We start from the raw sequence: 114,352 nt of genomic DNA, 5'->3' as shown, positions 1-114,352 counted from the left end.
ATGGTCTCTTCATCGTTGACGGTCCAGGCACAGAGTTGCGCCTTTGGCCACAGCCGGCAAGCCTCGTCCCAGTTCGCGGCGAGGAAGTCGTGTCGCAGCGCGACGAGGTCGGCGAGGCCGGTGGCCATCTTGATGAACGCCTCGAGCCCGCCCTGCCGGCCGACCCATGCCTCGTCGGCGGAAATCAGGCGGGCGATCCCGGGCGCGGCGGCGCGGCAGTCCTCGAGGACGGCGGCCGAGAACGAGGTCAGATGCGTACGCGGGGCGAGACCGTGCGCCTCGATCACGGCGGCGACCTTGCCGGCGATGCCGGGGTAGGGCTCGCCCTTCTCGTCGAGCTTGATCTCGGCGTGGATGCCGAGACCGTCCGCCGGGGCGAGGACGGCCAGCACCTCGGCAAGCGTCGGCACGCAGTCGCCGCCGTTCTCGAGGCGGGTGGAGCGGCGCGTCTCGGGCGTCAGGGCGCGGACCGGGCCGGTGCCGTCCGTGGTGCGGTCCAGCGTCGGGTCGTGGATCACGACGAGCTCGCCCGCGTCGGTCAGGTGGATGTCGAACTCGATGGCGTCGCAGCCGAGCTCGACCGCGTTGCGGAAGCCCGTCAGCGAGTTCTCGGCCCAGAGGTTGCGGGCGCCGCGATGGCCGGTGATGGCGGTCATGGGAGGTCTTTCGAGGATTAGCGGATGGTCGGGTCGAGCCGGTCGCGAAGCCAGTCGCCGACCAGCGAGATCGAGAGCGTCGTCAGCGAGATGACCACCGCCGGCGCCAGCATGATCCACGGCGCGGTCGTCAGGTACTCGCGCCCGAAGCCCACCATGTTGCCGAGGCTCGTCTCCGGCGGCTGCACGCCGAGGCCGAGGAAGGAGAGCCCGGACTCCATGAGGATGATCTCGGGGAAGGTCAGCGTCATCGAGACGATCAGCGTGGACGCGACGTTCGGCAGGATATGGCGCAGATAGACCCGCGCCGGCGAGCCGCCGAGCTGGACGACCGCCGCCGCATACCCCTGCGCGCCGGCCGAGATCGCGAGGCCGCGGGCGATGCGGGCGTACCGCTCCCAGCCGTAGAAGCCCATGAGGCACACGAGGAGCACCATCGAGGAGCCGAAGAAGGCGAGAACCGCGAGCGACATGATGAGGAAGGGCAGCGCCGCCTGGAAGTCCGCCAGCATGACGACGACGTGCTCGCAGACGCCGCGGAACCTGGCGGCGAGGAAGCCGAGCGTCGTGCCGAAGACCGCCGACAGGATCGTCGCCCCGAACGCGATCACAAAGGAGACGCGCACCGACTGGATGAGGCGGGAGAGGACGTCGCGGCCGAGCTCGTCCGTGCCCAGCCAGTGACCCGGCGTCAGCGGCGGGGCGAGGCGGTAGGAAAGGTCCATCTGCGTGATCGCATAGGGTCGCAGGAGGTCGGCGAAGAGGGCGACGACGATCATCGCCGCGAGCCAGACGACGCCGAACGCGACGGTGCCGGGCAGGAGGCGGCGCACGCGGCGGAAGAGGCCGGCGCCGCGGCGGGCGCGCTCGGGAGCGGCGGCGAGGTCGGTGAGGGCCATGGCTGTCTCCCGGGTCAGTGGGCCGGCCGGCCGCGCAGCCGCGGATCGAGCCAGCCGTAGAGGAGGTCGACGACGAGGTTGGAGACCACCATCACCGCCGCGATGAGGAGGAGGATGCACTGCACCACCGCGAGGTCGCGGTTCGTCACCGACACGATGAGGAGGCGGCCGATGCCGGGCCAGGAGAAGATCGTCTCCACCACCACGGCGCCCGCCAGCAGCGAGCCGACCATGAAGCCGACGATCGTGACGATCGGCACCGCCGCGTTGGGGAGCGCGTGGCCGCGCACGACATCGCCCCACTTCACGCCCTTGGCGGACGCGGTGCGGATGTAGGGCTGGCCCATCACCTCGATCATCGCCGAGCGGGAGAAGCGGGCGAGGATCCCGATGCCGCCCACGCTCATGGTGATCGCGGGAAGGATCGCGTGCTGCCACGTCGCGTCGCCGCCGGACGGCAGCCAGCCGAGGGTGACGGCGAAGACGAGGACGAGGACGAGGCCCATCACGAAGGAGGGGATCGTGAAGCCCATCACCGCGAGCAGGATCACGCCGCGGTCGACGGTGCTGTTGCGGTGGAGCGCGGCGTAGACCCCGGCCGGAATGCCGAGGGTGATCTTGAGGATGATCGCCGGGATCGTCAGCGCCAGCGTCGCGGGGACGCGTTCCAGCACGAGGTCCAGCGCCGGGGACTTGTCGCGCATCGAGACGCCGAAGTCGCCGGAGAACATCTGCCCGATGTAGCTGAGGTACTGCTGCCAGACCGGGGCATCGAGGCCCCAGGCGTCGCGGAAGGCGGCGATGGCGTCCTGCGGCACGTCCGGCCCCAGGAGCACCTCCGCCGGATCGCCGGAGAGGCGCAGGACAACGAACGCGAACGTCATCACGGCGAACACCGTGACCACCGCGCGCAGGAGACGGATGAGCACGAAACGCAGCATGGCTCCCTCAGGCGGCGATCTTCTGCGCCGCCGGCAGCAGGTGGCATGCGGCGCGGCGGGACGGGGCGCTCGGGCGGAGCGCGGGGGCGGTCGCCGCGCAGCGCGGCTCGGCGTGCGGACAGCGGGGGTGGAAGGCGCAGCCGGCGGGGCGCGCCGCGGGGTTGGGCGGTTCCCCCTTCAGGATCTGCCGTCCGTCGAGACGCCGGCCGGGCTCCGGCACCGAGGAGACGAGCGCCCGCGTGTACGGGTGCTGCGGCGCGCCGAAGACGGCGTCGACGGGTCCCTCCTCGACGATCTCGCCGAGGTACATGACGGCGACGCGTTCGGCGATATTGCGCACGACCTTGAGGTCGTGGCTGATGAAGACCATGCCGAGGCCCTTCTCGGCCTGCAGGTCGGCGAGGAGGTTCACCACCTGCGCCTGGATCGACACGTCGAGCGCCGAGACCGGCTCGTCGCACACCAGGAGGGCCGGTTCGGAGGCGAGCGCACGGGCGATGACGACGCGCTGGCGCTGGCCACCGGAGAGCTCGTGCGGGTAGCGGCCGGCCTGATCGGGCCGCAGGCCCACCTGTTCCATGAGCGTCGCGACGCGGCCGTCGCGGCCGGCGCGGGGGCCGATGTCGTGGATGTCGAGCGGCTCGCGGATCTGGCGCGCGATGGTGAGGCGCCGGTCGAGCGCGCCGAGCGGGTCCTGATGGACCATCTGCATCCTGGCGCGAAGGCGCCGCCAGGCCGGGGTGCCGAAGACCGGCATCGCCTCGCCCTCGAAGCGAACGGTGCCCGCTTCGGCCGGGTCGACGCCGAGCAGCATCCGGCCGAGGGTGGACTTGCCGGACCCGCTCTCGCCGACGATCCCCAGCGTCTCGCCCGGCCGGACCGACAGGCTGACGCCGTTGACGGCCCGCACGGGGATCGCGCGGCCGAAGAGGCCGGTCCGGGTCTGGTAGACGCGCACCAGCCCTTCCGCCTCGAGAAGGGCGGTCACGGGCGGGCTCCCGCCACGGCCGCGGCGGGTGCCAGCGCCCACGCGGCGCGGCCTGCCGTGTCGGGCACCGGGTCGTGGCAGGCGAGCTGCCGGACCCCGTCCCGGCCCCGAAGCGGCGGCCGGTCGAGGTGGCAGAGGGCGATCCCGCGCGAGCAGCGCGGGGCGAAGGCGCAGCCGCGCGGCAGCGTGCGCGGATCGGGCACCGTGCCGGGGATCGGCACGAGGCGCTCGCGCGGGCCGGTCAGGGTCGGGATCGCGTCGAACAGGCCGCGGGTATAGGGGTGGCGCGGCGCCTCGAAGAGTTCGCCGACCGGCCCCTCCTCGACGATGCGCCCGGCGTACATGACGCAGATGCGCTCGCACACCTGGCTGACCGCGCCGAGGTCGTGGCTGATGAAGACGACCGCCATGCCCGTCTCCTCGCGCAGGGTCGCGAGAAGGTCGAGGATCTGGGCCTGGATGGTGGCGTCGAGCGCGGTCGTCGGCTCGTCGGCGACCAGAAGTTCCGGTTCGCCCGCGAGCGCCATCGCGATCATCAGGCGCTGGCACTGGCCGCCGGAGAATTCGTGCGGGTAGAGGTCGAAGCGGCGCCTGGCATCGGGGATGCCGACGAGGTCCATCAGCCGCACCGCCTCCGCGCGGGCGGCCCGGCCGGTGAGGCCGCGGTGGAGGCGCAGCGCCTCGACGATCTGCCGGCCGGCGCGGATCACCGGGTTGAGCGCACTCGAGGGGTCCTGGAAGATCATCGCGATCTTCGCCCCGCGCACGTCCTCGAGCGTCTGGCGCGGCGCGCCGGCGAGCTCCACCGGTCCGAGCCGCACCGAGCCCGTCACCGCCGCCTTGGACGGCAGCAGGCCGAGGGCCGCGAGCCACGTCACGGACTTGCCGCAGCCCGACTCGCCGACGAGACCCACCGCCTCGCCGGGCGCCACGGACAGGTCGATGCCGTGGAGCACGGGCACGCCGTCGAACGCGACGGTGAGATCCCGGATCTCCACGAGGTTGGATGAGGCGTTCTTCGACACCGCGTGCCCTCCGTTCGAGTTGGACGCAACCGGCCCCGCCAGACCGAAAAACGTCCCGGCAGCCTGGGCCGCCGGGACGCGTGAGGTGGGATCAGTCGGGCCAGTTGGAGGCGCGGAAGTCCATCGCGAAGGCGGGGGCCGCCTTGAAGCCGAGGTCCGAGCGCATGCCGGTGAACACGGCGTTCTGGTGCAGCACCTGGTAGGCCGGGTCCTCGCGCTCGCAGATCTCGAGCATGCGGCCGGCGGCCTTCTTGCGCTTGGCGTGGTCGGTGGAGGTCTCCATCAGCACGCAGAGGTCGTTCATCTCGGCGTTCGACCAGTCGCGCTTCTGCTGGATCTGGCTGTTGGGGCCGAACTGGACGACGATCGGCGTGATCGGGTCGTTGATGTTGTTCGACGCCGACCAGTCGCGGACGCCCTTGATGCCCTCGTGGGCGTGGATCTGGCCCCAGTTCTCCTTCATCTCGATCTCGACGTTGAGACCGACCTGGCGCCACATCTCGACCATGATCTGCCCGTTGGGGACCTGGTTGATGTAGTAGTTGTTGAGGAGGCGGAAGGGGATCGCGTCGCCCTTGTAGCCGGCCTGCTTGAGGAGGTCCCTGGCAAGCTGCGGGTCGTACTCCGGCACCGTCCACCCGTCGATAAACATGTCGGACGAGCGGAAGCTTTCGAACTGGAGGCCGGCGGGGATCTTCGTCATGCCGCCCCACAGCGCATCGACGATCGCCTGCCGGTCGATGGCGTGGGTCATGGCGCGGCGCACCAGCGGATCGGCGAGGATCTCGTTCTCGATGTTGAAGACCGAGATACGGTGGTTCCAGATGGTCGAGGACTGCACCTCGAAGCCGGAGGCGTCCGACACCGTGCCGATCTGGTCCGGCGGCAGGTCGCAGGCGAAGTCGTATTCGCCCGAGAGGAGGCCGTTGACGCGGCTCGACACCTCGGGAACCTCGACGAAGGTGATGCGCTCGAGCGGCGGGCGGCCGCCCCAGTAGTCGTCGAACGCCACCAGCGTGAGCGACACGTCCGGACGGTACTCCTCGACCATGTAGGGGCCGGTGGTGACGGGCTTCTTCGACCAGTCGGAGTAGGTGGCGGCCTCGTCCCACGCGCGGCGGCTCAGGATCTGGCTGCCGTAGGCGTAGAGGCGGCCCTCCAGCGTGACGTCGGGCGTCGCGTTGTGGAGGCGAACGGTGTACTTGTCGACGACCTCGATGCCTTCCAGCGCCGGCCACAGGCGGCGGCCGATGCCGGGCACCGTCGCGGGGAGGTCCTTGCCGGTCTTCGGCTTGTAGTTCTCCTCGTAGATGGTCTTGCCGCCCGCGGGCTCGGTGTCGGCGAAGACGCGCTCCTTGGAGAACGAGAAGGCGACGTCCTCGGCGGTCATCTCGTCGCCATTGTGGAACCTGACGCCCTGGCGCAGGTCGAGCTCGATCGTCTTGTCGTCGAGGCGGCGCCACTGGGTGGCGAGGCCCGGGACCGGACCCTGGTCGCCCATCCAGTCGCGCAGGATGAGGCCTTCCCACAGGTTCGGGAAGAACACCCGCTCGCCGACGTTGGACTGCTCGTGATAGGGGTCCAGCGTGTTGTTGTTGGAGATCTTCTGCACCGCGACGGTGATGGACGGGCGCTGGCCCTGCGCGCGCAGGTAGCCGGGCAGGACGAGGGTGCCGGCGGTGGCGCCCATGAGCCCCAGCGCGTGACGCCGATTGAGGGTGATCATGTGTCGACTCCTGATGAACGGGCGCGAGGGGTGGGCGCCGGACCAGTCGCAAGCCGAGGGGAACGGCTCGATAGGCGCCGGTTAAGCGCGCCGCACGACGCCACGACGACACTTTGACGACGCTTCTGTTACAATTGACCGGCGCCTGGGCATTTGCTCACAGGTGCCGATGATCCTTCCCGCTTTGCCCCCACCGTCACCCGGCCGTCCGTCCCGGCGCCGCACCGGCGTCGGCTGCGGCGCTCGACGGACGCCTCGCGGGCGCCCATCATCGCCCGCGCCCCCGCCGGCGGCCCTCCCGTGGCGGGACCGGTCCGGCCGGGTCGCACGGCGGAGCGCGGCCCGGCCGGGCCGTCGGGCATGGACATGCGGCGGCGCAGGCGCCAGAGCCGGCGCGACGCCGGCCGGCGTTTCGCGCGGGGGCGGAGTGGGACGGAAGGAGCTTGTGATGGACCCGGAGAGTTTTCGTCGGCACGGCCACGCGCTGATCGACTGGATCGCCGACTACCATGCCGGACTGGGCGACCGGCCGGTGCAGCCGCCGACGCATCCCGGCGATGTGCGAGCGCTGCTGCCGTCGGCGCCGCCGCAGGAGGGGGAGCCGTTCGAGGCCTGCCTCGCCGACATCGACGCGATCGTCGCGCCGCACCTGACCCATTGGCAGCATCCGCGCTTCTTCGGCTTCTTCCCCGGCAACGCGCTGCTGGCCGGGGTCCTCGGCGACATGGCGAGCACGGGGCTCGGTGTCCTCGGCCTCTCCTGGCAGTCCTCCCCGGCGCTGAGCGAGGTGGAGGAGGTGACGGTCGACTGGTTCCGCCAGATGGTCGGCCTCTCGGACGGGTGGCGCGGCGTCATCAACGACACCGCGTCGACGAGCACCCTCGTCGCGCTCATGTGCGCGCGCGAACGGTCCACCGCGTTCAGCCTGGCGCGGGGCGGCATGCAGGGCGAGGAGAGGCGGCACATCGTCTACGCCTCCGCCGGCAGCCACTCCTCGGTGGAGAAGGGCGCGCTCCTCGCCGGCTACGGGCGGGAAAACATCCGCAACGTACCGCTCGACGAGCGGCAGGGCATGCGGGCGGACGTGCTGCGCTCCCTCGTCGAGGCGGACATCGCGGCGGGGCACGTCCCTTCGGCCATCGTCGCCTGCGTCGGCGGCACGGCGACCGCCTCCTTCGACCCCATCGCCGACTGCGCCGGGATCGCCCGCGAGCACGGCCTGTGGCTCCACGTCGACGCGGCGATGGCGGGGGCGGCGATGATCCTGCCCGAATGCAGGTGGATGTGGGAGGGCGTCGAGGGCGCCGACAGCCTCGTCATCAACGCGCACAAGTGGATCGGCGTGCCGTTCGACTGCTCGCTCTACTACGTGCGGGACGAGGAGCACCTCGTGCGCGTGATGTCGACCAATCCGTCCTTCCTGCAGTCGCCGGTGGACGGGGAGGTGCGCAACCTCCGCGACCTCGGCATCCCGCTCGGCCGCCGGTTCCGCGCGCTCAAGCTCTGGTTCGTCATCCGCGAGCAGGGCGTTGCCGGACTGATGGCGCGGCTGAGGCGCGATCTCGCCAACGCCAAGCGCTTCGCGGCGGTCGTGGAGACCACGCCGGACTGGCGCGTGCTGGCGCCGGTCGACCTCCAGACCGTGTGCCTGCGCCACCAGCCGGCCGGCCTCACCGGCGAGGCGCTCGACCGTCACACGAGGGCGTGGGCCGACGCGGTGAACCGTTCCGGCGAGGCGTACCTGACGCCGGCGACCCTCGACGGCCGATGGATGGTCCGCGTCTCGATCGGCGCGCTGGGCACCGAGTGGCCCGACATCGAGGCGCTGTGGGCGACGATGCGGCGCTGCGCCGCCGAGGACATGGCCGAAGCCCTCGGCTGACCCGGTCGCCGCGCGGCGCGCCGACACCCGATGAGGGCACCGGCGGGACGGGGAATGCCGTCCCGCTCAGGGACTTGGCATCCCCGTCGATGGCGCGGTCGGGCGGCCCCGGACGTGCCAATCGCAAAGAGGTGATGCACATCTATATTGCTCAACCTCGCAATTAGAGATACTATTTTATCTATATTCACTGGTCACTCCCGAATGGGAGTGCTGCCCGACCGAGCATTTCAGGTCGGGATGTACTAGCGCTCGTGTTTGCGACAGTCTGCGATTGTTGGAAATATTTACGGGAGCTCGAAATTAATATTTACGCTAAGCGCGAGCTTTTGCCGGATGGTAGAGCTGCCGATCAACACGCAGGCCTGGGACTGCCCCAAGGCGAACACGGATCGACGACGCGGGCCGGAGCGGATGTTGCGATTGCAGCGACCGCCCCGGTCCTGCGCATGATCGTCGGCCTCGACACCCCACCGGGACAGGTGATGACGGACGCCGAGCTCGACGCTCTGGCCGACCCGTTCGCCGTGCTCGCGCTGCGCCGCGGCGAGCGTCCGCAGTCGGTGGATGCCGTCGTCGCGCTCCTCGCTGCCGCGTCTGCGCGTCCCGAGTTCGCCGCGAGCGCGGTGCCGGAGCGGCTGAGCTTCGTCGTCGGCGAGGGCGGGCAGATCCCGTTCACCGACGCGACCGCGCGGCTCGCCCGCGCGCTGCGCTTCGTCGTCGTCCTGCGCGGCGCGGCGGGGCCGGACGGGCCGCCCGTGGTCATGATCAGCCTCGACGACCGGCCGGGCGCCGGCGACGGCCTCCTGCAGATCCTCGGCTGGGACCCCGAAAAGCGTGCCTACAACTTCTACCAGCGGCGACAGGGCGTCTGGTTCCACTCCGGCGACGGAACCCGCGCGCTGAACCCGCCGACGCGCATGACCGGACCGTTCGACGGACACGTCAACGGCTCGCTGGTGATGAAGGAGCTGCGCCAGCCGTGGCTGCACTGGCAGAGCCAGACCGTCGGCATCGCGCGCGAGGCGTTCGCGCCGGGCCATCCGATCGTGAACCACCCGTTCTTCACCGAGGCGCGGGGCGCGGAGATCCTCGAGACGCAGGTCATCGTCCCGGGCATCCGCCGCTGGACGAAGGCGCGGCTCGACTCCGCGACCGATGGCGGCCGCATCCGTGGCGCGCGGACGCTCTTCCGGCAGGTGGTCGAGACCACCACCGTCAATCTCGTCGCCTCGCCGACCGAGTTCTCGCTGATCGACGACACGACGGCCGTCACCGTCCCCCTCGAGATCCACCTCAACCGCGAGTTCTGGACCGCGGCCGACATCCTCGACCCGCTGGCGATCCGGGGCCGCACGACCGTTCCCGGCGCGCTCTACCGGGCGGCGGTCGCCGAGCTTGGCGTGGAGCTGCGCGAGCAACGCTCGGGGTTCGCCCGCCCGGGCGACAGCTTCTTCGTGCTCGCCTGCCCGGCTCCGGCGTTCGAGGATCTCGACGTGATCATGACGCTGATCGAGCGCGGGGTGCTGAGCCGGCGGTTCGCCCGCGCGCTGCTCGCGGTGGACTTCGCCAACCCGATCCAGTCGGCCCGCCGCGCCACCCTCCTGCGCCACTTTCCGGACGAGGGCGCGGCCGGAACCGGCGACGGCTCGGTCGAGGCCGCGGCGCTCGCCTCGCTGGCCGCCGCCGCGGCCGGATCGCCGGGCTCGGTGGAGGCCGAGGTCGTCGCGCGGATGGAGGGCGACGAGGCCGCGTCCCGAACCGCGCTCGGCGAGGAGCTGGCGGCCTACGTCGCCGCCGTGCGGGCGCGCCTCGCAACGCCTGAAGGCGCCCACGACCTCGTCCGGCTGGTCGCCTCGCGGCGGCGCTACTTCAGAACCCTCGGCGTGTCGGAGTTCGACCTGACGCTGCCCTTCTCCAGCGAGCCGGAGGACGCCGACCCGCTCGAGATGGTGGCCGACGGGACCGTGCGCGCCGCCCCCAACCTGATCTCTTAGACACGAGGCCGAGGACGCCATGGCGACGTTTTTCTCCCCGCCCGGCGGGTTGACCGACCTGAACGAGGTCGCGCTGGACGATTGGGACAAGGAGGTCCGAAGCTACTTCGAGAGCTCGACCCAGACCCCGATCGCGACGTTTGCCGGACCGCGCAACCAGTTCTTCAACCCCGCCGACGGCATCGAGGACGATGCCGTCACCCAGCCCGTCGGCTGGGCCGCGTTCCCGCTCCCCATCACGACCGCCTCCGCGTCCGACGAGGAGCGCTGGGTCATCGGCGACGAATCGCGGAGCGGTCAGGTCGAATACTGCGAGTGGAGCGTCGACCGGGCCGAGGACGGAACGATCGTGCGCATCACCTTCACCTGCGAGGACCGCGAGTATTTCCGTCTCCTCGCCCGCCACCAGCCGGAGACCGTGCTGGACCTCTACCGCGAGCACGTCTCGCCGCAGGTGGAGCGGCGGGACATCTTCGACGCCGCCGGCCGGTACCTGACGCAGAACCGCTGGAACGCCAACTCGAGCACCGGCGCGATGCACATGATCGCCGCGCCCAACACCATCGGCGCGGCGATCGAACTCGCGGCGGGTGCCAGCGTCGTGCGGGCGCGGCCGGACGGCAGCGTCATGACCGGTGCGCAGGAGCTGATCCGCTGCGGCGCCTACGGCGTCCCCAACCGGCACAGCGACCCGACCATCGGCGAGGCGATCAACGATCTGGCGCGGGCGGGCCACACGGTCTCGCTCGCCGACCCGCCGGAACTCTCCTTCGAGAGCATCTCCTTCACCGGGTGGAGCCTTCCCGGCGGTGCTTCGCCGGAAACGGTGTGGCGCTTCACGCGCGGCGTCGAGGGACATCACGTGCGCGGGGTGCTCGAGGTGCCGGAGGGCGCCGGCTTCGGCATCGGCGACATCGAGATCGACGGCCAGCCGATCCGCTTCGGCGGGCAGGTGGCGGACAAGATCCGCATCAAGGTGGTGGGCCTCGCCCACAGGCTCGGGCAGGCGGTGGTGCGCCCGCTCGGCGGCTGCTTCGGCGCCCCGCTTCCGTCGGGCGCACAACCGGAGTCGCTCGGCGCCGGGCCGCCGGCCGCGATGGGGCGCGCGGCGATCCACACGCGCATCTGAGACCGGACCGCAACGAGGGGAGGGAGGTCGACGCCGATGATCGTCATCAACAAGGTGTGGCTCCTGCCGCCGCTGGCGTTCGGCCGCGTCGGGTCCGCCGGCCGGCCCTGCCAGGCCTATTCGTGGTCGGCACCGCCGGTGTCGCCGGACATCTCGTCCAAGACGACGCTCGTCCCCGAGGACACGATCGACCTCGACGCGGACGGCAACGCCACCGTCACCCCGGCCGACGCCTTCGGCGCGATCGCGCTGAAGGACGATGACGACCGTTTCTTTCCCGTCTGCCCCTTCTTCGAGCTGCACGGTGCGTGGACGGACGACGGGACCGAGCACGAGGGGCCGGTCACCGAGGCGGTGCTGAACGGCGCCGGCCTCGGGCTCGGCGACGTCATGTGGTCCGTCACCGTCGCCAACCTGAAGCCCTACCACTACACGCTGCGGGACGGAGACCGGGTGGAGGCGACCGCCGAGGCGGCCGCGACCGACACCGTGCGCAAGTCCCTCGCGGCCGGCTCGCCGGGACCGGAGGCGCAGCGGCTGGTGCCGTCCGGCGCGGCGGTCGTCCTCGGCGCGATTCAGGCCGTGCGTCCGTCGGCGGAGCTGCCGGGGCTGCGGCTGAGGGTGTATGCGCCCGCCGGCGTCGTCTACGGGCCGACGGACCTCGCCGCCCGGATCGCCGCCGACCCGCAGTGGCGCGACTTCCAGCTCCCGGCGGAGCGGCGCGTCCTCAACCCGCAGTCCGGGTGGGCGACGGCGATCATCGGCGGGCTCGGCGCGCCGGGTCCGGTGCCGCGGGACCAGCGCGTGTCGCCGCAGGGCCTCGCCGCGACCCTGCGGGGCGGACGCTCGGTCGGCCTCGTCGACGACGTCAGCGACGGGCTGGTGCGCTGCACCGTCGCCGGCTTGCCGACGGCGTTCGCGCGCGTCGCCGTCGGCCCGCCGGACTTCGCGCCCGCCGCACGGCCCTTCGTGTCGCTCCAGGACGGTCTCGCCGACCGGATGCGCCGCACCGACGTCGCCGATGCCGCCCTGTCGATGGATGAGCTGGAGGCCGTCGTCGGCGACATCCTGGAGCGCGCGCTCGAGACCTCCGACATGATGAACAAGGACGCCCAGGCCGGCCGCTCGCGCGCCACCAACGGAACCCCCGGGCTGCCGCCGCCGTCCGCCGACGCCGAAGCGCCGCCGATCGGCACGATGTGGCCCGCCGCGGCGGTCGACGGCAACCTCGCGACCCGCGTCGACAGCATGCCGGTGACCTTCGCCGGCAACCGCAAGCACCGGCGCCTCAACGCGCTGCAATACCTCAAGGACCGCCTGCGCGACGACCCGTCCTTCGTGGAGCGCTGGCTGCGCCCGCCGCGCGACCAGTTCGGCGTGTTCGACCGGCGCATGCCGGCGCTGATGCGCGGCTCGGACGGTCAGCCCATGCACCTCAGCCGCCGGCAGTACGAGCTGGTGCGGCTGTGGAGCCGCAAGGTCACGGGGGTCTGAGGTCGAGCGATGGTCGATGTCCTTCCCTTCGCGAGTGCGGTCGGCCGGCATGCCCTTTTCGTCGACGGCAGCCGCATCTACGACGTCGACGAGGAGACGTTCGAAGACATCCTGGCGGGCCGCTTCGACGCGGCGCCGGCGCTGGCGGCCCGCCCGTACGTCGACGGGGTCGCGCCGGCCCCGCCGCCGCTCCACGCGCTGTCCCTCAACGTGGCGCAGGCCTGCAACCTCGCCTGCCGCTACTGCTACGCCGACCGCGGTCACTTCGGCGAGGCGACGAAGGTGATGTCCGCCGAGACGGCGATCCGCGCCGTCGAGCTGCTGCTGCGCGAGGCCGAGCCGGCGGGGCGGGCGGTGCTCGGCTTCATGGGCGGCGAGCCGCTTCTCAACCGGCCGCTGGTGCGCGCGGTGACGGAGTGGGCGAGCGGGGAGGCCGCACGGCGGGGGATCGACCTGCGCTTCTCCCTCACCACCAACGCGACCATGGTGACAGAGGACGACGCCGCGTTCTTCGCCGCCCACCGCTTCACCGCCAACGTCAGCCTCGACGGTCCCGCCGCCGTCAACGATGCCCTGCGGCCCGACAAGAGGGGCCGCGGCAGCACGGCGGCGGCCCGCGAGGGCCTCGCGCGCCTTCTGGCCGCGGACGGGGCGCGCGTCAGCATCCGCGCGACCGTCACGCCGCGCAGCGGGCCGCTGCTCGCGACCCTTCGGGACCTCGTCGCGACGGGCGCCGAATCGGTCGGCTTTGCCCCCGTCCTCGTCTCGCCCGATCCGGACTACGCCTTCGACCGGGACGACATCGCCGGCCTCCTCGCTGAGATGATCACGTGCGGGGAGGCCGCGCGCGACGCGATCCTCGCCGGCGGCGACCTGCCGTTCTCGAACTTCACCATCGCGCTCGGCGAGATCGCCCGCGGCACGCACCGCCCGTACCCGTGCGGGGCGGGAGCGGGGTACGGCTCGGTCGCCGCGGACGGCGGGCTCTACGCCTGCCACCGCGCGGTCAACGACGACCGCTTCGCCATGGGTGACGTCCTCGCCGGGCCGGACCATGCGCGGCGGTCGGCCTTCCTCGCGTCGCGCCACGTCCTCGCGCAGGAGCCCTGCCGGAGCTGCTGGGCCCGCTTCATGTGCGGCGGCGGCTGCCACCACGAGGTCGTCGAGCGCGGACGGCCGGCCTGCGACTACATCCGCGGCTGGCTGACCTTCCTGCTCGCCAGCTACGCCGAGATCAGCACCCTTCGGCCGGACTATTTCGCTGGTCCGCCCGCCAACGACAAGGGAGTGGGATGATGCCGACACCGCCGCCGCGGAAGCTCTATCCGCGCAATTCCACCGCCCGCAGCCACCCGGTCGTCGCCGGCAATCCGGTGACGACGCGCCCGGAAAGCGGCGTCGACAACTCGTTCCCCGGCCTCGAGTTCGACCAGCGCAACCTCGACAAGCGCTTCTTCCCGGGTCTGGAGTTCGAGCTGCACGCCCAGGCGGTCCTTCGCACCATCGACCCTGCCCGCGCGGCACCGATCCACGCTGCGCTCGCCGGCGACCTCCCCGCCGGCATCGTCCTCGTCGCGGTCGCCGGCACCTTCGGCGAGGCGGCGGAGGAGGTGGCACAGATCGGGCCGTCCGGAGGCTTGCAGGACTGGCGGGTGGTGCACGATCTGTCGCCCGGGCGCGTCGCCCTCGCGCTCGCCCCCTTCGGGAGCGTCGAGCCGCGGGAGCGTATCGTCGAGGCCTTCGTCGCCTACCTCGCCGGCGGCAACCCGGCGATCGAGGTGACGCGCCAGGGCGACGGGCGGCTGCGGTTCGCCTTCGTCACCGGCGAGCGCGCCCGCATCCTCGACGACAACGGCGTCATCGACCCGGACGAGTACCATCCCGGCGACCTGACGCGCAGCCTCTGCTCGCCGTGGCAGTACGACTTCGCCCTGTGCGGCTGCTTCTACTGGGCGTCCAACAAGCCGGATCTCGTCAGTCCCGATGCCGATACGCCGCAGATCGCCAACTTTCAGCGCGACCGCGTCAACCCGCAGCCGATCGTCCCGGTCACGGACTACGGCACATGGCAGTCGCTCGACATTGGCGAGGTCGAGATGATCGAGCGGTGGGAGACGCTGCCGGCGGTCTTCGACGGCATCGAGGGCCGGGCGATGGCGGTGGCGACCGCGCCGCGGCTGCCGGACGAGGACGTGCTCGACCGCGCGACGATCGTGCGGGCCCTGCGCGAACTCGCCACCGTCGAGCACGGGCTGATGGTCGAGTACCTCTACGCCTACTATTCGCTGGACCAGAACGCGTTCGCGGACAACATGGAGTCCCGCCAGCGGGTGGTGTCGGCCGCGCAGACCGTGCTCAGCGTCGCCATCGACGAGATGCGGCACCTGCGCTGGGTCAACGAGATGCTCCTCGCCGTCGGCGAGCGGCACGAGCTCGGCCGGTTCGAGACCCTGCCCGACATCGACCGCGACGGGCGCGGCCTCACCCACACCTTCTCGCTCACCCCGCTCGTGCCCGAGCGGCTCGACTGGTTCATCACCGTGGAGGCGCCCAGCGAGGCGTTCGATCCCGATGCGGCGGACGACACCATCGACGGGATGTACACGCGCCTCCTCCTCAGTATCGAGCAGGGCGACGCGTTCACAGGGGAGGTGAAGGAGCGCCTCCTCCAGCTCATCAAGCTGATCATCGAGGAAGGGCAGGACCACTATCAGCGCTTCCTGCGCGTGCGCGAGCGCCTGCAGGGGCTCGACCCGAACCTCTACATCCGCCTGACGGAGAACCCGGCCCCGCTACCGGCGGCGGCACCCGCGAGCGTGTTCGAGCGGATCGCCAACGTCGCCTATGCGCAGGTAATCGAGCTGCTGGCGCTCGTGTTCACCCCGCGCAACATCGTCGAGGCGGACGCGCTGATCACCGGCGCCCGCGAGCTGATGTACAACCTCGACGAGGCGGCACGGACCGCCGCGGCCAACGGCGGCGCCCCGCTCTTCATACTTCCGGCCGAACCGGCGGTGTCGGGGGGCGTGTCGATGCGCGGACCGGTGACGGAGGCGGCCGCGCCGGTGCCCGTGTCGCCGGCCGAGTTCATCAAGCGCGGCGTCGCTCCCGCGCTGGAGGCGGCGACCGCCGGTCTCGACCCCGCGGCCGACGCCCTTGTCCGCTCGATGCGGGCACGGGTCGCGACGCTGGAAGAGCGTTTCGCCGGCTTCGGCGACGGCGGCCGCTGACCGATGCGCCGCCGGACGTCCGACCGCCCGCCACCTTCCGGCCGCCGGGGACGACCATGTCGCTCGCGCTGATCCGGGGGCGGGGCGTCGCGGGGCTGGTGGCCGCGCGCCGGCTGGCGCGGGCGGGGTGGAGCGTCGTGCTCGCCGGTCCGCCGCACCACTCGGACCGCATCGTCACGCTCGACCCCTCCGTCGTCGACCTGCTGGCGCTGGAACTGGGGAGGGAGGTTCTCGCCGCCGTCGCGCCGGCCCCGATCGCGGTGCGCGAGCTCGCGTGGAGCCCCGGACCGCCGGAAACCGTCCCCGGCGAGCTTGTCGCCGTCCCGCTCCGGTCGCTGACGGCCGCCATGGAGGAGCGCCTGCCGCCGGGCATCACCGTCGTGGAAACACCGCCGGAACGCTCCTTCGACGAGGTCCTCGACGCCACCGGCCGTGGGCGGTCGGCCCGGCTCCGCTCGGGCGCACGCACGGCCTGGGGCTGGACCGTTCCGTTGTCCGGGCCGGTCGGACGCGCGGTCCTCGAGGCGCACTTGGAAGGCTGGGTGTTCGTGGCGCCGGCCGGCGCTCAGGTCTCCGTTCAGGTGGTCCTGCCGGGCGACGGTGGCCACGAGCTGGCCCGGGAACTCGCCCGGCGCACCCTCGCGGGGCGCGGCTGGTCCGCGACGCTGGAGCGGCTTGCCGCGGCGCCTCCCGTCGCCTGCGACGCGACGCCCGCCTTCGGCGACCCCATCGCCCCGTGCGGGGCCATCCTCGTCGGCGACGCGGCATGCGCGGAAGACCCGCTGTCCGGGAGCGGCGTCGGCCGGGCCGTTCGCGGCGCGGTGCTCGGCGCGGCGGTGGCGACGGCCGCACCCGGCGACCGGACGGCGGTGCGGCGGCACTACCTGACACGCCTCGCCCTTGCCCACGCGGCCCACCTCGCGGGCGCCGCGGACTTTTACGCCCGATCCCGCTGCGCCGCCGCCTTCGCGCCCGCCGTCGCGGCGATGCGCGACCACGCCCGGCACCTGCGCCGCGAGGTCGCCGCGCCCGCCATCCTGCAGCTGGACGCCTCGCACCGGGACGCCCGGCTCGTGCCCCGGCCGGTTCGGGTCGCGGCAAGTTCATGAACACATTGATGTTTTGAAGGATAGGCCATGGCCGACGAGCACCGAGACCTTGATCCCCGCGACCGCGGCATGGCTCCGGAACCAGCCGTCGAGAGGGCCGCGCCGCCCTGCTGTCCCTACGCCGCGCCGCAGATCCGGCCGGCGCCCGCCGTCGAACTCCGCGCCGCGGCGGGGGCCGCCCCGGGCGACATCGCGATCATCGAGGGCGTCGAGATCGCGCAGGTGGTGCAGAGTCTCGACAACGACGTCCCGCTGATCGCCGGCAAGACCACGATCGTGCGCATCTACGTCGACCCGCAGTCGTTCACCGCGCCCGCCATCGTGACGGGCGAGATCGCATGGCGGCGGGGGACCGGCGGCTGGTCCTTCCTGCCGGCGATGAACCGCGTCGACGTCGGCCCGGCCGTTGCCAGCGACCTTCACGACCGCCGCCACGACGCTGCCGCGAGCCTCAACTTCAAGCTCCCGGCGGACGCCGTGCGGGAGGGCGACCTCAGCATCCGGCTGAACCGCCTCATGGTGCCGGGCGGCGCCGACGTTCCGTTCGACGGTCTCGGCCCCACGGCCGACCTTCCGGGCGTCGAGACGGCGCTGACGGTGAGCTTCCGCGGCGCGCCGGTGCTGCGCATCCGCGCCGTCGGCCTGCGCTACCACAGCGTGCGCGACGCGACGGTCATCACGCCGGACGCCACGCACTTCGCGCACCTGCGCTCCTTCCTCGTGCGGACCTACCCGACGGCGGAGGTGGAGTGGTCGCAGATCGTCGTCGACGGCGACAATCTGGTGCCGCAGGTGGCCGGGGGCTTCCCGGCGTTCCAGTCGAACCTCGTCAACGCGCAGCTCCTCGCGATCCGGGCGCGTGAGGTGGCCTCCGGCCGCGATCCGCGGACCCACTACTACGGCCTCGTCGACTTCGAGGGCGGCAGCAGCTTCATGCGCGGCGCGGCGATCTACGACGAGATGACGGAGGTGTTCGGCCCTGTGGCGTGCGGGCCCTGCGGGGTGCCGTCCTTCTGGGTCTGGGACACCGACCCGACCTTCGCCGACTGGTACGGCTGCCACGAGCTCTCGCACACCTTCCAGCGCCGCCACCCGGGCTTTCCGCCCGCCAACCAGCCGCCTGATCCGCTGGAAAAGACATGGCCCTATCCCGGCGGCTTCATCACCGACAACAGCGTCGCCGAGCAGCGCAAGCACCACGTCGGCTTCGACGTCGGTGATCCGGACCTCGGCCTGCCCATGGCGGCGCTGCCCGGCAGCGTATGGCACGACGTCATGACGTACGCGGACCGGCAGTGGATGTCCGCCTACACCTTCAACGCGATCCTTGACCAACTCCTGCACGAAGACGCGGTGCTCGCACCGCAGATCTCGTGACCGGAACGAGGGGACACGAGCATGCCTGACGATCCCGAGCGCGTGGTCCAGGTCATCGGCAGCCTGGATTTTGCGAAGAAGGCCGGCAAGATCCTCTACGTCCTGCCGTCGAGCCGTGCGCCGACGACGGCGGCCGAGACGCAGCCGCGCCTGGAACGGCCGCGCAAGACGCCGATGATCGAGATCTTCGCCAAGAACGCCGCCGGCGCGACGCTGTCGCAGACCGCCGTCCCGGCCCAGCTTCCGAGCGACGCCCACGACCCGTCCGAGGCGCTGATCGACACGAAGATCCCGGTGCCGGCCGGAACCGTCGCGCTGGAGCTGAAGCTCTCGGGCGAGACCGTCGACACCTTCAGACCCGGGGCGGCGATGCAGGCGCCGGGCGCGGGCGCTCATGCCGAGGCCCCTGGCGTCGATCTCGGCCCGGGCCTTCCGGGCGAGAACGCGCGGATGATGTCGCCGCGGATGAAGATGGCGCCTGCCGACGGGGTGACGTTCACCGTCGAGGTGCTGCCGGAGGGTGAGAGCACCTGGCACACCATCGCCGTCGGCCGCCCGACCGCCGACATGAAGATCGACCGCAACCAGTTCCCGGGCGCCGAGCGGGCCCGCGTGCGGGTCCTGCGCTCCACCGGCTTCGAGGAGCAGGTGGTGGCGGACGATACCGTCGACCTCCGCTTCGACGACAGGACGCCATGACATCGGTAGCCCCCGACGACATCGCCTGGGTCGCCGTCTACCCGCCGATCGGCATCGCCCGCCTCGGCGATGCGACCGGAGCCGACGACTACGTTCTCGCGCCGGAGGTGATCGGCGCGCCGTCCGACCCGCGCGGCGGCTACCAGAGCGCATCCGGCGCCATCAGGCGCCAGGCGGTCCGCTTCCGCATCTACGCCGGGCTGACCTCCGGCGACATCGTCGAACTCGTCCAGGGTCCGGACGTCGCTATCGCGTGGCGGGTCGAGGTCGCCAACCTGAAGGCCGGCTGGTACGCCTTCAATGTCGCGATGGACCTTCCGGCGCAGTACGTCGCGCCCGCGGCGCGCCGAAACGCGGCCTTCCCGGACCGCGCCGCGCTCGACATCCGGCCCGGTGCGCGGACCATCGCCGGCGCGAACGCCCCTCCGCAGCGTTTCGACGACGGAACGTTCGCGGGCCGCCGCGTCGACCTCGGCGAGATCCGGACCGACGGCGACGGGCGGCTTCTCGTCCTCGGCGGCCACGGCCGTTCCGCGCCGATGATCCCCGGAACCGCGGCGGTCACCTTCGCCAACAACGACGGCTGGCACGACGACATCGCCGACGGGCCGGTCCGCGCGACGGTCACCGTGGCCGGGACGCCGTTCGAGGCCGCGCCGGGGTACGTCGTGGTCACACCGCCGAACTACGCGCCGGGCCTTCTCGGCCTCGTCACCATGGACGACGCGGTGCGCGAGACGTTCATGGCGGAGGGCTGGCTGCCGGCACCGGCAACGACCCGCTTCACCGAGGACGTTTGGCCGATCTTCGACCGGCTGACGGGCATGCAGTGGATCAACCACGGCTTCCTCGTCGCCCACGGCGTCGGCTCCCCGCTCGACGCGCGCAACCGGGAGGTCGTGGCGCGCCTCGCCGACGCCGCTCCGGCCAACCGGGGGTGGCGGGAGCGGGTGCTCGCCCTGTTCCGCGACCCGGCCGGGCCGGGCCCCGCCTCGCAGGCCCAGATGCCGATGATCTACGGCGACCTGACGGGCGAGACCAACGACCCCGGGATCGAGTTCCTGACCGTGACCGCCACGCAGTATGCCCACCTGACGCGATGGGCGGCGGGCGATTTCACCGCCGGGACGCTCGACCCGCCGCGCCTTCCCGAATTCGCTTCGCTTCCGCCGGCGGAGCAGGTCGGGCATCTCAACCGGGCGGGACTGACGGAGTGCCTCGGCGGGCCCTTCCATCCCGGGATCGAGCTCACCTGGCCGATGCGGCGGGCGTCCCTCTGGGCGCGGTCCCACACCGCCGCACCGAGGGAATGCGACGCCTACCGCCTCCATCTCGTGCCGGAGGGCACGCCGGTGCGGCAGGACTTCGGCGAGACGCTGACGCGCGACACGTGCCTCGGCCCGAACGGCCCGAACGCCGCCGCCGGTCCCGGCGCGCTGACCCGCTGGCTGGGCGTTCCCTGGCAGACCGACGAGGCCTCCTGCAACTCCTCGGCGGACTACGCGCCGAGCACGTACCTGTCGTTTCCGAGCTTCTGGGGGACGCGGGTGCCCGAGCAGGTGCTCTCCAGCGCCTCCTTCGGACGCGCCTCCAGCCCGGCGGACGAGGCGCTGCCGCTGCAGCGCCTGAAGCACGCGTTCCACCGGGAGGACTGGCTGCGGGACGTGCGGGGGCGCTCCTACCGCGAGCGCATCAACAACATGGTGGCGCTCTGGCAGACGCTCGGCGTGGTGGAACCGGTCGCCGCCCCGCGGGCTCTCGTCGGGGACGGATTTCCCGGGGTGCTGCATGTCGAGGTCGGCCGCGACCGCCGCAACGCGGGGTCTGACCCGAAGATCGACTTCGTCGATGCCGTCGAGGGGCTCGTCGGGGAGGCGCCCGTGGTCGAGGCGGCCGGCCCCGCGCCGGCCGAGCCGGTCGTGCCGCCACGGCACCGGTTCCGTCAGGGCGAGGTCTGACGGTGGTTCGGCCGGCCGGGCGAGGGGTCTATGACGTCGCGGTCGCCGGTGGCGGACCCGCGGGTGCCGCCACGGCGGCGATCCTCGCCGGGATGGGCTGCCGCGTCGTCCTGCTCGACGCGCGCGACGCCAGGGTCCCGCACCGTCCTGCGCCGGGCGAGGTGCTGACCCCCAACGCCGTCCCGGCGCTGGCGGCGCTGGACCTTCTGGAGAGGCTGGAGGGCGATCCGGACCTCGCCCGTCCCCTCCACGCCATCGTGCGGCGCTGGCCGGGCCGGCCGGTGGAGACCGAACCGCTCATCGGCGCGCCGGGAGGCCGTGGCTTCGTCGTCGACCGGCCTCGCTTCGATGTGATGCTCCTCGCCCGGTGCGAGGCGGCCGGAGTCACCGTCCGACGGGCGACACGCGTCATGCGGCTGACCCGCGCCGACGGCTGGCGCCTCGGGACGGACGCCGGAGAGACCGTCCGCGCGGCGGTCGTCGTCGACGCGACGGGGCGGGCGGCGCGCGTTGCCCGTCAGGTCAGCGCGCGACGTGTTGCGGGACACCGGCTCATCGCGCTGTGCGGCACGTGCGACGCGGCCATCCGCGCCGGGACGCTCGTCGTTGCCGCCTTCGACCGGGCGACGCCGCCGGGCGATCCGGCGGCGGGTGGGTGGTGGTATGCCGTGGCCGCGCCGTCGGGCCTGTCGTTCGCGCTTCTGGGAAGCGACACCGGCGACCTTCGGCGTGGCGCGGGGCGGGACCGTCTCGCCGTGATGGCCGATGCGCTCGGCCTCCCGGCGGAGACCCTCTGCGATGCGCGGCTCCGGGTCGCCGACGCGACACCGAGCCGGCTGAAGCTCGCGTGCGGGCCGGGGTGGCTCGCTGTCGGCGACGCGGCGGCGAGCTTCGACCCGATCGCGAGCCAGGGTCTCGCCAACGCCCTCGCGTCCGCGCCCGAGGCCGCGAAGGCGGCGCTCAGCATGCTGGAATGCGATGCCACTCCGGCGCTCGCCTACGCCGACGCCGTCGCCGCCACGTGGCAGCGGACGGCGGACATCGCGCCCCACTACCAGCCGCGCGTCTTCGAGCGGTCGTGACGGCCGGTCACGACGTCAGGCGTCGGCGAGGGACTCGGCCAGCCTGTCGGGCTGCGCCGCGTCGATGAGCGCGTCGATGTCGTCCGCCTTGAGACCCCGCTCCGCGCCCGCCTTGCGGATCTTTTCCACGAGCGCGTCGGACAGGCGCTGCTGCTCGTCCTCGTCCGCATCCAGGAACCACGCCCGGAAGGTGTCGACGGTGACGTCGCCGGCATATTTGGCGACCCGTTCGATGATCCGGGTCGCGTAGGCCTTCCAGAACGACCTCGTCGCCTCGATCAGCACCGGAACGAGGACGGCCGCGACGAGGGGCAGGCCCTCCTGCTGCGCGGCGCGGTCGCGCTCGGCCAGCACCGCGTCGAGGCTCGCGCCGTCCCTTGTCATCGTCTCGAGGGCGCGCGCCGCCGCCTCGTGACCGCTGCCCTTCAGGATCGCTCCGGACAGGAGGACCGACATGTCGTCTGTCATCATCGCGAACATCCGATTGCTGACATCTGGAACGGGAGAGAGAACGCCGCCGGGCGTGAAGCCCGGTGGCGCCGCCTTTGCCTCAGCCGGCCGGACGGCACGTCCGGCCCCCTCGGCATGTGCGCCGGTCTACGCCGGCACGTGCCGCGTCCACCACGCGTCCGAGGGAACGAGGGCGCCGTTCTCGATGAGGTGCACCGAGCCGCCGCCCTTGCCGTCGCCGCTGATGACCATGCAGTCGTCGTCGAAGGTGGGCAGGCGCATCGTCAGCGGGTCCGAATAGGTGGACATATGCTCCTGCAGGATGCCGACGGCGATACGCTCGCCCAGGCGCAGGCTGTCGTAGTAGTCCGTGTAGTAGTGGACGCCCGCCATGTTGCGGCCGATCGAGATGTTCGCCGCCAGCTTGTCCAGCTCGCCCTGGAGGGTGACGCCCGGGTCGTCGACCTCGGGGGCCAGCATCACGTGCGCGGCGGGATCGTCGGACCGCGGCGGCTGGAAGAGCTTGCCGCCGAGGTGCGGGTACACGCTGGCGAAGGTCCGCCCCTCGAAGAGGCCCTCCGCCGACGCCTTCGCGGCGACGACGGTGGGATCGGCGAGCGGCGAGGCGAGGTGCTTCTCGCCGTCGATCGCGTACGAGGACATCTCGAAGAACGCCTTGAGGATCGTGATGCAGGCACCGGCGACGGTCGCGTGGCCCGCGCCGTAGGAGGCGTGCATCGGCGAGCCTTCCGGGAAGGCCATCGGCAGGAGGTAGTTCTTGTCCGCCGCGATCTCGAACCCGGCCCAGTGGTCGAGGCCGCCGTCGCCGTTCGCCTCGGCTTCGGTGGCGCGGCGGGGGAAGGTCGGCTGCGCGTTCTGCGCCGCGTTGTGCTGGGCGACGAGCGTCAGCAGCGGCTGGAGTTCGGAAACCATCTGCTTGAGGTGCTTCGTCTCCTCCGCGTGGGCGCCGAACGCCGCGTCCGCATGGCCGGAGGCGGCCAGCGTCAGCATGGCGGCAAGCTGCTCGGGCCGGCCGCGCAAGTGGTGCTGGAACTTCTGCCGCCGGACGGCCTTGAGGCCGCGCGTCGCCACCTCCGTCATCAGCGACAGGATGTGCGGTCCGCCGAACGTGGCGAAGGAGCCGCGGGTGGCGTGGTAGGGCCCGCTCGGGAAGCCGTGGTCGAACGGCACCTTGCCGTCCAGCATCAGCAGGCAGGCGACGAAGTAGGCCTGGTAGAGCGCATCGAAGTGGACGTAGGTGGCGAGGGCGCGCGGCGTATGGATGAAGCGCGCCTTCGCGTCGGCGAAGAAGGTCTGGTTCTCGCGCGTGTCGGCGCCGTTCTGGACGTCGAGCCAGAGCGGCCAGTCCGTCATGTAGTCGCGGCCCGGGCGCTGCGCGCTGATGCGCTGGTGGATCGACTGCGCGCCGTAGGTGACGAAGCCGAGCCCGGCCGAGGTCGCCGGCGCGGGCGGGCCGCCGCGTCCGGCGCGGAAGGCGCCTGCGTCCTCCGCGGCGACCGGTGCCTCGACGCCCGGCTGCAGGGTCAGCGGCGCGGTGGTGCGCGGGTCGCGTGCGCTTACGGTGCGCTTCGACGGCACGGGCGCGTCCTGTCCCGGGTCGGCGCCGAGCGAGGCCACCTCCGGCGGTGTCTGGTCGCCGCGCAGCGAGGCCGACCCCATCAGCATGAACTGGGAGAGGTAGGGGCCTTCCTTGGCGCCGTGGGTAGAGCCGCGGAAGAGCTCGTGCGGCGTGAACTGGCCGTTCTTGAAGCGCGCGTTGCGGCGGCGTTCCTCATGCTCGTTCAGCGTCTTGGTGCCGTCCGAGCTGTAGGGCGTCTGCTCCGGATCGAGCCAGGAAAGCCCGGCGAGCGCCTGCTGAACGGCGCCGACGGTGACGCTCGACGGGTTCTGCGGCGTCGCGTTGCCGTTCGCGTCGTAGGTCGGGGCGGTCGCGTCCGGGTCCGTGAAACTGGCGAACGGCACGTCGCGCAGCAAGGCCATGGCGTAGAGCTCGGCCATCTCGGCGCAGAGCTCGGAGAAGGGCAGGCGCGGGGCGGGGGCCATGCCGACGGAGCCGGCGTCCGGTCCCTCGAGGTCGAACACGTGGCCGGCGAGCGGGCTTTCCCAGTTGCGCACCTGCGGCGCCCTGCCGTCAGCGACCACGCTGTAGAAGCGGTGCACGGCGGTGCTGGAATTGCGGTGGCCGGGCCAGGCGCCGCCGGCATCGACCGGTCCGAGCGGCACGTCGAACTCGGCGTTGGTGCCCGGCGCGACGCCCTCCCGGTTGAGGGCCGTCACGAACGCCTTGAAGGCATGGAGATCGACGACGCCGTAGGCATCGTGGGGCAGGCCCTTGTGGTAGTTCGTCAGCGGTGTGCCGTAGCGGTTGATCTCGCCGTTCGGCTTCGTATCGACGCGCGGCCGGCCGGCGGTGATGGCCTTGGCGTTGTCCCGGCGGATCGCGGCGGCGCTGGCGCGGGCAGCCTCGTCGGGCTGGGGCTTCAAATGAATGTTCATCGATTACCGTCACATGCTGAAAAATGAAGGATTGTCGCTCCCGCCTTCGGGGCGGATAGACCCGGAATGTTGAGCCAGGTGTGGCGGACCTCCGTGTGTGCGGTGCAACGTCGCCGCGCGGCCGTCGGTCGGACGTGCGTGCCTTCGCACGGGGCACGTCGGAGCGGCCGCTGGCGGTTCGCGCCGGCGCCCGGGCCGGACCCTTCGGGACCGGTCGGGGCAAGGCGATGGGGCGGACCTTAGGTCGCGCCATCTCGACGGCGGCGGCGCTCCGTCGCTTGGTCGTATTATTGCGCACGGCGGGGCCGGCGAACACAGCCAAACGGGTATCCGCAGGTCGATCGCGCGCTCGTGATCGTCCTGCTGCGGCGGCGCGGCATCGGCCGCACGCGCCGGCCGGATCGCCTCAGGTGTCGCGACGCCAGTGCGCGGGGGAGATGCCCGTGGCGCGCTTGAACGCGCGGCTGAACGCGGCCTCGGACTCGTAGCCGACCTCGACGGCGATCTGCGACAGCGGCTTCGGGCTGGCGCGCAGGAGGTTCGCCGCGCACTGCATGCGCCAGTTGGCGAGATAGGTCATCGGCCCTAGGCCCAGGATCGCGGTGAAGCGCTCCGACAGGACGGTGCGGGAGACGGCGACCTCCCGCGCGAGATCGGCGACGGTCCACGCGCGGGTGAGGTCCGAGTGGAGGAACTGCACCGCGCGGCCGACGATCGGGTCGCGGGCGCCGCTCAGCCACCCCGCGACGGTGCTGTCCTGCGTCCGCGCGTAGCGGCGGATCATCTCGATGAAGATCAGCTCGCTCAGCTTGGCGAGGACGCCGCGGCTGCCGGGTCCCTTCGCGTTGGCCTCGCGCACCGTCGCGCGGATCAGCTGGGGGAGGAGATCGTCTTCGGTCCGCCCGTAGGCGCCGGGGACATGGACCATCCGGGGCAGGGCGGCGATCAGCGGATTGAAGGGCGTCACGTCGCAGCCGAGGAAGCCGCACAGGATCCGTGCCGTCCGGTCCCGGCCTTCCTGGTAGTTGAGGACGAACGGCACGGTCTCGCTGCGGCTCGCGGTCTCGTAGGCGGCAAGGTCCGGCGCGCCGCCGAGGTCGGGGTGGCTGGCGAGGACGTGCGGGTCGCCGTGCGGAAAGGCGACGATGCTGCCGGCGGAGAGGGCGACCGGCGGCTCGCCGTCATCGGCGAGCCGGGCCCAGCAGGTCCCCTCGATGACGACGTGGTACTCGATGACGTGCTGGGCGTCGGCGATCACCGTGTCGCCGATGAGGCTGGTGGCCGGCGCGGCGGCGACCCAGGGGTCGGCGACCTGCACGTCGAAGAAGATCGCGCCGCACAGCCGCACGGTGCGCAGGACGTCGGACAGGAGATCGTACCCGGCGTCGGGCCGCTCGTCAGGTCGATCTCCCATCGGTGATCCTGAAGGCTCGTCGTCCGCCGCACTCCGATGTTTCGGACGACCGGTCATTGGAAACGGACGATAGATCATCCCCGATCCGCGCCGGACTTGCTAGAGCCCCGCCGCATACGACGCGAGATACTTCCAGATGGAAGTAACGCCCGTTGAGTGGCGTGGCCTCTCGCACCCGATTTCTGGAGGCGAGAGCCATGAAGCGTTTCCTGAAGGCGTATCGGCCGGACGTTCTCATCGGTAATCTCCGCGGCAGGCCCCTCCCTTGCGAGCATGGCCGTGACCGCGTCCCGCCCCTGCCTGCCGATCCTGTCGCCGGCGACGGGAGGAGGGAGGCGGACGGCGCCTTCCCGCGCGGCGACGGGCGCGGCGCGCAGGCACCCGCCGCATGCGGTACGTTCGTCTACACGGGCGGCGGCGCGGTCGAGACGCTCGCCCAGTTCAACCTGTTCCGCGACGTGATCGACGTGTCGGCAACCGGCGTCACGGCCTTTGCGGGGCTCGACCTCCGCACGCGCGACTGGGGGACCGTGATCCTGTTCGCCGACGGCGGGGAAATCGTCCTCCCGGCCGTTCCCAGGAGCGCGCTCACGGAAAAGAACTTCGTCTTCGCCGCGACGCCGACCGCCGAGACCACCGGACGGACGCCCGGCGACGGGACGGACGGATCCACGCGGACCGGCGGGACCGGCGGGACCGGCGAGGCGGCGGTCCGGGGATCCGCCGCGCCGGCGGGCGGCGCCCGCTCGGAGAACGGCACTGTGGTGCATCTCGCCGCCGGCCCATCCGACACCGGCGATTCGGCCCTCAGGGGGCCCGCTCCGGCACGCCCGCTGCATCGGATAGCGGGGGCACGGTAGGCGGCGACCACTGCAGGCAGGGCCGCCCCGAACGTGCCGGGTGTTTGCGGCCGGGTGCTTCCGGCGGTGCGCGGGACAGCGCCGTCCCCGCCGTCCCACGGCACCCGCATGCCGATGGTCCGGGCCGGCATAGCGTAGGCCGCCGGCACCACCGCCGCGCGCGGGCCGGCCCGCGCGCGGTCGACGTCGCTCCCCAACTCCGACCGTGCCGCCGGCCGACCTCGGGCCGCGGGCGAGGCGCGTCGGCGCGATCCCGATCGGGCGCGCTCCTCGCGGCGGCGGCACGCGTCCGGAGCGGGATGCGTGCATTCTGCAAAAATCTTGCACCTCGCCTATACGTTCGGGTGATGGCCGCAAACGCGGGGCATAGATAGATCGAACGCGCCGGGCCGTGGGCCGGTCCGGACGATCCATCCCACGGTGCCCGATCATGTCCATGCGCCCCACCTTCGGCTGCGTCCCCCTTCAGCCCCACCTGCCATCCCCGCGACGACGGTCCCCGGATCCGCGACGCGCGGCGGACAGGCGGCAGGGCCGCGCCCGCCCGCGGGCCGGGATACCGGGGAGCGGCCTTTGATCCCCGTCGACGCGGCGCTCATCCTGCTCGCGGCGGTGGTCGCGAGCGCCGTGTGCGGGCGGCTCGTGCCGGGCAATGTGCCGCTGCCGCTGGTGCAGATCGGCATCGGCGTCATCCTCGCCGGCGTCGCCGACCTCGGCGTCACGCTGGATCCGCAGGTCTTCTTCCTGCTGTTCCTCCCGCCGCTCCTCTTCCGCGACGGTTGGCGCTCCTCGCAGGAGGCGCTGTGGCGCGACAGGGGGACGATCCTTTCCCTCTCGCTCGGTCTCGTCGTCTTCACCGTCGCGGGCGTCGGCTTCTTCATCGCGTGGCTGATCCCGGCGATGCCGCTTCCCATCGCCTTCGCGCTCGCGGCCATCGTCTCGCCGACGGACCCGCTCGCCGTGTCGGCGATCGCCGAGCGCGTGCCCGTCCCCACACGCCTCATGCGCGTCCTGGAGGGCGAGTCCCTGCTCAACGACGCGTCGGGTCTCGTCTGCATGCGCTTCGCCGTCGCCGCGGCGCTCAGCGGGACGTTCTCGCTGGTGGACGCGCTCGGCACCTTCGCCTGGCTCGCGGTGGGCGGCGTGACCATCGGCGCCGCGACCACGTGGCTGGTCGCGCTCGGACGGGAATGGATCGCGCGCCGCTATGGCGAGGACCCCGGCTCGACCATCGTCCTCAGCCTGCTGATCCCGTTCGGCGCCTCTTTCATGGCCGACATGGTCGGAGCATCGGCTGTCCTCGCCGCGGTCGCCGCCGGCGTCGTGATGAGCATCGCCGAGCAGCGGGGCACCGCGCTCGCCATCACCCGCGTCCGCCGCACGGCGGTCTGGGAGACGGTCTACTTCGTCGCCAGCGGCGTGGTCTTCATCCTCCTCGGCGAGCAGCTTCCGACGATCGTCGACGGCGCGGCGACCGTGGTGCGCGAGGCGGGCCACCGTGAGCCGATCTGGCTCGCCCTCTACGTCTTCGCGATCTGCCTCGCGTTGGCGCTGATCCGCTTCATCTGGGTCTGGGCGTCGCTGCGCTTCGTGCTCTACCGCATGGGCCGGCGCAGTGTCGGGCCGCAGGCGCCGGGCTGGCGCGTCACCGCGGCGATGACGGTCGCGGGCGTGCGCGGCGCCGTGACGCTCGCCGGCATCATGACGCTGCCGCTCACACTGACCGACGGGCAGCCTCTGCCCGGACGAGACCTCGCCATCTTCCTGTCGGCGGGCATCATCATCGTGCTGCTGATCGCGGCGAGCCTGCTCCTGCCGGTGCTCCTGCGTGACCTCCGCTTCCCGCCGGAGCCCAGCGAGCAGGCGGCCGAGGATGAGGCGCGCATCGCCGCCAGCAAGGCCGCGCTCGCCGCGCTCGCCTCCGTCCAGCGGACCGAGATCGCCAACTCGCCGGAGGACGCCAACCGCATCGCCGACTCCGCGGCGCGCCTCGTGACGCTCTACCAGCAGCGCATCGACGCGCTGGCGAAGTCGGCCACCGTGCGCGACGAGGGCCATCGCGGCGCGGACGTCGAGCGCAAGCTGCGCCTCGTCAGCATCCGCGCCGAGCGCAACGAGATCTACCGCCGGGTGCGGTCCCGCAAGCTGTCGGAGGACGCCGCGCGCAAGCTGGTGCGCGAGATCGACCTGCTCGAGGCCCGGTTCGGGCCGGAATGAGGCGCCGACCGTCCCCGGCGTTCAGCGCGGGCTCTCCATGACGAGGAGGACCACGGCGGTGTTGCTCAACGCCTCGTAGGTGTGCGGCACGTCGCCGGGATAGGCGTAATAGTCGTTGGCACCGAGGTCCTCCTGCGCGCCCCGCGGTCCGATGCGCACGCGGCCGCTGCCGACCCAGGCGTGCTCGATCGTGCCCTTGGGGTGCGGGTCCGCCTCGCGCACCGAGCCCGCGCGCAGGGTGGTCCGGTAGAGGTCGCGCCGCGCGTTCGGCGGACACGCCGAGAGCAGGAAGGCGGTATAGTCCGAGACCTCCGACGACAGCGCCTCGCCGTCCCCGGCGCGGATCAGGCGGCTCTGCGGCGGCGCATTCTCGAACAGGAAGCTGAACGGCACCTCGAGGGCGGTGGCGATCGCCCACAGCGTCTCGATGCTGGGGTTGCCCTTGCCCGCCTCGAGCTGGGAGAGGGTCGATTTCGCGAGGCTGGCCTTCTTCGCGAGCGCCGACAGGCTCAGCCCAGCCCGCTCCCGTTCCCGCCCGATCGCTTCGGCGATGATGCCCGAGGGGTCCATGCACGCGGCCTTTCAGAATGGACGAACGTTCGATTTGACGAACGCTTCGGAGTCGTTCACTAAATCGAACATTGTTCATTCACAGGTCAAGTCTGGGACGTCCATGGACGCTCGAGCGAACGACACGCGCCCCTGGCCGGAGTTCTGTTCCGGAATGCGGGACATCGTCCCCCTGGCACTGGGGGTGGCCACGTATGGCGCCGCCTTCGGGCTGCTGGCCGCGCAGGCCGGCTTCGGCGGCGGGCAGACCGGCGTGATGGGTGGGCTCGTCTTCGCCGGCTCCTCGCAGATCGTGGCGGCGGAGCGGCTGGTGGCGGGCGCGGGCGTCGCGGCGGCGCTCGTCGCCGGCCTCGCCCTCAACCTGCGCCTCATCCTGATGACCTCGTCGCTGCGCATCGAGTTCGCGGGCCGTCCGCTCTGGCAGGTCCTCTGGGGAGTGCACCTGACGTCCGACGAGAACTGGGCGCTGATGCACGCGGCCCGCGCCAGGGGCCGCGTTGCCGGTTACTGGTACCTCGTCGGCGGCGGGATGATGCTTTGGGTCGTTTGGGTGACGAGCACCATGATCGGCGCCGTCTATGCGCGCACGCTGCCCGACCCGCGGTCGCTCGGCATCGACTTCGCGTTCACCGCCGCCTTCATCGCCATCCTGTGCAGCCTGTGGCGCGGGCGGGGCGACCTCGCGCCGTGGGTGACGTCCGCCGCCTGTGCGACGCTGCTCACGATGGTGGTACCCATCGATCCGACCTGGGCGCTGGTCGGCGGCGGCGTCGCCGGAGCGGCGGTCGCCGGGAGGGGCGGCCATGAATGACGGCTGGTGGCTGATCCTGGGCCTCGCCGCCGGGACCTTCGGCCTGCGGCTCGGGGGCTACGTCCTCGGGACCCGGCTTCCGACGGGCGGAACCTGGGCGCGGTCGTTCGCGGCGCTGCCCGGAACGCTGATCGCCGCCCTCGTGACCGTGACGCTCCTGAAGGGCGGGCCGACCGAGTGGGCGGCTGCCGCCGTCGCCCTCGCTGTCGCGGTGACGACGCGCAGCCTGCCGCTGACCATGGCCGCCGGCATCGTCGTGGTCTGGTCCCTGCGCACGGCCTTCGGCGGCGCCTGACCTGCGACCGGCGCGCCGCCGGCATCGAGCGCCGCCGACGTGACGGCGCGTGAGCGGATCGTGTGCGCCCGGCGCGCGCCGGCGCCGTCGGCGCGTCGTGCTCGGTCTCGGCGCGGCGGGGAGGGTTCAAACCCCCGTGATGGAACCGTGGGATCCAGCGTGGCGGCGCCACGACCACAGATGGAGCCGCGTTGTGCCGCGTATCGTTTGAAGATACATTGAAGTTATTTCAACGATATCGGTGCTTTTGCGATGTGTTTTTCCGTATTCATGACGCACCAGGCGTCCGGCCGCCCAATATGTCGTGCGGATGACAGTCTTGCGGAGCCGAAACCTCACGGCCGCCCCACGGACGTCGCCCCCGATCCGGCCGCCGGCCGCCGCCGCACCGCCACCGCGCGGGACGGAGGTCACCGTGACCCCGTCTGACCGGCGCCTGAAGGCGTTCCTCGCCAAGGTCGACGAGGACAACATCGTCGAGCGCATCGGTGGCGGCGAGGAGATCGGCGCCGCGATGGCCGAGGGCGCGCCGGCGCTGGAGCGGATGACCATGGCGGTCGACGACGGCGCCGCCGCCGACCGCGCCGTGCGCAAGCTGCGGGAGGGCCAGCCGCTCGACCCACGCGAGCGCTTCGCCGTGGAGGCGATCATCCTGCCCCGCGAGCGCCCGGTGGTGGACATCGTCGGCGACGACTGGGGCGCGGTCCCGGCGCCCTGGGAGAGCTTCAACGCCCCGGCCGTCCATCAGGTCCTGATGCCGAAGCTGCCCTCCATCGGCCGCGTCGAGGTCCCCAACCATCCGAGCTACCCCTACGCGGGCACCGGCTTCATCGTCGGCAACGGGATCCTGATGACCAACCGCCACGTGGCGGAGATCTTCGCCTCCGGCCTCGGGCGGGAGGGGCTGAAGTTCCTGCCCGGCCGCACCGCCGGGGTCGACTTCAAGCGCGAGATCGGCAGTCCCGAACCCGGCGAGATCCTCGCGGTCGAGCGCGTCCTGATGATCCACCCCTACTGGGACATGGCGCTGATCGCGGTGCCGGGCCTTGCCGGGCGCGAGGTGCTGAAGCTCTCGCTCGACCAGCCGGAGGACGCCAACAACCGGCCGATCGCCGTGGTCGGCTACCCGGCGCAGAGCCCCTACAACGACTTTACCGTCCAGCAGACCGTGTTCCGTGGCGTCTACAACGTGAAGCGCCTCCAGCCCGGCCGGGTCGGCGTGCGGCGCACGGTGGAGAGCTACGGCAAGCAGGTCGACGCGGTGACGCACGACGCCTCGACGCTCGGCGGCAACTCCGGCTCGGCGGTGATCGACGTCGCGACCGGCAACGTCCTCGCCCTCCACTTCGCCGGCGCCTACCTCGACGCCAACTTCGGCGTTCCGAGCGCCGAGCTCGCCCGCGACGGGCGGGTGATCGACGCCGGCGTCTGCTTCGCCGGCACGCCCCGGCGCGGGCCTACGGCCGGCGACGACGCATGGACCCGCGCCGACCCCGTGGTGGAGCAGCGGACGCCGCCATACCAGCCGCCCGATCAGCCGGCGGCGCCCGGCGCCCGGCCGGCGGATACCGTCCAGGCCGTCGTCCAGGCGCCGGGCGGGATCGCCGCGAGGGTCAGCATCCCCATCAACGTCGAGATCACGGTCGGGGTGCCGCAGGTCCTCGGCGCGCAGCCGGTCGCGCCGCCGCCCGCCGTGCCCGGCCCCGGTGAGGGGGCGACGATCGAGCGGGCGGTCATCCCCGTCACCGACACCGACTATTCGACACGCACCGGCTACGACCCGAATTTCCTCGGAATCGAGGTGCCGATGCCGGCGGTGCGGGCCGGTGTGCCGGTGAGCGCGATGGCCGACGGGCGGACGGCGATCCCGTATCACAACTTCTCGATCGTCCAGCACGGCACGCGCCGTCTGGCGCTCCTCACCGCCTCCAACGAGGACGCGCGTGCGCAGGTGAAGCAGCCCGAGCCGGGCCGCGACTACAGCCGCGACGGCCTCGGCGGTCTTGGCGACAACGACACCGAGGCGTGGCGGGACGAGCCGCGCATCCCGAGCGACCACCAGATCCCGGACAGGTTCTACACACGGGACGGCGGTGCCTTCGACAGGGGCCATATCGTCCGCCGCGAGGCCGTCGCCTGGGGCACGAGCTACGACGCGGTACGGTTTGCAAACGGCGATACCTTCCACGTCACCAACTGCTCGCCGCAGGTGAAGGGCTTCAACCGCTCGAACCTGCGCGGCCTCTGGGGAGAGCTGGAGAACGTCGTGCTGGAGCAGGCGGAGGGCGAACGGCTCTGCGTCCTCGCCGGCCCCGTCCTTGCCGAGAGCGACCGCAGCTTCCGCGGCCGCGGGACGGACGGCGAGATCCTCGTCCAGATCCCCCGGCGCTACTGGAAGGTCATCGTCGCCCGCGCCGGCGACGCGCTGCAGGCGTTCGGCTTCGTCCTCGAGCAGGACCTTGGCGGCGTGCCGCTGGAGTTCGTGATCGACGCGCCGTGGCGCCAGCGGCTCGTCAGCCTCTCCGGGATCGAGGAGGAGTGCGGCCAGCTCTTCACCTTCGCCGAGGTCCTGCACGAGGCCGACCAGGCCGAGGAGGGGGCCGGCCAACGGGTGATGAAACGCGTCGCCGCGCGCACCGAGGCGCCGGCCGGGCGCGGCGGCGTGGAGGCCCCCGCGCTTCTCCGGAGCGAGGCGAAGGCGGGCATCGTCTTCATTCACGGGATCAGCAATCACCCGGCGCCCGAGATCGTCCTCGGCAACTGGAAGTCCGCCATCAAGGCGGGCGGCACCGATCTCGACGCCGCCGGGGCGGACACCCGTCTCCTCTACTGGGCGGACGTCCTCTACAGCGCGCCGTTGGTGGTGCGCGAGCTCGTCGGCGGCACGGTCGCCGCGCTGGAGGCGCTCGCGGCCGAGGATGTCGTCCTGCCGGAGGGCGGCGAGGAGGCCGAGCGCATGGCGAGCCTCGTCGAAGCGATCAGCCGGCACACGATGACGGTCCGCAACGGCGAGGTCGTGCGCGAGGCGGACGCCGGCACCGTCCAGGAGCTGCCTTTCGTTCCGGACTTCATCGAGCGCTTCTTCATGCGCCACCTCGTGCGCGACGTGCACCACTACCTCTACGACGTCGACCACGAGCCGCGTCCCGGCACGCGCTACCGGGTGCGCCAGGAGATCCGCCGCCGCCTGCTGGCGATGCTGAAGGACACCGTGCAGCCCGGCCGGCCGAACATCATCGTCTCCCACTCCATGGGCACGGTGATCGCCTACGACCTCCTGAAGGACGAGCCGTCGTGCCCGTCCATCTCCGGCCTCATCACGCTCGGCTCGCCGCTCGGTCTCGACACCGTACAGGAGCGGCTGCCGTGGACGCGCCAGAACGGTTTCCCCGCCGACCGGCTCGACGGGCCGTGGTTCAACATCTTCGACCGGCTGGACATCGTCGCCGCCGCCGACCCGGAGATCGCCAACGACATGAAGAGGAGCGGGCGGAAGGTCGTGAAGGACATCGCCGTGCACAACGACGGCTCCCTCCACCACGAGCTCGCCCGCTACGTCGCGACCGGGGAGTTCCAATCGGCACTGAAGGAGCTGCTGGAGAAGACCGGTGCCCGACGGTGAGCGCCACGTCGGCGCCCTCGACCTCTTCGCGCAGGACTTCAGCCAGCGGACCGACGCGGTGGTGGCGCTGCTGCGCGCGAGCGCGGAACGGTGGCGCGAGGGCGAGGCGCAGCGCCTGGAGCTGGGTCGCCAGCTCCGCCGCGCCCGCAACCACGAGCCGCTGCAGTGGTGGAAGGTGGAGAAGGAGGACCGCTTCTACCAGGCGCTGAAGACCCACGGGTTCGAGAAGGAGGCGACGATGCTCGCCGAAGGCGCCGCCGCCGAGGAGTTCAGCGGCACCTACGAGAGCATCATCGCCGGCAGCGACCTCACCGGGATCGAGTTCTTCGAGAGGGGCCTCATCGCGGCGCGGGCCGTCGCGCGGGTGGAGGTGCCGCTCGACCTGCAGCGCGTCAGCTACGGGTCCGGCGTGCTCGTCTCGCCGCGCCTCTTCCTCACCAACCATCACGTGATCCCGTCGGACGTGGTCGCCGCCGGCACCACCGTTCAGTTCGAGTACCTGACGACCGCCGGGGGCAAGCTGCGCGACCCGCTCGAGTTCGCGATGGAGCCGGGCACGTTCTTCAAGACCGACCGGGAGATGGACTTCACCCTCGTCGCCCTTCGGCCGGAGGGGTCGAACGGGGTCGAACTGCGCAGCCGGGGCTGGTGCCCGCTGATCGCCCAGTCCGGCAAGACGATGATCGGCTCGCGCGCCAACATCATCCAGCATCCGCGCGGCGAGCGGATGCAGGTGGCCGTCCGCTCGAACCGCATCGTCACCGTCGTCGGCGACTTCCTGCAATACACGACCGACACCGAGCACGGCTCGTCCGGCTCGCCGGTCTTCAACGACTACTGGCAGCTCGCCGCGATCCACCACATGGGCGTGCCGGACCTCACCGGCGACCACCGGCCCAGGCTGGACGACGGGAGCGCGTGGACCGGCGACCCGCAGACCGCGAGCCGCATCGTCACCGTCGGCAACGAGGGCACCCGGATCAGCCAGATCGTCCAGCATGTGGCGACCGCCCTCGACGGCGAGTCGGAGCGGACGCTCTTCGCCCAGTGCCTCGAGCCGCCGGACGCCATGAACCTCTGGGACCTCTTCGTGCGGACCGGAACCGTTGTCGCCGTGGGCCCGGGCCTCGGCCTGGGACGCCCGGCCGATCCCCACGCAGGCGACGGTCCCCATGCGCCGAGAGGGGTCGCGGGGCCCGACGCGCATGTCGCGGCCTCCCTGGTGGAACGGTTCGGGCCGCGGCGCGGCGACTACGACAAGGTCGCCGACAACGTCGCCCGGCGCGAGACGTGGGACGATCTCGACGACCTGTGGGGCGGGCCGGTCCGGCCCCTCGCCAAGCGTCTGCGCCAGCGTCTCGTCCGGCACGAGACGGGGGCGCTCGCCTTCGCGGAGGCGCGCTACCGCTGGCTCTATCCCTCCCTCGACGTGACCGTCGAAGGGGCGATCCGCGACCTCATAACCGGCGACCCGCGCCCGGCGTGCGACGTCATGGAGGACGAACTCGCCGGGTTGCGCGCCGCCATGGCGACCGACCCGTCCCGCTCGATCGACCCGCTCACCGACGCGGACGGGGCGATCGCGCGGGCGGAGGAGGCGGGCGTCGCCCTCGCGGCGGTTCGGGCGATCGCCCCGCATCGGGGCGCTCCGAGCGCTCTCGCCGGCGACCTCCACGCGCTGTTCGCCCTCGCCCGGCCGACGACGCGCGCCGCGGTCATCGCCAGCGACGGGAGGATGGCGGACGAGCCGTTCCGCAAGGGGGCGGTCGCCCGGGCGGTGTTCTACGTGCTTCTGCGCTACGGCCCGGTCGCGGACGTCGGCGACGCGCTGCTGGCCCGCCTCGCGCGGTGGCACGCCGAGGATCCGGTCGATGACTGGGAGCGGCGCCGCAACATGTTGATCGCCGGCGCCCAGGGAACGCGCAACCCCTTCGTCGACCAGCCCGAGCTGGCGCGCCCCGCCTTCCTCGCCGCCCTCGTCACGACGGACGCCTGACCTAGCGGGCGGCGGCCGCGCCGGCGCCGCCGAGGGCGTCGAAGGCCCGCAGGGGGCCGAAGTCGAGCCCCGTCAGTGCCTCGACGTCGGCGACCGAGACGCGGCTGTTCACCACGTCGAACGTCTCGCCCCGCCCGAGAAGCTGGTCGCCCTGCATGTCGAACTCCTGCCGCACGACGAAGGCGGCGGTGTACATCCCGCCGTCGACCTCCGCGACGAGGATCTTCCAGAACCCGCGCGGCAGCTTGAAGCCGCGGTAGGCAAGGTCGTCGGCGCGGAACACGGGGCCGGAGAAGATGGTCCCCTTCGCTCCGCGCGAGAGCAGGATGTTCAGCACCTCGTCCTCGAGCTGCTTCCAGCTCCGGCGGTTCACGTCGGCGTGCTGCGGGGTTACGTTGGTGTACATGAAGCTCGACGCGCTGGCGTTCCGCGCCGTCTCCTCGTCGCCCCACGCGACGTTGCCGCGCGGGGTGAGCTGCCCGCGGTCGAGGTCGTTCCCGGCGAAGAGGGCGCCGTCGGGCTGCCAGTCGTCGGGGATGCGACCGTCCGGCACGAACCGGTCGCGATCCCGGCGCAGCCGCACGAGCTGGCCGGGATCGACGTTCTCGGCGCTGAAGTAGGCGAGGCGGCGGTCGACGTTCATCACCACCGTGTGGTGCACGTAGTTCAGGGGGTCGCTAGGCTGCCCCGCGCCCGTGTCGACGAGGTGGGGCAGGGGGACCGGGACGGTAAGGAAACCGGTGTCGTAGCCACCCGTCGTCATCGGGTCGGCGGCGATGACGATGTCGGCGGTCCCGGTTTCGTCCGGTTCGGCGCCGGTTTCCGGGCGCACGCCGACCGGCACCTCCGGTGCGGCGGCGGCGGCCACCTCGATCTCGCGGGGCTGCGCTCCGACGCGGTCGGCGAAGGTGTCGAGCGTCAGCGCGGCGGGGCCGTTGCGCAGCTCCGCCTGCAGCGGCTCGTTCGGGAACAGCCAGGCGATCGGGATCGAGTAGGCGAACTTGCCGTCCTTGATGTTCTGCCAGGCGCCGCCGAAGTTCACGCCCGCGAGGCGACCGGTTCGCAGGTCGATGAGCGGTGCGCCGGCCGTCCCGCCGCTGGTGCTGGCGTCGACCGTGATGGCATTGCGGTCGAACGCCGAGAACGTGCGGGGAGCGCCGGGCTTGGGAAGGGTCACGACGCGGCCGGGCATGATCCGCTTGTGCCCGCCGCCGGTCTTGCCGAGGAGCGCCTGCATGAAGGTGCGCGGCAGGCGGGAATCGTTCTCCGGGAAGCCGACGAGGCAGACGAAGCCGTTGAGCTCGAGCGCCGCCGCGTCGAGGTCGATCTCGAGCGGCGGGAAGGCGGTCGTGTCGTGCCCCTCGATCTCCAGGATGGCAAGGTTCAGCGCCGGGCTCCCGCCGTTGCCGAGGTAGAGGATGCGCCGGATCGGCAGCCGCCCGACCGTCGTGTCGCCGTCCTGCGGCCACTGGTCGGCGAAGACGAACTCGGCGACCACGTCATCCGGGACCTCCACCACCTCCGTGCCGCCCCTGGGACGCACGGACGGGGCGACGATGTTGACCTCGGCGGTCGCGATCAGGTTCGGCGCGATGGCGAAGCCGACCCCGCGGGTGCTCTCCTGCAGAGGCGTCGGGGACGGGCCGACGATGCGGAAGAGGCCGGTGGCGCTCGCCGCGCGCCGGACCGCGCTCCGGGACCGCTCTAGGTCCAGGATCGCCTCCCAGAGCGTGCCCCTCGCCGCCTCGAGCTCGCCGTCGTTGATCACCAGCGCGGGCCGCGCCTGCGCGAGCGCGATGAGCGCCTCCTCCTCGGTGAGCGCGTTGCCGGCGCGGAGCCGGTCGCGCGGGTCGATCCGCAGGAGCGCGTAGTAGGTCAGCCAGTCCCGCTGCTTCTGCTCGACGAGCCTGGCGCGATCCTCGTCGGGCAGCAGGTCGACGAAGTCGGCGCGCAGCGACCAGTACTTCGGATAGCTGACGTTGCCGCGCTCGATGGCGTGGCCGAGGGCCTGGAGCGCGTCCCGCACCTGGCGGGTGTCGTCCTCGCCGAGCCGGCCGTTACGCCGCAGCCGTCCGGCGAGAGACTGATAGGCCGACCAGTGCCGCGTCCAGTTGCAGAACTCGTCGCGCCCGACGGTGGCGATGTCCTCCTCCTCGCGTGCCGCGTCCATCCAGATCAGCGTGCAGGCGATGTCCTCGACCACCTCGTCCAGCGAGGCGAGATCGTCGAAGTAGAGCGAGGAGCCGACGACGTCGCCGTTCTTGAGGCGCGTCTCGGCGTCGGCAAAGGTGAGCGTCGCGTTGTAGCGCGTGCCGGAGACCGAGACGGTGCCCTTGATCTCGCGCGGCGACGTGAACCAGCGGCGAACCCGCGCGAGGATGTCGGTGAGGTTGATCTCCTGCACCTTGATCTCGACGTCCTGCAGCACGCTTTCGGGCTGCGCGATCGGCTGGCCGGTGACGGGGATCAGCCGCTGCTCGTTCTCGAAGCTGGACCGCTCCACGTCGGCGAACTTGCGGCGCAGCTCGCCGTGCCGGTCGAGGATGCGCAGGGCCGCCGTCTTGCCACTGGCCTCGTCCTGCGTGTTGCCTGAATAATACTGGAAGGCGCCCAGCACGGTGCGCCGGTCGAGCCAGAGCCGGCCGGTCTCCGACAGCAGGATCGCGACGAGGCTGAGGAGGACGACGGAGTAGGCGAGCTTCGGCCAGCTGAAGCTGTCGCGCATGTGGCCGAGGGTCGGGCCGACGGCGCCCCACCAGTCGGACCGCGCAACGATGAGCAACGCCAGACCCGCGACGACCAGCAACGCTCCGATGACGAGAGTGGGCGATGGGATCAGCATCGGAAGCCTCGCTCTCTGGATGATGGACCGGAGCGATGGCACGAGACGGCCCGGCGTCGGGGATCCGTCGGTCCCCGCGTGCCGCCCGCGCGCCCTGGATTGCGTCCCCGCCACGAGCCCGCCCCGTCTCCGTGGTCCGTGGTCTCATGGTAGCCGAAACCTACATTGCTGCAATCTACGATCGCCGCGATGTGATGCCGGCAAGGCCCCTTCGCCCGGCCGCGGGCGGGGTACCGTGGCCGGCCAGGTCAGGCGGCCGGTCTTGGAGGACGGCGGTGGAACCAGGGGCGCGCCCGCTCGATCTCGGCGCTGAGCGACATCAGCATCTCGTCCTCGCCGAAGCGGGCGGCGAGGTGGACGCCGATCGGCAGGCCTTCGTGGCAGGAGAGGGGGAGCGACACCGCCGGTTGGCCGGAGGCGTTGAATGTCGCCGTGAAGGGTGAGTAGGCGAAGATGCCGTCGGGCCCCGTGCGGAAGGAAATATAGTCCTCCGTCGTGTGGGCGAAGCGGCCGACGAGGGCGGGCGGCTCGGCCAGCGTCGGCGACAGGAGCACGTCGTAGCGTTGCAGGAAGGCGGCCATCTCGCGCCCGTAGGCGTGGATCGCCCCGACCGCTGCGAGGTAGTCCGCGCCCGACACGCCCTCCGCCACCGCGATCGCGCCGCGCGTGACGCCCTCGACGTCGCCCGGTTCCAGCGACCGGCCCAGCTTGGCGAGCTTGTTGCGGACCGCGAGCGCCGTGCCGCAGGCGACGATCGTCGTCCACGCGGCCATCATCCCCTCGGTGTTCGCGGGCGGCACGGCGACCTCCACCGCGTGACCCATCGCCTCCAGGAGCCGGGCGGCGTCGTGCGCCGCGTCGCGGCACGCGGGGTGGACCGGCGCGCCGGTGAAGGTGGTGTCGCAGAGCGCGACACGCAGGCGGTTCGGTGCCCGCTCCGTCGCCCCCGCGAAGGTGCCGGCGAGCGGCGGTGCGGCGTAGGGCGCGCCGAGGTCCGGGCCGCAGGTGGCGTCGAGCAGGCGGGCGGTGTCCCTGACGGAGCGGGTCAGGTAGCCGTCGATCGCCATGCCGGCCCAGCCTTCGCCGGCGTAGGGGCCGTCCGGCAGCCGCCCGCGCGTCGCCTTGAAGCCGAAGAGACCGCAGGAGGAGGCCGGGATGCGGACCGAGCCGCCGCCGTCCGACCCATGCGCGGCCGGCACGATGCCCGCCGCCACGGCGGCGGCCGAGCCGCCGGAGGAGCCGCCCGGTGTCCGGTCGAGCGCCCAGGGATTGCGGGTCGGGCCGCCGTAGGCCGTGGCCTCGGTGGCGGCGCCGATTCCGTTCTCGGGTGTCGCCGTGCGGCCGAAGGTGACGAGGCCGGTCGCGGCAAGGCGCGCGTAGATCGCCGAGTCGCGATCCCACCGGGTGTTCCGGAAGAGCCGGGAGCCGTTGGAGGTGGGAAAGTCCACCGCCTCGGCACCGAGGTCCTTGAGAAGGAAAGGAACGCCGCGGAAGGGGCCGGACGGCAGCCCGTCCGCGATCAGGCGCCGTGCAGTGTCGGCGGCGACGATGGGCACGGCGTTGAGTGCGGACCAGGTCTCGAGCCGCTCGAGCGCGGCGTCGAGCAACTCCGCCGGCGTGACGTCGCCCGATTCCACGAGGGCGGCGAGCCCGGTGGCATCGTAGTCTTCGTAGTCGTTCACTCGCCACTCCATCGTCGACGAGCAAAACCTATCGGCGCCCGAAGGCCGTCCGCAAGGTGTGATGGCGGCCGAGCCAGTCCGTCCCACAGACCGTGGATGGCAGCATGGCTCACGTTCGTGCCCGTCGCCGATCGCGGCGGCCACGCCCCGGGGGGCTTCGGGGCGGGGCGTGTCAGGAGGCGGCGGGGGCCGCCGCGACGGCCCGGGCGGCGAAGCGGTCGAAGAGGTCGGGCGTTCCCATCTGCCCGCCCTTCAGCATGATCCGCATGCGGTCGCGCCGCGGGTCGCGGTGGACCGCGGCGCAGACGCAGACACCGGCGCCCAGACCGTCCTCGAACTCCAGCGCCTCGAACCCGAGGCCGGCGCAGATGCGGCTCGACGTGTCGCCGCCGGCGATGCCGAGGTAGCCGACGTCGGTTTCCGCCAGGATCGACGCCACGACGGCGCTCGTCGCGTCCGCCAGCGCATCCGGCGAGAGGCCGTAGTCCCCGCCGGGAAGAAGGTGGACCAGCACCGGCCCGCCGGACCGCAGGAGCGCCGCCGCCTCCGGGACCACCGTCCCCGCTGCAAGCGCCTCGGGCGTCAACGCCAGCTTGCGGTAGGCCGTTGCCGCATCGACCTGCGCGGCGGTGGTCGTCGAGCGGCTGCCCGCGAAGAGCAGCACGGCACCCGACGCCGGCGGAGCGACGGGGGCGGACCCGTGTGCGCCGGCCGACATGTCGGTCAGGATCTCGGCCACGGAGCTGGCACCGACGAGGAGCTGCCGTCCGCCCGCCGCCGCGAGCGCGCGGGCGATGCCGCGCTGGTCCTCGACGGTCACGACGTCGAAGATCACCGGACCCGCCCTCAGGGTCGCGGCCACCGCGTCCGGATCGCCGAGTGCGGCCGCCGGGACCAGCGTCAGTCCGTCGAGGCCCTGCGCGGCGAGGTGGACGCGCATGTCCGCCTCGGTCATCGGCGTCACCGGGTGGCGGCTCATGACGGGGTGGCGGTCGATGCGGTGGACCGCGCCGTCCGGCCCGCGGGCGAACAGGTTGCCGAACGCGAGGTGCCGCCCGAGGCTCGGCTGCCCGCCGATCACGGCGACGACGTCGGGCGCGAAGCGGGCGGCGAGGTCCCTGGCGACGGCGCCGATGGAACCGGTCGCCGGGCTGGAGTCGAAGGTCGAACAGACCTTGAAGTGCAGGACGCGGGGCGCGGCGTCGGCGATGCGGGGCCACAGCCGGGCGACTACCTGCCGCGCCTTGTCGGGGCCGAGGGCGCGCAGGTCCGTCGGCAGGCCGAGCGCGTCGAGGCCGTCCGCCGCGGCGCCGTGCTCCGGGTCCAGCACCAGACGCGCGCGCCAGCCGCCTCGCGCGTAGGTCGCGAGGCTGTCCGACGCGCCGGTGAAGTCGTCGCCGAGGAAGACGACCCCGGCCATCTCAGCGCGCGCCGAAGAAGCGGATCGCGGCGGCAAGCGCCGGGCGGGTCCCGGCGCCGGCGGCAAGGTCCCCGCCGGACTTCAGGACGTCCCATGCCTCGCGCAGCGAGGCGATGCCGGCGGCCGGACCGTCCGGGTGGGCGAGAATGCCGCCGCCGCACATGAACATGAGGTCCGCCCCCTCTGCCGCCTCCAGCGTCGCCGGCAGCGTGCCGGCCCACTGGCCGGAGGAGAAGGCCGGCATCACGCGGTCGTCCGGCCCGCCCTGCGAGAGCGGGGCGAGACAGGCGCGGGCGGCCTCCGTCACCTCGGCGGCGCTGTCGACGAACTTCCCGCCGATGCCGTGGACGTGCATGTGGTCGATGCCGGCGAGGCGGTAGAGCGCGTGGTAGGCCTGGAAGCCGATGCCGAGCAGCGGATGGCGGCTCATGGCGCCGAAGCCGTTGCGGTGGGCGTGGATCGCGAGGGGGGTGTGCGCGCGCAGGCTCTCCATGGCGGACAGGCCGCACCAGTTGAGGCTGGCCATCACGCACGTGCCGCCCTCGGCGGCGACGAGGTCGGCGTGGCGGCGCATCGCGTCGGTCTCGTCGGTGATGTTGAAGGCCATCATCACCGTGCGCCCCGTCCGCTCGCGCCAGCGACGGATGACGGCCATCACCGCCGGCACGCGCTCGGCGAGCGGGGCGATGTCCGGGTTGGCGCAGACCTCGTCGTCCTTGATGAAGTCCACCCCGGCGGCGCAGAGCTGGTCCACCAGCGCCGCGATCTCCGCCGGCCGCATGCCGACATTGGGCTTGATGATGGTGCCGAAGATCGGCCGGTCCGCCACGCCGAGGCTCTCGCGCGTCCCCGCGACGCCCAGCGACGGCAGCGGGTAGCGCTCGCGGTAGCCGGCCGGAATGTCGAGCGCCTCGAGCTTCAGCCCGGTGATCTCGCCGATGTCGTAGAGGTTGCCGGAGACGGTCGCGGCGAGTGTCGGCAGGTTCCGCCCGATGTTGCCGGGCGGGTAGGCGATCGCGACGCGCGCGCGGCGGAACGGGCCGGCCTTCCCCTTGCGCTCGACATAGGCGGAGGCGAGCGTCGGCGCGCCCGCCTCGTCGACCGGCTCGATGGAGAGGACCTCGGCGGCGGATCGCGCGCGCAGCTCGTCCGTCTCGCCGGCGACGCGCACGAAGGTGCCGCTCGACTGCTCGCCCGCCATCATCGCGGCGACGTCCTCGAGCGGGAACGGCGTCTCGAGGAGGTAGTGCGCGACGATCCGGTCCACGGAGCCTGGGCTGTCCACGGGGCCTAGAGGGTCGAGAGGTCGGGGAAGGGGCGGATCGGGTCGGAGCCGCTCCAGCCCTCGGACGCCGCGCGGATCATGTCGAACATCCGCCCCTTGGGACCCATCACCTCGGACAGCTCGATGCAGGTGCCGGGGTGATGCTCTTCGGCGAAGTAGACGAAGCGCCCGTTCTGGCCGACGCACCCGCTCATCTTCACCGTGAAACCGCGCTCCTGCATCATCGCGAGGTCGGCGTCGAAGTCGACGGTCCAGAAGGCGACGTGCTGCAGCCCGCGCAGGCCCTTCTCCTTGAAGTCCCGGTACATGGACGGGACATCGTTGCGGGTCTGGATCAGCTCCACCTGCATCGCCCCGGAGTTGGCGAGGGCGACGGAGTTGTGCGGCTCGTAGGAGACGCCGTCGTAGGTGTAGTCCACGATCGGCACGCGCGGGTTGTAGTACCAAGGGCCGACGCCCATCACCTCGGACCAGTGCTTCATGCCGGCCTCGATGTCGTCCACCACGATGCCGAGCTGGCGGATCGGGCCGAGGAGGTTGCTCATGGGAGCGCTCATTTCATCAACGTTTCGGGGAGCCAGGTGGAGAGCGCCGGGACGGCGGAGACCACCAGCAGAGAGAGGAGCAGGGGGATGAAGAACGGCATCACCCCGGCGATGACGCGGCTGACCGGCATCTTGGTGATGATCGTGATCATGTAGAGGCTCATGCCGACCGGCGGTGTCAGCAGGCCGATCATCAGGTTGAGCACGAACACGATGCCGAGCTGGAGGGGATCGACGCCGGCCATCGTCAGCGCTGGCGCGACGATGGGGGCGATGATGAGGATCGCCGCGATGCTCTCCAGCACCATTCCCACGATGAGCAGGAAGATGTTGACGAGGAAGAGCAGCATCAGCGGGTTGTCGGAGAGGCCGAGCAGGAAGCCCGAGACCTTCATCGGAACCTGGTCGAGCGTCAGCACCCAGGCGAAGAGGGCGGCCGTCGCGACCACGAAGAGGATGTTGGCGGTCGATTCCACCGTCTCGCGCAGCGCCTGGCCGACCGCGCGCAGAGAGAGCGAGCGGTAGATGAAGACGCCGATGAAGAGTGCGTAGGCGACCGTCACGCCGGCGACCTCGGTCGGGCCGAAGTAGCCGCTCATCAGCCCGCCGATCAGCAGCACCGGGGCGAGCAGCGCCGGCAGCGAGACGAGCGTCTTGCGCGCGACCGCGCGGGGGCTGGCGCTGACGTCGTCGCGCGGCAGGCCCTTCACCCGCGCCACCACCGCCACCTGCACCATGAGGAGCGCGGTCAGCAGCAGCGCCGGGATGATCCCCGCCAGCAGGAGCTGCACCGCCGAGACGTTGGCGACGGAGGCGTAGATGATGATGGGAATCGAGGGCGGGAAGATCGGCCCGATGGTGGCGGCGGCGATGGTGAGGCCGGCCGCGAATTCCTCGCGGTAGCCCTGCGCCTTCATCTGGTTGATCTGGATGGCGCCGAGCGCGCCGATGTCGGCGAGGGCGGCGCCGGAGACGCCGGAGAAGATCAGCGAGACGAAGACACTCACCTGCGCCACCGCGCCCCGGATGCGCCCGAAGATCATGCGCACGAGGTCGAAGAGGTGGGTGGTGACGCCCGTCGCGTTGAGGAGGCTCGCGGCGAAGATGAAGAGCGGGACCGCGAGGAGGGGCGAGGAATCGAGCGCGTTCAGGCTGCGCTGGGCGAGCACCGACACCGGCAGCCCTTCGAGGGCGATGACGATCGCCGAGGACAGGCCGAGGCACACCGCGATCGGCGCGCCGAGCACCAGCAACACGGCGAAGATGGACACCAGGAGGAGGCTCATACGGGAAGGCCGGTCTCGTCGCGCCGTTCGTGATAGGGTTCGGTCGGGTCGCGGCCGGCGAGGGCGGCGGCGACCCGGGTGGCGGCGATCAGCGCAAGCACGATCGTGCCGGTCAGGGCGAGGCTGTAGTAGGCCCAGTTCGGCATGCGCATCGCCGGTGTCAGGAACTTGCCCGCCCGCGGCAGGAACTCGGCGAAGCTCCACAGCATCAGGGCGGCGAAGGCGAGGGTGGCGAGGTCCGCGAGGAGGACCAGCCCGCGGCGGAGGCCCGGGCCGACCGCGTCCGGCAGCATCGACACCGACACGAGGACCTGCCGCCCGGCGAGGCAGGGCACGGCGAGGAAGACGAGGCCGATGCCGCTGAAGCGGGCCAGCTCGTCAGCCCAGGGCAGGCCGAGGTCGAAGAAGTTGCGCGCCGCCACCTGCAGGACGACGAGGCTCGCCATCAGCGCCAGCAGCGCCATCCCGAGAACGACCCCGAACCTGACGAGCCGCGCGAGGTAGGCGCGGCCCCACGTGCCCGTCGCCATCAGGAGATCGCGGCGATCTTGGTGTAGAGGTCGCCGTATTCCTCGCCGAAGCGCTCGTCGACCAGCGCCTTCACCGAGGTGCGGAAGGCTTCGAGGTCGAGCCCCTCGTCCGGGCCGATGACGGTCATGCCGAGTTCGCGGAGCTGGTTGGTCTCGGCGTCCTCGTTGTCGAGGATGGCCTTGGTGGCCTTCTCGCGGGTCTGGTCGGCGGCGGCGCGGACGGCGTCGCGCTCGGCCTCGCTCATGCCCTGCCAGACGTCCTCGTTCATCACGACGACCTCGGCGTTGGACATGTGGCCGGTCAGCATGAGGTGGGACTGCACCTCGTAGAGCTTGACCTTGAGGACCACGTTGACCGGGTTCTCCTGGCCCTGCACGACGCCGGTGGCGAGCGCGGTCGGCACCTCCGACCAGTCGACCGGGACGGCGACGGCGCCCATCCCCTCGACGGCGGTGGTGTAGATCGGGAACGGCACGGCGCGGATCTTCACGCCGGCGAGGTCGGCCGGGGACAGGACGGCCTTGTTGCAGGTGAGGTTCCGGCGGCCGAAGTAGTGGGCGTAGATCACGCGCACGTTGGCGGCGGCGATCAGCCCCTCGTTCAGCTCCTGCATCACCGGGCTGTCGACGTCTGTCACCTTCATGAGGTGGTCGACGTCGCGGTAGAGGTACGGCGTGTCGAGCGCGGCGAACGGCTGGTAGAGCGAGCCGAGGGCGCCGGCCGTGTTGTGGGAGAAGGCGATCGTGCCGAGGGAGACCGCCTCGGCGAGCTCCTGCAGCTTGCCGAGCTGCGAGTTGGGATAGACCTTCACCTCGATCGCGCCGTCGGAGGTCGCGGCCAGCGCCTCGGCGAACCAGTCGGCCTGGGCGCCGGCGACGGAGGCGACCTCGTTGTTGTGGCCGTAGCGCAGAGTGGTGGCGGCGCTGGCCCGGCCGATGATGAACGGTGCGGCGAGGGCGGCCGAACCACCCACGAGCACGGCACGGCGGCTGACGTCGAAAAGCTTCGTCATCTCAACTCCTCCCATGGTTTTTCTCCCTCCGTTTTTGATGCGTTTTGAGGGAGCATCGGAAAGCGGTACGACGACCTCTCTCCTGCAAATCTCGATATTGACCACGCTAATGTTTCGGACCACCCTTCGTCAAAGGAAAGACAATGATGGTTTTTGAGGGGTCTCAGTCAGACCATGAAGCCCGGTGACGGACGGCCACAACTCGCAGATCTCGCCGAGCGCGCCGGCGTGTCGCTGGCGACCGTCGACCGCGTCATCAACCGCCGCAAGGGGGTGAAGGAGCGCACGCGCCGCCATGTGCTGGAGATCGCGCAGGACATCGGCTTCCTGAGCGCGGAGGATTCGCACCGCTACGGCGCCGAGCGGCCGCTCAACATCGTCGTGCTGCTGCCCTCCGGCACCAACCCCTACCTCAAGATCCTGGGCGAACGGGTGAAGGAGCGGATCGCGCGGTCGAGCCTCAACGACCCGTTCCTGCGCTGCTTTTTCATCGACAGCTTCAACGCCGCCGCACTCGCCACGGCGCTGCGCGAGAACGCCGCCTGGGCGGACGGGATCGCCTTCTTCGCCATCGAGCATCCGCAGGTGCGCGAGGCGGCGGCGGAGCTCGGCGCCGGCGGCACGCGCCTCGCGACGATCGTCTCCGACCTCGGCCACGTGCCGGGCGTCGAGCACGTGGGGCTCGACAACCGCGCCGTCGGCCGCACGGCGGGGCTGCTGATCGGCCGGTTCGCCAGGACGGAGGCGGGCTCGGTCGCGCTCGTCGCCGGCTCACGGCACTATCGCGCCCACTCCGAGCGGGAGGCCGGCTTCCTCAGCATCCTCGACGAGATGTTCGCCCACCTGAAGGTCGTCGGCATGCGCGAGGGCCATGACGACGCGGCCGAGAACTATCGCCACACGCTGGCACTGCTCGACCAGGTGCCCGACCTCGTCGGCATCTACAACGTGGGCGGATCGTCCGGCGGCATCACCCGGGCGCTGCGCGAGCGCGGGCGCGAATCGGTCGTCTTCGTCGGCCACGGGCTGACGCCCGACACGCGCCGCGCCCTCCTCGAGGGGACGATGGACGCCGTCTTCGACCTCGACCCGAACGACCTCATCGACCGGGCCATCGCCTGCCTCTCGGGCCAGGTCGCCCGGTCGCGGCCGATGAAGCTCGACGTCTACTTCCGCGAGAACCTGCCCTGACGGGCCGGGCCGTCAGAAGAGTCCTTCGACATGTCCCTTGGCGTCGAGCCGGATGCGCTCGGCGGCCGGGGTGATCGGCAGACCCGGCATCGTCATGATGTCCCCGCAGATGGCGACGACGAAGCCCGCGCCGGCGGAGAGGCGCACCTCGCGCACCGGCAGGACGTGGCCGGTCGGCGCCCCGCGCAGCGTCGGGTCGGCGCTGAAGGAATACTGCGTCTTGGCGATGCAGATCGGCAGGTTGCCGTAGCCCGCGGCCTCCCACTGGGCGAGCTGGTCGCGCACGGCCGACGAGGCCGTCACCTCGCCGGCATGATAGATCCGGTGCGCGATCGTCTCGATCTTCTGCCAGAGGGGGAGCTCGTCGCAGTAGAGCGGGCTGAAGTCCGCCGTGCCGGAGGTCGCGAGCTCGGCCACGCGGTGCGAGAGCGCCTCGATCCCGGCGCTGCCCTCGGCCCAGTGGCGGCAGACGATCGCCTCCGATCCCTCCGCCGCGACGTAGGCCTCGACGGCTTCGATCTCGGCCTCGGTGTCGCCCATGAAATGGTTGATCGCGACGACCACCGGCACGTTGAAGCGGCGCACGTTGTCGATATGGCGCTTCAGGTTCGCGCAGCCCCGCAGGACGGCCTGGACGTTCTCCGCCGCGAGGTCCGCCTTCGCGACGCCGCCGTTCATCTTCAGCGCGCGCACCGTCGCGACGAGCACCGCCGCGTCCGGCCGCAGCCCGGCCTTGCGACACTTGATGTCGAAGAACTTCTCCGCCCCGAGGTCGGCGCCGAACCCGGCCTCGGTCACGACGAAGTCGGCCATCTTCAGCGCCGCGCGCGTCGCGATGACCGAGTTGCAGCCGTGCGCGATGTTGGCGAAGGGGCCGCCGTGGACGAAGGCGGGGTTGTTCTCCAGCGTCTGCACGAGGTTCGGCAGGATCGCGTCCTTCAGCAGCACCGCCATCGCGCCGTCGGCCTTCAGGTCGCGGCAGGTGATCGGCGAGCGGTCGCGGCGGTAGGCGACGATCATGTCGCCGAGGCGTTTCTGCAGGTCCTCGATGTCGCGCGCCAGGCACAGGATCGCCATCACCTCGGAGGCGACGGTGATGTCGAAGCCCGCCTCGCGCGGATAGCCGTTGGCGACGCCCCCGAGCCCGGCGGTGATGGTGCGCAGCGCGCGGTCGTTCATGTCGACGACGCGGCGCCAGACGATGCGGCGCACGTCGATGCCGAGCGCGTTGCCCCAGTAGACGTGGTTGTCCACCATCGCGGCGAGGAGGTTGTGGGCCGCGCTGATCGCGTGGAAGTCGCCGGTGAAGTGGAGGTTCATGTCCTCCATCGGCACGACCTGCGCGTAGCCGCCGCCCGCCGCGCCGCCCTTCAGGCCGAAGTTCGGCCCGAGCGAGGCTTCGCGGATGCAGGTGATGGCGCGCTTGCCGATCCGGTTGAGCCCGTCGCCGAGGCCGACCGTCGTCGTGGTCTTGCCCTCGCCGGCCGGTGTCGGGTTAATCGCGGTGACGAGGATGAGCTTGCCGTCCGGCCGCCCCTCCAGCGAGGCGATGAAGTCGGCTGTGACCTTGGCCTTGTCGTGCCCGAACGGGATCAGCTGCTCGGGCGGAATGCCGAGCTTGTCGCCGATCTCCATGATGGGACGCTTCTGTGCCGCGCGGGCGATCTCGATATCACTTTTAGGCGCCATCCGGTTCCGTCGTCCGCTCCACACTACAAATTCACCAACCGCCCTGATGGCACAAATGCGACGGACACGGCAGACCACCGACGGCGTTCTTTCGCAATTTGTGCAATTAAGGGCCAGGCGAACACACTTTGCCGGCCTTCCGAGCAGCGCGGACCCGCATGTAAACGGTATCATCCTACCGAAGGGCGACGCTGTCGGCAGGGACGCGCCAGTGGCGGGGCCATGTTGCGAACGGTTGTTTCATCCGCCTATAAGGCGGGCCATGGTAGAGACTGGCCCACCGGTGCGCGTGCGGCGGCGATGGACGTGCGCGCGATGAACCGACCCACCCGCGGGATCGATCCCGAGAGCCCGACGCCGCTCTACCATCAGATCTACCTGCTTTATCGCCAGAAGATCATGTCCGGCACGCTGGTCTACGGCGAGCTGCTCCCCAGCGAGGACGAGCTGTCGAACCTCTACGCCGTCTCGCGCATCACCGCGAAGCGGGCGATGAACGAGCTGGCGCAGGACGGTCTCGTCACGCGCACCCGCGGGCGGGGGACGTTGGTCGTCCACAAGGCGCGCCCGACGACGATGTCGGCGGACTTCGACCGGCTGATGGAGAACCTCCAGACCATCGACGCGACGACGAGCATCGAGGTCCTGACCTTCGACTACGTCGCGCCGCCGCTCGAGGTGCAGGACGCCCTCTCGGTGCCGGCGCAGTCCCTGGTGCAGCGCGTGGAACGGCGCCGGATGCGCGACGGGGAGCCCTTCTCGCACATCCTCACCTACCTGCCGGAGGAGATCGGCCGCTCCTTCGACGTCGGCGACCTGTCCAACCGCCCCATCCTGGCGCTGGTCGAGGCGTCCGGCCATCGGATCGCCTCGGCGCGGCAGATCGTGACGGCGGTGCTCGCCGATCCGCACCTCGCGGGGCATCTGGCGACCCCGATCGGCGCGCCGCTGCTCCAGGTGCGCCGCGTCGTGCGCGACACCGACGAGCGCCCGGTGCAGCACATCACGATCCATTACCGCCCGGAAATCTACCAGCTCAGCATGTCGCTGGACCGCGTCCGGGACGCCGGCACCGACCGCTTCGTCTGGGCCTGACGCCCCAAGGGGGCGACGCCGCGGCCGCCACGCAATGGTGATCGGCCCCCGCCGGCCACGCGATATTTACGGCGGCCCCGAATTTTCGTAAGATCTAGCCAGATATTCTGCCGGCATACATTTTTTACGCAAGCAAAACCAAGGTATTGCAATGAATATTGATGAACGGAGGCGGGCTCTCGCGATCCGTGACGCCCTCGCGGCCGAAGCCGCGCGGCGCAATCCGGAGGCGCTGTCCAACTTCGGCAGCGACACCGGCGGGCTGCTTCCGGGCGCATCGTCGGAGATCACGGAGACCGCCGTCTTCTTCGTCTGGGACGAGTATGGCCGGGGCCAGTTCTCCAACATCGACAAGATCTTCCTGCGCTGGGTCGACAGCGAGCTCGTCGAGTACTCGCCCCATCCCGACACGCCGTTCTCGTTCACCGACAGCTCCGGAACGACCGTCACACCCGGCCGGATGTTGACCGACGGCGGCACCATCCCGCCCTTTGCCACCGGGATCTCCGGTATCCGCCGGTGGAGCTACGGGCCGGCCTTCATCGTCCACGACTGGGAGTATTCGCTGCGCCACTGCGACCGGCTCCCTGCGGGACGCGACCGCGAGCATGTCGACCGGACGATGATGGAAGGGGTGAAGACGCTCATGCTGGACGGCGCGGTGCCGCAGTCGAAGCGTCATTTCTGGCAGATCCAGAAAGCATTGTCCGTCTTCGCCGGAGACTACTGGAACTCCGGCGCCCCCTGCGGTCTATAAAGTGTTTCGCGCCGGGTGTCGCGCACTCCCATTTGTATAGTATCCGCCATGTTGGTGCGCGATTATTGCGGATATCATTGACAGAAGGGGCAACGAAGAGCACGTTTTCATTATTCAAATGATGTTTTTCGCGGATAATTCGGATGTTTAACACGCTCAAATTCTTCCGCTTTATTGGTGCTCGCCTCGCCATCGGATGCGTCGCCGCCGTGGCGTGCCCGGTCCCGGGCGCATGGGCGCAGCCGACCGCGGCGTCGTCGACCTCCTATCCAGGCTCGCCGGCCTTCTACCTCGATCAGGGGTGGACCGAGGACGAGGCGCAGTGGTGGTACTACCTCAGCCAGGGCACGATCTTCATGCCCTACGAGTGGCTCCTGGCGCTGGAGCAGGCGGAGGGGACGGAGCTGTTCGCCTCGTCCGCCAACATGTCCCGCCTCGGCTTCCTCGTCGACCCGAAGAACGCGGAGTACAACCCCGACGGGCTGCCGGTCGGCTTCGCCAAGCGCCCGCTGACGCAGCCGGAGGGGGCCTTCTGCTGGGACGGCAACTGGGTCGGCTTCGGCTGCGCCGCCTGCCACACCGGGCAGGTGAGCTACCGGGGCCAGAACATCCGCATCGAGGGCGGCCCGGCCCACCACGACATCGAGCTCTTCCAGGACAAGCTCGGCGAGGCCATCGGCGCCACGGCCGGCGATCCGATCAAGTTCAGCCGCTTCGCGCAGCGGGTCATCGGTCAGGGGGTCGAGACGTCGCCGGATGCGCTCGGCGAGGCCTTCCAGTGCTTCGTGAAGCGCCGCGCGCTGGGGCGGGCCTTCATCGCGGGCGCGCAGGCGCAGGCGCCGGAGCTGCCGACCGCGTCCGGGTTCGGCCGCCTCGACGCGCACGAGCGGGGCGTCAACCTGTTCCTCGCGCTCCCCATCGCGGAGGCGCGCAACTACGTTCCAGAGACCGCGCCGGTGAGCTTCCCGGCCACATGGGACACGCCGTTCTTCAGCTACGTGCTCTACAATTCCTCGATCCGCCAGCCGCTGACGCGCAACGTCATCGAGGCGCTCGGCGTGCAGTCGCCGATCGACCATTCGACTCTCCTCGCCGACACGATCCGCCACGGCGTCAACGTGCAGAACATCGCCGAGGGGCAGCGGCTGATGATGAAGCTGACCGCACCGGCCTGGCCGGACGCGCTGTTCGGTGAGATCGACCAGGACCTCGCCGACTTCGGCAGCACGATCTACGCCCAGCAATGCGGCGAGTGCCACCAGCTGATCACCCCGGCCGAGGACTGGACCGCGCGGACCGAGATCGAGAACCCGCTCATCCCGCTCGAGGAGATCGGGACGGACCCGCGACAGGCCGCGACCTACGCGCGGCGGAAGGTCAACCTGTCGAAGATCGGCGGACCGGAGAGCATCGCGAGCTACGAGGCGGCGCAGCTCGTCACCGGCAAGATCGTCGACCAGTGGATCGCCGAGTCCGAGGACAATGCGGCGCTCGCGAAGGTGGTGAACCAGGGACGGCCGAACGAGTTCATCGCGCCGCTGGCCTACCGGGCCCGGCCGCTCAACGGCATCTGGGCGACCGCGCCCTACCTGCACAACGGTTCGGTGCCCAACCTCGCCGCGCTCCTCGTCGAGCCGGGCAAGCGGCCCAAGACGTTCTACACCGGGAGCTGGGAGTTCGACCCCGACCTTGTGGGCTTCGAGCATGCCAGTCCCTTCCCGGGCGCCTTCCTCTACGACACGCGCCTGCCGGGCAACTCCAACCTCGGCCACGACTACGGCACGACCCTCTCGCCGGACGAGAAGGCCGCGCTGATCGAGTACCTGAAGACGCTCTGACGACCGCGCGTCACTGCTGAAGGCGAGCCCGGTTCCGGGGCCGCGCAGGGTCCACGTCCTGCCGCGGCCCGCTCCGGCCGGGCGACGCCTCCGCCGGGCGCGCCGTTCCCGAGGTCACCGCGCGGCGTCCGGGGCGCCGCGCCCGCAGCCCGATTCCGCCAAACGTTGATTGATCATGCCAACGCGCCGCAGGATTTCATTCGCACTCTACACCCTCGCCTGCCTCGTCCTCCTGGGGCTCGCGGCGGCGATCCTGTCGGGTTCGCTCGAGCCCGCGGGCGACGGCGCGGTGGCCTGGCGGCGGACGGCGCCGGGTGGAACGGTCGTCGCCGATGCCTTCCGTGCGGTGGCGGCGGCGGGGCTCGCGGGACTGCTGATCGTCACGCTGCCGCTCCTCCTGACGCGCTTTCGTGCCGGTGACAGGCTTGCGCGGGTCGTCATACCGCTCGGCCTCCTCGCCGTGACCGTCCCGGCGGCGATCGCGCTCGCGGCGGTGTGGCTCGAAACGCCGGTGGTGCCGCTCTGGTACGGTGCCGCGGCGGGCGTCGCGGGCGGCGCCGTCGGCCTCGTTCTCGATGCGCCGTGGGCGAGCGCCGATCGTCCCCGGCGTCTCGTGACGGTCGCCGTCGCCGTCGTCGTTCCGGTGCTCGTCGGCGTCGCGGTCCTTGCCAGCGGCGTGGTCGGGCGGGGCGTCGACGTCGGCCTCAACACCGTACTCGCCGCGCCGCGGCCCGGCGTCTCGCCGGAGATCGCCGCCTTCCACGACGACCTCTTCATCGTCGACCTCCACGCCGACACCATGATGTGGGACCGCGACTTCCTCGGGGCGTCGCGCGTCGGGCATGTCGACCTCGACCGCCTCGTGAAGGGCAACGTCGCGCTGCAGGTGTTTGCGGCCGTGACGAAGACCGTGTCGGCCCGCCCCGCGCCCGATCCCGGGCGTCTCCTCGTCGGGGCGACGGTGTGCCTCTCACCCGACTCGCTCAACCAGACCGGTTTGCTGCAGGTCGCCCAGTTCAGCCCCCTTGCGACCTGGTTCGACCTCGAGGCGCGGGCGATCCATCAGGCCCGGCGGCTGAAGCGGTTCATCGCCGAGACCGAGGCGCACGACGACGGAACGTCCCCCCGCATGGTCCTCATCCGGACGGCCGACGATCTCGACGCGCTCATCCGGCAGCGCCGCAGGGAGCAGGCGAGCGGCGGGCGGCCGCGCACGGTCGGCGCGCTGATCGCGGTCGAAGGCACGCACTGGCTGGGCGGTGGCGGGACCGATCCCGCGGCGGGCGTCGAAACGCTTTTCGCGGAAGGCTTCCGGATGCTGGCGCCGACGCACCGCTTCGACAACACACTCGGCGCGTCCAGCGAAGGCTGCGATCCGGACAGCGGCCTCACCGCCGACGGGGCCGCCTTCGTCGGCGCCGTGGCCCACAACGGCATCGTCCTCGATCTCGCCCATGCGGCGGATGCGACCCTCGAAGGCGCGGTCGGGCAGGGGGCCGGCCCGGTCGTCATCTCCCACACCGGAAGCCGCACCGCGTGCCTCGGCTACCGGGACGAGGCGCCGCGACCGGGCTGCGACGCCAACCGCAACATCAGCGACGAGGACGTCCGCGCCGTCGCCCGCACCGGCGGTATCATCGGCATCGGCCTCTGGCCGGAGGTCGGCAGCAACAGCGTCGAGGAGGGGATGACGCACTACCGCGCGGTGCTTTCCGCTCTCGCCGAACCGTCCTTCGTCGAGGAGATGCGCGCGGCGCATCCCGCCTACGATCCGACCGACCACATCGCCCTCGGAACGGACTTCGACGGTGCCGTCTCGACGCCCTACGACGCGGCGGGCCTGCCGGCGCTGACGGCGGCCCTCGTCGTGGCCCCCATGCCGGTGCCCCTCGATCGGAGGGCGATCCGCAAGATCGCCGGCGCCAACGCCTGCCGCGTGTTCGCGACGCGGCTGCCCGGCGGCTCGGCCGAGCGCGCGGCGCAGATCTGCGCACCCCTCCTGTCTGGGACCGACGGGCGCACCGCGCTCTCGCAGAACCTCGGCGGGGTCCGCTAGATGGCGAGGTTCACCAACGCATGGCGCAACGTGAGCTTCGAGCCTGCGGCGATCGTCGCCCCGCCCACCGTCGAGGCGCTCGTCGATCTCGTGCGGCGCACGCGGGCGGAGGGCGGCCGGCTGAAGGCCGTCGGCGGGCGCCACTCGATGAACCACATCCTCCATACCGAAGGCACGATCGTCGACGTCTCCGCGCTGTCCGGCATCCGCCACATCGACGTCACGGAGCGCACGGTGACGATGGGCGCCGGGACGCGGCTCTCCGACGCCATCGTCGCGCTCGCCCGCGTCGGCCTGCACTTCCCCTCGCTCGGGTCCTGGCACTCCCAGACCATCGCCGGGGCGATCGCCACCTCGACCCACGGCAGCAGCCTCGTCCACGGCTCGCTCTCCGACATCGTCGTCGGGGCGAAGATGGTGCTGCTCGACGGCACCGTCGCGTCCTTCAGCGGCGAGGACGAGACGATGAAGGCGGTGCGCTGCCATCTGGGCCAGCTCGGCATCCTCGTCGAGGTGACGCTGAAGGTGGTCCCGGCGTTCTACCTCGCCTGCCGGATTTCGACGCAGCCGATGGAGGCGGCGCTCGCGTCCCTGCTGCGGCGCGCCCGCGAGCACGAGTACGTCAACATGCTCTGGATCCCGGATCTCGACGAGGTCTACACGCGCATCCTGGAGCGGGTCGACGCCGAGCGGCCGAACGGACGGGCCGCCGCGCTGAAGGCAAAGTTCGTCGACCGGAGCCGCCTCTCACTGCGCCTGGAGGACATCGGCTTCTTCCTCGTCGCGCACGCCTATCAGATCGTGCCGCGCTGGCTGTCGCGCTGGTACTGCGGCAAGGTCCGCGACGCCTTCTTCGACGACGACGGCGTCGTCGACGTCTCCTACCGGCAGTTCCTCTACGACAAGTATCGCGAGCCGACGGAGAACCACAGCCTGCGGACGATCCTCAACGTCGAGTACGCGTTCGACATCGAGGCGGTCGTCCCGCTCCTGACGGCGCTGCGCACGCTGCTCGCGACGCAGCGCTCGGCGGGGCGCTACCTCAACTATCCGCGCGTCCACATCCGCTTCGCCGCGGCCTCCGGCGAGACGCTGGTCGGCCTCAACGCCGAGCGGGTCACGGCGTATGTGGGGATCTACGTCCTCGGCTCGGTGCGCGGGCGGCGGCAAGCGCCGCTGGGACGGGCGGTGGAGCGGGAGTTCCTCGCCTACGGCGGACGCCCGCACTGGGGCAAGTTCAGCTACCTCGCCCCCGCGCTCACGGGGCTCCCCTACCGCCATTGGGACACGTTCGCCGCGATCCGCCAGCGCCTCGACCCGGACGGCGTCTTCCAGGGCGAGCCGATCTTCGAGGATCTCGATACGTTCGACAGCCCGAAGATCGGCCAGATGCTCCGCTCCATCTTCGATTCGGACGAGTACGAGACGATCCGCGACTTCTAGGCATTGCCCGCCGGCGTCCCTCCGCTGACCCGGTGCGGCCCGATCGCTCCGGGCCGCCTCTGGCAGCGGACGCAGTGCGGCGCTAGCGGGAGAGGAGGCGGAGGGCTTCCTCGAGGAGGCGGGTCGCGGCCTCCGGGGTCTTGAAGCCGACGTGAGGCGTCAGCGTGACGTTGTCGAGGCCGGTCAGCGGGGATCCGGGCGGCAGCGGCTCCTCGTCGAAGACGTCGAGCGCGGCGTGGCCGAGGGTCCCCTCGCGCAGCGCGTCCAGCAGCGCATCCCGGTCGACGAGCGCGGCGCGCGCGGTGTTGACGAGGATGGCGCCGGGCTTCATCGCCCCCAGCTCGGCGCGGCCGAGGAAGCCGGTGGTCTGCGGCGTGAGGGCGAGGTGGAGCGACACCACGTCGGCCTCGCGCAGGAGCCGGTCGAGCGGCAGGAAGGTGCAGGGAAGGTCCCCCGCCTCCGGACGCCGGGCCCAGGCGACGACGTTCATGCCGAGCGCCGCCGCGATGCGGATCACCTCGCGCCCGATCCCGCCCGTGCCGATGACACCCAGCGTCCGCCCCTGAAGGGTCGTCCCTTCGAGCGGCGCCCACGTGCCCCGCCGCAGCGCGGCGTCCTGCACCGCGATCCGCCGCGCGGCCGCGAAGAGGAGGGCGATGGTGTGTTCCGCGACGCTCCGGTCGCCGTAGCCCTGGACCGTGCGGACCTCGATGCCGCGCGCCTCGGCCGCCGCGAGGTCGATGTAGCTGCTCGCGCCAGTGCCGAGGAAGACGACGCACTTCAGCGCCGGGACACGGTCCATCAGCGCGCCGTCCATCATCGTGTGTCCGTTCAGCATCCGCTCCGCGTCGCCGATGACCTCGACGATCGCGCCCGGTGCTGGATCGCCGTCATGGATCCGCAGTCCCGGCGCCAGCGCCAGCCGTTCGGGCGTGAGCAGGCGGCGCATGGCCGCGCTGCAGTCCACGTAGACCGGTGCGGTCATCGACCGGCGGTGCCGGAGGTCCGTCGCGGATCGGCCGCGCCTTCAAGCGCGCCGTCCGGGCGCGCCTGCACCGCGCACACCGCGCCCGCGAGGTGGCTCCATTCGCCCCACGGCTCGACGCGGTGGCCGAGGCCGGCGAGCTCGTCGACGACGGTATCGTCGATGCGCGTCTCGGCGCGGACGAGGCCGGGATGCATCTCGTGCGGCTCGAAGCTCGACGGGAAGCTGTAGCTCGCGAGGCGTGGTGCCTCGACCGCCGCCTGCAGTTCCATGCCGTAGACGAAGCGGTTGAGGAGGACGTGCGCCATCGCCTGGATCTGCACGTCGCCGCCGGGCGTGCCGAACGGCATCGGGAAGCCGTCCCGGTCGACGTAGATCGCCGGGTTCGGCGTGAGGCGCGGCCGCTTGCCGGGCGCGACGCCGCTCGGGTGCGCCGGATCGCCCCAGGAGGCGGAGCCGCGCGAGGACGGGCAGATGCCCGTGCCCGGGATGATCGGGCTGCTGTAGGAGACGTCCGAGGGCGTGGCGGAGAAGGCGAGGCCGTCGGTGTCCACCACGCACACGTAGGAGGTGTCGCCGGGCGCGGGCTCCTCCGCCGTGGGCGCCATGCCGGTGACGCGGCCGAGGCCGGGCTCGGGCATGCCGGGCGCGGCGCGGGCGGGGTCGAAGGCCGCGATGCGCTCTGCCGCGTAGGACGCGGAAAGGAGCCGCTCGAGCGGGACGTCGACGAAGTTCGGGTCGCCCAGCACCGCCTCGCGGTCGGCGAAGGCGAGCTTCACGCACTCGATGAGGCGGTGGTAGTAGGCGCTCGACCCCTGTGCCACGCCGCTCCAGTCGAGCTGGTCGAGGAACTGCATGACGACGCCGAGGAAGGGGCCCTGGCAGTAGGCGCCGGAGCACAGGAGCGTGCCGTCCGCAAAGGACGCGCGCACCGGTGCGCCGATCTCGGAACGGTACCCGGACAGGTCGGCGGCCGAGAGGAGACCGCCCTCCGCCTCGTGGAAGCGCACGATCTGGCGCGCGATGTCGCCCTCGTAGAAGGCGGCGCGGGCGGCATTGAGGCCGGCGAGGCGGTCGCCCCCGGCCGCACGCTCGCAGTCGGCCATGTGCTGGATCGTCCTGGCGAGGTCGCTCTGCACGAACCGCTCGCCGATCTCGGGAACGCGTCCGCCGGGCAGGTAGATCGCGGCGTTGGAGGGCCACTCGGCGTACTCGTCCGCGTGCTGGGAGATGATCGAGCGCATCAGCCAGTGCATCGCGAAGCCCTCGCGGGCGAGCGTGATGGCCGGCGTCGCGACGTCGGCGAAGCTCATGGTGCCGAAGCGGGTGAGCGCGGCGATCCAGGCCGACGGCGCGGCGGGGACGACCGTGCGAAGGAGGCCGCGCGGGATCTTGCCGCCGTACTCGCGCATGAAGAGGTTCGGATCGAGCGCCTTCGGCCAGCCGCCGAGACCGTCGATGGTGTAGGCCGTCCCGTCCGGCTGGCGGATCATGATGGGCGCGACGCCGGCGAAGTTGACGTAGTCGCTCTGCACCACGCCGAGGACGAGGCCGCCCGCGACCCCGGCGTCGACGGCGTTGCCGCCGGCTTCGAGGACCTGATCGGCGGCGCGCGCAGCGAGCGCGTGGCCGGCCGCGGCCATGTGCCGATATCCCGTGGCGCGATATCCGGTGGGCATGTGCGTTCCCTCTCAGGCTGGTTGTTCGAGCGGCGCGCGACGGCCGATGACGATCTGTCGCCCGATGATGATGACGAAGAGCAGCAGGCCGACCCCCGTCGTCCACCACGACGGATGGAACAGGCCGAAGGCGGCCGGCAGCAACAGTAGGCGCTCCAGGACCGTGAGGCGACGGGTGAAGACGCCCTCGAGCGCGACGTTGATCGCGATCAGCGCGACCCCGGCGAGGAGCGCCACCAGGACCTGCAGCGCGATCGGCGCGCCGAGGCCCAGGATCTCCGGCCGTGCGATGAAGAGGAACGGCAGGAGGAAGCCCGGCAGGCCGAGCCGCACCGCCGCGAATGACGTCTTCATGAACGAGGCCTCGGCGATGTTCGCGGCGACGAGGCAGCCGACCGCGACCGGCGGCGTGATCGCCGACATGTTGGCGAGGTAGAAGACGAAGAGGTGCGCGGCGAGAACCGGCACGCCGAGTTCGATGAGCGCCGGCGCGCCGAGGAGCGCGACGAGGATGTAGGCCGCCGAGGTCGGCATCCCGACGCCGAAGACGAGACAGGTGATCGCCGCGAGGAAGACCAGCGGCCACAGGCTGTCCCCGGCGAGGTCCAGCATGATGTAGGAGAGCTTCTGCGCGAGGCCCGTCGCGACCATCATCTCGACCATCACCGAGATCACCGCCACCACCACTGCGACCTGTGCGCCGGAGTGGGCGCCGCGGGCGAGGCCGCCGAGCACCGGCGCGCCCATGGACTTCACCATCGCGAGCGGAGTTCGCCAGCCGAGGACGATGCGCTTCACGATCTCGAGGCCGATCGTCAGCTCCACCGCGTAGAGGGCGGCGGTGTTCGCCGGCGTGCCCGTGAGCAGGAGGACGATCAGGACGACGATGGCGAGGATCGGGTGGCCGTGCATCAGGAACGCCCGGCCCATCGAGACGTCCATCAGCGGCAGGCCCTCGACCTGACGCGCCTCGTGCGTCGCGCCGAGGTCGAGCCGCACCGCCTGGATGTGCACCGCGAACAGCAGGTAGCCGTAGTAGATGATCGCCGGCAGCGTCGCCGCGGCGAGCACCTCGACGTACGGAATGCCGGTGATGCCGACGATGAGGAAGGCGGCGAGGCCCATCTTCGGCGGCGTGATCTGCCCGCCGGCCGAGGCGACCGCCTCCACCGCCCCGGCGAAGTGCGGCTTGAAGCCGAAGCTCTTCATCATCGGGATGGTGAAGGCGCCGGTGGAGGCGACGTTCGCCATGGTGCTGCCGGAGATCATGCCCATGAAGCCGGAGCCGATGACCGCCGCCTGCGCCGGCCCGGCGCGCGAGCGGCCCGACAGCGCGAAGGCGACCTTCATCAGGAGGTCGAGCCCGCCGGTCGACTTCAGCAGCCCGGCGAACAGCATGTAGATGAAGATCGTCGACGCCGAGACCGCCGTCAGCCCGCCGAGCAGCCCCCGGAAATAGGGGATCGACGTGTAGCCGAGCAGCCGGTCGAGGTTGAACCCGTTGTGGAAGAGGACGCCCGGCAGCAGGTACCCGAAGTAGCCGTAGAGCAGTCCGGCGATGGCGATGCCGGGAATGATCGGCCCCCACTCGCGGATCGCGACGTAGAGCGACAGCGCGAGCAGCAGCGCCGCGATGACGAGGTCGGCGGTGTTCGGGAAGAACGAGCGGTCGTCGATCAGCGCCTGGTATTCGACGATGAGGTAGACGAGCGGCACAAGGGAGAGGAGGGCGAGGAGCGCGAGGAGGCGCCGCGCCCAGGGCCTGTCGTCCGGCGTCCTGAGAATGAGGCCGAGCAGGGACAGCGCCAGCGCCAGCGTCAGGTGCATGCCCTTGAAGAGGCCGCCCGGGAAATGGAACGTCGCGATCTGGTAGATGTGCAGCAGCGCGATACCGACCCCGGCCACGCCGAAGACGATGGCCGCGGGACCGCCGCGGTCGGAGAAGATGCGGGCGAACGCGGTCAGCGACGGAGGCATCGACGAACGCGGGGGCGTGGACGGGGGCGGTGACATGGACGGACTCTGGGGCATGGGCGGTCAGTCCTCACCCGCCGGCCGCGAGCGGCGCGGGGGCACTGCCGGGGCGGACTGCGCCGGATGACGTTGACGCGGACAGGGGCGCGGTCTTTGGCGGAGTAGAGCGCCGGGGCGCCGGCATGGCGGCCGGCGCGGGGCATTCGCGGCGGGCGGAGCGCCGCCGGCGCCACCCGACGAACCGGTGTCGGGTCCTTGCGCCGGGTGTACCGGGCGGCGGCGGATCGACGAGCGGGGCCGCGTGAGGCGTGCCTGCGGCCGGGCACGGACAGCGAGGGCATCGCCGCAGGAGAACCGAGGTCCCGGCCGCGCGGAGCGACCGGGGTGCGGCGGGACCGCCCCGCCGGATCGGGCGATTTCGCGGGGCGGAGGCACGGCGCCGCCGGACGCCGGATCAGCCGGCGATGGTGAGGTCGTCGCGCCAGACGCCCTTTTCCTTGAAGTACTGCGCCGCGCCGGGGTTCACCGGGACGAACGGCATCATGTACTTCACAGCGTATTCCAGATCGATGTTGCGCAGCTCCATCGAGACGTTGCGCACCTCCTCGGCATGGTCGAACACCGCCTTGGTGACGGCGTAGCCCACCTCGTCGGTGACGCGCGGGTGGGTGGCGAGGAGGCCGATCGTGGCCGTGCACGGCGTCGGCTCGGTGACGGCGGCCCAGAGTTCCGGGTCCGCCTCGTAGCGCGAGATGCCGGGGTTGATCGTGTTGGCATGCACGATGGCGTCCTCCGGCCAGCCGATCCCCTTCAGCTCGACCGAGGCCATCAGCTCCTGCAGGAGTGGGGAGGGCCGACCGCCGGCCAGCAGCGCCGGCACGCAGTCCAGCGCACCGGAACGGAAGGCGTCGTAGATCTCGCGCCAGGAGCCGTAGGTCCAGTTGATCTTGTCCTTCACGCCGAGGAAGTCGGTCATCATCTCCCAGGTCTGGCGGGTCGAGCCGCCGGCGGTGGAGGGGCTGACGCGCTTGCCGGCGAGGTCCCGCGCCGTCTCGATCCCGCTGTCGGCGCGCACCATCGGCACCGTCGCCCATGCCGTGTAGGCGAACGACTGCTGCACCTTGATCGGTTGCTTGAAGCGCCCTTCGCCGGCCATCGCGGCCTTGTAGTCGTTCGAGGCGCTCTGCCCGAAGTCGATCATGTCCTGGCCGATGAGCTGGAGGTTCTCGGCGCCGCCCGAGGTCGACATCGAGGAGGTGCGCAGGTCGCTGTGCTTGTTCACCACCGCCGAGATCGTCTCGATGATGACGTAGCCGGTGGAGCCGAGGCTCGCCGAGCCGAACAGGACCGGCGACTGCGCGAAGGCCCGGCCGACCCCCGAAGCTGCGAGCGGAACCGCTGCACCGGCCGCAAGGAGCTGACGACGGTTGAGCTTTGCGGACATGACGCCTCTCTTCGTTGGGATAAAATGTTGCGCCGGGACGCAGGAATTTTCAGCACGCTGAAATTTCCACCCTGATTTTTAAATGGTATGGACCGTGATACGATTGTCAACTCGTTTAGGGAGGCGCCAGTGGACGGAGTGAGCGGGGAAAATGGCGCTGACCCCTATGATCGGCGTGTCGGTCAGCGCATCCGCGAGCGGCGCAAGGCGCGGCGGATGACGCTGGAGGACGTCGCCTCCGCCTGCGGCATCTCCACCGCGCAGCTCTCCATGATCGAACGCGGCCTCGCCTCGCCGTCGGTGAAGGGGCTGCGGGAGATCTGCCGCACGCTCGACATCAACCTCCTGTGGCTCTTCGAGGAGGAGGTGGACCGCGGCCCGGAGGCCGGGCTCATCGTGCGCCGCCACCGCCGCAAGCACTTCGACCTCGCCCAGAAGAAGATGCACAAGGAGCTGCTGACGCCCGACTTCAGCGGCCGCCTCCAGTTCCTCTGGATCGAGATGCAGCCGGGCAGTTCCAGCGGCCCGGACCCGTACGCGCACGACGGGGAGGAGACGGGGCTCGTCCTGGAGGGCCGCATGTCCCTGGTGGTGGACGGCGCCGAGTTCATTCTCGACGAGGGTGACAGCTTCCGCTTCGAGAGCCACCGGCCGCACCGCTTCTCCAACGCGGGCGACACCTTGTGCAAGGTCATCTGGGTGTGCACGCCTCCCTTCTACTGATGCGCTCGCGCGCTGGCACAGGGGATCGCTGATGATCGCCGAGATGTTGAACCCGACCATGCCGCCCTCCCTGTGGGCGGAGACCGCGCGCGAACGCTTCGACGCGCCGCCGCCGGACGGCGACCTCGACGTCGACGTCGCGGTGGTGGGATCGGGCTTCACGGGGCTGTCGACGGCGCTCCATCTCGCCGGGGAGGGGACGCGCGTCGTCTCCGTCGACGCCGCGATGCCGGGCTGGGGCGCCTCGGGGCGCAACGGCGGGCAGGTGATCCCCGGCCTGAAGGACGACCCGGATGCGCTGGAGGCCCACTTCGGCGCGGCCGTCGGCGGCCGGATGGCCGAGACGGCGGGCGCCGCTCCGTCGCTCGTCTTCTCGCTGGTCGACGAGCACGGCATCGACTGCGACGTCCAGCGGGCCGGGTGGATCCAGCCGGCCCATTGCCGGACCGCACTGCGCCTCGTGCAGGACCGCTGCGCGCAGTGGCGGCGCCGCGGCGCCGACGTCGAGCCGCTCGACGCCGAGGCCGTGGCCGAGCTGCTCGGCAGCCGGCCCGGCGCCTACCTCGGCGGCTGGCTGGACCGCCGCGGCGGGGCGGTGCAGCCGCTCGCCTACGCGCGCGGCCTCGCCCGCGCGGCGGCCGGGAGGGGGGCGCGGATCCATGGCGGCTCGCGCGTGGTGGCGCTGGAGAGGGACGGCACCCGCTGGCGCCTCCGCCTCGCGACCGGGGCGAGCATCATCGCCGATCATGTCGTGCTGGCGACCAACGGCTACACCGACGACCTGTGGCCCGGACTGAAGCGCACCGTGGTGCCGGTCTACAGCTTCCAGACCGCCTCCGAGCCGCTCTCCCCGAACGCTCGGGCGTCGATCTTCCCGAAGGACCATGTCGCGTCCGACACGCGCCGCCTGCTCTGGTATTTCCGCCTGACGCGCGAGGGGCGCCTGGTGATGGGCGGGCGCGGTCCCTACAGCGAGGTGCCGGGGGAGGCCGCGGCGCGGATGGCGCTCGCCAATCTGGAGAACCTGTTCCCGGAGATCGGCCCTCTCACCCCGGCCTACGCCTGGGCCGGCCGCGTCGCCATGACGAAGGACCACTTCCCGCACCTCCACCGTCTGGCGGACGGCGTCTGGGCCGGGCTCGGGTTCAACGGGCGCGGCGTCGCGATGGGCACGATGATGGGCCGCTGCCTCGCGGAGGCGATCCTCGGGCGCGAGCCGGGCCTTCCGGTGATGGATCCGCTACCGTTCCGCCTGCACGCCTTCCGCCGCTTCGGCATCTCGGCCTACTCCGCCCTCTACCGCCGCCGCGACGCCCGCGAGAGCGCCAACCCGGCGCTCTGACGGCGCAACCGGGCGCTCGGCGCCGCCCGAACGTTCGGCGCATGTGGCGACCGGCCGACGTGTGCCGGCAACCGCAGGCCGCCGCCCGACCTAGCGGCGCTTGGTGGAGTTGAGCGCGACGGCGGAGCGGATGAGGGCGGCGAGCGCCTCCTCGTCGACGCCGTCGCCCTCATGGAAGTCGATGGCGCGGCGGGTGTTGCCCTCGAGGCTGGCGTTGAAGAGGCCGGACGGGTCGTCCAGCGCCGCGCCCTTCGCGAACGTCATCTTGACGGCGTTCTTGTAGGTCTCGCCCGTGCAGATCATGCCGTTGCGGTACCAGACCGGCACGCCGCGCCATTTCCACTCCTCGACGACCTCGGGCTCGGCGCGGTGGATCACCGCGCGCAGCCGGGCCAGCATGTCGCCGCGCCAGTCGCAGAGCGATGCGATCCGCTCGTCGATCAGCCTCGAAGGCGACGTGTCGGCCATCTGATCGGTCTTGGCCATGTCGTGCTCCTCCCTTCGGGCGCGCGGTGCGGGTCCGCCGCTGCGCGCCATGTCGTTGCGGGCCGGATCGGCCCGGCTCAGTCGAGCCCCGCCAGGACGTCCTCGAGCTTGTCGAGGAAGCGCGGCCAGCCGGCCTTGGCCCCACCGTAAGCCTGCCGCTGGTCGCGGCGGAAGCCGGTCTGCTCCATCCGCAGCCGGGTGCCGCCCGTGGTCGGCGTGAGGGTCCAGGTCACCACGCTGTCGAGGCCGTGGGCGACCCATGAGTAGGCGAGCGCCCGCTGCGGCTCGATCTCCAGCACCTCGCAGCCGACCGCGCCCCATTCCGCGCGCATGTCGAAGCGGTGGCCGACGACGGGGGCGAAGTCGGTCTTCATCAGCCATTCTTCGATGAGGTGCGGCTGCGTGAGCGCGCGCCAGATCTTCTCGGGCGCATGCGGGAACTCGCGCTCGACCACGACGGAGAGTGTTTCGGTCGACGTATCGGTCATTGGTCCATCCTTTTCAGCAGATCGTCGAGGTCGTCGAACCGGCTCTCCCAGAACCCGGTCATCGCGCTCGTCCAGTCGGCGAGCGGGGCGAGCGCCTTGATCTGCGCGCTGTAGTGCGTCTGCCGGCCTTCGTGCCGGTCGGTGACGAGGCCGGCCCGCCGCAGCACGCCGAGGTGCTTGGAGACCGCCGGCTGCGACACGCCCGCGGCGGCGGTCAGTGCCGCGACCGTCTGCTCGCCGTCGCGGCACAGGTGTTCGAAGATGGCCCGCCGGGTCGGGTCGGCGAGGCTCTTGAAGAGCGCGTCCTGCGGATTGGCCATCTTGATGCATAACCCGTTGGCTATGGGTCAAACCGATAACCGTCTGGTTATTGGTTGTCAATGCGCAGCGGGTCGGGCGCGCGCAGCCGCAGTCGTGGCGGCGCGCGGCCGTTCCTGTCGGGGATCAAGTCGCTGGCCGCGGGGCGGGTGCGGGTGCGCCGCCGGCCGGGGCTACTGGCTGGTGGAACCTTCCACGACGGGCTTGTCCTCCTCCACCATCGGAGGCGAGGAGGCGAGGGTCGCCTCGAGCGTGTCGTTGAAGGTGCGCCGCGTGCTCGGGTCGACGACGGCGACGGGCGCGGAGACGGCCATGCCGACCGCCGTGCCGGCCGCGGTGGCGACGCCGGTTGAGAGCTGGATCACCCGGTCGCCGAAGCTCGCGTGCTGGTCGGTCAGTGTCTGCCCTTCCATCAGCCGGGTACCGATGAGGCGCACGACCTCCGGGCTCTGGGCGAACTTGCCGTGATGAAGGCGGTCGCCCGACTCCACCTTGGTGAGGTCGATGACGGTGAGACCGGTGTTCTCGATCTCGGTGCGGTAGGGTTCCTGCGAGGGGTCGATGGAGCCGAGCCGCGCCGAGCTCTGCCAGAGCCGCCGGGAGACCGCGAGGGCCCGGTCGTCGCCCGACACGAACAGCACCATGTCCGGCCGATCGGGACCGATGTCGCGCATCTGCTCACGGAACACGTCGACGTCGACGTCGGGCGCGGCGAGCATCACCGTGGTGATCTTCGGGCTGATGCTGCCGTCGCGGATCGCCATCTGCCGCAGCGCCTCCATCGTCAGCCAGTTGCCCATGGAGTGGGCGAGGATATTCACCTCGGCGACCGTCTTGTCCCGCGCCAGCGCGCGAAGCACCGTCTCGAGTTCGGTGCGCGAGTAGTTGGCGCTCTCGCGGTCGTAGCCGTAGGCGAGGAGGCTGCCGCGCGACGGCCAGGTGAAGAGGAGCGGCACCACCTCGGCGTCGCTGTCGTGGACGATCTGGGCCAGCCGGAAGACGGCGTCGTCGAAACGGTTGTTGTACCCGTGCACGAACACCATCACGCGGCGCCCCGGGACGGACTTCACGCGGCCGTTGAAGGTGTCGATGGCCTGTTGCAGCTCGAGGTGTTGCGTGGAGACAACGACGAAGTCGCGCTTCGGATCGCCGGTCGCGGACTTCGCCCGCTGCACCTCGCCGACGGTGCGCGCATTGTCCGGCGGGATCGACACGGCGATGTCGACGAACGCGAGGCGCGGGCCGCGCTCGCCGGTGAAGAGGCTCGCCTGATCGGCCGTCGGCTCGCGCGTCGTCGCCACCAGGATGTCGACGATGGAGCCGACGCCGACCGCGTCGGGGACCGGGGTCAGCGCCCCCTCGATCTGCCCGCCGCACGCCGACAGGGCGAGGCTCGCCGTCACCACCCAGGCGACACGCAGCCCGCTCCTGCGGGGCGCCGCCGTGCGGGCGGGCGAGCGGGACGCTCCGAAGCCGAGCGCCTCTGCCCATCGTGTCGCGGTGAGGCGCATCCTGCCGTCTCCAAGGTGTTCGTGCGTCGCCGGGCGATGGTGGGGTGGGTTGCCGTCCCTAGCGCACAGTTTCCACAGGCCAATTTCTGGTAGCAATTCCTATGGACACTGTGAACGGGCGGCGTGCGCGCGGACGTCATTCGCGTCGCGGTCGGTGCATTCCTGCCACGCCTCGCGGTTCATCCGGTCATAAGTCCCGCCGATGACAAGGTTTTTCCGGCCGGAACCGGCATGGTTCACGAGTGCGCGGGGTCAAGTGGACGGGAGGTCGTCGGCGCATGCCTTATAGTGCTGTGTTGCAATTCCATCTCACATCGTACGATTCCGGTCGTTCATATGTAATAACTGGAGATCTTTGAGACAGAATTGTGGACATTGCCTCGAGAGCGCGTCGCATCGTGACGTTCCTGAATTCGATGGCAATTTTACTGTTCGTGGAAAGAAGAAATCCACGAACGGGCCGTCGTCACTTCGGGATTGTCGGGAGGCGAGCGCCAGGCGACCGCTTTTCGATCCGAGGCATCCTTCATGTCCACCCGATCCGGGCTCGGCCCGACCCCCTCGCTCCGGCCCGTCGACCGTGACCGGTCCGGGTCGCGGGCGTTGCTCTCGACGACGGCGCTCGCGGGTGTCCTCCTCGCCATCGTTCCGATGGGGGTCCCGGCCCCGGCGTGGGCGGGTTGCTCGGTCTCGGGCAACACGCTGACCTGCGAGGGGAACGACATCCCCACCCAGGACGAGGTCGTGGCCGATGGCATCGGCGTGTCGTCGATCGTCTACCAGAACGTCACCGGTCCGATCCCGGCCACGCAGGACAGCTTCGTGGCGCTCGAATGGATCGAGATGTCGGATCCGGACCAAGGCAGCATCGGCGACCTGACCGTCGATATGACGTTCGACCAGGGCTACGGCATCGACAACCCCCAGGGCATCGCCTTGCTCGAGGGAACCAGTGGCGCGGGCAACTCCCCCAAGGAGGTGAAGAGCTCGTCCCACACCACGCACGGCACGGACGGCGGCGCCGCGACCACCGCCACCAACATGACCTTCACGGTCCACGAGGTCAGCGCCGAGGATGCGCCGGCCTACGCCTTCCAGGCGTCCGGAGTCGGGGACCTGCAGGGCATCGACGTCACGTCCACGGGCGGCTCGGGCGGCAACGGCAGCGAGGGCCACAACACCGGCTTCCACGACGCCTACGGCGGCGACGGCGGAACCGGCGGCGACGGCGGCACCGTCACGCTGGACATCCAGGCCGGCAACGTGATCAACATCGTCGCCGGCACGCAGCCGGTGATCGCCGCGATCTCGACCGGCGGCACGGGCGGCAACGGCGGCGAGGGCGACTCGAACACGGGCGAAGGGCACGGCGGCCTCGGCGGGACCGGCGGCGCCGGCGGCGACGTCACCATCAACCTCCTTGGCGGCGGAATCCTGAAGACGACGCAGCCGGACAGCCTTCCGCTCGCCGTCATCTACGGCAAGAGCCAGGGCGGGACGGGCGGGACCGGCGGCCATGCCTATGGCGGCTTCAAGTCCGCCTACGGTGGCGCCGGCGGCGACGGCGGCGTCAGCGGCGACGTGTCCCTGACGGTCGGCGTTTCCGGCAGCGGGACCGCCACGACGATCGCGGCGACGCCGGACATCGTGTCGGCGATCGTCCTGCAGAGCGTCGGCGGCGGTGGCGGGAAGGGCGGCTCCGGGTCGAGCGCGTTCGCGGGCGACCATGGCGGCGCCGGTGCCGGCAGCGGCATCGCCGGCACCGTCACGCTCAACCTCTACAGCGCGACCGTCTCGACCGCGGGCGAGGAAGCGGACGCGATCCTGGTGCAGTCGGTTGGCGGGTTCGGCGGCGCGGGCGGCAGCGGCGCCGGGTTCGTCGCCTACGGGGCCGACGGCTTCAGCGGCGGCGCCGGCGGCACGGTGACCGTGACGACGGACGACGGGACCTCCGCGACCACCACCGACAACTATTCCGCCGCGCTGCGGGCGCAGTCCATCGGCGGCGGCGGCGGTCGCGGCGGCAGCGGCGACGGGCTCAAGGGCCTCGGCGGCACGGGCGGACCCGGCGGCGACGGCGGCGCGGTGTCGGCGACCCTCACCAACTCGACCTTCAATACCTCGGGTGCCGTCGCGCCGGGGATCAGCCTGCAGTCGATCGGCGGCGGCGGGGGCGCCGGCGGCTCGGCCGCCGGGATCGTCGCACTGGGCGGCTCGGGGGCGGCAGGGGGCAACGGCGGCCCGGATTCCTCCGTCGCGGCGAACGCCGTCAGCCTCACCATCGACAATGTCTCCGTCACGACCACCGGTGAGAGCTCGGCCGGCATCGAGCTGCAGTCGATCGGCGGCGGCGGCGGCAGCGCCTCGTCGAGCGGCGGGCTGATCGACATCGGCGGATCGGGTTCGGGCGGCGGCGACGGGCGCAACGTCACGGTCACCGTGACCGACGCCCTGTCGGTCACGACGCAGGGCGCTTTCTCGGACGGTGTCGTGATCCAGTCGATCGGCGGCGGCGGCGGCAAGGGCGGCAGCTCGTTCGAGCTGACGTCCGGCGCCTCCTTCAACCATCTGGTCGGCGGCAAGGGCGGCGCGGGCGGTTCGGGCGGCGACGTCACCTACACGGGCTCGGCGTCCGACACCATCCAGACCGACAGCGCGAATTCCGTCGGCTTCCTCGCCCAGTCGATCGGCGGCGGCGGCGGCCGCAGCGGTGACGATACGGTGATTTCGGTCGGCCTCACCTTCAACTCGAACAAGGGCGGCAGCACCGCGGCGGCGGCCGGCGGCCAGAGCGGCAGCGTCAGCGTCACGCTCAACGGCACGTCGGTCACGACCCTCAACGACCTCTCCCCCGGTGTCGTCGTGCAGGCGATCGGCGGCGGCGGCGGCTCCGGAGGGTCGTCCACCATGATCAGCGCCGGCGTGACCTTCGGCTCCCAACTCGGCGCGAGCGGTGGCGATGGCGGCCTGGCGGACTTCGCCTACCTCGACTCGACGGCCGACATCTCCACCAAGGGGATGTCCTCCGACGCGATCCTCGTCCAGTCGGTCGGCGGCGGCGGCGGCCAGTCGAGCAACACCTTCAACTTTCAGAGCGGCCTGAAACTGCCGGGCTTCACCAAGCAGCACGGGCAGAGTGGCGGCAACGGCGGCAACGCGTCCACCGCCCGGGTCAACTCCCACGGCACCGTCACGACGCTCGGCGACAACTCCGCCGGTATCGTGGCGCAGAGCATCGCCGGCGGCGGCGGGCGCTCGGGCGACACCGCCAACGGCGGTTTCGGCACCTCGCTGGGCGTCGTGACGCTCGGCCAGGGCGGCGGGAACGGCGGCACGGCCGATTACACCGAGGTCTACAACTACAATACCGTGACCACGAGCGGCGAGATCGCGAGCGCGATCGTCTCCCAGTCGATCGGTGGCGGCGGCGGCCTGTCCGGCACGACGATCTCCGGCAGCGTCGGCCTCAACATGAGCTACACGCACGGCGGCAAAGGCGGCGCCGGCGGCACGTCCAACTACGCCGACGTCTTCAACTCGGGCGCGCTGTCGACCTCGGGCTCGCAGTCCTCGGCGATCGTCGCGCAGTCGATCGGCGGCGGCGGCGGCGCGGGCGGCCTGACTGTGAACGGCTCCATCGACGTCGCGAACCTGTCGACGGCGGTCGGCGCCCAGGGCGGCGCGGGCGGCACGGCGGGCCATGTCCACGTGACCAACTCGTCGAAGATCACGACCGCGGGCGACACGTCCCACGGCATCCTCGCCCAGTCCATCGGCGGATCGGGCGGACAGGCCGGGATGCTCGTCCAGGGAACGGTGACGGGCGGCGAGGTATCCGGCTCGGTCGCCCTCTCGGTCGGCGGCGACGGTGGCGCCGGCGGCGCGGCGGACTACGTCCTCGTCGACAATACCGGCGCGATCGGGACCAGGGGCTACGGCGCCTACGGCATCCTCGCCCAGTCGGTCGGCGGGCACGGCGGCACCGGCGGCTCGGTCTATTCCGGCACGCTCGACGTTTCGCTCGATGCGACCGCCGCGGCGACGGTGTCCGTCGGCGGCGCGGGCGGGCAGGGCGGCCAGGCGAACACCGTCACCATCAACACCACGGGTCCGGGCAAGGCCGCGCCGATCACCACCACCGGCGACTTCTCGCACGCGATCTTCGGCCAGTCGATCGGCGGCAACGGCGGTGTCGGCGGGTCGAGCTATGCCGGCACGCTGATGCTGGGCACCGGCACGTCCATCCAGACGACCACCACCATCGGCGGCGCGGGCGGCGACGGTGCCGTCGCCAACACCGTGACGATCACCAACAGCCAGAACGTCACCACCATCGGCGGCAACTCCTACGGCATCGTCGGCCAGTCCATCGGCGGCAACGGCGGCGCGGCGGGTGCCGGACAGGCATACTTCGGCTCGATCACGTCGCAGTCGGAGAACTACGTCAACGTCAACGCGAACCTCGAGATCGGCGGCGCGGGCGGGACGGGGGCGGACGCTGCGGCGGTGACCATCTCCAACTCCGGCGCGATCACCACGCTTCAGGACACGTCCTACGGCATCCTCGCCCAGTCGATCGGCGGCGGTGGCGGCGACGGCGGCGGCTCGGGGGCCTACACGGCCGGCTACACGAGCCTTCCCGACGGCGACGAGGAGAAGCCGGAAGAGTCCGGCCTCGACCTCGACGTCAAGGTCGGCGGGTCGGGCGGCGCGTCCGGCAACGGCAGCACGGTCGGCGTCACCATCGCCGACGGCGGCAGCGTCGTGACCAGCGGCGTCGCATCGCACGCGGTCTTCGCGCAGTCGGTCGGCGGTGGCGGCGGCGTGGCCGGCGACGGCAAGGCGGGCGCCACCGGCTGGATCGCCAAGATCAAAGACGACGGCGAGAAGGTCAAGAAGGTCAAAGAGAACTACGAGAAGCTGAAGAAATACTACAAGAAGCTGACCGGCAGCGAGGAAGAGGCCGAGAAGAAGGCCCGCTCGATCAAGAAGCACGACATCGAAATCGGCGGCAAGGACGGTGCGGCCGGCACCGGCGGCGACGTCACGGTGACCAACAACGGCACCCTCTCCACCATCGGTGAAAGCGCGGCCGCAGTGTTCGCGCAGTCGATCGGCGGCGGCGGCGGCGCGAGCGGCGCCGGTTCGCAGGGCCTCGTCGACACGATCACCGTGAGCGGCGCGGGCGGCGGCGGCGGCGCCGGCGGCTCCGTCACGGTCGACAACTTCGGCGCGATCACCACGCGGGGCGCGAAGGCGATGGGCATCTTCGCGCAGTCGGTGGGCGGCGGCGGCGGCTCCGGCGGCGACGTCGCGACCGTCCTCGCCGCGGAGCTCACCGCGCTCCCGTCCGTCATCGGCACCGGCGTCATCAGCGACAACGACTCCTCCAGCGACAGCTCAAGCAGCGACGACGATTCGAGCACCGTCGTCGGCGGCGCCGGCGGTGCTGTCACGGTCACCGTCGAGACCGGCGGCTCCGTCACCACGTCCGGCAAGTACGCCCACGCGATCTTCGCCCAGTCGGTGGGCGGCGCGGGTGGCGCGGAGGGCGAGCTCTCCGAAGGCGACGGCACCGGCCGGATCGGCAGCGAGAGCGGAGCGGGCGACGGCGGCGTCGTCACCGTGACGGTGGACGGCTCCGTCGGGGTCAAGGGCGACGATGCGGTGGCGATCTTCGCCCAGAGCGTTTCCGGCGACGATGGCGCCAGCTACTCCGGCGGCGTCGGCATCACCGTCAGCGGGTCGGTGACGGCGGCCGGCAGCGGCAGCCGCGCGATCCTCGCCCAGGCGGCCGAGAGCGGCACCAACGACAGCCAGGGCAACACCAACGGCCGCGGCATCGTCCAGATCACCATCGACGAGGACGCCTCCGTCACCTCGTCCGACGCCAACGTGGCCGAGGTCATCGGCCTTCTGGGCGGGCGCAGCATCCTCGCCGGTGACGGCACGGTCAGCTACTCCAACACGATCACCAACAACGGCACGCTGACGAGCGCGTCGAGCACGGCCTACGTGATCCACTCGGACGGCGGCGCGCTGCAGATCACCAACACGGGAACGCTCTCCGGCGCGATCCAGCTCAGCGACGGCCACGTCAACAGCCTGCACAATGCGGCGGGCGGCAAGCTCTCGCTCGGCGACAAGGTGAGCCTCGGCACGCAGTTCGGCGCGTCCTTCCTCAACGAAGGCTCCATGTCGGCCTACGGCTTCGGCACCATCGGCACCTCGACGATCGTCACGGACAGCTTCGCGAGCGTCGCCGGCGGCACGTTCTCGGTCGACGTCGGCGGCGTGCAGCTCGACGACGGCAGCTACAATGTCGACGGCGACGTCATCAACATCACGCAACCGTCCGGCACCACCGCGACGGCGAGCGTCGAGGCCCCGTCGATCGCGTTCAACTGGGTCAGCGGCACCGGGGTGCAGGACGGCGACACCGGCACCCTGGAGCTCGTTGTCCTCAACGGCGGCGATGTCCAGATGACGGACAGCGGCACCGCGACCGATACGCCCTACACGCTCACGACACCGACCGCGGTGTGGACCATCAGCCCGAACGCCTCGACGCTCGATGCCGGTTACAAGATCGACTATTCCGGCCAGTCGAGCGGGGTGAGCCTGAGCGGGACGGCGTCGGACTACGCCGACTACTTCATCGCCAAGAACCGGGCGGTGAACGGCGGACGCGGGGCGATGCCGGCAAGCCTCGTCGACGCGTTCGACATGGCCGCGAACGACTTCCTCAACGCCAGGACCGGCCGGGCGCTCGAAAAGCTCTACGAGGAGCATTCGCCGGAGGAGAGCCTGATCGCGTCCGCGCGCTCGGTGAAGAGCGCGCTGGCCCTGCATGACCTGGTGCAGAGCTGCCCGACCATCGACCCGCGCAGCGGCGAGCGCCTCTTCAGCCAGCACAACTGCGCCTGGGCGCAGGGCATCGGCGGATACAGCCACCACTCCGGCATGGACCGCGCGCCGTCATACGAGGAGAAGACGCTCGGCCTCGCGGTGGCGGGGCAGCGCGAGATCCTCGACCGGACCTTCCTCGAGGTGGGCGCGCAGTACGAGCACCTCTGGGTCGACGGGGACAACTTCGACCAGGACGCCGACGTCTACGGGATCGCCGCGGCGCTGAAGCGCGAGATCGGCATCTTCACCGTCTCCGGCACGATCGCCGGCGGCCTGTCGAACTTCGACTATTCCCGCTTCTACACCAGCGGCGGCACGCGCTACCGCGCCTCGTCCAACTTCAATGCATGGTTCCTGTCCGGCGAGGGTCGCATCTTTGCGACGCTGCAGAACGAGGCGGGCTTCTACGCCAAGCCCTCCGTGGCGCTGGCGCTGACGCACAACTGGCAGGACAGCTACACCGAGAAGGGGTCCGGCCCGTCCAACTGGCGGATGAACGCGGTCGAGGAGACCAACGTCTACCTCACTCCCGGGCTCGAGGTGGGCCGGGCGTTCGAGGTCAACAAGAACCCGGTGCTGGCCTACGTCCGGGCGAGCGTGCCGACCTCGCTGACCGACCCGGACCACAAGGTGGTCTCCAACCATGTCGACGCGGTCGCCGGCAGCCTCGACGGCCTCCAGTCGGTGCTCGACCAGGACCGCTTCGCCGCGGCCCTCTCGGCCGGCGTGAAGGTCGGCTTCGGCAAGAACGTCACCCTGTCGCTCGAAGGCGACACGGCCTTCTCCGAGCACTCGACCAGCGTCGGCGGCATGGCCCGTCTCGACGTGCGCTTCTGACCGGCGCGCCCCGGGCCGGTCGCCGCGGGGCGGCCGGCGTGTCCGCGTTCGGCGGACCTCAGGCGTCGGTGACGCGCCAGATGATGTCGCCGACGTCGTCCGCCATGAGCAGCGACTTGCCGTCGGCGCCGATGGCGACGCCGACGGGCCGGCCATAGGCGAGCTTCTCGTCCGCCGAGAGGAAGCCGCTCAGGATGTCCCGCGGCGGGCCGGACGGTCGGCCGTTCTCGAACGGCACGAAGATCATCCTGTAGCCAGACAGCGTGGAGCGGTTCCACGAGCCGTGCTGGCCGATCACCATGCCGTCGCCGAACCCCTTCAGCGTGCCCGCCGGCATCCAGCAGAGGCCGAGGGAGGCGGTGTGCCCGCCGAGGGCGTAGTCCGGCTGGATCGCCTTCGCGACCATCGCCGCGTCCTGCGGGACGCGGTCGTCGACGGTCTTGCCCCAGTAGCAGTAGGGCCAGCCGTAAAAGCCGCCGTCCTGCACCGAGGTGAGGTAGTCGGGCGGCGTCTCGTCGCCGAGGCCGTCGCGCTCGTTGACGACGGTCCAGAGCGCGCCGGTGGTCGGCTCCCAGGCCATGCCGACCGCGTTGCGCAGGCCGGAGGCGAAGACGCGCGCCTTGCCGCTCGCGATGTCGATCTCCCAGATCGCCGCGCGGCCTTCCTCCTCCTCCATGCCGTTGTCGCCGATGTTGGTGAGCGAGCCGACGCCGGCGTAGATTTTGGTGCGGTCCGGCGAGACGATGAGGCTGCGCGTCCAGTGGCCGCCCGGCTTGAAGTCGACGATCTTGCGACCTGGCCCCTCGAGGGCGGTCATCCCGTCCCGGTAGTCGAAGGCGACGACGCCGTCGGTGTTGCCGACGTAGAACGTGCCGTCGACGAGCGCCATGCCGAACGGCTGGTTCTGGTTCTCCACGAAGACGGTGCGCGTCTCGGCGACGCCGTCGCCGTCCGCGTCGCGCCACAGGGTGATGCGGTCGGCGCTGTCGCCGATGGCCCGGGCGCGCGCCATCGTGGCGATCGTGGCGCGGTCCATGAAGCTGCGGGGCGGGCGCGGGCGCTGCTTGGACTCGGCGATCAGCACGTCACCGTTCGGCAGCACCTCGATCCAGCGGGGATGGTCGAGCTTCTCGGCGAAGGCGTTGACCTTGAGGCCCGGCGCGACGGTCGGCAGGTGTCCCGGCTCCCACCCGTGCGCGGAGGGCATCTTCAGCGTCATGATGCCTTGCGTCTTCGCCTCGGGGATGGCCGGCGTCTGCCCGATCGCATGGGTCTTCGGGGCGCTCCTGCGCCGCAGGAGAACCATCGTACCGCCGACGATCGCCGTCAGTCGTGCCATTGCGTCCATGAAACCGAATCCCAAACCTCGAGTGCGCGCCAAACTACCCGATCGGCCGGCGCGGTGAAGACTGCATGCAAATAACGCGCAAGCCGCATCGACGCGACCGGATCGGTGCGTTCAACTCGCTTGGATCGCTGGACAGGGGTCCAGCCCGAGGGTGCGGCGGGGAGGCTCGCGGCGAAAGGGGTGCCGCGAGTCCGAGGGTCAGGCGAGGTCGCGCATCACCGCGATCAGCTTCGATTTCGCCTCGAAGCCGACGCCGGGGATCTGGGGCAGACCGACCTGGCTGTTCTCGACGGCGATGCCGTCGGCGAAGCCGCCGAAGGGCTGGAAGACGTCCGGATAGCTCTCGTTGCCGCCGAGGCCGAGGCCGGCGGCGATGTTGAGCGACATCTGGTGGCCGCCGTGCGGCACCACGCGGCGCGGCGACCAGCCGAGCTCCTCCATGACCTTCAGCGTGCGCAGGTATTCGACGAGGCCGTAGGAGAGGGCGCAATCGAACTGCAGGAAATCCCGGTCCGGCCGCATCCCGCCGTAAAGCAGCAGGTTGCGGGCGTCCTGGTGGCTGAAGAGGTTCTCGCCGGTGGCGAGCGGCCCGCTGTAGACCCCGGCGAGCTTGGCCTGCAGGTCGTAGTCGAGCGGGTCGCCGGCCTCCTCGTACCAGAAGAGGCCGTACGGCTCGAGCGCCTCGGCGTAGGCGAGGGCGGTCGCAAGGTCGAAGCGGCCGTTGGCGTCGACCGCGAGGCGACGTCCCTCGCCGACGACCTCGAGCACCGCCTCGATCCGCTCGATGTCTTCGGCGAGCGGGACGGCGCCGATCTTCATCTTCACCACGTCGTAGCCGCGGTCGAGATAGCCCTGCATCTCGGCCTTGAGCTGGGAGTGGTCCTTGCCGGGATAGTAGTAGCCGCCGGCCGCGTAGACCCAGACGCTGTCATCGGCGGCGCCGCCGCGGTAGCGGTCCGCCAGCAGACGCCAGAGGGGGACGCCGGCGATCTTTGCGACGGCGTCCCACACGGCCATGTCGATGGTGCCGACCGCGACCGAGCGCTCGCCGTGACCGCCCGGCTTCTCGTTCTTCATCATCGTGTCCCAGATCGCGAACGGGTCGAGGTTGTCGTTCGCCTCGTCGATCAGGGTCGCGGGGTCGGCCTCCATGAGGCGCGGGATGAACCGGTCGCGCATCAGGGGGCCCTGGCCGTAACGGCCGTTCGAGTTGAAGCCGTAGCCGACGACCGGCTTGCCGTCCCGCACCACATCGGTGACGACCGCCACCACGGAGCAGGTCATCTTGGAGAAGTCGATGTAGGCGTTGGCGATCGGCGAGGCGATCGAAGCCGTCTTCTCGCGGATCTCGGTGATACGCATGTTCGGGTCCTTGGCGTGTCGGTCGTCGGTTGGTCGGACGTCAGGCGAGGGCGTCGGCGATGGCCTTGCCGCACGTCACCGTGTCGGCGGCGCCGCCGAGGTCGCGCGTGCGCAGAGCCTTCTCGGCGAGGACACTCTCGATGGCGGCGAGGATGCCGGCGGCGGCGTCGGTATGGCCGAGGTGCTCCAGCATCATCGCGCCGGCCCAGATCTGGCCGATCGGGTTCGCGACGCCCAGACCGGCGATGTCCGGCGCCGAGCCGTGCACCGGTTCGAACAGGGACGGATGGTTCTTCTCCGGATTGATGTTGCCGGACGGGGCGATGCCGATCGTCCCGGTGCAGGCGGGGCCGAGGTCGGAGAGGATGTCGCCGAAGAGGTTGGAGGCGACCACCACGTCGAACCGGTCCGGATTGAGCACGAAGTGCGCGGTCAGGATGTCGATGTGGTACTTGTCCCAGGTGACGTCCGGGTAGTTCTTCGCCATCTCCTCCACCCGCTCGTCCCAGTAGGGCATCGTGATGGCGATGCCGTTGGACTTGGTGGCCGACGTCAGCTTCTTGCGCGGCCGCGTCTGGGCCAGTTCGAACGCGTAGCGCAGCACGCGGTCGACGCCGACGCGGCTCATGACCGTCTCCTGCATGACGATCTCGCGGTCGGTGTCGGGATACATCTTGCCGCCGACGGACGAGTATTCACCCTCGGTGTTCTCGCGCACGATCCACATGTCGATGTCGCCCGGCCCGCGCCCGGCGAGCGGCGAGGAGACGCCCGGCATCAGCCGCGCGGGGCGCAGGTTGATGTACTGGTCGAAGTCGCGGCGGAAGTGCAGCAGCGAGCCCCACAGGGAGACGTGGTCCGGCACCGTGGCGGGCCAGCCGACCGCGCCGAAGAAGATCGCGTCGTGCCCGCCGATCTGCGCCTTCCAGTCCTCCGGCATCATCCGTCCGTGCTTGGCGTAGTAGTCGCAGGAGGCGAAGTCGAACTCGTCGAACTGAAGGTCGACGTCGTACTTCCTGGCGGCCGCCTCGAGGACGCGAAGGCCCTCGGGGACGACCTCCTTGCCGATGCCGTCTCCGGCGATGACGGCGATCTTCAGCCGATTGTCACGCATGGGTCTTCCTTGTCAGTCGTTGCGGCCACGGATCGCGCTGATCATCGCGTCGGTGACGTCTCGCGTCGTCGCCTTACCACCGAGATCGGGCGTGTGCAGCGCCGGATCGGCGGTCACGGTTTCCACCGCGTGCATCAGCCGCTCGGAGGCGGGCTTCTCGCCGAGGTGGTCGAGCATCATCGCCGCGGTCCAGAACGTCGCCACGGGGTTGGCGATGCCCTTGCCGGTGATGTCGAAGGCCGAGCCGTGGATGGGCTCGAACATCGACGGCGTCTCGCGCTCCGGGTTGAGGTTCGCGGTCGGCGCGACACCGATGGAGCCGGCGAGCGCGGCGGCGAGGTCCGAGAGGATGTCGGCGTGGAGGTTCGTGGCGACGATGGTGTCGAGCGAGCCGGGCTTCAGCGTCATGCGCACGGTCATCGCGTCGACCAGCATCTTGTCCCAGGTGACGTCGGGGAAGTCGCGCGCCACCTCGGCGGCGATCTGGTCCCAAAGGACCATGCCGTGCCGCTGCGCGTTGGACTTGGTCACCACCGTCAGGAGCTTGCGCGGGCGCGACTGGGCGAGGCGGAAGGCGAAGCGCATGATCCGCTCCACCCCGGCGCGGGTGAAGATGGAGACGTCGGTCGCGATCTCGAGCGGCAGGCCAGGGTGCGAGCGGCCGCCCTGGCCGGCATACTCGCCCTCCGAGTTCTCGCGCACGATCACCCAGTCGAGCTCCGGCCCCTCGACGTGCCGCAGCGGGCTCCTGATGCCTGGCAGCACGCGGGTCGGGCGCACGTTGGCGTACTGGTCCAGCGGCTGGCAGATGGCAAGGCGCAGGCCCCACAGGGTGAGGTGGTCGGCCACGTCCGGCGCACCGACGGCACCGAACAGGATGGCATCGAAGGCGCGGAGCTGGTCGGCGCCGTCGGCCGGCATGAAGGCGCCGGTCTTCTTGTAGCGGTCGGTGCCCCAGTCGAAGTGCTCGACGTCGAGGGCGAAACTGCCGTCGCGGCTCGCCAGCACGTCGAGCACCTCGAGGCTGGCGTCGACCACTTCCACCCCGATGCCGTCGCCCGGTATCGCGGCAATCTTGTGCGTTCGCATGAGTTCTCCGAAGTCAGAAGAGGAGGCCGGCCGGCATCCGCAGCAGCAAAACGTTGGACATGAGCCACCAGAAGCCGGCGACGATCGCCGTCCCGGCGAGGATCCAGACGAACCAGGTGCGCCAGCCGGGGCGGTCGTAGTCGGCGACCGCCATGATGACGAAGAACGCGGCGAGGCTCGTCACGAAGAAGCCGACGACCGGCAGCAGAAGGACCCAGATGACCATGATCGCCGCGAGCGCGATCCGGTGCCGCGCGCCGCCCTCGCCCTCCGCCCGCGGCGCCGGCGCGGCGGTGCGGCCGGCGAGGCCGAGGCCTATGAAGGCGAGCGAGAAGACGATCAGCGCGAGGCCGATGGTCGTCGGGAACACCGAGCCGAGCGCGGAGAGCCCGCGCGCCCCGAAGACGATGAGGAGGCCGAGGAGGACGAAGCACGCGCTGAGGATCATGCCCGGCACGTCCCGCCCGCGCGCCGACGCGCCCGCCGCGGGTGCCGCTGCCGCCGGGGTGGCGGCGGCGGTGCGGGCGGCCCTGCGCCGCGCGAGGCGCTCGGCGAGGATCGGATAGGCGAGCGTCACGACGGCGGCGATGATGATGCCGATGCTGATCGGCCGGCCGAAGAACATCTCGCTCAGCCGGTTGGAGGCGTTGCCGATCAGGTAGGTCTGCACGAACCCCTGCTCGGCGATCTGCCCCAGGACGAGGCCCAGCACGATGGGGGACGGGGCGAAGCCGTAGCGCGCCAGCACCCAGGCGATGAGGCCGAGCCCGACCATCGTCTGCACGTCGTCGACGTTGGAGTGGATCGCGAACGAGCCGATCACGGTGAGGAGCGCCACGGTCGGCGCCAGCACCGCCTTCGGGATCTTCATCATCGAGCCGTAGGCGTAGCGGCCGATCAACAGCCCCGCCGGGAGCATCAGCAGCGTCGCGATCAGGAGGCCCCAGATGAAGGTGTAGACGACGCCGGCCTCGGTGCTGAACAGCGTCGGGCCGATCTTGATCCCCTGCACCAGGAGGGCGCCGAGGATGATCGCGTCCGGCGGCGTGCCGGGAATGCCGAGGACAAGCGTCGGGATGAAGCCGCCGCCCACCGTCGCGTTATTGGCCGCCTCCGTGGCGACGACGCCTTCCGGCGCGCCCTTGCCGAACCGCTCGGGCGTCTTCGAGGCGCGCCGCGCCTCGGTGTAGGAGACGAGGCCGGCGATGGACCCGCCCGCGCCCGGCAGGATGCCGATGACCGTCCCGATGATCGACGATCGGATGACGTTGAACTTCTGCGCCCAGGCCATCCGCCAGCTCTCGCCGAGGCGCAGGCCCCCGGTCTCCGCCGGCTGCAGATGCGGGTCGCGCGTCGCGACGAGGTCGAGGATGACGGGAATGCAGTAGAGGCCGATGATCGCCGAGGTGAGGTCGACGCCGCCGAGGAAGCGCTGCATGCCGAGCGTGTAGCGCACGTCTCCGCCGACGACCGCGACACCCACCATCGACAGGAAGAGGCCGAGGCACGCGCCGATCAGCCCCTTCAGCGTGTTGCCGACCGAGAGCGCGGCGATGAGCGTCAGGCCGAAGATGGCGAGCCAGAAATATTCCGTCGGGCCGAAGGCGAGCGCCACCTTGGCGAGCGGCGGGGCGAGCAGCAGGAGGCTGATCGCGCCGACGACGCCGCCTACCACCGAGGCGATGGTGGCGAGCGAGATGGCGAGGCCGCCGTCGCCCCGCCGCGCCATCGGGAACCCGTCGAAGGTGGTCGCGATGGCGGAGGGGGTGCCCGGGGTATTGACGAGGATGGCGGCGTAGGCGCCGCCGTAGATCGCGCCGGTGTAGATCGCGCCGAGGGCGATGAGGCCCGCGGCGGGATCCATGGTGAAGGTGAACGGGACGAGCACGGCCACCGCCATGGTCGCGGAGAGCCCGGGGAGGGCGCCCACGATGGTGCCGAGAACCACGCCGGCGAGCGCCAGCATGAGGTTGAACGGCGTCAGCGCGCCCAGGAGGTAGCCGAGAATCGCCATGGGTCGATGCGCTGGGTTACTTCTTGATCCCGAGCGCCTCGGCGCCGGCGGTATATTCCTTCACGCGTTCTTCGATGAAGGCCGGCATCTCCTCGTAGCCGATGTCCGTCAGCACGAAGCCGCCGTCTTCCATCTTCTTGATGAAGTCCGGGCGCTGGTTGATCTCGGAGACGATCTCGGAGATGCGCAGGCGCAGGTCCTCGGGCGTCGACGCCGGAACCGCGACACCGCGATAGGCGCCGCCGACGAGGTCGTAGCCGAGCTCCTTGAAGGTCGGCACGTCCGGGAAGGCGGGCATGCGCTCGTCGGCCGCGACGGCGAGCATGCGCATCTCGTCGCCCTGGTTGACGCCGGAGGTCGCGTAGTTGAACCCGGCCGTGGTCTGCCCGCCCAGGATCGCGGTGATCGAGGGGCCGGTGCCGGAGAACGGCACGTAGGTGGTGATCACGCCGGCCAGCTCGTTGAACTGCACCGCCGCGAGGTTGTTGGCCGAGTTCGACCCGGAGCCGGCGAAGGTGACGAGGCCGGGGTTGGCCTTCGCGTACTCGACGAGGTCCTCCAGCGTCTTGAACTCGCTGTCCTTGCCGACGAAGATCGCGTTCGGCGTGTAGTGGAAGTAGTGGACCGGGGTCAGGTCCTCGGTCTTGTAGCCGACCGAGCCCGCCATCGGCTGCAGCACGGTGTGCGGCAGGTTGATGCCCATGACGGTGTAGCCGTCACCCTCGATCGAGTTGAGCTGCGACCAGGCCTGCGCGCCGCCCGCGCCCGGCTGGTACTGGATGACGACGTCCTGCCCGGTGACCGCGTCCCACTCGGACTGCTGGTAGCGGGCCGAGATGTCCGACTCGCCGCCCGCGTTGAACGGGATGATGTAGGTCATCGGCTTGGTCGGGAAGTCCTCGACGGACTGCGCCGCCAGCGGGGTCGCGAACGCGAGCGCGGCGACGGCCGTGGTGATGGCAACGAACTTCATGGGTGTCCTCCTCTGGCCTTGTCTTCTTCTCGTCTCGTCGGCGCGCCTCCGGCGCGGCACACGAGCACACCGCCCTCGCGCGAGTGGCCGCGAGCGGATGTCGGACAGGGAAACGGCGCGCCCGGCCCGGAGCCCGGCGTGTCCGCGATGTCTCCTCCCGGCCCGGATCTTTGTCGGTGCAGCTCGAGCCAACCGTCCGGTTCACGCGCCCACCCTCGTGGGCAGACCGGTCGAGCGTAGACTTTCTCGGCTCGGTTTATAATGCAAAAATAAGCACTTCATTATTGCGGTCAGGTTCATAATGGCCACCAGCGACCTCGCCTTCTTCGTCCTGCTCGCCCGCCGGGAAAGCTTCAGCGCGACGGCGCGGGAGCTTGGCGTTTCGGCCTCGGCGGTGAGCCGGCGCCTCGTCCGGCTGGAGGACCGGCTCGGCGTGCGCCTTCTCCACCGCACGACGCGTCGGGTGCGGCTGACGGGCGAGGGGGAGGCCTATTTCGGCGAGGCGAGCCGCATCCTGGGTGAGATCGAGGCGCTGGAGCACAGCCTGTCCCAGGCACGCGACACGCCCTCGGGGCTGCTGCGGATCAACGCGACCCTCGGCTTCGGCCGGGCCTATCTGGCGCCGGCGATCTCGAACTTCCGGCGGCTCTACCCGGAGGTGGAGATTCAGCTCGTCCTGACCGACGCGCCGCTGAACATCGTCGACGAGGGATTCGACCTCGGCATCCGCTTCGGCTCGCCGCCCGCCAGCCGGATGATCACCCGGTTGCTGCAGCGCAATCGCCGTTTCCTCTGCGCGGCGCCGTCCTATCTCGCCGAGCGCGGGACGCCCGAAACGCTGGCCGAGCTGCAGCGGCACAACTGCATCGTCCTGCGCCAGGACCACGACGCCTACGACGTCTGGCGCTTCGACGAGATCGACGGCGAGGTCCCCTCGGCCAAGGTCGCCGGCACGCTCAGCACCAACGACGGCGAGATCGCGCTCGGCTGGGTCCTCGACGGGCAAGGCATCATGCTGCGCTCGGAGTGGGACATCGCGCGGCATGTGCGCGAGGGGGGGCTGTGCATCGTACTGCCGGAGTACATGCAGACGGCCAACATCGCCGCGGTCTATCCGGAGCGGCACAACCTGTCGGCCAAGGTCCGCGTCTTCCTCGACTACATCGGCTCGCTCCTGCCGACGGACGCGTAAGCGCTATGCGGCGTCCCTGACGCGGCGGCGGGAGAGGACGATGGTGCGGTGGTTGTCGTCGGCCCAGCGGATGAGCGCACGCAGCGGCTCGAGGAGCGAGCGCCCGAGTTCGGTCAGCGCGTACTCCACCCGCGGCGGCACCTCGGGATAGACGGTGCGGCTGACGAGGCCGTCCTCCTCCAGCCGGCGCAGGGTGCGCGACAGCATCTGCTTGGAGACGTCGCCGATCGCGCGCATCAGCTCGCTGAAGCGCATCGTCCCGCCCTCCAGCCCGGTGAGGACGAGGAAACTCCACTGGTCGCCGATCCGGTCCAGCACGTCGCGGATCGGGCAGGGCTCTTCGAAGGTGAACGGCGTGTCGTCCAACGGCCTCTCCATTGCCGGTGCGGCGCGGCGCCCGAAGGTCACTTCGCGCTGACCTGATCCTTTCAAAGTGACGTCTTGCGGGCGTTCGGCGCGGTCCGTAGCTCTCGGTCTACAAGTCGGACCTTGTCCGAGATTCATACCAAAGGACCACACAATGGCAAACGTCGCATTGATCGGTGCGTCGGGGCAGGCCGGTTCGCGCATCCTGAAGGAGCTTTCCGACCGCGGGCACCGCGTCACCGCCATCGCCCGCAATCCCGCAAAGATCGCCGCGCTCCCGGGCGTCACGGCGGTGAAGGGCGACGTCTTCGAGAAGGACGCGCTCGCCGGGCTCCTGAAGGGGCACGACGCCGTCGTCAGCGCGGTACACTTCACCGCCAGCGACCCGGACCTTCTCATCGGCGCGGTGCGGGCGGCGGGCGTCGCCCGGTATCTCGTGGTCGGCGGGGCGGGGAGCCTCGAGGTGGCGCCGGGCCAGCGGCTCATCGACCAGCCCGACTTTCCGGCGGCATACAAGGCCGAGGCCGCGGCCGGCGCGACGTTCCTCGATCTCCTGAAGGGCGTCGACGACCTCGACTGGACGTTCCTGTCGCCCTCCGCGATGTTCGTGCCGGGCGAGCGGACCGGCAGCTTCCGCCTCGGAAGGGACGAGCTGCTCGTCGGCGAGGGCGGCTCGAGCATCTCGTTCGAGGACTACGCCATCGCCCTGGTGGACGAGCTGGAGCGCCCCGCCCACGTCCGCCAGCGCTTCACCGTCGGCTACTAGAGCGCGTCCGGGCGCCCCGCGGGACGGACCTCAGGTCCGGCCGTACTGCCTCAGGAACGGCAGGAACCCGTCGAGGAAGCGGGTGGTGGCGGGCATGAAGTGGCTGCCGTGATGGTACATCGGGTCGAGCGAGGTCACCAGCAGCGTGCCCGGCGTCGTCACTCGGTCCTCGTAGAGGATCGGCCCGCGCCCCTCGGCGGAGATCAGCGGGACGGCACCCTCGGGCGGGTCGAAGTAGCCGTGGTAGTGCCAGGTGGCGTCCTCGAGCGAGATCGCCCCGAAAAGGGGGTGATCCGGCGTCGTGACCGAAAGGCCCAGCGAGCCGCCCTCCTTCCACCACCAGAAGTTCGTTTCCGTGTCGTGCCAGACGACGTCGGGGAGCCACTGGTGCGGTCCCGTGGACCCCATCGCCACCACCGTTCCGCCGGCGCCGAGGAAGTCGGCGAAGACGCGGCGGTGCGGGGTGAGGACGGACGGGTCCGTGCGGCAGGAGACGACCAGCACGTCGACCGCCGAGAGGTCCGCCTCGCCGAGGGCCGGGGCGTAGACGATCTCGTCGAACGCGTCCCGGTAGCGGGGCTCATAGAGCGTGCGGTGATGGTAGTAGGTGCCGCTGTCGAGCGCCGCGATGCGGGTCATGCCGCCACTCCGACGGCGGCGCCTGTCGCCCAGGCGGTCAGTTGCGGGACGATCCGCGCCGCCGAGGTGTCGGCGCCGGCGTACATCCAGAGATCGTTTCCGGCGTGCATGAGGATGCGCCCGCCCGCCGGCCGCTCGTACACCCAATCGCACGGCACGCGCTCCGGGCCGAGGCCGATGAGGCCGACGGCGCCCGGCGGCGGCGGGTTATGGCCGCGCGCGTAGAAGCCGGCGACACCGCGGCGGAAGGTGAGGTCGGCCATGTCGACGCCCTCGAACACCGGGTGATCGGCGAGGCGGTGCACCGCGAGGTGGGCGAGGTCCACCCGCGCCAGCGGCACGAAGGTGGCGAACTCCGGCAGCATCGGCCAGGCGACGTGCCCGTTGAAGACGAGTGTTCCGCCGCCGTCGAGGAACCGCTCGACGTGGGCGCGGATCCCGCCGAAGTAGCGTTGGTCGAGGTGCGCCGGCAGCAGGAGCGCGGCGTAGCGCTCGAGCGGGGTCTCGTGCAGGCGATAGTGGGGAACCTCGTCGGCGTCGTCGACGAAGCCCATGATGCTCGGCAGATCGCCGCCGGCGCCCTTGATGGGCTGGAGGAACAGTGCGCGTCCCATCGTCAAACTCCTCGGGAGAGGCGGAGGCCGGAGCCTCCGCCAGGGCCACGGAAGGGCTCAGTCGGCCTCGGACTTCGATACGGACTTGAAGTCGAAGAAGAAGCCCGACGGGTGGACGCGGTAGCCGGTCACCTCCTTGGAGGTGGCGACGAGGAAGACCTTGTGCACCAGCGGGATGATCGGCGCGTCGTCCTGCAGGATCTGGAGCGCCTCGCGGTAGGTCTCGTCCCACTCCGCGCCCGGATCGAGGGTGCGGCCCCTGTCGACCAGCTCGTCGAAGCGGGGATTCGCCCAGCCCTGATCGTTGAGCTCGGCCCCGGAGTGGAACTGCGACTTGAGGTGAAGGTCTGGATGGCCGGTCATTTCCGGGGTCCAGAAGACGACCGAGACGTCGTATTCGCCCTTGCGCACGAGGTCGAGCATCCCGTCCCACGTGTAGAGCTGGACCTCGCTCGCGATCCCCTCGTTGGCGAGGAGCGCGGCGAGCGCCTCGGTGATCGCCGACATTTCGGTGCGGCTGGAGTAGGAGAGGATCCGCAGGGTGAGCGGCTCGCCGTCCTTCGTCCAGCGGCCGCCGTCCTTGCTGTATCCGGCCTCCTCCAGGAGCGCCGCGGCCTTCTCCCGGTCGACCGCGTAGGGGGTGACGCCGTCCGGGACCCAGTCGAACTGCGGGCCGAAGAAGCTGTATGCGGGCTCGCCGATGCCGTCGAGCGCGCCCTTCACGAGGATCTCGCGGTCGACCAGCGCGTTGACCGCGAGGCGGACGCGGCGGTCGGCGAGCGGCGTGTCGCCGGCGGTGTTGAAGGCACCGTAGTAAAGGCCGGAGGTGGGTTCGGCGTAGACCTTGAAGTCCGGATCGTCGGCGAGCCGCGTGGCATCCGACGGCAGCGGGTTGGTGGCGACGTCGATCTCGCCGGTCTCCAGCGCGAGGGTGCGGGCGTTGTGGTCGGGGATGTAGCGGTAGACGACGCGCTCCAGCGCGGGCGCCTCGCCCCAGTAGGCGTCGAACCGCTCGACGACGGTGCGGTCCTGCTTGACGTAGTCGACGAACGTCCACGGCCCGGTGCCGACCGGCCTCACGAACTTGCCGTCCGCGTCGAAGGACGATGCGGCGTAGATCACCGTGATGGCGTCGGTGAGCTGGTTCGGGAGCGCGGCGAACGGCTCGGTCGTCTCGATCTCGAGGGTCAGAGGGCCGGTCGCCTCCATCCGCTCGATGTTGAGGAGGTCGGCGGCGTACGGAAGGAGGTCGATGACGTGCTGCAGCGAGGCCTTCACCGCCTCGGCGTCGAGCGCGGTGCCGTCGTGGAACGTGACGCCGCTGCGGATCTCGAAGCGCCAGACCTTCGGCGAGACATGCTCCCACGCGGTGGCGAGGCCGGGCACGAGGCTCATGTCGTAGTCGAGCTTGACCAGCGTATCGAGGATCTCGCTCTCGTTGAAGAACCGGCTTCGCCGGGGCGCCATCGCGAGGGGGAGCGACTCCCACATCGTGCCGACGACGAGCGTCTTGTCCGGGTCGTCCTGGGCCGCGACGGGGAGGGACACGAGGGTCGCGCTCGCGGCGAGGGCGAGCAGCGTGCGTCGCCAGAGTCTCATGCGGGTTTTCCTTTCCTGAGGCGGGGGCGCAGAACCTGATCGACGCGCCAGCGGTCGGCGAGCGCGTCGCCCATCAAGTTCACGAGGATGACGAAGGTCATGATGGAGAGGCCCGGAACGAGGACGAGCCGGGGATAGGTGCGCATGTGGGTCCGCGCTTCGGCGATCATGCGGCCCCATTCCGCCGTGCCCGGCTCCACGCCGAGGCCGAGGAAGGAGAGGCCCGCGAAGGCGAGGATGACGAAGGACAGCGAAAATGCGCCGAGAACGAGGAGCGGCCCCGCGACGTTCGGCAGGATGTGCCGCAGGACGATCCGCGGGCCGGTGGCGCCGATGGCGTGCGCGGCCATCACGTAGGGCCTGGCGCGTTCCACCATCGTCATGTTGCGCACGATCCGGGCGTATTCGGTCCAGTGGACGGCGACGAGGGCGATGACGACGGAGGTGAGCCCGATCCCGAGGGAGCCGGCGATGACGAGGCTGACGGCGAGCGCGGGGAAGATCGACACGCCCTCGACCACGCGCATCGCGACCCGGTCCGCCGTCCCGCCGAGGGTGCCGGCCGTGAGGCCGACCAGCGTGCCGATCGCCGCCGCGGCCAGGACGACGAGGAGCGCCACGCAGATCGTGAGGCGCGCCCCGAACAGCAGGCGGCTCAGCAGGCAGCGGCCCATCGCGTCGGTGCCGAGCGGGTAGGTCCAGCTCGGCGCGGCGAGGCGGTTCAGGATGTCGGTCTGGGCTGGGTCGTGCGGCGCGAGGAGGGGGGCGGCGGCGACGACGGCCGCCAGCACCGCCACGGCGATGGAGAGGGCGCCCGCGCGGCGGACAGCGAGACGCGGCAGGGCGGGGCGTCGCGGCGGGGCGAGGCTCATCACACCACCTCCCGCACGCGAGGGTCGACGGCGGCGATGGCGACGTCGACGAGGAGGTTCGTCGCGACGTAGGCGGCGGCGATCACTAGGAACGAGGCCTGGACCAGCGGGAAGTCGCGGTTGAGGAGCGAATCGACGAGGAGGCGGCCGATGCCGGGCCAGCCGAACATCGTCTCGACGATAATCACGCCGTCGAAGATGCGCACGAACTGGAGGCCTGCGAGCGTCAGGACGGCGGGGAGCACGTTGGGGCCGGCGTGGACGACGAGGGCGGCGGTGCGGGACCGGCCCTTCGCGAGGGCGGTGCGCATGTAGGGCGCCGCGCTCTCGTCGAGGAGGAGGCTGCGGACATAGCGCGTGGTGACGCCGCAGACGGACGTGCCGATGACGAGGGTCGGCAGCACCGCGTGCGCCAGCGTGCCGTAGCCGGACGACGGGAGCCACCCGAGCGCGAGCGAGAAGACGAGCGCGAGGAGGAGCGCGTACCAGAAGTTCGGGATCGACATGCCGATGACGGCGAAGAGCGACGCGGCGCGGTCGACGAGACTGTTCGGGTAGCGCGTCGAGACGAGCGCCAGCGGCACGGCGATGAGGAAGGCGAGGGCGAGCGCGGCGGCGGCGAGGACGAGGGAGTTGCCGAGGCGCAGGAGGATCTCGCGGCCGACCGGCTCGCCGGTCATCAGCGAGAGGCCGAAGTCGCCGGCGAGCGCGGCGCCGAGCCAGCGGAAATATTGCAGCGGCAGCGGGTCGTCGAAGCCGTGTTCGGCGGAGAACTTCGCGAGCGCGGCGGCGCTGGGCACGTGCCCGTCCATCTGCGCCATCAGCAGCGACTCGGCGAGGTCGCCGGGCATCAGGCGCAGCAGCGTGAAGCCGGCCAGGGACACGAACAGAAGAAGTCCGACGGCGAACACGAGCCGGCGAACAATGGACGCCATCATGAGACGCTGCCGCAGGGGAAAGACCGCCCCCGCTTACAGCTTGCCCATGTATTTGTCACGCAACCCTGACGTAACGGAGAGAAAAAATGAGATTATGGAATTGGAATTACTCTACTTCATAGAGTAGAGCCACGTCGATCGCCGCCGTCGGCAGCACTCGCCGGCCGCAACGCGGGCGGATCTCGGTCCGGGCCGGCCGCGCGCGGTCCGCAGGGGCGCGGCAGGCTCAGAAGCAGAGGGCGCAGTTTTCGGCGGGGACAAGGATCCGCTGGAAGTAGATCGGCCGGTCGTCCACCCCGTAGGCGCGCGCGGAGATGACGAAGATGGTCGAGCCCCGCTCGAGATCGAAGGTCGCCGCTTCCACGTCGGAGACGGTGGCGGTCACTACCTCGTGGGTCGCGCGGACCGCTTGCAGGTTGCAGCGGGCTGCGAGGTAGGGGCGGATGTTCACCATGGCGAGCTCCACCGGGTCGATCCGCAGGAGCGCCGCGGCGCTGTCGTGCCGCAGGTACATGTCGGCGCCCGTCGGGCGGTCGGGCGGCAGGCGGAACCGGCGGCGGATGCGGATATAGCCGTCGCTGCCGCCGAGGAACTCGCTCCAGTCGCCGGCCTCGTCGATCCGGTCGATGGCCACCTTCGCCTTGCCCCAGCGCAGCGCGTTGCCGGTCGTCGGGTCCCGCAGGCGGAAATGCCAGGTCGATTCGGGCAGGAGGTCGGCCGGGGCCACCCGCGTCCCGTCGCCGCGGCGGCGGATGATGCGGCCGAGGAGCTGGAGCTGCTGCATCGCGGCCTGCACCGTGCCGAGGCTCACGCCGAGCTTGTCGGCGAGGTCCCGCTCCGAGGGCAGCAGGTCGCCGGGGCGCAGGTCGCCCGCATGGATCGCCTCGCTCAGGGCAAGGCGCACCGCGCTGCGCTTGGTGCACCCCGACTGGCTGAGAAAGCGCTCCATCGATTCGGCCAGTCGCACCTCGATCGGCACATCGGCAGTCGGTTCGCTCATGACCGCAGGGCGGACCGACCGAGGATGAAGACCGTCAGCACGAGAAAGACGATGGCGATGGGGCTCTGAAACACGGCGGAATAGTCGTTCCTGTACAGCAGCAGCGTCTGGCGCAGCGAGGTTTCGAACAGGCCTCCCAGCAGGAAGCCGATCACCAAGCATACCACCGGAAAGCCGGCGCGCCCCATCACCACGCCGACCACCGCGAAGGCGAGCATCACGCCGACGTCGAACAGCGACTGCGTCGGCAGGTAGATGCCGACGATGCACATCACCAGCACGGGCGGCAGCACCATCCCCTTCGGCAGCTTCGCGAACCAGCCCCAGATCTGGATCCCCATGCGGCCGATCAGCAGGTGGACCCCGTTCGCCATCAGCATGGAGGCGAACAGCGCATAGACGACGTCACCGTGCATCGTCAGCATGAACGGGCCGGGGACGATGCCGTGCACCATGAACGCGCCGACGAGGAGCGCGGCGGCGATGTTGCCGGGGACGCCGAGCGCGATCGTCGGCACGAGGTTGGCGCCGACGACGGCGCTGTTGGCGGCCTCCGTGGCGATGATCCCCTTCGGATTGCCCTTGCCGAAGCTCTCCGGGTCCGCGTCGGCCCGCTTGGCTGCGCCGTAGCTGAGGAAGGCGGCGAGCGAGACGCCGAGGCCGGGCAGCATGCCGACCACCGAGCCGATCATCGCCGAGCGGCCGATGGTCTTCCAGTGGCTGAAGAACTCGCCGATCGGCAGCACGGTGCGGGTGAACGCGATCTTGCCGCCGGTGTCGGCCATCTGCTGCGGCCGGCGCCACATGTCGATCATCTCCTGCAGCACCGAGGCCATCGCCAGCGCGCCGATGGACAGGGCCGCGAGCGGCAGCCCGTCGTAGAGCTCGATCATGCGGAACGTCATGCGCGGGCTCGACTCGACCGGGTCGAGGCCGATCGTGGCGAGGAATACCCCGAGGCAGATCGCGATCAGCGCCTTCGCGGTCGACCCGGCCGAGACGCCGGAGAGGAGCGCGAACGAGAAGATGAGCACCGAGGTGTACTCGAGCGGCCCGAACTCCAGCGCGATGGCCGCGAAGGGCACCACCAGCACGATGAGGAGGAGGTCGGAGATCGTGTCGCCGGTGACGGAGGAGAAGAGGGCGAACTTCATCGCGCGCATCGCCTCGCCCTTCCTGGCGAGGGGATATCCGTCGAGCGCCGTCGCCGCCGCCTCCGGCGTTCCGGGCGAGTTGAGGAGGATCGCGGGGATGGCGCCGCCGGAGGTGCCGCCCTTGTTCACCCCGACAAGGAAGGCGATCGCGGTCACCGGGGGCATGTAGTAGGTCAGCGGGATCAGCACCGCGATGGCGGTGACGCTGCCGAGCCCCGGGATCGCGCCGATGACGATGCCGAGCGCGATGCCGCCGGCGATGAAGACGAGGTTGGTCAGCGACAGCGCCGCCCCGAAGCCGGCAATCAGGTGGTCGATCATACGCGTTCTATCCGGACGGGGAGACGGGTCAGGGCAGGTCGACCATGAAGATCGTCCAGGCGCCGAAGCTGACGACGAGGGGGAAGAGGATCGCGAGGAGGCCGATCGCCCACCAGCGCCGGTAGTGCGTCAGCACCGCGCCGAGGGCGATCACGACCGCCCCGGTCGCCACGAAGCCGATGCGCGGCAGGGCGAAGGCGACGGCGAGAGCCGCAAGCGCGCAGCCGGCCACCTCGCCGACGATGCGCAGCGGTCTCTCCCAGTCGAGCGGCGGCCCCTTCACGAGGCGGTGCGCGGTCATGCCGAGCGACAGCACCAGGACGGCGCCGGCGGAGAGGCGCGGGAAGAAGGCCGGCGACACGTCGGCCCCCTGCGCCTCGAGGTCGACCGTGTTCGGGATGATCCAGACGAGGACCACCGCCGAGGCGACCGCGAGGACGACGCCGAAGAGGAGATCGACGGCGCGCGCGGCGCCGTCGTCCTCCTGGCCCTTGCCGATCACTGCACCGCCTCGAGCACCTTCTTCAGGCCCTCGTTGTTCTTGTCGAGGCTCGCCGAGAGGGTGGCGGAGTCGCTGTAGACGACCGGGAACATCAGCTTGTTCTCGGACATGTCGACGAACGCCTCGTCCATGGTCGCGGCCTCGATGGCGCTCTCCAGCCTGGCGACGATCTCGGGGTCCATTCCGGCCGGCCCGGCGATGAGGCTCTCGCTGGGCAGGGCGATGCCGTAGTCGTCGAGGATCACCGGCGCGTCCGGCGCGCTGACGAGCGGCTTGCCGATGAGGGACATCAGCACCTTCATCTTGTCGCCGTATCGGCTGTGGACGCCGCCGCTGTAGGAGAAGTCGACCTTGCCGCCGAGCAGGAACGGCATCGCCTCGCCGCCGCCCTTGGTCGGGATGGCGGTCCAGGTAACGCCCTCCTGGGAGGCGAGATAGTCGATGAAGACGCGCGTGATGGCGCCCTGGTCGGCGTAGCTGAGGTCGTGGTCCTTCGAGTAGGCGACCAGCTCCTTGAAGGTGTCGAACGGGGCGTCGGCGGCAGCGACGATCGCCTGCTGCGTCTCGGCGATCTGGGCGATCGGGGTGAAGTCGTCCTTGTCGTAGTCGACGTCCTGGGCGAGCGGCGGCCACAGGAGAACGGACGAGCTGGCCATCATCAGCGTGTAGCCGTCGGGCTCGGAGAAGGCGAGCTCGGTGGCGCCGATCGCCCCGCCCGCGCCGGGACGCGTCTTCACGACGACGCGGCCGCCGAGCTGCTTGCCGAGCGCCTCGGCGAACACGCGGCCCAGCGTCTCGGTGCTGCCGCCGGCCTGGAACGGGATGATCAGCGTGATCGGCTTGTCCGGATACTCGGCGTGAGCCTGGGAGGCCATCGCGACACCGAGCGCGGTGAGCGTCGCGGCGATCAGTCGGCGAGAGGACTTGAGCATGAAATTTCCTATCGGCGTGGTGCGGTGGAAGGCGACAGCGAAATTCTTTGCCCATCGGGGCTGGACGTCAACGCTATATAGTTTTCAAATGCTGTATAGTTTTTAGACATCGGAGCCGACGCGTGAAGCCCAACGTCCCACCCCAACCCATCCGGCGTGCCCTCGTGGGCGAGAATGCTCCGTCGGTCCGTCCCGGCGACGACCCGACCCTCTACGGCAGCGCGACGCTGGAGCCGGTCGAAGCGGTGGAGACGCGGACCTTCCAGACGTTCAGGCTGACGTACACGGTGGGCCGCATCGGCCTCGACGACACCGGCGCGATCCGCATCTCCTTCCGCTCGATCACGGACGCGGGGCGGGCGCAGTCGACCGACCCGGGCGGCCCGAACTACGTGAGCGCGGTCACCGACGGCGAGGCGAAGATCACCCTGCGCTGCGGCCCTGAAGGGCCGCGCCCGTGGGCCTACTGCGTGACCGCGCAGGTCAACGGCGGCTACCTGAAGGAAGGCGAGACGATCACGCTGACGTTCGGCGACATGTCGCGCGGCTCGCCCGGCATGCTGATGCAGACCTTCGCCGAGCACAGCTACGAGTTCCGTGTCGCGACGGACGTGCAGGCGACGGGCAACTTCCTGCCGCTTTCCGAGCAGTTCGTCGTCCCGGTGGTGGCCGGCCCCGCGCACCGCTGGGCGGCGGTGATGCCGACCCTGCGCCGCCCGGGCGAGCCGTTCCACCTCGGCCTGAAGTCCGAGGACCGCAACGGCAACCCGACGCAGCAGGCGAAGGGGCGGGTGAGGCTCGAGCCGTCGCTCCCGGTGACGGGCCTCGACCTCGAGTTCGACTACGCGCCCGGCGACCGCTCGATGGTGTTCGAGGGGCTGAGCGTCGCGGCGCCCGGCACGCTGCGCATCAAGGTGTTCGTCGACGACGCGCTGGTCGCGGAGGCGGGGCCGCTCGTCGTCGAGGCGGGCGATCATGCCGGGTTCTGGGGCGACCTGCACGGGCAGACAGGCGAGACCATCGGCGTCAACACCATCGAGAGCTACTTCGATTTCGCCCGCAACAAGGCGTTCCTCGACGTCTCGGCCCACCAGGGCAACGACTTCCAGATCAACCTGCCCTTCTGGGCACGGCTCAACGAGCTGACGGCGGAGTGGAACGAGCCGGGGCGCTTCACCGTGTTCCCGGGCTACGAGTGGTCCGGCAACACGGCGGTCGGCGGCGACCACAACGTCTACTTCGCGACCGAGGGGCGCACCATCGCGCGGTGCAGCCACGCGATCCTCGAGGACCGCTCCGACCTCATGACCGACGCGAACACCCTGACCGACCTCTACGACAAGCTGCGCGGCGAGGACTGCGTGATCTACGCCCACGTCGGCGGGCGCTACGCGAACATCTTCTACGACCACGACCCGAAGCTCGAGACGGCGGTGGAGATGCACTCCGCCTGGGGGACGTTCGAGTGGATCCTGACCGACGGGTTCCCGCTCGGCCGCCGCGTCGGCGTGGTCTGCAACAGCGACGGCCACAAGGGGCGGCCGGGCGCCAGCTATCCCGGCGCGTCGCGCTTCGGCGCCTATGGCGGGCTCACCTGCTTCCTCACCGACCGCAACGACCGCGCCTCGATCATGGAGGCGCAGCGCCGCCGCCATCACTACGGCACCACCGGCTGCCGCCTCTTCATGGATGTGACGGCCACGCTGCCGGACGGATCGGTCGTCTTCGAGCGCAATCCGGCCGCCGACCCGGATGCGGCACGGGCCGAGGCGCGGACCGCGATCATGGGCGATATCGTCAGGGTCGCGGGCGGGGAGGTCACGCTCGCCGTCCGGATCGAGGCGCACGCGGGGATCGAGCGCGTCGAGCTGCGCGACGGGGCGGCGCCGCTGGAGGTGATCCGCACCTACGGCGAGGAGGACCTCGGCAACCGCATCCGCGTCCTGTGGGCGGGGGCGGAGTATCGCGGCCGCGGGCGCGACACGCTGTGGACCGGCCGCGCCCGCTTCGCCGGCGCTTCCATCGACCGGTTCGAGACGGTGAACCATTGGAACAAGGAGCAGATGCTTGAGCAGCGCGGCGGCGAGAGCGTCTCGTTCAAGGGCGTCACCACCGGCAACTTCATGGGCTTCGACGCCTGGCTCACCGCCACGGACGGCTCGGTGCTCACCGTCGAGACCAACCGGGGGACGCTGGAGCGGCCGCTGGCCGGGATCGGCCTCGACCCGATCGTCATGGACGCGGGCGGCCTCGACCGGCGCCTCAGCGTGCAGCGGCTGCCCGAGGCGCGTCTCGCCCGCAGCCTCTCGTTCGAGCGCACGCTCACCTTGAAGGCGGACGGGGACACGCCGATCTGGATCGCCGTCACCACCGAGGACGGCTTCCAGGCGTGGTCGAGCCCCATCTACCTGTTCCGCTGAACTCCGCTGCGCGGCGGCGCTCCGCCCGCCGCCACGCTTCGCCCGCGCCGGGCCGGGGCGCCGCGAATTAGGACGCCGTGTCGGTGAGACGGGCGATCTCGTCCGCGTTCAGCGACAGGGTCGCGGCCTTCGCGAAGCTCTCGACCTGGGCGACGCTGGTGGCGCTGGCGATCGGCGCCGTCACGCCCTCGCGGGCGATGAGCCAGGCGAGCGCCTGGTAGGCGGGCAGCCCGTCCGCCTCGGCCGTGGCGACCGGCACGTCAACGACGGCCAGGCGCTGAAGGACTGGGCGGTCGCCGGTGCGGGGGTCGTGATGAAGTCGAGCTTCGACGTCGCGGAGGAGCTCGCCGCCGGCCGGCTCGAGACGGCGTTGGAGGCGTTTACGGCGGAGGCGACGAACCTTTACGCCGTGTCCCCGCCGCGCAGCCGCGCATCGCGCCGGGTGCGGATGCTCCTCGACCACCTGACCGAGGGGCTCGCCGGCATCGGCGCCGCGCCGCGCGTCTGAACGGCGCCTGCCGTCAGATCTGCAGGACCACCGGGCTGAGGAGAAGAACGGCCGGAACGGCGATCGCGGCGGCCACCGTCTGCACCGTGACGATGGAGGCCATCAGCGGCGCGTCGCCGCCGAGCTGGCGGGCGAGGATGTAGGCGGAAGACGCGGTCGGGAGCGTCTGGAACAGCACCGCGACGGCCGCCGGCGGCCCGCTCAGGCCGAACGCGAGGCAGGCGAGGACGGTCGCGGCCGGCATGACGCCGAACTTGAAGATCATCGCCGCCACCGTCGGCCGAACCGCCGTGCCGACGGCCTTCCACTGGAACGCCGCGCCGACGCACAGGAGGCCGAGCGGCAGGGAGGCCGTGCCGAGCGCCTTCACCGCGCCCGCGACACCCGGGGGGAGCCCCAGCCCGGTCGCCTGCAAGGTGACCCCGATCGCGCAGGCGACCACCAGCGGGTTCGTGACGATCCCGCGCACCACGCCGCGGATCGAGGGTTCCGCGCCGGCATATTGCGCGAACACCAGGATGACGAGGATGTTGACCGTCGGCACGATCGCCGCGTTGGCGACGGCCGAGAGGCCGATGGCCGGCGCGCCGAAGAGCGCGATCGCGGCCGTGACGCCGACATAGTTGTTGAAGCGGACGCCGCCCTGGAACACCGAAGTGAACGCCGGGCCGCCGCCGCCGATCACGCGCCGCGCCAGCACCATGAGGAGCGCGGTGCCGAAGGTGGAGACGACCAGCACCGCCGCGAGCCGCAGCACCGGGACGCCGTCGAGGTCGGCCATCGCGAGGCCGTGGATGAAGAGGCACGGCAGCAGCACGAAATAGGAGAGCCGCTCGGCCTGGGGCCAGAAGGTGTCCGCCAGGAAGCCCCGGCGGCGCATCAGGTTGCCGGCCGCCACGAGGAGGACGATCGGCGCGAGGGCGATGAGGATCGCGAGGACCATCACGCCCGCCCCAGGAAGTCGACGATGCGGCGGCAGCCCTCCACGAGGCTCGCTTCATCGAGCGCGAAGGAGAGGCGCAGGTGGTCGTCCCCGCCGAACGCCGAGCCCGGCACGACGGCGACGCCCGTCGCCTCCAGGAGCGCCATCGCCGTCTCGTCACCGTGGCGGCCGGCGATGCGGGGGAAGAGGTAGAAGGCCCCGTCGGGCGCTGCGGTCGACAGGTGCGGGCTCTCGGCGAGCACGGCCAGCGCCGCGTCGCGCCGCTTGCGGTAGATCTCCGCCCGGACCGGGAGCGAGTCCTGCGGGCCGGTCAGCGCCGCCACGGCGGCGATCTGGGACAGCGAGGACGTCTGCGTGGCGTTCTGCGACTGGACCGCGTTGATGGCGGTGACGAGGTCCTTCGGCCCGCCCGCCCAGCCGACGCGCCACCCCGTCATCGCGTACGCCTTGGAGACGCCGTCGATGGTCAGCGTCCGGTCCGCGAGGTCCGGCACGACCGCGGCGAACGAGGCGTAGGGCGTGTCGGAGAAGCGGATCGGCGCGTAGATGTCGTCGGAGAGGACGAGGATGCGCGGGTGGCCGGCGATCACCTCCGCGAGGGCGGCGAGATCGGACGCGGAGTAGACCGCGCCGGAGGGGTTGCCGGGCGCGTTGATGACGACCCAGCGCGTCTTCGGGGTGATCGCCGCGGCAAGCACGTCCGGGTCGAGGCGGAAGCCGGTTTCCAGCGCGGTCGGCACCACCACCGGCACCGCCCCGCAGGCCCGCACCATGTCCGGGTAGGACGCCCAGTAGGGTGCGGGGAGGACGACCTCGTCGCCTTTTTCGAGCGAGGCGAGGAAGGCGTTGAAGATCACCTGCTTGGCACCGCAGCCGACGGCGATCTCGTCGTCGGCGAAGGTGAGGCCGCGCTCCCGGGCGAAGTGCTCGCGGATCGCGGCCCGCAGCGGCGGGATGCCGTTGACGGGCGTGTAGCCCATGCGGCGGGTGTCGAGCGCCTCGTGCGCGGCGGCGATCACGTGGTCCGGCGGCGCGAAGTCGGGTTCGCCGAGGGTCAGGTCGATGACCTCGTGACCAGCGGCGCGATGCTCGGCCGCCTTGCGCGCCATGGCCAGGATGGGCGAGCCGGCGGCCACCGGCCGGAAGCGGGGCAGGGACATTCAAACCTCGTCACGGAAAAACACAGTGACGTGAGTACAGCCCCCGACGCCGAAGAAAAAACGCATAATTCTTCAGCAGAAGTAGCGAAAAACTCTATGGTCGGCTGACCGCGATCAGGGCCTCCACCAGCAGCGCCACGAAGCGGGCGGCCGGCGCCTCCTCCAGCGAGAGCACGCCGACGCGGCGTACGAGTTGCGGCTCGCCGAAGGGTTGGCGGTACAGCGGCGGCAGGCTCTCAAGGTCGCGCTCGTCGAGCGGGACGACGGCGACGCCGAGGCCGGTGGCGGCCATGCGGGCGAGCGCCTGCTGGCTGTCGAGCTCCATTTCCTCGCGCACGCGCAAGCCCTGCCGGCGCAGCTCGTCCTCGATGATGCGCCCGGCCCAGGCGCGCTTGTCGAAGCGCAGGAGCGGCAGGCGGGTGAGGAGGGTCCTCGTGTCCACGCCCTCGTGCTCCGGCGAGGCGACGACCCAGAAGCGGTCGCAGTACGTCGGGTCGAAGTGGAGGCCCGCGGGGTAGGGCTTGACCGGCTCGGTGGTGACCGCCGCGTCGATGTTGCCGGCCTCGATCTCGCGCGCGAGCTCGGCGGACATGCCGGAGTTGACACGGATATGGAGGCGCGGGTGCGCCGCCTGCAGCCGGCTCAGCGCCTCCGGAAGTACGCCGGCGAGCGCGGTCTGGATCGCGCCGAGCCGCAACCGCCCGGCGATCCCGGGGCCGGAGGCGACGGCGTCCTTGATGGCGTCGTAGCCGTCGAGCACGCCGCGGGCATGCTCGACGGCGATCTCGCCCGCCGCCGTCAGCACCGGCTGGCGGCGGGAGCGGTCGAACAGCGTGACGCCGAACTCCTCCTCGAGCGCCTTGACGTGGAGGCCGACGGCGGACGGGGTCAGCCCCAGCGCCTCCGCCGCGCGGGCGAAGGTGCCGTACCGGGTGATGGCGACGAGGCTGCGCAGCGCACGGAGCGACAAGGTCTCATCCTGTGGTGCCTCGCGGCGGCGTCACCGGTGGGCGGCGGCGTCCGCGAAGGTCGGTTTCTCGAACGCGACGTTATCGCCGAAGCACCAGGCGACGCCATCGCACGCGGCGACGGTCGCGGGATCGAGGGCGACGGCGCCCTTGTCGAGCCAGACCGAGCCGGGGCGTCCGTTCACCCACGCGTCGGGCGGCTGCATCGTCGAGGCGCGGTGCAGCACGTCCCAGATGAAATAGTGATGCGGCACGATGATCTTCGCGCCGAGCCGCGCCGCCACCGCGTCGGCCTGGGCGTAGGAGAGGACGTGCTCGGACCCGTCGACGGGCAGGAGCGCGACGTCCACCGGGCCGATCATCTCCCAGACGTGTTCCGGCGGGTCGGGCCGGTTGTCGCCCCAGTGCAGGATCCGGACGCCGCCGGTCTCGACGATGATCAGCGAGTTGTCGAACGAGCGCCAGTTGTGCGGCGGCAGCGTCTCCATCGGCGTGAGGCTGCGGGTGAGGTTCGCCCAGTTCCAGGCATTGTGCGTCGAATCGGAGACGTGCTTGTCGGCGATGCCGGTGATCGTGACGTCGGCGAACGCGAAGGTCCCGACGAGACGGTCGAGGATGACGTTGGCCGACACGAGATGCAGCCCGTCATGGTCGAAGTGGGCGTGGGTTGAGATGGCGATGTCCACCTCCGTCTTCGGGAAGTCGTAGAGGTACCAGTCCCAGCCGCCTGCGGGGTGGTTGCGCCAGGGGTCGATCATGATCGAGACGCCCGCCGGGGACGTGATACGGAACGCCGAGGAGCCGAAGAAGGCGAGCTCGGCCGGTCCCTTCGCCTCCGGCAGCCCCTCCTGCAGGGCGATCATGTGGTTGTTGTTCTCGGCCTGGCGCCAGGCCCAGAGGCCCTCGTCCTTGCGGTCTTTCATCGGTCCATCCGGGGTTGGTCCATCGCGCTGCGATCGATGAGGCGGCCGTCCTCGACGAGGACGCGGCCCTTCTTGATCACCGTCCGGGCCGAGTTGGCGCCGAAGCGGAACGGGATGCGGGCATGGTCGGGCGTGTCGAACACGGCGATGTCGGCCTGCTTGCCGGCGGCGAGCGAGCCGATCCGGGCGTCGAGGCGCAGCGCCCTGGCGGCGTTGATGGTGGCGCCCATCAGCGCCTCGTCCGCGGTGAGGCCGGAGAGGCGGCAGGCAAAGCCCATCGTCATCTGCTGCGACAGGTGCCAGCAGACGGGGCACAGGTCGGTGGCGATGGCGACGGTGACGCCATGGTCGCAGAACCGGCGGGCGTCGACCGGATGCGGGTGGTTCACCGCCCAGTCGAAGCCGGGGAAGAAGGCGACGGCGGTGCCGGCCTCTGCGAGGGCGTCGAGGTCGTCGTCGGAGAGCATGTTGGCGTGGTCGACGGAGGCGGCGCCCATCTCCACCGCGAGCCGGGCGCCGCCGACGTTGACGCGGGCGTCGGTATGGAGCTTGGCGACGAGGCCGTGGTCGGCGGCGACGGCGAGGACGCGCGCGCACTCCTCGATCGTGAAGACGTTGGGGTCGACGTAGACGTCGCAGAAGGTGGCGAGGTTCCGCTCGGCGATCTCCGGGATCGTCTCGGCGCAGATGGTGTCGAGGTAGCGCGCGGCGTCGTCCGGCCGGGCGTGCGCCCCGAGATATGTCGGCACGACCTCGAGGCCGGATATCTCGGCGACCAGCCGCGCCGCCTCCAGCGAGGCGATGTCGCTGGCGTGGTCGAGGCCGTAGCCGGACTTGGTCTCGATGGTGGTGGTGCCGGAGAGGAGCATCTTGCGCGCGCGGCCGAGGGCGGTCGCGGCGAGCACCTCCGGCGCGACGGCCTTGTTGATGCGCTGCGAGGCGGGGACGCCCCAGACGTGGCCGGCCGCCGTCAGCCCCGCGTCGTCGAGGCCGGTCGTTCGGGCGAAGTACTCCGCGGAGCGGTCGCCCTCGAAGACGAGGTGGGTGTGGCAGTCGACGAGGCCGGGCGTGACCGTCCCGCCGGCGGCGTCCACGACGCGGGTCGCCGGGCCGGCGAGGTTGGCGGCGTCGGGGCCGACGGCGACGATGGTCTCGCCCTTCACCGCGACGGCGGCGCTGTCCAGGACGCCGATGCCGTCAGGCGCGTCGGGGTCGCAGAGGACCACGCGGCTGGCGCCGGTGATCACGAGATCGGCTGGGTCGTCCATCGGGTCTCCTCGGTCGTCCGGCCACGGGGCCGGTCGCCACACGAGGGGTAGCCGAGAACCGGCGTCGCGAAAAGCTCAGTACCTGAGCGTATTCCCGCGCATGAATTCTTGGATAATGCCGCCCGGCAAGCCGAGACTCAGCATAGGCGACAAATACTGACAGCACTTCCGCTCGCGGACATCTCTGTATCGATCCCATGCACAAATTCACGCCGCGATGACACCACGGGACGTCTTGTCCGGTCCGGCGCAAGGACATGACGGGGGCAGGACCCGGGGCGGTCAGGCGAGCGCGGTCGATCGGGCTGCCGAGAAAACAAACAGTCATGACTGCTTTTTAGTGCTGCGGTCGGTGGGCCCCCATGTCAGCTTCCGGGCCATGACATCCACTTTCGACGACGAGGCGGCCTCCGCCGCGACCGGGGACGCCGAGACGCTGGACGGCGAGACCCGGGGCGAGGACGGCAAGGAAGACGGCCGCGAACGGAAGGGCGCGGCGATGCGCGCCCGCCTGCGCGCCGCCACCGAGGAGATCATCGCCAGCGAGGGATACGACGTGGCGACCGCCGTCGAGGTGGCGCGGCGCACCGGCGTCTCGCGCGGCGCGGTGCTGCACCACTATCCGACCCGCGACGACCTCATCATCGACACCGCCCGCCACTTCTGGCGCCGCGCCAAGCAGCGCACCGCCGACCTCGCGGACGGGCTCAACGAGGGCCGCGTCTCCACCGCCGACTTCGTGCAGATGTTCTACGACGACGTCTTCCTGAGCCGCGGCATCCACACGATGCTGGAGCTCATCATCGCCGGGCGCACCAACGAGCGGATCGCCGGTCCGGTGAGCGAGATCCTCGCCGACCTCTTCCGCGCCTACGAGACCCTCGGCGAGACCGCCTTCGCCGCGCGCGGCGCGGGCGCGGACCGCATCCACGTCGTCATCACCCTGATCGGATCCACCCTCCGCGGCCTCAGGATCCAGGAGGTCGTCGACCCCGACGAGACCCGCACGCGCGAGACGCTCGCGGCGCTGGTCGAGGCCGTCGACGCGCTCCTGCCCCCGGCCGGCTCCAGAAAGGTGCGACCATGACCGACCGACCGACGGGCACCCCGCCCGGCGACCGAGCCGTGCGCACGTACGGCGAACCGGGCCTTCACCCCCGCATCGAGGCGCGCGGCCTCACCAAGCGCTTCGGCGGCGCGACCGCCGTCGACGACGTGTACCTCACGGTCGGTCCCGGCGAGGTCGTCGGCCTGATCGGCCCGAACGGGGCGGGCAAGACCACGCTCTTCAACCTGCTTTCTGGTGCGCTGAAGCCGGATTCGGGGGAACTCAACGTCAACGGCGTGCGGGCGACGCGCCTGCCGCCGCATCGGCTGGCGAAGCTCGGCCTCACCCGCACGTTCCAGCTCGCCCGCGAGCTCGACCGGCTCACCACGCTCGAGAACGTGCTCCTCGCCGCGCCGAACCACCCCGGCGAAACGCTGAGGGGCGCCTTCTTCGAGCCCCGCGCGACACGCCGGGCCGAGGTCGAGGCTACCGTGAAGGCGCGGGAGATCCTCGAGATCGTCGGCCTATCCGCCAAGGAGGCGACGCTCGCCGGGCACCTGTCGGGCGGGCAGAAGAAGCTCCTGGAGCTCGCCCGCTGCCTGATGGTCGACGCCGACACCATCCTCCTCGACGAGATCGCCGCCGGCGTCGCCCCGCACCTCGTGGAGGAGATCGCCGCCCTCGTCGAGCGCCTCAACCGCGAGCACGGGACCACCTTCGTGATCATCGAGCACAATGTCGGCATCATCCGCCGGCTCTCCAGCCGCGTCGTCGTGATGGCGCGCGGGGCGGTCCTCGCCGAGGGCAGCTTCGCGGACGTCGCCAGCAACCCCGACGTCGTCTCCTCCTACCTGGGCCAGGCGGCATGAGCCTCGTCCTTGCGAACGTGGAGGCCGGCTACGGCGGCGACCCGATCGTCCACGGCGCGAGCCTCACGGTGGCGCCGGGCGAGACGGTCGCGCTGGTCGGGCCGAACGGGGCGGGCAAGTCGACGCTCCTGAAGTCCGTCGCAGGCGTCGCCAGGGTCTCGGGCGGCACGCTCACCCTTGACGGGCGGGACCTCGTGCCGCTGTCGCCGGCCCAGCGCGCCGAGGCGGGCGCGGTCTACCTGCCGCAGGACCGCAACATCTTCCGCACGCTCACTGTGGCGGAAAACCTCGCCGCGAGCGCCTGGGGCGCGAAGGACATCGCCCGCCGCCGCGAGCGGGTCGTCGAGCTGCTGCCGACGGTGAAGGAGGTGATGCGCCAGCGCGCCGGCGGTCTCTCCGGCGGGCAGCGCCAGATGGTGGCGCTCGCGATGGCGCTGATGGCGGAGCCGAAGGTGCTCCTGGTCGACGAGCCGACAGCCGGCCTCTCGCCGCTCCTTGTGGGCGAGATGCTCGACATGCTGATCGGCCTCGCGCGGGCCGGTCTCGGTCTCCTCATCGTGGAGCAGAACGCGCGCGCCGCGCTCGACCGCGCCGACCGCGCGCTCGTCCTCGTCGACGGCCGCGTCGTGCGCGCCGGCCCCGCCGCCGAGCTCGCCGGGATGGAGGACTTCGGACAACTCTTCTTCGGCGAGGCCGCCTGAATGCAAACGCTCGTCAACGCGCTGCAGAGCGCGGCGATCGTCGCCCCCGGCGCGGTCGCCTTCACCCTCGTCTTCACCCTGTTCCGCTACGCCAACTTCGCGGTCGGCGGCTTCATCACCATCGGCGCCTTCGCCGCCTGGGTTGTGAACGCGCATCTCGGGCTGCCGCTCTGGGCCTGCGCCATCGTGGCGACGCTGTTCGGCGCCGCCGTCTTCGCTGCGGCCGACCGGATCGTCTTCGAGCCGCTGCGCGCCCGCACCGGTGCCACGTTGCTTCTGGTGTCCGTCGCGCTGTCGTTCGTACTCGAGAACGTCGTGCGGTTCTTCTTCGGCTCCGGGATCCGCGGCTTCGACCTGCCGCTCGTCGGACCGATGGTGATCGGCGGCGTGCGCATCACACGCGACGGCCTGTGGGTCATGGGCGTCTCGCTCACCGCGATCCTCGCGGTCGGCGCGATCCTCGCCTTCACCCCGATCGGCCGCGCCATCCGTGCCGTCGCCGACAATCGCTCGCTTGCCGCCGTGCGCGGCCTGCCGGTGGGCCGGGTAGAGCTCGTCACGCTGCTGCTGGCGGGCGGTCTCCTCGGCCTTTCCGGCACGCTCGTCGGCGTCGACCTCGCGATCGACCCGCACCTCACCTGGGCGGTGACGATCCCCGTCATCGCCGCGGCGATCTTCGGCGGGCTCGGCTCGCCGCTCGGCGCCGCGGTCGGTGCGGTCGTCATCGGTCTCGCCGAGGAGATCACCGTCGCGTCCATCTCGCCGCCCTACAAGGGCGCCGTCGGCTTCGCGGTGATCGCCCTCGTTCTCGTCTTCCGCCCGCAGGGTCTGCTGGGCGCCAAAGTGGACAGGAAGTAGCGCCATGGACGCCTACCTTGTCGCCATCCTCACCGTCGCGGGGATCTACGTCATCCTCGCCCTCGCGCTGAACCTGCAATACGGCTTCACCGGGCTGATCAACTTCGGCATCGTCGGCTTCTACGGCCTCGGCGCCTACGCCAGCGGCATCGCTACCGAGACACTGGGCCTGCCGTTCGTCCTCGGCCTCGTCATGGCGCTCGCGGTCGGCGCGCTCTCGGGCGCGGCGGTGGCGCTCCTGTCGCTGCGCCTGTCGGGCGACTTCCTCGCCATCGTCACGCTGGGGTTCGCCGAGACCGTCCGCCTCGCCCTCAACAACGAGGACTGGCTCACCCGCGGCCCGCGCGGCTTCATCATCATGACGCGCCCGGTGTTCGACGGCCTCGGCCGGTCGGCGACCTCCTGGTTCATCCTCGGCGTGGTGGCGCTGGTGGCACTCGTCGTCCTCCTCGTGATGGTGCGCCTCGCGCGCTCCGCCTACGGCCGCGTGCTGCGGGCGATCCGCGAGGACGACCTGGTCCCGGCGACGCTCGGCAAGGACGTCTTCGTCTACCGCCTGCAGGCCTTCGTCATCGGCGCGATGATCACCGCCGCCGGAGGCTCCCTCTACGCCCATTACACGCAGACGATCACGCCGGAGAATTTCACGACGCCGATCGCCATCCTGGTGTGGATGAGCGTCGTCGTGGGCGGTGCCGGCAACAACCTCGGCGTCGTCCTCGGCGCGCTCGTCGTCACCGCGATCTACGAGGGCACGCGCTTCCTCGCCCCCTGGCTCGGCTTCCTCGACGCCGAGCAGATCTCGGCGCTGCGCTTCGTCGTCATCGGCAGCGCCCTCATCATCGTCATCCGCTACCGGCCGGAAGGGCTCCTGCCCGAGCCGCGCCACCGGCCGGTCGTTCCCGCCCCCTCAGCCCCCGCACGATAAAGGACCGTCCTCATGGAGATTACACGCCGTCTCTTCGTCACCGGCTCCACGGTCGCCCTCGCGACGCCAGCCCTCCTGCGCTACGGCCGCGCCCAGTCGGGGCCCATCAACATCGGCTCGCTGACCCCGCTGTCGGGCGGCGGCGGTCCCTACGGGCCGGAGAAGGCGAAGGCCCACCGGACGGTGGTCGACCTCGTCAACGCCAACGGCGGCGTCATGGGGCGGGAGATCAACCTCATCTCGGAGAACACCGAGACGAACCCGGAAGCGGCGGTGCGCGCCGCCCGCAAGCTGATCGACGCCGACCGGGTGTCGGCGATCATCGGCACCTGGGCCTCGTCGGTGACGCTCGGCATCATGCCGCTCTGCCAGGAGGCGAACGTCGTCCAGATCTTCACCGGTTCGTCGGACTACCTGCCGGACGGTGACAAGAAGGGCCTGTGCTTCAACCTGCAGCCGCTCAACGCGGCCTGGTGCGTCGCCCTTGCGGGCCTCGCCATGAAGGAAGGCTTCGACAAGATCGCATTCGCCGGCCCCAACAACGACTTCGCCGCCTCGATGGGCGAATCGTTCGGCGCCGCGCTCCAGAAGGACGGCGGCGAGATCGTCGGCGAGCCGTTCTACTACAACCCCAACCAGGCATCCTACCGCGCGGAGGCCGAGCGGCTCATCGCCACCGGCGCGCCGGCGCTCTTCATCGCCGGCTACGTGACCGACTTCACGCCGGTCTACCGCGAACTCGTGCGCGGCGGCTACACGGGGCAGATCTTCACCCTGTCGTTCGCGGTCGGCCCGCAGTTCAAGGAGGCCGTCGGCTCTGCGGCGGACGGCATCCTGCACGGCGCTCCGGTCCCGCCGGTCGGCAAGGACGCCTACGATGTCTACCTGAAGCTCGTCGGCCTGGAGCCGAACGGGCAGGTGCAGAACCCCTACGGCTGCGCCGCGTACGACGAGATCAACGTCCTGCTGCTTGCCATCGAGAAGGCGAAGTCCACCGACCCCGAGGCGGTCGTGAAGGCCGTGTTCGAGATCGCCAACGCGCCGGGCGAGCGCGTGACGACCTTCGCCGACGGCAAGGCGCTGATCGAGAACGGCACCGACATCAACTACGACGGTGCCAGCTCCTCGGTGGAGTTCCAGGAGAACGGCATGCTGAAGAGCCGCGACTTCGAGCTCTACCGCATCGAGGGCGGCAAGGACGTTCCGGTCCAGCGCATCACCAGCGGCGGGTGATGCCGGAGCGGCCGGCAGTCGACTGCCGGCCGTCTCGTCCTGATCGGCCCGCACCGCGGGTGCGGGCCCGGGTCGCTCTGGTCCTGGTCGCTCAGTCCCCGTCCCCGCCCGGCCGCGCGTCGTGGACCATCGAGAGGGCGGGGAAGTAGTTCGCGCCGTACCCGGCGTCGCGCGCCCGTTCCAGACGGTGTCGCGCGGTCTCGGCACCGTGGGCGACGATCCCCGCGTCGCGGGCGAGCTCCAGCGCGTAGGAGAGGTCCTTCAGGGCGTAGTTCGTGGAGAACGCGCCCTCCGGAAATGCCTGCGGCACCATGGACTTCAGGCCGTGGTTGCGCAGCGCGAAGCTGTCGGCCGACCCCTTCGACAGGGTGTCGAAGAGGAGGCCGGGGTCCATCCCCGCCGACCTTCCGAGCGCCAGCGCCTCGGAGAGCGCCACGACCGTCTCGAACAGAACCATGTTGTTGAGGATCTTGGTGACCTGCCCGCAGCCGACCGGGCCGCAGTGGGTCACGTCCGACGCCGCGTGGTCGAGCAGCGGCCGCACCCGCGCGAACACCGCGTCGCTCGCCCCGACCATGATCGACAGCGTGCCGTCGATCGCCGCCTGCCGCGTCCGGGCGACCGGCGCGTCGGCATAGTCGACGTCCAGCGCCGCCAGCCGCTCCGCCATCTGCCGCGTCAGCGCGACGGGCGCGGTGGACAGGTCCACCACGGTCAGCCCCTCACGCGCATGCGCGGCGATCCCGCCGGGGCCGGTGATCACCGCCTCGACCTCCGCGCCGCCCGGCAGCGACAGGAAGAGGACGTCGACGGTCGCGGCGAGCGCCGCCACGCTCTCGGCCCGCTGCGCGCCGGCCTCGGCCAGCCGGGCCATGGGCGCCTCGGCGAGGTCGAGGACCTGGAAGGGCGCACCCGACTTCGTCAACATGTTCCGGCAGATGGGTTCCCCCATCACACCGAGCCCGATGAAACCGACGCTGTTTTCGGTCACGCCTTCTCCTCCCGTTCTTGTCGACCGGGCCGCTAGTTCCTTCGCGGTCCGGATCCCCCGTTCCCGCGAACATGCGGCCGGAGGTCCCGGGGATCATCGCGGCGCGCCGCGCTCTTGGCTACCCGTACCGGACAGGCGGGTGTCAGACGAGCTCGCCGTCCTCCTGGAAGAAGGGGAAGGGGCCGGCGAAGGCGCCGATCGGTGAGAGGTGGGAGACGTGGTGCCAGCCGTCCGCCTCCCGGGTGACGACGTGGAGGAGGACACCCGGCGGCTCGAGGTGGAAGGTCGCCGGGCCGTCCGGCGAGAGGTCGAGGCTGACCGCATGCGCGGGGGACGGCGCGATCAGCGTCCGCCTGCCGCCGACGGTGGCGCTGATCATCCGGTGCACGTGCCCGCAGCCGACCGCGAGGAGACCGTCCGCCGGTGCGATCGCCGCCGCGAGCCGGGCCGCCTCGTGGCAGTTGTTGCGGTCCATGTGGGCGATCCCCGTCAGGAATGGCGGGTGGTGCAGGAAGAGCAGGGACGGGCCGCCGGCCAGCGCGTCCGCGACGTAGCGGCAGCGCTCCTCGGTGGCGAGGCCGTTCGGGGCGCCGGGAATGGTGCTGTCCATCATCACCAGCCGCAGCGGGCCGACGTCCACCGTATGGCCGAGGCCGGCGCGCGCCGTGTCGCCGGACGGGAAGGCGTCCCAGATCAGCGCGCTGTCATGGTTGCCGGGGATGACGTGGAGCGGTACGCGCAGGGGCGCGATCAGGGTGCGGAAGGTCTCGTACTCGGCCGCCGTGCCGTAGTCGACGAGGTCACCCGTCAGCACCACCGCGTCCGGCTGGAGCGCGTTGAGATGCTCGACCGCGCGGGCCAGGAACGACGCGGTGTCGACGCGACCGTAGGCGAAGGCGCCCCCCTCCCGGATGTGCGTGTCGGTGAGCTGGGCGATGACGATCGGCTTCATGGAAAGACTTTGATCCTGTCGGGGGAGAGGGTGAACCCGATCCGCTCTCCCGCGGCGACCGGATGGTGCGCGGGGACGAGGATGCGGATCGCGGAAAGGCCCTTCAGCGTCACGAGCTGGCCGGAACCGAGGTAGACGACCTTCGCCACCTCGAAGGCAAGCCCGTCCCCGGCGGCGCCCGGGGACGGGTCGGCGAGGGCGGCGTCGTCGGGGCGGAAGTGGATAGTCGCGGGCCCGTCGGCGAGGCCCTCGGCGGCGATGCTCCCGTGTTCGGTGTGGAAGCGTCCGGCCGCGACGCGCCCCTCGATCCGGTTGGAGACGCCGACGAACTCGGCCACGAAGCGGGAGGCGGGGGCGGCGTAGATCTCGCGCGGGGTGCCGATCTGGGCGATTCGCCCCTTCTCCATGACGGCGATGCGGTCGCCCAGCATCATCGCCTCGGCCTGATCGTGGGTGACGTAGATCGAGGTGATCGCGAGCGAGCGCAGCAGCGCGTCGATCTCCCCGCGCAGCGTCTCGCGCAGGTTGGCGTCGAGCGCCGTCAACGGTTCGTCCAGGAGGAGGAGGCGCGGCTTGACGACGAGCGCGCGGGCGAGCGCGACGCGCTGGCGCTGGCCGCCGGAGAGCTCGGTGATGCGCCGCCCGGCGAGCTCGCCTATGCGGCAGAGCTCCAGGTAGCGGGCCGCCTCCTCGCGCCGCGCCGCCTTGCCGACGCCCTTCACGCGGAGCCCGTAGGCGACGTTGTCGATGACGTTCATGTTGGGGAACAGCGCGTAGGACTGGAACACCATCCCGACCTCGCGCCGTTCGATCGGCAGCGCCGTCACGTCCCGGCCGTCGAAGAGGATGCGCCCGCCCGCATCCGGCGTCTCCAGGCCGGCGATCAGGCGCAGCAGCGTGGTCTTGCCGCAACCCGACGGGCCGAGGAGGACGAGCGTCTCGCCGCGCGCTACGGTGAGGTCCGTCGGATGCAGCGCGCGGGTGCCGTCGGGGAAGGTCTTCGCGGCCGCGGCGACGGTGATCTCGGCCCCGGCGCTCATCGCGGCGCCCCCTTGCGCACGGGCCGCGTGGCGCCGATCCGCTGGATCGCGACGAGGAGGGGGATGATCATCACGAAGAAGATGAGCGTGTAGGCCGAGGCGATTTCGAGGCGCATCGAGGCGTAGGAGTCGGCAAGGCCGACGGGGAGCGTCTTCGTCATCGGGGTGTGGAGCATCCAGGTGAGGTTGAACTCGCCGAGCGACAGCGTGACCACCATGAGCGCGCCGGCGACGATGCCGGGCCGCGCGTTGGGCACGATCACGGTGAGGAAGCGCATCCACGGCGAGGCGCCGAGCGAGGCGGCGCCTTCCTCCAGGGTGCGCGCGTCGATCGACTGGAGGACGGCCATCACCGCCCGCATCATGAACGGCAGCGTATAGAGGACGTGGCCGACGAGGATGAAGGTCCAGGACGCGCGGAAGTCGCGCACGCCGCCGTAGACCAAGAGCAGGGCGAGGGCGATCGCGAGGCCGGGCACCGCGACGGGAAGCGTCACGATCTCCTCGAACACGCGCGACAGGCGAGACGGGTTGCGCACCAGGAACCACGCGGCCGGAACGCCGATGAGGAGCGTCACGACGAGCGTCGCCAGCGCGATCTGGAGCGACAGGCCGATGGTCCCGGCGTAGAGGCCCCACACCTCGGCAACCCACTTCAGCGTCATGCCGGAGGCGATGCCGCGCATGTAGTTCGCGGTCACGCCGGCGGCGATGGACATGGCGACCGGCACCATCAGGAAGGCGGCGACGAGGAGCGTCACGCCGAGCTGCAGGACGAAGGCTGTGCGGCGCATGTCTAGCCCGCCGCCGCGACGGTGGTGCCGGCGACCGAGCGGGCGACGGCGAGGACCATGAAGGTGACGAGGCCGAGGACGATGGAGAGCGCCGCGGCCGCCGCGAAGTTCGCCTGCAGGGTGAACTCGGTGTAGATCAGCATCGGCAGGACGTCGATGTCGGTCGCCAGGGTGAAGGCGGTGCCGAAGGCGCCCATCGCGGTTGCGAAGGCGACGGCGCCCGATGCGATGAACGCCGGCATCAGCGCCGGGAGCGTCACGTCGCGCAGGATCTGCCATGGCCCGGCGCCGAGCGAGCGCGCGGCCTCCACCACCTCGCGGTCGAGTTTCTCGATCCCCGCCATTACCGTCAGCAGGACGCGCGGGATCGAGAAGTAGAGGTAGCCGAGGAAGAGCCCCGTCATGGAGTAGGCGAAGACGATCCGCCCGGCGCCGAGCGACATCCCGACGCTGGCGAAGAGCCCCTGCCGCCCGCCCAGCAGGATGATCAGGAAGCCCACCACGACGCCCGGAAAGGCAAGCGGCAGGGTGAGCGCCGAGAGGAGCACCGCGCGGCCGGGAAAGACGTGCCGCGACAGGAAGAGCCCGACGACGGTCGAGATCGCGAGCGTCGCGACGGTGACGAGGGCGGAGAGGAGGACCGTGGCGCCCATCACCGCCGCGTGGCGGGGGTTGGTGAGCACGGTGAGGTAGGCGGCAAGCCCGTCCTCGCCCGAGGCGCCGACGAGCGCCAGCCGCGTCATCGGGACGAGGAAGAAGGCGAGGGCGAAGGCGAGACCCGGCAACGCGAGGGCAAGGTCGAAGGAGAGGGAGCGGCGCATCGTCAGGGTCCGTCGGCCGGGCCGGGCGTCGGCCCGGCGGGAAGGGGAGCCTCCCGCCGGGGACGGGAGGCCGGTTGGTTCAGCGCACCTCGTTGAGGTAGCGCTCGCCGAAGCCCTGCTGGACGGCTTCCATCCTGGCGTAGTCGACGGCTTCGGCGCGCGCGTAGTCGCTGGCGGGGAGGAACTTCGAGGCGACCTCCTCCGGCAGGTCGATCGGGCGCGAGGGGCGCAGGAACGCGTTGGTCCAGATCGCCTGGCCCTCGTCGGACATGATGAAGTCGAGCACCTTCTTGCCGGCCTCGGGGTGCGGGGCGTCGGCGACGAGGCTCATCACGTACGGAACGGTGATCGTCTTCTCGCACGGCAGCACGAACTCGAAGTTGCCGTCCTCGGTGTACTTCGCCCGGTAGGCGTTGAAGTCGTAGTCGAACTGGATGGGGATCTCGCCCGACACGGTGCGTGCGTAGGCGGTCTGCTTCGGCACGATCGGGTTGTTCTCGGCGAGCGCCTTGAAGTACTCGATCGCCGGATCGAAATCATCCAGCGTGCCGCCGTGGGCGATGTTGATCGCGACGGCCGAGGCGTAGCCGACGAAGGCGCTCGACGGGTCGAGATAGCCGACCATCCCGGAATATTCCGGCTTCAGGAGGTCGTCGAAGCACTGCGGCACCGGCACGCCGCCCAGCGCGTCGACGTTCACGAAGAGGCCGATCGTGCCGGAGTGCACGGCGAACCAGCGACCGTCGGGGTCCTTCAGCCCGTCCGGAATCTCGTCGAAGCCGGTCGGCTTGTAGGCGGTGACGAGGCCCTGCTCGGCCGC

General features: G+C 71.0%; 91 protein-coding genes (2 of these 91 cut by a window edge). 36 read left to right on the top strand and 55 right to left on the bottom strand.

The window, feature by feature from the left end:
* The 6 genes from DLJ53_RS13300 to DLJ53_RS13275 all read right to left on the bottom strand — a co-directional run.
* Positions 1–656: the 5' portion of a glycerophosphodiester phosphodiesterase family protein gene (locus DLJ53_RS13300; RefSeq protein ID WP_111345860.1), read on the bottom strand. The gene continues 85 nt to the left of window position 1, outside the view; the window shows 656 of its 741 coding nt (coding positions 1–656); it begins with the start codon at positions 654–656; its stop codon lies off the left edge, out of view.
* A 17-nt stretch (positions 657–673) separates the two neighbouring features.
* Positions 674–1,555, bottom strand: a complete 882-nt coding sequence (locus DLJ53_RS13295) for an ABC transporter permease (RefSeq protein ID WP_111345858.1) — start codon at positions 1,553–1,555, stop codon at positions 674–676.
* A gap of 14 nt (positions 1,556–1,569) precedes the next feature.
* A complete protein-coding gene (locus DLJ53_RS13290) occupies positions 1,570–2,496 on the bottom strand; it encodes an ABC transporter permease (protein WP_111345856.1) in 927 nt (308 codons plus the stop codon).
* 7 nt (positions 2,497–2,503) lie between these two features.
* Positions 2,504–3,484, bottom strand: a complete 981-nt coding sequence (locus DLJ53_RS13285; protein WP_111346305.1) for an ABC transporter ATP-binding protein — start codon at positions 3,482–3,484, stop codon at positions 2,504–2,506.
* The gene (locus tag DLJ53_RS13280; protein ID WP_111345854.1) at positions 3,481–4,509 is read right to left on the bottom strand and encodes an ABC transporter ATP-binding protein; all 1,029 of its coding nucleotides are present in this window, start codon (positions 4,507–4,509) and stop codon (positions 3,481–3,483) included. The genes DLJ53_RS13285 and DLJ53_RS13280 overlap by 4 nt, the downstream gene beginning before the upstream one ends.
* Positions 4,510–4,600: 91 nt before the next feature.
* Entirely contained in the window at positions 4,601–6,235 is a 1,635-nt protein-coding gene (locus DLJ53_RS13275) for an ABC transporter substrate-binding protein (protein WP_111345852.1), read from the bottom strand.
* Positions 6,236–6,683: 448 nt separating this feature from the next.
* On the opposite strand from DLJ53_RS13275, the gene DLJ53_RS13270 reads away from it, so the two are divergent.
* From DLJ53_RS13270 to DLJ53_RS13220, 11 genes are all read left to right on the top strand, one after another.
* Positions 6,684–8,117, top strand: coding sequence for a pyridoxal phosphate-dependent decarboxylase family protein (locus DLJ53_RS13270; protein WP_111345850.1), 1,434 nt, complete (start codon positions 6,684–6,686; stop codon positions 8,115–8,117).
* A gap of 485 nt (positions 8,118–8,602) precedes the next feature.
* Positions 8,603–10,114 (top strand): hypothetical protein, encoded by a 1,512-nt coding sequence (locus tag DLJ53_RS13265; RefSeq protein WP_162409179.1) that lies wholly within the window; start codon positions 8,603–8,605, stop codon positions 10,112–10,114.
* A 19-nt stretch (positions 10,115–10,133) separates the two neighbouring features.
* On the top strand, positions 10,134–11,243 hold the full coding sequence (locus DLJ53_RS13260; RefSeq protein ID WP_111345846.1) for a hypothetical protein: 1,110 nt from the start codon (positions 10,134–10,136) through the stop codon (positions 11,241–11,243).
* Between the two features lie 36 nt (positions 11,244–11,279).
* Entirely contained in the window at positions 11,280–12,737 is a 1,458-nt protein-coding gene (locus tag DLJ53_RS13255) for a hypothetical protein (RefSeq protein WP_111345844.1), read from the top strand.
* A gap of 9 nt (positions 12,738–12,746) precedes the next feature.
* Positions 12,747–14,033: a radical SAM/SPASM domain-containing protein gene (locus DLJ53_RS13250; RefSeq protein ID WP_111345842.1), complete on the top strand. Its 1,287-nt coding sequence runs from the start codon at positions 12,747–12,749 to the stop codon at positions 14,031–14,033.
* Positions 14,033–15,967, top strand: coding sequence for a ferritin-like domain-containing protein (locus DLJ53_RS13245; protein ID WP_162409178.1), 1,935 nt, complete (start codon positions 14,033–14,035; stop codon positions 15,965–15,967). Before DLJ53_RS13250 ends, DLJ53_RS13245 begins: the two co-directional genes overlap by 1 nt.
* A gap of 56 nt (positions 15,968–16,023) precedes the next feature.
* A complete protein-coding gene (locus DLJ53_RS13240; protein ID WP_111345838.1) occupies positions 16,024–17,076 on the top strand; it encodes an NAD(P)/FAD-dependent oxidoreductase in 1,053 nt (350 codons plus the stop codon).
* A 27-nt stretch (positions 17,077–17,103) separates the two neighbouring features.
* On the top strand, positions 17,104–18,453 hold the full coding sequence (locus DLJ53_RS13235; protein WP_111345836.1) for a hypothetical protein: 1,350 nt from the start codon (positions 17,104–17,106) through the stop codon (positions 18,451–18,453).
* Positions 18,454–18,474: 21 nt separating this feature from the next.
* Positions 18,475–19,152 carry a hypothetical protein gene (locus DLJ53_RS13230; RefSeq protein WP_111345834.1) on the top strand — a complete coding sequence of 226 codons (678 nt, stop codon included), beginning with the start codon at positions 18,475–18,477 and terminating at the stop codon, positions 19,150–19,152.
* Positions 19,149–21,110: a LodA/GoxA family CTQ-dependent oxidase gene (locus DLJ53_RS13225; protein ID WP_111345832.1), complete on the top strand. Its 1,962-nt coding sequence runs from the start codon at positions 19,149–19,151 to the stop codon at positions 21,108–21,110. Before DLJ53_RS13230 ends, DLJ53_RS13225 begins: the two co-directional genes overlap by 4 nt.
* Before the next feature lie 2 nt (positions 21,111–21,112).
* Positions 21,113–22,192, top strand: a complete 1,080-nt coding sequence (locus tag DLJ53_RS13220; protein ID WP_162409177.1) for an NAD(P)/FAD-dependent oxidoreductase — start codon at positions 21,113–21,115, stop codon at positions 22,190–22,192.
* 15 nt (positions 22,193–22,207) lie between these two features.
* Here DLJ53_RS13220 and DLJ53_RS13215 read toward each other — a convergent pair whose 3' ends face one another.
* The 3 genes from DLJ53_RS13215 to DLJ53_RS13205 form a co-directional block, all read right to left on the bottom strand.
* Positions 22,208–22,663, bottom strand: coding sequence for a hypothetical protein (locus DLJ53_RS13215; RefSeq protein WP_146619948.1), 456 nt, complete (start codon positions 22,661–22,663; stop codon positions 22,208–22,210).
* Positions 22,664–22,789: 126 nt separating this feature from the next.
* Positions 22,790–25,159 carry a phosphatase PAP2 family protein gene (locus DLJ53_RS13210; protein ID WP_146619947.1) on the bottom strand — a complete coding sequence of 790 codons (2,370 nt, stop codon included), beginning with the start codon at positions 25,157–25,159 and terminating at the stop codon, positions 22,790–22,792.
* 406 nt (positions 25,160–25,565) lie between these two features.
* Positions 25,566–26,573 (bottom strand): AraC family transcriptional regulator, encoded by a 1,008-nt coding sequence (locus DLJ53_RS13205; protein WP_162409176.1) that lies wholly within the window; start codon positions 26,571–26,573, stop codon positions 25,566–25,568.
* A gap of 197 nt (positions 26,574–26,770) precedes the next feature.
* On the opposite strand from DLJ53_RS13205, the gene DLJ53_RS13200 reads away from it, so the two are divergent.
* Entirely contained in the window at positions 26,771–27,433 is a 663-nt protein-coding gene (locus tag DLJ53_RS13200) for a hypothetical protein (RefSeq protein ID WP_111345823.1), read from the top strand.
* Between the two features lie 573 nt (positions 27,434–28,006).
* Positions 28,007–29,650, top strand: coding sequence for a Na+/H+ antiporter (locus DLJ53_RS13195; protein WP_111345821.1), 1,644 nt, complete (start codon positions 28,007–28,009; stop codon positions 29,648–29,650).
* Positions 29,651–29,671: 21 nt separating this feature from the next.
* Here DLJ53_RS13195 and DLJ53_RS13190 read toward each other — a convergent pair whose 3' ends face one another.
* Positions 29,672–30,220 carry a helix-turn-helix domain-containing protein gene (locus DLJ53_RS13190; protein WP_111345819.1) on the bottom strand — a complete coding sequence of 183 codons (549 nt, stop codon included), beginning with the start codon at positions 30,218–30,220 and terminating at the stop codon, positions 29,672–29,674.
* Between the two features lie 154 nt (positions 30,221–30,374).
* On the opposite strand from DLJ53_RS13190, the gene DLJ53_RS13185 reads away from it, so the two are divergent.
* From DLJ53_RS13185 to DLJ53_RS13165, 4 genes are all read left to right on the top strand, one after another.
* The gene (locus tag DLJ53_RS13185; RefSeq protein ID WP_211100584.1) at positions 30,375–31,031 is read left to right on the top strand and encodes an AzlC family ABC transporter permease; all 657 of its coding nucleotides are present in this window, start codon (positions 30,375–30,377) and stop codon (positions 31,029–31,031) included.
* Positions 31,024–31,326, top strand: a complete 303-nt coding sequence (locus DLJ53_RS13180; RefSeq protein ID WP_111345815.1) for an AzlD family protein — start codon at positions 31,024–31,026, stop codon at positions 31,324–31,326. Before DLJ53_RS13185 ends, DLJ53_RS13180 begins: the two co-directional genes overlap by 8 nt.
* 415 nt (positions 31,327–31,741) lie before the next feature.
* On the top strand, positions 31,742–34,948 hold the full coding sequence (locus DLJ53_RS13170) for a DNA/RNA non-specific endonuclease (protein WP_146619946.1): 3,207 nt from the start codon (positions 31,742–31,744) through the stop codon (positions 34,946–34,948).
* On the top strand, positions 34,935–36,944 hold the full coding sequence (locus DLJ53_RS13165; RefSeq protein WP_111345809.1) for a trypsin-like peptidase domain-containing protein: 2,010 nt from the start codon (positions 34,935–34,937) through the stop codon (positions 36,942–36,944). Before DLJ53_RS13170 ends, DLJ53_RS13165 begins: the two co-directional genes overlap by 14 nt.
* A gap of 1 nt (position 36,945) precedes the next feature.
* Here DLJ53_RS13165 and DLJ53_RS13160 read toward each other — a convergent pair whose 3' ends face one another.
* The 8 genes from DLJ53_RS13160 to DLJ53_RS13125 form a co-directional block, all read right to left on the bottom strand.
* Entirely contained in the window at positions 36,946–39,786 is a 2,841-nt protein-coding gene (locus tag DLJ53_RS13160; RefSeq protein WP_111345807.1) for a DNA/RNA non-specific endonuclease, read from the bottom strand.
* Between the two features lie 248 nt (positions 39,787–40,034).
* Positions 40,035–41,468 (bottom strand): amidase, encoded by a 1,434-nt coding sequence (locus DLJ53_RS13155; RefSeq protein WP_244935063.1) that lies wholly within the window; start codon positions 41,466–41,468, stop codon positions 40,035–40,037.
* A gap of 172 nt (positions 41,469–41,640) precedes the next feature.
* Positions 41,641–42,888: a four-carbon acid sugar kinase family protein gene (locus DLJ53_RS13150; protein ID WP_111345804.1), complete on the bottom strand. Its 1,248-nt coding sequence runs from the start codon at positions 42,886–42,888 to the stop codon at positions 41,641–41,643.
* A 1-nt stretch (position 42,889) separates the two neighbouring features.
* Positions 42,890–44,155 carry a ribulose-bisphosphate carboxylase large subunit family protein gene (locus DLJ53_RS13145; RefSeq protein WP_111345802.1) on the bottom strand — a complete coding sequence of 422 codons (1,266 nt, stop codon included), beginning with the start codon at positions 44,153–44,155 and terminating at the stop codon, positions 42,890–42,892.
* A 23-nt stretch (positions 44,156–44,178) separates the two neighbouring features.
* Entirely contained in the window at positions 44,179–44,718 is a 540-nt protein-coding gene (locus DLJ53_RS13140) for a VOC family protein (RefSeq protein WP_111345800.1), read from the bottom strand.
* Between the two features lie 8 nt (positions 44,719–44,726).
* Entirely contained in the window at positions 44,727–46,004 is a 1,278-nt protein-coding gene (locus DLJ53_RS13135) for a TRAP transporter large permease (RefSeq protein ID WP_111345798.1), read from the bottom strand.
* The gene (locus tag DLJ53_RS13130) at positions 46,001–46,534 is read right to left on the bottom strand and encodes a TRAP transporter small permease (RefSeq protein WP_111345796.1); all 534 of its coding nucleotides are present in this window, start codon (positions 46,532–46,534) and stop codon (positions 46,001–46,003) included. Before DLJ53_RS13130 ends, DLJ53_RS13135 begins: the two co-directional genes overlap by 4 nt.
* On the bottom strand, positions 46,534–47,547 hold the full coding sequence (locus tag DLJ53_RS13125) for a TRAP transporter substrate-binding protein (RefSeq protein WP_111345794.1): 1,014 nt from the start codon (positions 47,545–47,547) through the stop codon (positions 46,534–46,536). The genes DLJ53_RS13130 and DLJ53_RS13125 overlap by 1 nt, the downstream gene beginning before the upstream one ends.
* Positions 47,548–47,700: 153 nt before the next feature.
* On the opposite strand from DLJ53_RS13125, the gene DLJ53_RS13120 reads away from it, so the two are divergent.
* Positions 47,701–48,738, top strand: a complete 1,038-nt coding sequence (locus DLJ53_RS13120; protein ID WP_244935062.1) for a LacI family DNA-binding transcriptional regulator — start codon at positions 47,701–47,703, stop codon at positions 48,736–48,738.
* Between the two features lie 12 nt (positions 48,739–48,750).
* Here the strand turns inward: DLJ53_RS13120 and DLJ53_RS13115 are convergent, their stop codons facing one another.
* Entirely contained in the window at positions 48,751–50,427 is a 1,677-nt protein-coding gene (locus DLJ53_RS13115) for a formate--tetrahydrofolate ligase (RefSeq protein WP_111345790.1), read from the bottom strand.
* A 315-nt stretch (positions 50,428–50,742) separates the two neighbouring features.
* On the opposite strand from DLJ53_RS13115, the gene DLJ53_RS13110 reads away from it, so the two are divergent.
* From DLJ53_RS13110 to DLJ53_RS13090, 5 genes are all read left to right on the top strand, one after another.
* Positions 50,743–51,522 carry a GntR family transcriptional regulator gene (locus DLJ53_RS13110; protein WP_162409175.1) on the top strand — a complete coding sequence of 260 codons (780 nt, stop codon included), beginning with the start codon at positions 50,743–50,745 and terminating at the stop codon, positions 51,520–51,522.
* Positions 51,523–51,673: 151 nt separating this feature from the next.
* The gene (locus tag DLJ53_RS13105) at positions 51,674–52,279 is read left to right on the top strand and encodes a DUF1353 domain-containing protein (protein WP_111345786.1); all 606 of its coding nucleotides are present in this window, start codon (positions 51,674–51,676) and stop codon (positions 52,277–52,279) included.
* 143 nt (positions 52,280–52,422) lie between these two features.
* A complete protein-coding gene (locus DLJ53_RS13100; RefSeq protein WP_111345784.1) occupies positions 52,423–54,117 on the top strand; it encodes a di-heme-cytochrome C peroxidase in 1,695 nt (564 codons plus the stop codon).
* 175 nt (positions 54,118–54,292) lie between these two features.
* Positions 54,293–56,173, top strand: coding sequence for a dipeptidase (locus tag DLJ53_RS13095; RefSeq protein ID WP_111345782.1), 1,881 nt, complete (start codon positions 54,293–54,295; stop codon positions 56,171–56,173).
* Positions 56,174–57,616 (top strand): D-arabinono-1,4-lactone oxidase, encoded by a 1,443-nt coding sequence (locus DLJ53_RS13090; RefSeq protein ID WP_111345780.1) that lies wholly within the window; start codon positions 56,174–56,176, stop codon positions 57,614–57,616.
* A gap of 82 nt (positions 57,617–57,698) precedes the next feature.
* On the opposite strand, the gene DLJ53_RS13085 is transcribed toward DLJ53_RS13090, so the two are convergent.
* The 4 genes from DLJ53_RS13085 to DLJ53_RS13070 all read right to left on the bottom strand — a co-directional run bounded on the left by DLJ53_RS13085 (position 57,699) and on the right by DLJ53_RS13070 (position 63,698).
* On the bottom strand, positions 57,699–58,565 hold the full coding sequence (locus DLJ53_RS13085) for a 2-hydroxyacid dehydrogenase (RefSeq protein ID WP_202913123.1): 867 nt from the start codon (positions 58,563–58,565) through the stop codon (positions 57,699–57,701).
* A 32-nt stretch (positions 58,566–58,597) separates the two neighbouring features.
* Complete coding sequence (locus DLJ53_RS13080; RefSeq protein ID WP_202913122.1) at positions 58,598–60,244, bottom strand: gamma-glutamyltransferase family protein; 1,647 nt, start codon at positions 60,242–60,244, stop codon at positions 58,598–58,600.
* A 48-nt stretch (positions 60,245–60,292) separates the two neighbouring features.
* Positions 60,293–62,293 carry a TRAP transporter permease gene (locus DLJ53_RS13075; protein ID WP_162409174.1) on the bottom strand — a complete coding sequence of 667 codons (2,001 nt, stop codon included), beginning with the start codon at positions 62,291–62,293 and terminating at the stop codon, positions 60,293–60,295.
* Positions 62,294–62,708: 415 nt separating this feature from the next.
* Positions 62,709–63,698: a TAXI family TRAP transporter solute-binding subunit gene (locus DLJ53_RS13070; RefSeq protein WP_111345772.1), complete on the bottom strand. Its 990-nt coding sequence runs from the start codon at positions 63,696–63,698 to the stop codon at positions 62,709–62,711.
* 129 nt (positions 63,699–63,827) lie between these two features.
* On the opposite strand from DLJ53_RS13070, the gene DLJ53_RS13065 reads away from it, so the two are divergent.
* The gene (locus tag DLJ53_RS13065; protein ID WP_162409173.1) at positions 63,828–64,421 is read left to right on the top strand and encodes a helix-turn-helix domain-containing protein; all 594 of its coding nucleotides are present in this window, start codon (positions 63,828–63,830) and stop codon (positions 64,419–64,421) included.
* 31 nt (positions 64,422–64,452) lie between these two features.
* Positions 64,453–65,763, top strand: coding sequence for an NAD(P)/FAD-dependent oxidoreductase (locus DLJ53_RS13060; RefSeq protein ID WP_111345768.1), 1,311 nt, complete (start codon positions 64,453–64,455; stop codon positions 65,761–65,763).
* A gap of 90 nt (positions 65,764–65,853) precedes the next feature.
* Here DLJ53_RS13060 and DLJ53_RS13055 read toward each other — a convergent pair whose 3' ends face one another.
* The 4 genes from DLJ53_RS13055 to DLJ53_RS13040 all read right to left on the bottom strand — a co-directional run bounded on the left by DLJ53_RS13055 (position 65,854) and on the right by DLJ53_RS13040 (position 68,566).
* Entirely contained in the window at positions 65,854–66,249 is a 396-nt protein-coding gene (locus DLJ53_RS13055) for a DUF1801 domain-containing protein (protein ID WP_111345766.1), read from the bottom strand.
* 77 nt (positions 66,250–66,326) lie between these two features.
* Complete coding sequence (locus tag DLJ53_RS13050; RefSeq protein WP_111345764.1) at positions 66,327–66,737, bottom strand: SRPBCC family protein; 411 nt, start codon at positions 66,735–66,737, stop codon at positions 66,327–66,329.
* Positions 66,734–67,057, bottom strand: coding sequence for an ArsR/SmtB family transcription factor (locus DLJ53_RS13045; protein WP_111345762.1), 324 nt, complete (start codon positions 67,055–67,057; stop codon positions 66,734–66,736). The genes DLJ53_RS13050 and DLJ53_RS13045 overlap by 4 nt, the downstream gene beginning before the upstream one ends.
* Before the next feature lie 171 nt (positions 67,058–67,228).
* On the bottom strand, positions 67,229–68,566 hold the full coding sequence (locus DLJ53_RS13040; protein ID WP_111345760.1) for an alpha/beta hydrolase: 1,338 nt from the start codon (positions 68,564–68,566) through the stop codon (positions 67,229–67,231).
* Positions 68,567–69,094: 528 nt separating this feature from the next.
* Here DLJ53_RS13040 and DLJ53_RS36390 point away from each other — a divergent pair.
* The gene (locus tag DLJ53_RS36390) at positions 69,095–76,312 is read left to right on the top strand and encodes an autotransporter outer membrane beta-barrel domain-containing protein (RefSeq protein WP_146619945.1); all 7,218 of its coding nucleotides are present in this window, start codon (positions 69,095–69,097) and stop codon (positions 76,310–76,312) included.
* Between the two features lie 58 nt (positions 76,313–76,370).
* Here DLJ53_RS36390 and DLJ53_RS13030 read toward each other — a convergent pair whose 3' ends face one another.
* The 6 genes from DLJ53_RS13030 to DLJ53_RS13005 all read right to left on the bottom strand — a co-directional run bounded on the left by DLJ53_RS13030 (position 76,371) and on the right by DLJ53_RS13005 (position 84,212).
* On the bottom strand, positions 76,371–77,618 hold the full coding sequence (locus tag DLJ53_RS13030; RefSeq protein ID WP_244935076.1) for a PQQ-dependent sugar dehydrogenase: 1,248 nt from the start codon (positions 77,616–77,618) through the stop codon (positions 76,371–76,373).
* Between the two features lie 240 nt (positions 77,619–77,858).
* A complete protein-coding gene (locus DLJ53_RS13025; protein ID WP_111345755.1) occupies positions 77,859–79,022 on the bottom strand; it encodes a mandelate racemase/muconate lactonizing enzyme family protein in 1,164 nt (387 codons plus the stop codon).
* 40 nt (positions 79,023–79,062) lie between these two features.
* A complete protein-coding gene (locus DLJ53_RS13020) occupies positions 79,063–80,136 on the bottom strand; it encodes a tartrate dehydrogenase (RefSeq protein WP_111345753.1) in 1,074 nt (357 codons plus the stop codon).
* Positions 80,137–80,148: 12 nt separating this feature from the next.
* Positions 80,149–81,225 (bottom strand): tartrate dehydrogenase, encoded by a 1,077-nt coding sequence (locus DLJ53_RS13015; RefSeq protein WP_111345751.1) that lies wholly within the window; start codon positions 81,223–81,225, stop codon positions 80,149–80,151.
* A 13-nt stretch (positions 81,226–81,238) separates the two neighbouring features.
* A complete protein-coding gene (locus DLJ53_RS13010; protein WP_111345749.1) occupies positions 81,239–83,239 on the bottom strand; it encodes a tripartite tricarboxylate transporter permease in 2,001 nt (666 codons plus the stop codon).
* A 16-nt stretch (positions 83,240–83,255) separates the two neighbouring features.
* Positions 83,256–84,212: a Bug family tripartite tricarboxylate transporter substrate binding protein gene (locus DLJ53_RS13005; RefSeq protein ID WP_111345747.1), complete on the bottom strand. Its 957-nt coding sequence runs from the start codon at positions 84,210–84,212 to the stop codon at positions 83,256–83,258.
* A gap of 301 nt (positions 84,213–84,513) precedes the next feature.
* Here DLJ53_RS13005 and DLJ53_RS13000 point away from each other — a divergent pair, with 301 nt between their 5' ends.
* Positions 84,514–85,404 carry a LysR family transcriptional regulator gene (locus DLJ53_RS13000; protein WP_111345745.1) on the top strand — a complete coding sequence of 297 codons (891 nt, stop codon included), beginning with the start codon at positions 84,514–84,516 and terminating at the stop codon, positions 85,402–85,404.
* Between the two features lie 3 nt (positions 85,405–85,407).
* Here the strand turns inward: DLJ53_RS13000 and DLJ53_RS12995 are convergent, their stop codons facing one another.
* Positions 85,408–85,782, bottom strand: coding sequence for a winged helix-turn-helix transcriptional regulator (locus DLJ53_RS12995; RefSeq protein WP_111345743.1), 375 nt, complete (start codon positions 85,780–85,782; stop codon positions 85,408–85,410).
* A gap of 142 nt (positions 85,783–85,924) precedes the next feature.
* Here DLJ53_RS12995 and DLJ53_RS12990 point away from each other — a divergent pair, with 142 nt between their 5' ends.
* Positions 85,925–86,536 carry an NAD(P)-dependent oxidoreductase gene (locus DLJ53_RS12990; protein ID WP_111345741.1) on the top strand — a complete coding sequence of 204 codons (612 nt, stop codon included), beginning with the start codon at positions 85,925–85,927 and terminating at the stop codon, positions 86,534–86,536.
* A 30-nt stretch (positions 86,537–86,566) separates the two neighbouring features.
* Here DLJ53_RS12990 and DLJ53_RS12985 read toward each other — a convergent pair whose 3' ends face one another.
* The 9 genes from DLJ53_RS12985 to DLJ53_RS12945 all read right to left on the bottom strand — a co-directional run bounded on the left by DLJ53_RS12985 (position 86,567) and on the right by DLJ53_RS12945 (position 95,107).
* The gene (locus DLJ53_RS12985; RefSeq protein ID WP_111345739.1) at positions 86,567–87,175 is read right to left on the bottom strand and encodes a hypothetical protein; all 609 of its coding nucleotides are present in this window, start codon (positions 87,173–87,175) and stop codon (positions 86,567–86,569) included.
* The gene (locus DLJ53_RS12980) at positions 87,172–87,789 is read right to left on the bottom strand and encodes a hypothetical protein (protein WP_111345737.1); all 618 of its coding nucleotides are present in this window, start codon (positions 87,787–87,789) and stop codon (positions 87,172–87,174) included. The genes DLJ53_RS12985 and DLJ53_RS12980 overlap by 4 nt, the downstream gene beginning before the upstream one ends.
* Positions 87,790–87,846: 57 nt before the next feature.
* On the bottom strand, positions 87,847–89,388 hold the full coding sequence (locus tag DLJ53_RS12975; protein ID WP_111345735.1) for an ABC transporter substrate-binding protein: 1,542 nt from the start codon (positions 89,386–89,388) through the stop codon (positions 87,847–87,849).
* A complete protein-coding gene (locus DLJ53_RS12970) occupies positions 89,385–90,260 on the bottom strand; it encodes an ABC transporter permease (RefSeq protein ID WP_111345733.1) in 876 nt (291 codons plus the stop codon). The genes DLJ53_RS12975 and DLJ53_RS12970 overlap by 4 nt, the downstream gene beginning before the upstream one ends.
* Entirely contained in the window at positions 90,260–91,198 is a 939-nt protein-coding gene (locus DLJ53_RS12965; protein ID WP_111345731.1) for an ABC transporter permease, read from the bottom strand. Before DLJ53_RS12965 ends, DLJ53_RS12970 begins: the two co-directional genes overlap by 1 nt.
* A gap of 226 nt (positions 91,199–91,424) precedes the next feature.
* Positions 91,425–92,198 (bottom strand): GntR family transcriptional regulator, encoded by a 774-nt coding sequence (locus DLJ53_RS12960; protein ID WP_162409172.1) that lies wholly within the window; start codon positions 92,196–92,198, stop codon positions 91,425–91,427.
* Positions 92,195–93,673 carry a tripartite tricarboxylate transporter permease gene (locus DLJ53_RS12955; protein ID WP_111345727.1) on the bottom strand — a complete coding sequence of 493 codons (1,479 nt, stop codon included), beginning with the start codon at positions 93,671–93,673 and terminating at the stop codon, positions 92,195–92,197. Before DLJ53_RS12955 ends, DLJ53_RS12960 begins: the two co-directional genes overlap by 4 nt.
* A gap of 28 nt (positions 93,674–93,701) precedes the next feature.
* Positions 93,702–94,175 (bottom strand): tripartite tricarboxylate transporter TctB family protein, encoded by a 474-nt coding sequence (locus tag DLJ53_RS12950; RefSeq protein WP_111345726.1) that lies wholly within the window; start codon positions 94,173–94,175, stop codon positions 93,702–93,704.
* Complete coding sequence (locus DLJ53_RS12945) at positions 94,172–95,107, bottom strand: tripartite tricarboxylate transporter substrate binding protein (protein WP_111345724.1); 936 nt, start codon at positions 95,105–95,107, stop codon at positions 94,172–94,174. Before DLJ53_RS12945 ends, DLJ53_RS12950 begins: the two co-directional genes overlap by 4 nt.
* Positions 95,108–95,229: 122 nt before the next feature.
* On the opposite strand from DLJ53_RS12945, the gene DLJ53_RS12940 reads away from it, so the two are divergent.
* Positions 95,230–97,527, top strand: a complete 2,298-nt coding sequence (locus DLJ53_RS12940; protein ID WP_146619944.1) for a DUF3604 domain-containing protein — start codon at positions 95,230–95,232, stop codon at positions 97,525–97,527.
* 67 nt (positions 97,528–97,594) lie between these two features.
* Here DLJ53_RS12940 and DLJ53_RS36050 read toward each other — a convergent pair whose 3' ends face one another.
* The gene (locus tag DLJ53_RS36050) at positions 97,595–97,786 is read right to left on the bottom strand and encodes an aldo/keto reductase (protein ID WP_342353592.1); all 192 of its coding nucleotides are present in this window, start codon (positions 97,784–97,786) and stop codon (positions 97,595–97,597) included.
* On the opposite strand from DLJ53_RS36050, the gene DLJ53_RS36045 reads away from it, so the two are divergent.
* Positions 97,742–98,035, top strand: coding sequence for a LysR substrate-binding domain-containing protein (locus DLJ53_RS36045; RefSeq protein ID WP_342353594.1), 294 nt, complete (start codon positions 97,742–97,744; stop codon positions 98,033–98,035). The two genes, DLJ53_RS36050 and DLJ53_RS36045, sit on opposite strands and share 45 nt — an antisense overlap.
* A 13-nt stretch (positions 98,036–98,048) precedes the next feature.
* Here DLJ53_RS36045 and DLJ53_RS12930 read toward each other — a convergent pair whose 3' ends face one another.
* From DLJ53_RS12930 to hutI, 5 genes are all read right to left on the bottom strand, one after another.
* Positions 98,049–98,978 (bottom strand): AEC family transporter, encoded by a 930-nt coding sequence (locus DLJ53_RS12930; protein ID WP_111346303.1) that lies wholly within the window; start codon positions 98,976–98,978, stop codon positions 98,049–98,051.
* Positions 98,978–100,138 (bottom strand): pyridoxal phosphate-dependent aminotransferase, encoded by a 1,161-nt coding sequence (locus tag DLJ53_RS12925; RefSeq protein WP_111345718.1) that lies wholly within the window; start codon positions 100,136–100,138, stop codon positions 98,978–98,980. Before DLJ53_RS12925 ends, DLJ53_RS12930 begins: the two co-directional genes overlap by 1 nt.
* Positions 100,139–100,232: 94 nt before the next feature.
* Positions 100,233–101,108, bottom strand: a complete 876-nt coding sequence (locus DLJ53_RS12920; RefSeq protein WP_111345716.1) for a LysR family transcriptional regulator — start codon at positions 101,106–101,108, stop codon at positions 100,233–100,235.
* Between the two features lie 30 nt (positions 101,109–101,138).
* Positions 101,139–102,029, bottom strand: coding sequence for an MBL fold metallo-hydrolase (locus DLJ53_RS12915; protein WP_111345714.1), 891 nt, complete (start codon positions 102,027–102,029; stop codon positions 101,139–101,141).
* Positions 102,026–103,297, bottom strand: a complete 1,272-nt coding sequence (hutI, locus tag DLJ53_RS12910; protein ID WP_111345712.1) for an imidazolonepropionase — start codon at positions 103,295–103,297, stop codon at positions 102,026–102,028. The genes DLJ53_RS12915 and hutI overlap by 4 nt, the downstream gene beginning before the upstream one ends.
* 379 nt (positions 103,298–103,676) lie before the next feature.
* Here hutI and DLJ53_RS12905 point away from each other — a divergent pair, with 379 nt between their 5' ends.
* From DLJ53_RS12905 to DLJ53_RS12880, 6 genes are read left to right on the top strand one after another with little or no spacing between them, the layout of a single operon-like run.
* Entirely contained in the window at positions 103,677–104,384 is a 708-nt protein-coding gene (locus tag DLJ53_RS12905; protein ID WP_162409171.1) for a TetR/AcrR family transcriptional regulator, read from the top strand.
* Positions 104,381–105,214, top strand: a complete 834-nt coding sequence (locus tag DLJ53_RS12900) for an ABC transporter ATP-binding protein (RefSeq protein ID WP_111345708.1) — start codon at positions 104,381–104,383, stop codon at positions 105,212–105,214. Before DLJ53_RS12905 ends, DLJ53_RS12900 begins: the two co-directional genes overlap by 4 nt.
* Positions 105,211–105,915, top strand: a complete 705-nt coding sequence (locus DLJ53_RS12895) for an ABC transporter ATP-binding protein (RefSeq protein WP_111345706.1) — start codon at positions 105,211–105,213, stop codon at positions 105,913–105,915. The genes DLJ53_RS12900 and DLJ53_RS12895 overlap by 4 nt, the downstream gene beginning before the upstream one ends.
* Entirely contained in the window at positions 105,916–106,773 is an 858-nt protein-coding gene (locus DLJ53_RS12890; protein WP_111345704.1) for a branched-chain amino acid ABC transporter permease, read from the top strand.
* Between the two features lie 4 nt (positions 106,774–106,777).
* The gene (locus tag DLJ53_RS12885) at positions 106,778–107,701 is read left to right on the top strand and encodes a branched-chain amino acid ABC transporter permease (RefSeq protein ID WP_111345702.1); all 924 of its coding nucleotides are present in this window, start codon (positions 106,778–106,780) and stop codon (positions 107,699–107,701) included.
* A gap of 12 nt (positions 107,702–107,713) precedes the next feature.
* Positions 107,714–108,934 carry an ABC transporter substrate-binding protein gene (locus DLJ53_RS12880; protein WP_111345700.1) on the top strand — a complete coding sequence of 407 codons (1,221 nt, stop codon included), beginning with the start codon at positions 107,714–107,716 and terminating at the stop codon, positions 108,932–108,934.
* Positions 108,935–109,025: 91 nt separating this feature from the next.
* Here DLJ53_RS12880 and DLJ53_RS12875 read toward each other — a convergent pair whose 3' ends face one another.
* The 6 genes from DLJ53_RS12875 to DLJ53_RS12850 form a co-directional block, all read right to left on the bottom strand.
* Positions 109,026–109,925 (bottom strand): NAD(P)-dependent oxidoreductase, encoded by a 900-nt coding sequence (locus DLJ53_RS12875; RefSeq protein ID WP_111345698.1) that lies wholly within the window; start codon positions 109,923–109,925, stop codon positions 109,026–109,028.
* A 142-nt stretch (positions 109,926–110,067) separates the two neighbouring features.
* A complete protein-coding gene (locus DLJ53_RS12870) occupies positions 110,068–110,877 on the bottom strand; it encodes a phosphodiesterase (RefSeq protein WP_111345696.1) in 810 nt (269 codons plus the stop codon).
* Complete coding sequence (locus DLJ53_RS12865; protein WP_111345694.1) at positions 110,874–111,917, bottom strand: ABC transporter ATP-binding protein; 1,044 nt, start codon at positions 111,915–111,917, stop codon at positions 110,874–110,876. The genes DLJ53_RS12870 and DLJ53_RS12865 overlap by 4 nt, the downstream gene beginning before the upstream one ends.
* Positions 111,914–112,711, bottom strand: a complete 798-nt coding sequence (locus DLJ53_RS12860; RefSeq protein WP_111345692.1) for an ABC transporter permease — start codon at positions 112,709–112,711, stop codon at positions 111,914–111,916. Before DLJ53_RS12860 ends, DLJ53_RS12865 begins: the two co-directional genes overlap by 4 nt.
* Positions 112,712–112,713: 2 nt before the next feature.
* Positions 112,714–113,532 carry an ABC transporter permease gene (locus tag DLJ53_RS12855; protein WP_111345690.1) on the bottom strand — a complete coding sequence of 273 codons (819 nt, stop codon included), beginning with the start codon at positions 113,530–113,532 and terminating at the stop codon, positions 112,714–112,716.
* 79 nt (positions 113,533–113,611) lie between these two features.
* On the bottom strand, positions 113,612–114,352 hold the 3' portion of the coding sequence (locus tag DLJ53_RS12850; protein WP_111345688.1) for an ABC transporter substrate-binding protein. It continues 267 nt past the right edge of the window; only the last 741 of its 1,008 coding nucleotides appear in the window; the start codon falls outside the window, past its right edge — the gene reads right to left on this strand; it ends in the stop codon at positions 113,612–113,614.

The sequence above is a fragment of the Acuticoccus sediminis genome (assembly GCF_003258595.1).
GTDB lineage: Bacteria > Pseudomonadota > Alphaproteobacteria > Rhizobiales > Amorphaceae > Acuticoccus > Acuticoccus sediminis.
This window is presented reverse-complemented; position numbering and strand designations above follow the sequence as displayed.

What these genes read in the sequence shown, in the direction of transcription:
- DLJ53_RS13295 (WP_111345858.1), bottom strand. Translation starts at nt 1,555, where the DNA reads ATGGCCCTCACCGACCTCGCCGCCGCTCCCGAGCGCGCCCGCCGCGGC.
- DLJ53_RS13290 (WP_111345856.1), bottom strand. Translation starts at nt 2,496, where the DNA reads ATGCTGCGTTTCGTGCTCATCCGTCTCCTGCGCGCGGTGGTCACGGTG.
- DLJ53_RS13275 (WP_111345852.1), bottom strand. Translation starts at nt 6,235, where the DNA reads ATGATCACCCTCAATCGGCGTCACGCGCTGGGGCTCATGGGCGCCACC.
- DLJ53_RS13270 (WP_111345850.1), top strand. Translation starts at nt 6,684, where the DNA reads ATGGACCCGGAGAGTTTTCGTCGGCACGGCCACGCGCTGATCGACTGG.
- DLJ53_RS13265 (WP_162409179.1), top strand. Translation starts at nt 8,603, where the DNA reads ATGACGGACGCCGAGCTCGACGCTCTGGCCGACCCGTTCGCCGTGCTC.
- DLJ53_RS13260 (WP_111345846.1), top strand. Translation starts at nt 10,134, where the DNA reads ATGGCGACGTTTTTCTCCCCGCCCGGCGGGTTGACCGACCTGAACGAG.
- DLJ53_RS13255 (WP_111345844.1), top strand. Translation starts at nt 11,280, where the DNA reads ATGATCGTCATCAACAAGGTGTGGCTCCTGCCGCCGCTGGCGTTCGGC.
- DLJ53_RS13250 (WP_111345842.1), top strand. Translation starts at nt 12,747, where the DNA reads ATGGTCGATGTCCTTCCCTTCGCGAGTGCGGTCGGCCGGCATGCCCTT.
- DLJ53_RS13245 (WP_162409178.1), top strand. Translation starts at nt 14,033, where the DNA reads ATGCCGACACCGCCGCCGCGGAAGCTCTATCCGCGCAATTCCACCGCC.
- DLJ53_RS13240 (WP_111345838.1), top strand. Translation starts at nt 16,024, where the DNA reads ATGTCGCTCGCGCTGATCCGGGGGCGGGGCGTCGCGGGGCTGGTGGCC.
- DLJ53_RS13235 (WP_111345836.1), top strand. Translation starts at nt 17,104, where the DNA reads ATGGCCGACGAGCACCGAGACCTTGATCCCCGCGACCGCGGCATGGCT.
- DLJ53_RS13230 (WP_111345834.1), top strand. Translation starts at nt 18,475, where the DNA reads ATGCCTGACGATCCCGAGCGCGTGGTCCAGGTCATCGGCAGCCTGGAT.
- DLJ53_RS13225 (WP_111345832.1), top strand. Translation starts at nt 19,149, where the DNA reads ATGACATCGGTAGCCCCCGACGACATCGCCTGGGTCGCCGTCTACCCG.
- DLJ53_RS13215 (WP_146619948.1), bottom strand. Translation starts at nt 22,663, where the DNA reads ATGATGACAGACGACATGTCGGTCCTCCTGTCCGGAGCGATCCTGAAG.
- DLJ53_RS13210 (WP_146619947.1), bottom strand. Translation starts at nt 25,159, where the DNA reads ATGAACATTCATTTGAAGCCCCAGCCCGACGAGGCTGCCCGCGCCAGC.
- DLJ53_RS13205 (WP_162409176.1), bottom strand. Translation starts at nt 26,573, where the DNA reads ATGGGAGATCGACCTGACGAGCGGCCCGACGCCGGGTACGATCTCCTG.
- DLJ53_RS13200 (WP_111345823.1), top strand. Translation starts at nt 26,771, where the DNA reads ATGAAGCGTTTCCTGAAGGCGTATCGGCCGGACGTTCTCATCGGTAAT.
- DLJ53_RS13190 (WP_111345819.1), bottom strand. Translation starts at nt 30,220, where the DNA reads ATGGACCCCTCGGGCATCATCGCCGAAGCGATCGGGCGGGAACGGGAG.
- DLJ53_RS13185 (WP_211100584.1), top strand. Translation starts at nt 30,375, where the DNA reads ATGCGGGACATCGTCCCCCTGGCACTGGGGGTGGCCACGTATGGCGCC.
- DLJ53_RS13180 (WP_111345815.1), top strand. Translation starts at nt 31,024, where the DNA reads ATGAATGACGGCTGGTGGCTGATCCTGGGCCTCGCCGCCGGGACCTTC.
- DLJ53_RS13160 (WP_111345807.1), bottom strand. Translation starts at nt 39,786, where the DNA reads ATGCTGATCCCATCGCCCACTCTCGTCATCGGAGCGTTGCTGGTCGTC.
- DLJ53_RS13150 (WP_111345804.1), bottom strand. Translation starts at nt 42,888, where the DNA reads ATGGCCGGGGTCGTCTTCCTCGGCGACGACTTCACCGGCGCGTCGGAC.
- DLJ53_RS13140 (WP_111345800.1), bottom strand. Translation starts at nt 44,718, where the DNA reads ATGAGCAACCTCCTCGGCCCGATCCGCCAGCTCGGCATCGTGGTGGAC.
- DLJ53_RS13135 (WP_111345798.1), bottom strand. Translation starts at nt 46,004, where the DNA reads ATGAGCCTCCTCCTGGTGTCCATCTTCGCCGTGTTGCTGGTGCTCGGC.
- DLJ53_RS13130 (WP_111345796.1), bottom strand. Translation starts at nt 46,534, where the DNA reads ATGGCGACGGGCACGTGGGGCCGCGCCTACCTCGCGCGGCTCGTCAGG.
- DLJ53_RS13125 (WP_111345794.1), bottom strand. Translation starts at nt 47,547, where the DNA reads ATGACGAAGCTTTTCGACGTCAGCCGCCGTGCCGTGCTCGTGGGTGGT.
- DLJ53_RS13115 (WP_111345790.1), bottom strand. Translation starts at nt 50,427, where the DNA reads ATGGCGCCTAAAAGTGATATCGAGATCGCCCGCGCGGCACAGAAGCGT.
- DLJ53_RS13110 (WP_162409175.1), top strand. Translation starts at nt 50,743, where the DNA reads ATGAACCGACCCACCCGCGGGATCGATCCCGAGAGCCCGACGCCGCTC.
- DLJ53_RS13105 (WP_111345786.1), top strand. Translation starts at nt 51,674, where the DNA reads ATGAATATTGATGAACGGAGGCGGGCTCTCGCGATCCGTGACGCCCTC.
- DLJ53_RS13100 (WP_111345784.1), top strand. Translation starts at nt 52,423, where the DNA reads ATGTTTAACACGCTCAAATTCTTCCGCTTTATTGGTGCTCGCCTCGCC.
- DLJ53_RS13095 (WP_111345782.1), top strand. Translation starts at nt 54,293, where the DNA reads ATGCCAACGCGCCGCAGGATTTCATTCGCACTCTACACCCTCGCCTGC.
- DLJ53_RS13090 (WP_111345780.1), top strand. Translation starts at nt 56,174, where the DNA reads ATGGCGAGGTTCACCAACGCATGGCGCAACGTGAGCTTCGAGCCTGCG.
- DLJ53_RS13085 (WP_202913123.1), bottom strand. Translation starts at nt 58,565, where the DNA reads ATGCGCCGCCTGCTCACGCCCGAACGGCTGGCGCTGGCGCCGGGACTG.
- DLJ53_RS13080 (WP_202913122.1), bottom strand. Translation starts at nt 60,244, where the DNA reads ATGGCCGCGGCCGGCCACGCGCTCGCTGCGCGCGCCGCCGATCAGGTC.
- DLJ53_RS13075 (WP_162409174.1), bottom strand. Translation starts at nt 62,293, where the DNA reads ATGTCACCGCCCCCGTCCACGCCCCCGCGTTCGTCGATGCCTCCGTCG.
- DLJ53_RS13070 (WP_111345772.1), bottom strand. Translation starts at nt 63,698, where the DNA reads ATGTCCGCAAAGCTCAACCGTCGTCAGCTCCTTGCGGCCGGTGCAGCG.
- DLJ53_RS13060 (WP_111345768.1), top strand. Translation starts at nt 64,453, where the DNA reads ATGATCGCCGAGATGTTGAACCCGACCATGCCGCCCTCCCTGTGGGCG.
- DLJ53_RS13055 (WP_111345766.1), bottom strand. Translation starts at nt 66,249, where the DNA reads ATGGCCAAGACCGATCAGATGGCCGACACGTCGCCTTCGAGGCTGATC.
- DLJ53_RS13050 (WP_111345764.1), bottom strand. Translation starts at nt 66,737, where the DNA reads ATGACCGATACGTCGACCGAAACACTCTCCGTCGTGGTCGAGCGCGAG.
- DLJ53_RS13045 (WP_111345762.1), bottom strand. Translation starts at nt 67,057, where the DNA reads ATGGCCAATCCGCAGGACGCGCTCTTCAAGAGCCTCGCCGACCCGACC.
- DLJ53_RS13040 (WP_111345760.1), bottom strand. Translation starts at nt 68,566, where the DNA reads ATGCGCCTCACCGCGACACGATGGGCAGAGGCGCTCGGCTTCGGAGCG.
- DLJ53_RS36390 (WP_146619945.1), top strand. Translation starts at nt 69,095, where the DNA reads ATGTCCACCCGATCCGGGCTCGGCCCGACCCCCTCGCTCCGGCCCGTC.
- DLJ53_RS13030 (WP_244935076.1), bottom strand. Translation starts at nt 77,618, where the DNA reads ATGGTTCTCCTGCGGCGCAGGAGCGCCCCGAAGACCCATGCGATCGGG.
- DLJ53_RS13025 (WP_111345755.1), bottom strand. Translation starts at nt 79,022, where the DNA reads ATGCGTATCACCGAGATCCGCGAGAAGACGGCTTCGATCGCCTCGCCG.
- DLJ53_RS13020 (WP_111345753.1), bottom strand. Translation starts at nt 80,136, where the DNA reads ATGCGTGACAATCGGCTGAAGATCGCCGTCATCGCCGGAGACGGCATC.
- DLJ53_RS13015 (WP_111345751.1), bottom strand. Translation starts at nt 81,225, where the DNA reads ATGCGAACGCACAAGATTGCCGCGATACCGGGCGACGGCATCGGGGTG.
- DLJ53_RS13010 (WP_111345749.1), bottom strand. Translation starts at nt 83,239, where the DNA reads ATGGCGATTCTCGGCTACCTCCTGGGCGCGCTGACGCCGTTCAACCTC.
- DLJ53_RS13005 (WP_111345747.1), bottom strand. Translation starts at nt 84,212, where the DNA reads ATGAAGTTCGTTGCCATCACCACGGCCGTCGCCGCGCTCGCGTTCGCG.
- DLJ53_RS13000 (WP_111345745.1), top strand. Translation starts at nt 84,514, where the DNA reads ATGGCCACCAGCGACCTCGCCTTCTTCGTCCTGCTCGCCCGCCGGGAA.
- DLJ53_RS12995 (WP_111345743.1), bottom strand. Translation starts at nt 85,782, where the DNA reads ATGGAGAGGCCGTTGGACGACACGCCGTTCACCTTCGAAGAGCCCTGC.
- DLJ53_RS12990 (WP_111345741.1), top strand. Translation starts at nt 85,925, where the DNA reads ATGGCAAACGTCGCATTGATCGGTGCGTCGGGGCAGGCCGGTTCGCGC.
- DLJ53_RS12985 (WP_111345739.1), bottom strand. Translation starts at nt 87,175, where the DNA reads ATGACCCGCATCGCGGCGCTCGACAGCGGCACCTACTACCATCACCGC.
- DLJ53_RS12980 (WP_111345737.1), bottom strand. Translation starts at nt 87,789, where the DNA reads ATGGGACGCGCACTGTTCCTCCAGCCCATCAAGGGCGCCGGCGGCGAT.
- DLJ53_RS12975 (WP_111345735.1), bottom strand. Translation starts at nt 89,388, where the DNA reads ATGAGACTCTGGCGACGCACGCTGCTCGCCCTCGCCGCGAGCGCGACC.
- DLJ53_RS12970 (WP_111345733.1), bottom strand. Translation starts at nt 90,260, where the DNA reads ATGAGCCTCGCCCCGCCGCGACGCCCCGCCCTGCCGCGTCTCGCTGTC.
- DLJ53_RS12965 (WP_111345731.1), bottom strand. Translation starts at nt 91,198, where the DNA reads ATGATGGCGTCCATTGTTCGCCGGCTCGTGTTCGCCGTCGGACTTCTT.
- DLJ53_RS12960 (WP_162409172.1), bottom strand. Translation starts at nt 92,198, where the DNA reads ATGAGCGAACCGACTGCCGATGTGCCGATCGAGGTGCGACTGGCCGAA.
- DLJ53_RS12955 (WP_111345727.1), bottom strand. Translation starts at nt 93,673, where the DNA reads ATGATCGACCACCTGATTGCCGGCTTCGGGGCGGCGCTGTCGCTGACC.
- DLJ53_RS12945 (WP_111345724.1), bottom strand. Translation starts at nt 95,107, where the DNA reads ATGCTCAAGTCCTCTCGCCGACTGATCGCCGCGACGCTCACCGCGCTC.
- DLJ53_RS12930 (WP_111346303.1), bottom strand. Translation starts at nt 98,978, where the DNA reads ATGGTCCTCGCGATCCTCATCGCCCTCGCGCCGATCGTCCTCCTCGTG.
- DLJ53_RS12925 (WP_111345718.1), bottom strand. Translation starts at nt 100,138, where the DNA reads ATGTCCCTGCCCCGCTTCCGGCCGGTGGCCGCCGGCTCGCCCATCCTG.
- DLJ53_RS12915 (WP_111345714.1), bottom strand. Translation starts at nt 102,029, where the DNA reads ATGAAAGACCGCAAGGACGAGGGCCTCTGGGCCTGGCGCCAGGCCGAG.
- hutI (WP_111345712.1), bottom strand. Translation starts at nt 103,297, where the DNA reads ATGGACGACCCAGCCGATCTCGTGATCACCGGCGCCAGCCGCGTGGTC.
- DLJ53_RS12905 (WP_162409171.1), top strand. Translation starts at nt 103,677, where the DNA reads ATGACATCCACTTTCGACGACGAGGCGGCCTCCGCCGCGACCGGGGAC.
- DLJ53_RS12900 (WP_111345708.1), top strand. Translation starts at nt 104,381, where the DNA reads ATGACCGACCGACCGACGGGCACCCCGCCCGGCGACCGAGCCGTGCGC.
- DLJ53_RS12895 (WP_111345706.1), top strand. Translation starts at nt 105,211, where the DNA reads ATGAGCCTCGTCCTTGCGAACGTGGAGGCCGGCTACGGCGGCGACCCG.
- DLJ53_RS12890 (WP_111345704.1), top strand. Translation starts at nt 105,916, where the DNA reads ATGCAAACGCTCGTCAACGCGCTGCAGAGCGCGGCGATCGTCGCCCCC.
- DLJ53_RS12885 (WP_111345702.1), top strand. Translation starts at nt 106,778, where the DNA reads ATGGACGCCTACCTTGTCGCCATCCTCACCGTCGCGGGGATCTACGTC.
- DLJ53_RS12880 (WP_111345700.1), top strand. Translation starts at nt 107,714, where the DNA reads ATGGAGATTACACGCCGTCTCTTCGTCACCGGCTCCACGGTCGCCCTC.
- DLJ53_RS12870 (WP_111345696.1), bottom strand. Translation starts at nt 110,877, where the DNA reads ATGAAGCCGATCGTCATCGCCCAGCTCACCGACACGCACATCCGGGAG.
- DLJ53_RS12865 (WP_111345694.1), bottom strand. Translation starts at nt 111,917, where the DNA reads ATGAGCGCCGGGGCCGAGATCACCGTCGCCGCGGCCGCGAAGACCTTC.
- DLJ53_RS12860 (WP_111345692.1), bottom strand. Translation starts at nt 112,711, where the DNA reads ATGCGCCGCACAGCCTTCGTCCTGCAGCTCGGCGTGACGCTCCTCGTC.
- DLJ53_RS12855 (WP_111345690.1), bottom strand. Translation starts at nt 113,532, where the DNA reads ATGCGCCGCTCCCTCTCCTTCGACCTTGCCCTCGCGTTGCCGGGTCTC.